This is a genomic window from Cohnella sp. CFH 77786 (assembly GCF_019400745.1).
Classification (GTDB): domain Bacteria; phylum Bacillota; class Bacilli; order Paenibacillales; family Paenibacillaceae; genus Cohnella.
This window is the reverse complement of sequence record NZ_WJIB01000008.1, coordinates 57,672-173,014: the sequence shown is the minus strand read 5'-3', so window position 1 is coordinate 173,014 and position 115,343 is coordinate 57,672. Positions and strand designations below refer to the sequence as shown.

Annotated in this window: 103 protein-coding genes and 2 riboswitches (2 of these 105 cut by a window edge); of the genes, 80 read left to right on the top strand and 23 right to left on the bottom strand. The window is 59.9% G+C overall.

Annotation, left to right across the window (positions count from 1 at the left end):
* The 4 genes in view from GE107_RS13280 to mnmL are tightly spaced (at most 12 nt apart) and all read right to left on the bottom strand, a layout consistent with a single transcriptional unit that may run on beyond the window.
* On the bottom strand, nt 1–586 hold the 5' portion of the coding sequence (locus GE107_RS13280; protein ID WP_219640453.1) for a type I phosphomannose isomerase catalytic subunit. 386 nt of this gene lie to the left of the window's left edge; the window shows 586 of its 972 coding nt (coding positions 1–586); its start codon is at nt 584–586; the stop codon falls past the left edge of the window.
* Between the two features lies 1 nt (nt 587).
* Nucleotides 588–989: a VOC family protein gene (locus GE107_RS13275; RefSeq protein ID WP_219640452.1), complete on the bottom strand. Its 402-nt coding sequence runs from the start codon at nt 987–989 to the stop codon at nt 588–590.
* A 12-nt stretch (nt 990–1,001) separates the two neighbouring features.
* Complete coding sequence (gene mnmM, locus GE107_RS13270; RefSeq protein WP_219640451.1) at nt 1,002–1,580, bottom strand: tRNA 5-(aminomethyl)-2-thiouridylate-methyltransferase MnmM; 579 nt, start codon at nt 1,578–1,580, stop codon at nt 1,002–1,004.
* Nucleotides 1,581–1,584: 4 nt separating this feature from the next.
* A complete protein-coding gene (gene mnmL / locus GE107_RS13265) occupies nt 1,585–2,541 on the bottom strand; it encodes a tRNA modification radical SAM protein MnmL/YtqA (protein ID WP_219640598.1) in 957 nt (318 codons plus the stop codon).
* A gap of 272 nt (nt 2,542–2,813) precedes the next feature.
* Here mnmL and GE107_RS13260 point away from each other — a divergent pair, with 272 nt between their 5' ends.
* The 3 genes from GE107_RS13260 to trmB all read left to right on the top strand — a co-directional run bounded on the left by GE107_RS13260 (nt 2,814) and on the right by trmB (nt 4,627).
* On the top strand, nt 2,814–2,999 hold the full coding sequence (locus GE107_RS13260; RefSeq protein WP_219640450.1) for a hypothetical protein: 186 nt from the start codon (nt 2,814–2,816) through the stop codon (nt 2,997–2,999).
* Nucleotides 3,000–3,116: 117 nt separating this feature from the next.
* Complete coding sequence (locus tag GE107_RS13255; protein ID WP_219640449.1) at nt 3,117–3,776, top strand: phosphatase PAP2 family protein; 660 nt, start codon at nt 3,117–3,119, stop codon at nt 3,774–3,776.
* A gap of 68 nt (nt 3,777–3,844) precedes the next feature.
* On the top strand, nt 3,845–4,627 hold the full coding sequence (gene trmB, locus GE107_RS13250; RefSeq protein WP_219640448.1) for a tRNA (guanosine(46)-N7)-methyltransferase TrmB: 783 nt from the start codon (nt 3,845–3,847) through the stop codon (nt 4,625–4,627).
* 287 nt (nt 4,628–4,914) lie between these two features.
* Here trmB and GE107_RS13245 read toward each other — a convergent pair whose 3' ends face one another.
* Nucleotides 4,915–5,466, bottom strand: coding sequence for a TetR/AcrR family transcriptional regulator (locus tag GE107_RS13245; protein WP_370636419.1), 552 nt, complete (start codon nt 5,464–5,466; stop codon nt 4,915–4,917).
* A 56-nt stretch (nt 5,467–5,522) separates the two neighbouring features.
* Between GE107_RS13245 and GE107_RS13240 the strand changes: the two genes are divergently transcribed.
* Nucleotides 5,523–6,242, top strand: coding sequence for an ABC transporter permease subunit (locus GE107_RS13240; RefSeq protein ID WP_219640447.1), 720 nt, complete (start codon nt 5,523–5,525; stop codon nt 6,240–6,242).
* Nucleotides 6,243–6,358: 116 nt separating this feature from the next.
* Here GE107_RS13240 and GE107_RS13235 read toward each other — a convergent pair whose 3' ends face one another.
* Nucleotides 6,359–6,883 carry a phosphatase PAP2 family protein gene (locus GE107_RS13235; protein WP_219640446.1) on the bottom strand — a complete coding sequence of 175 codons (525 nt, stop codon included), beginning with the start codon at nt 6,881–6,883 and terminating at the stop codon, nt 6,359–6,361.
* 187 nt (nt 6,884–7,070) lie between these two features.
* Here GE107_RS13235 and GE107_RS13230 point away from each other — a divergent pair, with 187 nt between their 5' ends.
* From GE107_RS13230 to GE107_RS13205, 6 genes are all read left to right on the top strand, one after another.
* Nucleotides 7,071–8,231: a glycosyltransferase family 4 protein gene (locus GE107_RS13230; RefSeq protein WP_219640445.1), complete on the top strand. Its 1,161-nt coding sequence runs from the start codon at nt 7,071–7,073 to the stop codon at nt 8,229–8,231.
* Nucleotides 8,232–8,756: 525 nt separating this feature from the next.
* Nucleotides 8,757–9,995: a glycosyltransferase family 2 protein gene (locus GE107_RS13225; RefSeq protein ID WP_219640444.1), complete on the top strand. Its 1,239-nt coding sequence runs from the start codon at nt 8,757–8,759 to the stop codon at nt 9,993–9,995.
* 321 nt (nt 9,996–10,316) lie between these two features.
* A complete protein-coding gene (gene infC, locus GE107_RS13220; RefSeq protein WP_219640596.1) occupies nt 10,317–10,811 on the top strand; it encodes a translation initiation factor IF-3 in 495 nt (164 codons plus the stop codon).
* Nucleotides 10,812–10,828: 17 nt separating this feature from the next.
* The gene (gene rpmI / locus GE107_RS13215) at nt 10,829–11,029 is read left to right on the top strand and encodes a 50S ribosomal protein L35 (RefSeq protein ID WP_219640443.1); all 201 of its coding nucleotides are present in this window, start codon (nt 10,829–10,831) and stop codon (nt 11,027–11,029) included.
* Nucleotides 11,030–11,068: 39 nt separating this feature from the next.
* A complete protein-coding gene (gene rplT / locus GE107_RS13210) occupies nt 11,069–11,428 on the top strand; it encodes a 50S ribosomal protein L20 (RefSeq protein WP_219640442.1) in 360 nt (119 codons plus the stop codon).
* Nucleotides 11,429–11,604: 176 nt separating this feature from the next.
* A complete protein-coding gene (locus tag GE107_RS13205; protein WP_219640441.1) occupies nt 11,605–11,868 on the top strand; it encodes a hypothetical protein in 264 nt (87 codons plus the stop codon).
* A gap of 236 nt (nt 11,869–12,104) precedes the next feature.
* Here GE107_RS13205 and GE107_RS13200 read toward each other — a convergent pair whose 3' ends face one another.
* Nucleotides 12,105–12,560 carry a GNAT family N-acetyltransferase gene (locus GE107_RS13200; RefSeq protein WP_219640440.1) on the bottom strand — a complete coding sequence of 152 codons (456 nt, stop codon included), beginning with the start codon at nt 12,558–12,560 and terminating at the stop codon, nt 12,105–12,107.
* A gap of 644 nt (nt 12,561–13,204) precedes the next feature.
* On the opposite strand from GE107_RS13200, the gene ilvB reads away from it, so the two are divergent.
* The 14 genes from ilvB to GE107_RS13130 all read left to right on the top strand — a co-directional run bounded on the left by ilvB (nt 13,205) and on the right by GE107_RS13130 (nt 30,540).
* A complete protein-coding gene (gene ilvB, locus GE107_RS13195; RefSeq protein ID WP_219640439.1) occupies nt 13,205–14,950 on the top strand; it encodes a biosynthetic-type acetolactate synthase large subunit in 1,746 nt (581 codons plus the stop codon).
* Nucleotides 14,947–15,429, top strand: a complete 483-nt coding sequence (gene ilvN / locus GE107_RS13190; RefSeq protein WP_219640438.1) for an acetolactate synthase small subunit — start codon at nt 14,947–14,949, stop codon at nt 15,427–15,429. Before ilvB ends, ilvN begins: the two co-directional genes overlap by 4 nt.
* 179 nt (nt 15,430–15,608) lie before the next feature.
* Complete coding sequence (gene ilvC, locus GE107_RS13185) at nt 15,609–16,640, top strand: ketol-acid reductoisomerase (protein WP_370636418.1); 1,032 nt, start codon at nt 15,609–15,611, stop codon at nt 16,638–16,640.
* Nucleotides 16,641–17,278: 638 nt separating this feature from the next.
* Nucleotides 17,279–18,829 carry a 2-isopropylmalate synthase gene (locus tag GE107_RS13180; protein ID WP_219640436.1) on the top strand — a complete coding sequence of 517 codons (1,551 nt, stop codon included), beginning with the start codon at nt 17,279–17,281 and terminating at the stop codon, nt 18,827–18,829.
* Nucleotides 18,830–18,850: 21 nt separating this feature from the next.
* Nucleotides 18,851–20,047 carry an aminotransferase-like domain-containing protein gene (locus GE107_RS13175; protein ID WP_219640435.1) on the top strand — a complete coding sequence of 399 codons (1,197 nt, stop codon included), beginning with the start codon at nt 18,851–18,853 and terminating at the stop codon, nt 20,045–20,047.
* Between the two features lie 244 nt (nt 20,048–20,291).
* Nucleotides 20,292–21,074, top strand: a complete 783-nt coding sequence (locus tag GE107_RS13170; protein WP_219640434.1) for a phosphatidylinositol-specific phospholipase C/glycerophosphodiester phosphodiesterase family protein — start codon at nt 20,292–20,294, stop codon at nt 21,072–21,074.
* Nucleotides 21,075–21,185: 111 nt separating this feature from the next.
* Nucleotides 21,186–22,265, top strand: a complete 1,080-nt coding sequence (gene leuB / locus GE107_RS13165; RefSeq protein ID WP_219640433.1) for a 3-isopropylmalate dehydrogenase — start codon at nt 21,186–21,188, stop codon at nt 22,263–22,265.
* 229 nt (nt 22,266–22,494) lie between these two features.
* The gene (locus tag GE107_RS13160; RefSeq protein ID WP_219640432.1) at nt 22,495–23,043 is read left to right on the top strand and encodes a peroxiredoxin; all 549 of its coding nucleotides are present in this window, start codon (nt 22,495–22,497) and stop codon (nt 23,041–23,043) included.
* 210 nt (nt 23,044–23,253) lie between these two features.
* Nucleotides 23,254–23,679 (top strand): hypothetical protein, encoded by a 426-nt coding sequence (locus GE107_RS13155; RefSeq protein ID WP_219640431.1) that lies wholly within the window; start codon nt 23,254–23,256, stop codon nt 23,677–23,679.
* Nucleotides 23,680–23,846: 167 nt separating this feature from the next.
* Nucleotides 23,847–24,644: an RNA polymerase sigma-I factor gene (sigI, locus tag GE107_RS13150; RefSeq protein WP_219640430.1), complete on the top strand. Its 798-nt coding sequence runs from the start codon at nt 23,847–23,849 to the stop codon at nt 24,642–24,644.
* Nucleotides 24,645–24,681: 37 nt separating this feature from the next.
* Nucleotides 24,682–26,058, top strand: coding sequence for an anti-sigma-I factor RsgI family protein (locus GE107_RS13145; RefSeq protein ID WP_219640429.1), 1,377 nt, complete (start codon nt 24,682–24,684; stop codon nt 26,056–26,058).
* Nucleotides 26,059–26,245: 187 nt separating this feature from the next.
* Nucleotides 26,246–27,631 (top strand): ATP-binding protein, encoded by a 1,386-nt coding sequence (locus GE107_RS13140; RefSeq protein WP_219640428.1) that lies wholly within the window; start codon nt 26,246–26,248, stop codon nt 27,629–27,631.
* A 38-nt stretch (nt 27,632–27,669) separates the two neighbouring features.
* Nucleotides 27,670–29,205 carry a leucyl aminopeptidase gene (locus tag GE107_RS13135; protein ID WP_219640427.1) on the top strand — a complete coding sequence of 512 codons (1,536 nt, stop codon included), beginning with the start codon at nt 27,670–27,672 and terminating at the stop codon, nt 29,203–29,205.
* A 30-nt stretch (nt 29,206–29,235) separates the two neighbouring features.
* Nucleotides 29,236–30,540 carry an MFS transporter gene (locus tag GE107_RS13130; RefSeq protein WP_219640426.1) on the top strand — a complete coding sequence of 435 codons (1,305 nt, stop codon included), beginning with the start codon at nt 29,236–29,238 and terminating at the stop codon, nt 30,538–30,540.
* 14 nt (nt 30,541–30,554) lie between these two features.
* Here GE107_RS13130 and GE107_RS13125 read toward each other — a convergent pair whose 3' ends face one another.
* A complete protein-coding gene (locus GE107_RS13125; RefSeq protein WP_370636406.1) occupies nt 30,555–31,658 on the bottom strand; it encodes a UDP-N-acetylmuramoyl-tripeptide--D-alanyl-D-alanine ligase in 1,104 nt (367 codons plus the stop codon).
* Between the two features lie 165 nt (nt 31,659–31,823).
* On the opposite strand from GE107_RS13125, the gene GE107_RS13120 reads away from it, so the two are divergent.
* The 6 genes from GE107_RS13120 to GE107_RS13095 all read left to right on the top strand — a co-directional run bounded on the left by GE107_RS13120 (nt 31,824) and on the right by GE107_RS13095 (nt 35,451).
* Complete coding sequence (locus GE107_RS13120; protein WP_219640425.1) at nt 31,824–32,120, top strand: hypothetical protein; 297 nt, start codon at nt 31,824–31,826, stop codon at nt 32,118–32,120.
* A 139-nt stretch (nt 32,121–32,259) separates the two neighbouring features.
* Nucleotides 32,260–32,604, top strand: a complete 345-nt coding sequence (locus GE107_RS13115) for a YojF family protein (RefSeq protein WP_219640424.1) — start codon at nt 32,260–32,262, stop codon at nt 32,602–32,604.
* A gap of 18 nt (nt 32,605–32,622) precedes the next feature.
* Nucleotides 32,623–33,279, top strand: coding sequence for a bacillithiol biosynthesis deacetylase BshB2 (gene bshB2, locus GE107_RS13110; RefSeq protein ID WP_219640423.1), 657 nt, complete (start codon nt 32,623–32,625; stop codon nt 33,277–33,279).
* 158 nt (nt 33,280–33,437) lie between these two features.
* The gene (locus GE107_RS13105; RefSeq protein WP_255570447.1) at nt 33,438–33,755 is read left to right on the top strand and encodes a HesB/YadR/YfhF family protein; all 318 of its coding nucleotides are present in this window, start codon (nt 33,438–33,440) and stop codon (nt 33,753–33,755) included.
* 105 nt (nt 33,756–33,860) lie between these two features.
* Nucleotides 33,861–34,829 carry an aldolase catalytic domain-containing protein gene (locus tag GE107_RS13100; protein ID WP_255570446.1) on the top strand — a complete coding sequence of 323 codons (969 nt, stop codon included), beginning with the start codon at nt 33,861–33,863 and terminating at the stop codon, nt 34,827–34,829.
* 25 nt (nt 34,830–34,854) lie between these two features.
* A complete protein-coding gene (locus tag GE107_RS13095) occupies nt 34,855–35,451 on the top strand; it encodes a hypothetical protein (RefSeq protein WP_219640422.1) in 597 nt (198 codons plus the stop codon).
* 85 nt (nt 35,452–35,536) lie between these two features.
* Here GE107_RS13095 and GE107_RS13090 read toward each other — a convergent pair whose 3' ends face one another.
* Nucleotides 35,537–38,440 (bottom strand): MMPL family transporter, encoded by a 2,904-nt coding sequence (locus GE107_RS13090; RefSeq protein WP_219640421.1) that lies wholly within the window; start codon nt 38,438–38,440, stop codon nt 35,537–35,539.
* 298 nt (nt 38,441–38,738) lie between these two features.
* On the opposite strand from GE107_RS13090, the gene GE107_RS13085 reads away from it, so the two are divergent.
* Nucleotides 38,739–39,317 (top strand): TetR/AcrR family transcriptional regulator, encoded by a 579-nt coding sequence (locus GE107_RS13085; protein ID WP_219640420.1) that lies wholly within the window; start codon nt 38,739–38,741, stop codon nt 39,315–39,317.
* Nucleotides 39,318–39,323: 6 nt separating this feature from the next.
* Here the strand turns inward: GE107_RS13085 and GE107_RS13080 are convergent, their stop codons facing one another.
* Complete coding sequence (locus GE107_RS13080; RefSeq protein WP_219640419.1) at nt 39,324–39,632, bottom strand: hypothetical protein; 309 nt, start codon at nt 39,630–39,632, stop codon at nt 39,324–39,326.
* Nucleotides 39,633–39,731: 99 nt separating this feature from the next.
* On the opposite strand from GE107_RS13080, the gene pxpB reads away from it, so the two are divergent.
* From pxpB to GE107_RS13055, 5 genes are all read left to right on the top strand, one after another.
* Nucleotides 39,732–41,549: a 5-oxoprolinase subunit PxpB gene (gene pxpB, locus GE107_RS13075; protein ID WP_219640418.1), complete on the top strand. Its 1,818-nt coding sequence runs from the start codon at nt 39,732–39,734 to the stop codon at nt 41,547–41,549.
* Nucleotides 41,550–42,332, top strand: a complete 783-nt coding sequence (locus GE107_RS13070) for a LamB/YcsF family protein (RefSeq protein ID WP_219640417.1) — start codon at nt 41,550–41,552, stop codon at nt 42,330–42,332.
* Nucleotides 42,333–42,454: 122 nt separating this feature from the next.
* A complete protein-coding gene (locus GE107_RS13065) occupies nt 42,455–44,545 on the top strand; it encodes a putative bifunctional diguanylate cyclase/phosphodiesterase (protein WP_219640416.1) in 2,091 nt (696 codons plus the stop codon).
* Nucleotides 44,542–44,949, top strand: a complete 408-nt coding sequence (locus GE107_RS13060) for a gamma-glutamylcyclotransferase family protein (RefSeq protein WP_255570445.1) — start codon at nt 44,542–44,544, stop codon at nt 44,947–44,949. The genes GE107_RS13065 and GE107_RS13060 overlap by 4 nt, the downstream gene beginning before the upstream one ends.
* Before the next feature lie 516 nt (nt 44,950–45,465).
* A complete protein-coding gene (locus GE107_RS13055) occupies nt 45,466–45,936 on the top strand; it encodes a DinB family protein (RefSeq protein ID WP_219640415.1) in 471 nt (156 codons plus the stop codon).
* Nucleotides 45,937–46,132: 196 nt separating this feature from the next.
* Here the strand turns inward: GE107_RS13055 and nrdF are convergent, their stop codons facing one another.
* The 4 genes from nrdF to GE107_RS13035 are packed head-to-tail and all read right to left on the bottom strand — an operon-like array spanning nt 46,133 to nt 49,729.
* Nucleotides 46,133–47,107 carry a class 1b ribonucleoside-diphosphate reductase subunit beta gene (gene nrdF, locus GE107_RS13050; protein ID WP_219640414.1) on the bottom strand — a complete coding sequence of 325 codons (975 nt, stop codon included), beginning with the start codon at nt 47,105–47,107 and terminating at the stop codon, nt 46,133–46,135.
* Nucleotides 47,108–47,125: 18 nt separating this feature from the next.
* On the bottom strand, nt 47,126–49,225 hold the full coding sequence (gene nrdE / locus GE107_RS13045; protein ID WP_219640413.1) for a class 1b ribonucleoside-diphosphate reductase subunit alpha: 2,100 nt from the start codon (nt 49,223–49,225) through the stop codon (nt 47,126–47,128).
* Nucleotides 49,188–49,577, bottom strand: a complete 390-nt coding sequence (gene nrdI / locus GE107_RS13040) for a class Ib ribonucleoside-diphosphate reductase assembly flavoprotein NrdI (protein ID WP_370636405.1) — start codon at nt 49,575–49,577, stop codon at nt 49,188–49,190. Before nrdI ends, nrdE begins: the two co-directional genes overlap by 38 nt.
* The gene (locus GE107_RS13035) at nt 49,574–49,729 is read right to left on the bottom strand and encodes a hypothetical protein (protein ID WP_219640412.1); all 156 of its coding nucleotides are present in this window, start codon (nt 49,727–49,729) and stop codon (nt 49,574–49,576) included. Before GE107_RS13035 ends, nrdI begins: the two co-directional genes overlap by 4 nt.
* A gap of 157 nt (nt 49,730–49,886) precedes the next feature.
* Between GE107_RS13035 and GE107_RS13030 the strand changes: the two genes are divergently transcribed.
* From GE107_RS13030 to GE107_RS12950, 17 genes are all read left to right on the top strand, one after another.
* Nucleotides 49,887–51,548 carry a copper resistance CopC/CopD family protein gene (locus GE107_RS13030; RefSeq protein WP_219640411.1) on the top strand — a complete coding sequence of 554 codons (1,662 nt, stop codon included), beginning with the start codon at nt 49,887–49,889 and terminating at the stop codon, nt 51,546–51,548.
* A 22-nt stretch (nt 51,549–51,570) separates the two neighbouring features.
* On the top strand, nt 51,571–52,437 hold the full coding sequence (locus GE107_RS13025; RefSeq protein WP_219640410.1) for a sensor histidine kinase: 867 nt from the start codon (nt 51,571–51,573) through the stop codon (nt 52,435–52,437).
* A 304-nt stretch (nt 52,438–52,741) separates the two neighbouring features.
* On the top strand, nt 52,742–53,458 hold the full coding sequence (locus GE107_RS13020; protein ID WP_219640409.1) for a response regulator: 717 nt from the start codon (nt 52,742–52,744) through the stop codon (nt 53,456–53,458).
* A gap of 1,097 nt (nt 53,459–54,555) precedes the next feature.
* Entirely contained in the window at nt 54,556–55,176 is a 621-nt protein-coding gene (locus tag GE107_RS13015; protein WP_370636404.1) for a YcnI family protein, read from the top strand.
* A gap of 269 nt (nt 55,177–55,445) precedes the next feature.
* A riboswitch (TPP riboswitch) is annotated at nt 55,446–55,550 on the top strand.
* Nucleotides 55,551–55,858: 308 nt separating this feature from the next.
* The gene (thiC, locus tag GE107_RS13010; protein ID WP_219640407.1) at nt 55,859–57,622 is read left to right on the top strand and encodes a phosphomethylpyrimidine synthase ThiC; all 1,764 of its coding nucleotides are present in this window, start codon (nt 55,859–55,861) and stop codon (nt 57,620–57,622) included.
* Nucleotides 57,615–58,868 (top strand): ThiF family adenylyltransferase, encoded by a 1,254-nt coding sequence (locus tag GE107_RS26580; RefSeq protein ID WP_255570444.1) that lies wholly within the window; start codon nt 57,615–57,617, stop codon nt 58,866–58,868. The genes thiC and GE107_RS26580 overlap by 8 nt, the downstream gene beginning before the upstream one ends.
* Nucleotides 58,865–59,722, top strand: coding sequence for a thiamine phosphate synthase (gene thiE, locus GE107_RS13000; RefSeq protein WP_219640590.1), 858 nt, complete (start codon nt 58,865–58,867; stop codon nt 59,720–59,722). Before GE107_RS26580 ends, thiE begins: the two co-directional genes overlap by 4 nt.
* 3 nt (nt 59,723–59,725) lie before the next feature.
* Nucleotides 59,726–60,559, top strand: a complete 834-nt coding sequence (locus GE107_RS12995; protein WP_219640406.1) for a thiazole synthase — start codon at nt 59,726–59,728, stop codon at nt 60,557–60,559.
* Nucleotides 60,559–61,701 (top strand): glycine oxidase ThiO, encoded by a 1,143-nt coding sequence (thiO, locus tag GE107_RS12990; protein ID WP_219640405.1) that lies wholly within the window; start codon nt 60,559–60,561, stop codon nt 61,699–61,701. The genes GE107_RS12995 and thiO overlap by 1 nt, the downstream gene beginning before the upstream one ends.
* The gene (gene thiD / locus GE107_RS12985; RefSeq protein ID WP_219640404.1) at nt 61,698–62,597 is read left to right on the top strand and encodes a bifunctional hydroxymethylpyrimidine kinase/phosphomethylpyrimidine kinase; all 900 of its coding nucleotides are present in this window, start codon (nt 61,698–61,700) and stop codon (nt 62,595–62,597) included. The genes thiO and thiD overlap by 4 nt, the downstream gene beginning before the upstream one ends.
* Nucleotides 62,598–63,000: 403 nt before the next feature.
* Nucleotides 63,001–64,035 carry a phenylalanine--tRNA ligase subunit alpha gene (gene pheS, locus GE107_RS12980; protein WP_219640403.1) on the top strand — a complete coding sequence of 345 codons (1,035 nt, stop codon included), beginning with the start codon at nt 63,001–63,003 and terminating at the stop codon, nt 64,033–64,035.
* A gap of 54 nt (nt 64,036–64,089) precedes the next feature.
* The gene (gene pheT / locus GE107_RS12975; RefSeq protein WP_219640402.1) at nt 64,090–66,537 is read left to right on the top strand and encodes a phenylalanine--tRNA ligase subunit beta; all 2,448 of its coding nucleotides are present in this window, start codon (nt 64,090–64,092) and stop codon (nt 66,535–66,537) included.
* Between the two features lie 196 nt (nt 66,538–66,733).
* Nucleotides 66,734–68,425: a cell division protein ZapA gene (zapA, locus tag GE107_RS12970; RefSeq protein ID WP_219640401.1), complete on the top strand. Its 1,692-nt coding sequence runs from the start codon at nt 66,734–66,736 to the stop codon at nt 68,423–68,425.
* A gap of 925 nt (nt 68,426–69,350) precedes the next feature.
* Nucleotides 69,351–69,560: a hypothetical protein gene (locus tag GE107_RS12965; RefSeq protein WP_219640400.1), complete on the top strand. Its 210-nt coding sequence runs from the start codon at nt 69,351–69,353 to the stop codon at nt 69,558–69,560.
* Nucleotides 69,557–70,237 carry a response regulator transcription factor gene (locus GE107_RS12960; RefSeq protein ID WP_219640399.1) on the top strand — a complete coding sequence of 227 codons (681 nt, stop codon included), beginning with the start codon at nt 69,557–69,559 and terminating at the stop codon, nt 70,235–70,237. The genes GE107_RS12965 and GE107_RS12960 overlap by 4 nt, the downstream gene beginning before the upstream one ends.
* Complete coding sequence (locus tag GE107_RS12955; protein ID WP_370636403.1) at nt 70,230–71,603, top strand: sensor histidine kinase; 1,374 nt, start codon at nt 70,230–70,232, stop codon at nt 71,601–71,603. The genes GE107_RS12960 and GE107_RS12955 overlap by 8 nt, the downstream gene beginning before the upstream one ends.
* A 69-nt stretch (nt 71,604–71,672) precedes the next feature.
* Entirely contained in the window at nt 71,673–74,756 is a 3,084-nt protein-coding gene (locus GE107_RS12950) for an efflux RND transporter permease subunit (protein ID WP_219640398.1), read from the top strand.
* 175 nt (nt 74,757–74,931) lie between these two features.
* On the opposite strand, the gene GE107_RS12945 is transcribed toward GE107_RS12950, so the two are convergent.
* Together GE107_RS12945 and GE107_RS12940 are read right to left on the bottom strand one after the other, a co-directional pair.
* Complete coding sequence (locus tag GE107_RS12945; protein WP_219640397.1) at nt 74,932–75,306, bottom strand: cupredoxin domain-containing protein; 375 nt, start codon at nt 75,304–75,306, stop codon at nt 74,932–74,934.
* 176 nt (nt 75,307–75,482) lie between these two features.
* Nucleotides 75,483–75,848 carry a phage holin family protein gene (locus GE107_RS12940; protein WP_219640396.1) on the bottom strand — a complete coding sequence of 122 codons (366 nt, stop codon included), beginning with the start codon at nt 75,846–75,848 and terminating at the stop codon, nt 75,483–75,485.
* Nucleotides 75,849–75,974: 126 nt separating this feature from the next.
* On the opposite strand from GE107_RS12940, the gene GE107_RS12935 reads away from it, so the two are divergent.
* The 15 genes from GE107_RS12935 (at nt 75,975) to GE107_RS12865 (ending at nt 90,515) form a co-directional block, all read left to right on the top strand.
* Complete coding sequence (locus GE107_RS12935) at nt 75,975–78,341, top strand: endonuclease MutS2 (RefSeq protein WP_219640395.1); 2,367 nt, start codon at nt 75,975–75,977, stop codon at nt 78,339–78,341.
* Nucleotides 78,342–78,353: 12 nt separating this feature from the next.
* Entirely contained in the window at nt 78,354–78,773 is a 420-nt protein-coding gene (locus GE107_RS12930; RefSeq protein ID WP_219640394.1) for a DUF350 domain-containing protein, read from the top strand.
* Between the two features lie 153 nt (nt 78,774–78,926).
* Complete coding sequence (locus tag GE107_RS12925) at nt 78,927–79,472, top strand: hypothetical protein (protein ID WP_219640393.1); 546 nt, start codon at nt 78,927–78,929, stop codon at nt 79,470–79,472.
* Nucleotides 79,469–80,386, top strand: coding sequence for a cysteine synthase A (gene cysK / locus GE107_RS12920; protein WP_219640392.1), 918 nt, complete (start codon nt 79,469–79,471; stop codon nt 80,384–80,386). The genes GE107_RS12925 and cysK overlap by 4 nt, the downstream gene beginning before the upstream one ends.
* Before the next feature lie 779 nt (nt 80,387–81,165).
* On the top strand, nt 81,166–81,657 hold the full coding sequence (locus GE107_RS12915) for an Lrp/AsnC family transcriptional regulator (RefSeq protein ID WP_219640391.1): 492 nt from the start codon (nt 81,166–81,168) through the stop codon (nt 81,655–81,657).
* 33 nt (nt 81,658–81,690) lie between these two features.
* Nucleotides 81,691–82,917 (top strand): aminotransferase class I/II-fold pyridoxal phosphate-dependent enzyme, encoded by a 1,227-nt coding sequence (locus tag GE107_RS12910; RefSeq protein ID WP_219640390.1) that lies wholly within the window; start codon nt 81,691–81,693, stop codon nt 82,915–82,917.
* 128 nt (nt 82,918–83,045) lie between these two features.
* Nucleotides 83,046–83,321 carry an aspartyl-phosphate phosphatase Spo0E family protein gene (locus GE107_RS12905; protein WP_219640389.1) on the top strand — a complete coding sequence of 92 codons (276 nt, stop codon included), beginning with the start codon at nt 83,046–83,048 and terminating at the stop codon, nt 83,319–83,321.
* A 955-nt stretch (nt 83,322–84,276) separates the two neighbouring features.
* Nucleotides 84,277–84,864, top strand: coding sequence for a bifunctional adenosylcobinamide kinase/adenosylcobinamide-phosphate guanylyltransferase (locus tag GE107_RS12900; RefSeq protein WP_219640388.1), 588 nt, complete (start codon nt 84,277–84,279; stop codon nt 84,862–84,864).
* A complete protein-coding gene (locus GE107_RS12895) occupies nt 84,861–85,448 on the top strand; it encodes a cob(I)yrinic acid a,c-diamide adenosyltransferase (protein WP_219640387.1) in 588 nt (195 codons plus the stop codon). The genes GE107_RS12900 and GE107_RS12895 overlap by 4 nt, the downstream gene beginning before the upstream one ends.
* Complete coding sequence (locus GE107_RS12890; protein ID WP_219640386.1) at nt 85,445–86,401, top strand: RluA family pseudouridine synthase; 957 nt, start codon at nt 85,445–85,447, stop codon at nt 86,399–86,401. Before GE107_RS12895 ends, GE107_RS12890 begins: the two co-directional genes overlap by 4 nt.
* A complete protein-coding gene (locus GE107_RS12885) occupies nt 86,398–86,760 on the top strand; it encodes an arsenate reductase family protein (RefSeq protein WP_219640385.1) in 363 nt (120 codons plus the stop codon). The genes GE107_RS12890 and GE107_RS12885 overlap by 4 nt, the downstream gene beginning before the upstream one ends.
* Before the next feature lie 38 nt (nt 86,761–86,798).
* Nucleotides 86,799–87,875, top strand: a complete 1,077-nt coding sequence (locus GE107_RS12880; protein ID WP_219640384.1) for a site-2 protease family protein — start codon at nt 86,799–86,801, stop codon at nt 87,873–87,875.
* 15 nt (nt 87,876–87,890) lie between these two features.
* Nucleotides 87,891–89,096, top strand: coding sequence for an aminotransferase class I/II-fold pyridoxal phosphate-dependent enzyme (locus tag GE107_RS12875; protein WP_219640383.1), 1,206 nt, complete (start codon nt 87,891–87,893; stop codon nt 89,094–89,096).
* Between the two features lie 37 nt (nt 89,097–89,133).
* Complete coding sequence (locus GE107_RS12870; protein ID WP_255570443.1) at nt 89,134–89,586, top strand: Uma2 family endonuclease; 453 nt, start codon at nt 89,134–89,136, stop codon at nt 89,584–89,586.
* Nucleotides 89,587–89,609: 23 nt separating this feature from the next.
* Complete coding sequence (locus tag GE107_RS12865) at nt 89,610–90,515, top strand: 5'-3' exonuclease (protein WP_219640382.1); 906 nt, start codon at nt 89,610–89,612, stop codon at nt 90,513–90,515.
* Between the two features lie 17 nt (nt 90,516–90,532).
* On the opposite strand, the gene GE107_RS12860 is transcribed toward GE107_RS12865, so the two are convergent.
* Together GE107_RS12860 and cls are read right to left on the bottom strand one after the other, a co-directional pair.
* Nucleotides 90,533–92,134, bottom strand: a complete 1,602-nt coding sequence (locus GE107_RS12860; protein ID WP_219640381.1) for an alkaline phosphatase family protein — start codon at nt 92,132–92,134, stop codon at nt 90,533–90,535.
* A gap of 71 nt (nt 92,135–92,205) precedes the next feature.
* On the bottom strand, nt 92,206–93,624 hold the full coding sequence (gene cls, locus GE107_RS12855) for a cardiolipin synthase (RefSeq protein ID WP_219640380.1): 1,419 nt from the start codon (nt 93,622–93,624) through the stop codon (nt 92,206–92,208).
* Between the two features lie 164 nt (nt 93,625–93,788).
* Here cls and GE107_RS12850 point away from each other — a divergent pair, with 164 nt between their 5' ends.
* The 3 genes from GE107_RS12850 to GE107_RS26570 are packed head-to-tail and all read left to right on the top strand — an operon-like array spanning nt 93,789 to nt 99,047.
* A complete protein-coding gene (locus tag GE107_RS12850) occupies nt 93,789–97,262 on the top strand; it encodes a BadF/BadG/BcrA/BcrD ATPase family protein (protein ID WP_219640379.1) in 3,474 nt (1,157 codons plus the stop codon).
* 32 nt (nt 97,263–97,294) lie between these two features.
* Complete coding sequence (locus GE107_RS12845) at nt 97,295–98,908, top strand: 2-hydroxyglutaryl-CoA dehydratase (RefSeq protein WP_219640378.1); 1,614 nt, start codon at nt 97,295–97,297, stop codon at nt 98,906–98,908.
* A gap of 13 nt (nt 98,909–98,921) precedes the next feature.
* Entirely contained in the window at nt 98,922–99,047 is a 126-nt protein-coding gene (locus GE107_RS26570) for a hypothetical protein (RefSeq protein WP_255570442.1), read from the top strand.
* A 98-nt stretch (nt 99,048–99,145) separates the two neighbouring features.
* Here the strand turns inward: GE107_RS26570 and GE107_RS12840 are convergent, their stop codons facing one another.
* The 3 genes from GE107_RS12840 to GE107_RS12830 form a co-directional block, all read right to left on the bottom strand.
* On the bottom strand, nt 99,146–99,727 hold the full coding sequence (locus tag GE107_RS12840; protein ID WP_219640377.1) for a class I SAM-dependent methyltransferase: 582 nt from the start codon (nt 99,725–99,727) through the stop codon (nt 99,146–99,148).
* 193 nt (nt 99,728–99,920) lie between these two features.
* Nucleotides 99,921–100,196: a hypothetical protein gene (locus GE107_RS12835; protein WP_219640376.1), complete on the bottom strand. Its 276-nt coding sequence runs from the start codon at nt 100,194–100,196 to the stop codon at nt 99,921–99,923.
* A 68-nt stretch (nt 100,197–100,264) separates the two neighbouring features.
* Nucleotides 100,265–100,561, bottom strand: a complete 297-nt coding sequence (locus GE107_RS12830) for a DUF3055 domain-containing protein (RefSeq protein WP_219640375.1) — start codon at nt 100,559–100,561, stop codon at nt 100,265–100,267.
* Between the two features lie 158 nt (nt 100,562–100,719).
* Here GE107_RS12830 and GE107_RS12825 point away from each other — a divergent pair, with 158 nt between their 5' ends.
* Entirely contained in the window at nt 100,720–101,790 is a 1,071-nt protein-coding gene (locus GE107_RS12825) for an HRDC domain-containing protein (RefSeq protein ID WP_219640374.1), read from the top strand.
* A gap of 940 nt (nt 101,791–102,730) precedes the next feature.
* Here GE107_RS12825 and corA read toward each other — a convergent pair.
* Nucleotides 102,731–103,666 (bottom strand): magnesium/cobalt transporter CorA, encoded by a 936-nt coding sequence (gene corA, locus GE107_RS12820; protein ID WP_219640373.1) that lies wholly within the window; start codon nt 103,664–103,666, stop codon nt 102,731–102,733.
* Between the two features lie 446 nt (nt 103,667–104,112).
* Nucleotides 104,113–104,229: riboswitch (SAM riboswitch) on the top strand.
* Nucleotides 104,230–104,314: 85 nt separating this feature from the next.
* Between corA and metA the strand changes: the two genes are divergently transcribed.
* The 5 genes from metA to mqnC all read left to right on the top strand — a co-directional run bounded on the left by metA (nt 104,315) and on the right by mqnC (nt 110,442).
* Nucleotides 104,315–105,250, top strand: coding sequence for a homoserine O-acetyltransferase MetA (gene metA, locus GE107_RS12815; protein WP_219640372.1), 936 nt, complete (start codon nt 104,315–104,317; stop codon nt 105,248–105,250).
* A 92-nt stretch (nt 105,251–105,342) separates the two neighbouring features.
* Complete coding sequence (locus tag GE107_RS12810) at nt 105,343–106,500, top strand: PLP-dependent transferase (RefSeq protein ID WP_219640371.1); 1,158 nt, start codon at nt 105,343–105,345, stop codon at nt 106,498–106,500.
* Nucleotides 106,501–106,504: 4 nt separating this feature from the next.
* Nucleotides 106,505–107,692, top strand: a complete 1,188-nt coding sequence (locus GE107_RS12805) for a MalY/PatB family protein (RefSeq protein ID WP_219640370.1) — start codon at nt 106,505–106,507, stop codon at nt 107,690–107,692.
* Between the two features lie 96 nt (nt 107,693–107,788).
* Nucleotides 107,789–109,165: an EAL domain-containing protein gene (locus tag GE107_RS12800; RefSeq protein ID WP_219640369.1), complete on the top strand. Its 1,377-nt coding sequence runs from the start codon at nt 107,789–107,791 to the stop codon at nt 109,163–109,165.
* 140 nt (nt 109,166–109,305) lie between these two features.
* Complete coding sequence (mqnC, locus tag GE107_RS12795) at nt 109,306–110,442, top strand: cyclic dehypoxanthinyl futalosine synthase (protein ID WP_219640368.1); 1,137 nt, start codon at nt 109,306–109,308, stop codon at nt 110,440–110,442.
* Between the two features lie 110 nt (nt 110,443–110,552).
* Here the strand turns inward: mqnC and GE107_RS12790 are convergent, their stop codons facing one another.
* On the bottom strand, nt 110,553–111,707 hold the full coding sequence (locus GE107_RS12790; protein WP_219640367.1) for a GGDEF domain-containing protein: 1,155 nt from the start codon (nt 111,705–111,707) through the stop codon (nt 110,553–110,555).
* A 120-nt stretch (nt 111,708–111,827) separates the two neighbouring features.
* Here GE107_RS12790 and GE107_RS12785 point away from each other — a divergent pair, with 120 nt between their 5' ends.
* The 3 genes from GE107_RS12785 to GE107_RS12775 all read left to right on the top strand — a co-directional run.
* Nucleotides 111,828–112,688 carry a putative sporulation protein YtxC gene (locus GE107_RS12785; RefSeq protein WP_219640366.1) on the top strand — a complete coding sequence of 287 codons (861 nt, stop codon included), beginning with the start codon at nt 111,828–111,830 and terminating at the stop codon, nt 112,686–112,688.
* A gap of 439 nt (nt 112,689–113,127) precedes the next feature.
* Complete coding sequence (thrS, locus tag GE107_RS12780; protein ID WP_219640365.1) at nt 113,128–115,065, top strand: threonine--tRNA ligase; 1,938 nt, start codon at nt 113,128–113,130, stop codon at nt 115,063–115,065.
* Nucleotides 115,066–115,155: 90 nt separating this feature from the next.
* Nucleotides 115,156–115,343: the beginning of an RNA polymerase sigma factor gene (locus GE107_RS12775; protein ID WP_219640364.1), read on the top strand. 358 nt of this gene lie beyond the right edge of the window; the window shows 188 of its 546 coding nt (coding positions 1–188); it begins with the start codon at nt 115,156–115,158; its stop codon lies beyond the right edge, outside the window.

Below are 115,343 nucleotides of genomic sequence, written 5' to 3'. Positions count from 1 at the left end.
TATCGGAGTTCTGCTGGATTTCCGCCACGACGACGCCCGCGCACAAGGCGTGCACCGTGCCGGCCGGTATGTAGAACGTGTCGCCTGCCTGTACGGATACCGTTTGGAGCGTATCCATGATGCGCCCTTCTTCGATCGCCCGGGCCATCGATTCCCGGGTTACGCCCGGCTGCAGGCCGTAGATGATTTTGGCGTCCGGCTTGGCGCTGAGCACGTACCACATTTCCGTTTTGCCCAGCTCGCCTTTCGGCAGTCCTTTGTAGTGATCGTTCGGATGAACCTGGATGGACAAGTCGTCGTTGCAGTCGAGCAGCTTGATGAGCAGGGGGAACCTTCCGTTGCCCGAGCGGCTGCCCGCCGTTCCGAACCACGATTCGCCGTAAGTCTCCCGGATTCCGTCGAGTCCTTGGCCCGCCAATGGCCCGTTGGTCACATGGGATACCCCGTTCGGATGGTCCGCGATCATCCAGCCCTCGCCGATCGAACCGGGCGGGACGTCGAAGCCGAACCGCTCGAGCGCCCGTCCTCCCCAGACCCTTTCCTTGAATTCAGGCCTAAAATGAAGCGGATACGGTTTTACGTCCATGTTACCGAGAGCCTCCTCTGGTGGATTGGAATAGTTCGACGGCCTCTCCGTCAGGACCTTCGAAGAAGAAATACCGGCTTCCGTTCGGGAGCGTCGTAATCTCCTCGTCGAGCCCCGCAATGTCCAGCGACCGGATGCGGGCGTATTCCAACTCGATGTCGTCCACGGTAAAGGCGATATGGTGGACGCGTCCTTCCCGGGTCACCGGCCCGTCGTATCCTTCGATCAACTCGACTTCGGTCTCCGGATATTCCGGACACGACAGAAACGCGAGGCGGATCACCCCGTTCGTGTGGGTCATCGTTTCCGAATGCCGCAAACCGAGAACCTTCTCGTAGAACGGGATCGACTTTTCCAATGAGCTGACGATAACGCCGACGTGTTCGATTTTTCGCACAGTCACTTTCTCTGCCTCCTATCTATTTTCCAAAGCGACCAAATAGGGCGCGTTCGGTTTCTGGGGATACCGGTACAAAACCGTTTGGGCGAGGGAGGAGTGGATGCCGGCGGCCCATCGTTCCACCGCCGCGGCCTCCGCGTCACCGCCAGGATGCCCGGGGTACAGCACCGCCGTCAGCACGCCGCCCGGAGCAAGCAGGGAGAGCGCCGCTTCCAACGCCGCGAGCGTCGTGTCCGGCTTGGTGATCACAGAGGCGTCCGCGCCCGGCAAATAGCCCAGGTTGAACATCGCGGCGCGAAGCCGGCCGCGAGCGGACGAAGGAAGCAGCTCCGCCATCCGTTCATGCCCGGCATGATACAGCTGGACCCGCGCGAGAGGTTCGGCCCCTGAAGCTTCGGCCAGCCGCCGGCGCGTCCGTTCCAGCGCCTCCTCCTGGATATCGAAGGCATAGACGGTACCCTTCGATCCAACCGTCCGCGCGAGAAACAGCGTGTCCACGCCGCCGCCCGCGGTCGCATCGACGACGGCATCGCCCGGCCGGGCCCGTTCCGCGACCCACCTCTGGGCCATCGTCAAGACGGAGAGAAACCCCATGCCTTCAGAGACCTCCCCGCGACTTGCCCTGCCAGCTTCCCCGGCGAGAGAGCTCCGCGTCGATGGCGTTGAGCACTTCCCACTTTCGAAGGCTCCACATCGGGCCGATCAACAGATCGCGCGGCGCGTCCCCGGTCAGCCGGTGAACGACCATTTCCGGCGGCAGCATCTCGAGCGTGTCGACGACGAGGCCGACGTATTCGTCCCGCTCGAGGAAACGCAGGAGGCCTTCCCGCCACTGGCGAACCATAGGGGTCTTGCGCATCAGGTGAAGCAGATGGATTTTAATGCCTTGCACGTCCATGGCCGCCGTCTGCCTGCCCGTTTCCAGCATCATTTCGCGCGTTTCGCCCGGCAGGCCGTAAATAATGTGCGCGCATACCCGGATGCCCCGCGCCCGGAGCCGTGCGACCGCGTCGCGGAAACATTCCGTGTCGTGAGCCCGGTTGATGAGCTCCGAGGTCGACTCGTGCACCGTTTGCAGGCCCATTTCCAGCCACAAATAGGTGCGCTCGTTCAACTCGGCCAAGTAATCGACGACGTCGTCCGGCAGGCAGTCGGGACGCGTCGCGATCGAGAGGCCGACGACGCCGGGCTGCCGAAGGATTTCTTCATAATATTCCTTTAAGGTCTCGAGCGGCGCGTATGTGTTCGTGTAAGCCTGGAAATAGCCGATGTATTTGGCGTCCGGCCATTTGAGATGCTGCCGGTCCCTCACCTCGTTGAATTGCGTCACGAGATCGTCCCGCCGGCTGCCCGCGAAATCGCCTGAACCCCGGGCGCTGCAGAAGGTGCAGCCGCCCGCCGCGATGGTGCCGTCCCGGTTCGGGCACGTGAACCCGGCGTCGAGCATCACCTTGAACACTTTCGTTCCGAAAACGTTCCGCATTTCGAAGTTCCATGTATGAAATCGCTTATCCCCCCACAGCATAGGTGCGGGAGCAAGCGAATCGGTGCTGATTGGCATCATGCATCCGTCCTTTTCTGTCCGTAAGGACGATGAGTCCTTTTCATTGTAACGAAACCGAAGTGAAATTGCGAGAAAACGGAAACGAATTTTCATGCGCTTTCAGGCGTCCGCCCGCTTGCTTAACCTTACATGGTATGTTATATTAAAAGTGCGTCAGATCAATAAATAAAACTGACATGAATGCCGGAAACTGTCGTTTGTCATCGTCCGTCGGTAGGCTGCAATTCCCCAGGGCATGCCAAAATATCGGAGAGGTGAAGTTCATGAATCCTGTCGTACACATCCCCCAAGGGGACGACACGGTGAAGGTCGAGTTGACGTTGAAGGAAATCATGGCGCTGACGGGAGTCAAATTCCACAATAACCATACAATCGAAGTCTCCGCGAAGAAAAAGCTGCAGCACGTGCTCGAAGACCAATACATGGAAGAACAACGGCCTATGAATTGACGTTCGAAGCTCCGGCCGGGCCCCTCAAGGGACCCGGTTTTTAGTTTTTTCTGGTCCCTTTTCGTGGTACACTTCCAATTGTTGCTTGGCATTCGTCACGGGAGGGGATTAAGACCCATGAAATTATTGTCGCGCCTGTTCAGCGCATTCGGCCTCGCGGTGCTGGCGGCCGCAGGATTCGCGGCGACGGCTTGGCTGATCGGAATGGAGCGCATCTCCTGGTTCGATTCCGCCATCATCCCGGTTGTACAGGGATGGGAAAGGCCCGGTCTGACTTCCTTGATGGAAGGGCTCACCTGGTTCGGCAGGACGGTACCGACGACGGTATTTTCTTTCCTCATCATGGCATTCTTGTTTTTCGTGCTGCGGCATCGTTGGGAGCTGCTGTTGTTCGTCGTCGTCATGATCGGTTCCACCCTGCTGAACAAAATCATGAAAGAGTTATTCGGGCGGGAACGGCCGGACATCCATCGCCTTGCCGAGGAGGCCGGATATTCGTTTCCGAGCGGACATGCGATGGCTTCGTTCGCGCTATATGGCATCCTGACGTATCTGTTGTGGCGCCACATCACCAGCGGTGCCGGCCGGACGGTCCTGGTCGCGGTTTGCGCCTTGATGTTCCTCGGCATCGGGACTAGCCGGATCTACCTGGGCGTCCACTACCCGAGCGACGTTCTCGGCGGTTATTTGGCGAGCGGGGCGTGGCTTGGATTGTCGATCGGGGCGTACGAACGATGGTCGCGCAAGCGGAGGGCGGCAGGCCGCCGGGCGTCGTGACGTCTTTACATCGGCGGGGCCATTCGGCAGAATAATAGGTTGTAAACCGGACATCGGGAGGACCGTTCATGAGGTTAAGAGGCAGAAAGAATATACGGGAAAGCCTGGAGAGCCAGCCCGACCTGGTCGTGCTTGAACCGCAGCAATGGAAAGGCCGCTGGAAGGAGTTTTTCGGGAACGACCGTCCGATCCACGTCGAGCTCGGCATGGGCAAAGGCCAATTCATCAGCCGGATGAGCGGCAACAATCCCGACATCAATTACATCGGCATGGATGTCTACGACGAGCTGCTCCGGCGGGGGAGCGAGAAGGCAAGGGCCGTGTGGCGGGAGAAAGGGCAGGACAAAGTGCCGAATCTCGCGTTGGTCCGGGGCAACGTGGAATATTTGGAGCATATGTTCGAGCCGGGCGAACTGACCCGCATCTACTTGAATTTCAGCGACCCGTGGCCGAAAAGCAAACACGCCCGCAGAAGGCTGACCCACCCCCGGTTCCTGATGAAATACCAAGAGGTGCTGGACGAGGAAGGGGAAATCCATTTCAAAACGGACTCCTTGACCCTTTTTGAGTTTTCCTTGAACAGTTTCTCGGATACCGGCCTGCAGATGAAGAACATATCCTTGGACCTTCATCGCAACGGAGCGAGGGAGGACTTGGTCATGACCGAGTACGAAACGAAATTCCACGCGCAAGGCATGCCGATTTACCGGCTGGAAGCGGCCATCGGGGCGAAGGCGGCGGAACGCAACCGGCAGCGCATCGCGAAGGAGCTCGAGGAGCAGGCCAGGCGCGGCGGCGCCAAGGAGCCGGCTCCGGGGGCGGTCCTCGAAGATAACGCCTCGGAGGAGTAACATTTCCGGTTTGCTTATCGTCCATATTGAAACGTGACAGATCCACCGGCCTTCCGAGGCGCGGTGGATTTTTGTATTCGAGTAATTTCTCGGAATGCGGCAGAGCGGAGACATGAAGTACAAGTGATAGAAGGGTCCGTCCGTAATCACGATATAAGAACTGATCGACCCGTTTGCGGGTGGGGTAAGCCGGTGACGTTTTTCCAAGTTACTAGGTGTATATTGGCATTTAGCTGCAACATTGGGAGCAGTTGCCCGAGCTGTCTGATCAACTGCTTCAGGCAACCTCAAGGCTTCCCGCAAATCCCATAGAAGAACATGTGCACCAATCCGCGGAAAAACGCGTCCGTATCCCCGCTCTGTTCCGCCATCCCCAATATCGTTTCATATTGATTCATGTAGAGCTGCATCAGAACCAGTACGCTTTCATCGGACACGTCTTCCGAGATCTCGCCGCTTTCTCTGCCTTCCCGGATCAAGCGCAGGGTGAGCGGGAGCGATTTCTCCTTGTACCGTTGTTCGAGATAACGGGCAAGCTCGGGATCTTCGGTCAGCATTTCCTTGATCAGGCGAGGCGGAAACTCCGCCATCGCTGCCCTCTTCTGGATCAGGAGGTACTCGATCTTCTCCTTCAGCGTATGGCCCTCGTTTATAAATGCCTCGAATTGACGGCTGGCTTTGTCCACGTAGTGTTTGAACACGTCGCGGAGAAGTTCTTCCTTGCTCCCGAAATAGTTATAGATCGTCACCTGCGAAACGCGGGCCGCCTTCGCGATGTCGGCGATCCGGATCCGCTTGGGGTCCGATTCCCGCAGCAGATCCAAGGTGGCTTTCCGGATCTTCTCTTTGATCCTGAAAGCCCTTTGGGTTCGGATCCGCGTTCTACATTCTTCTCATGTTCTGGCTGTACCCTAATATCGCCAACCATTCGAAAGCCATCGACGATCTGGTCGCGGCCATGCCGGAAGGTTTCGGAAAGGCGTTCGGCCTGAACGGTTTCGGCAGCGCGGAGGCATTCATTTCGGGCGAATATTACGGCCTGATTCCCGTTCTGCTCCTCTCCATCCTATGCGTGCAGTTGTCGACCCGGCTGATGGCCAAATTGGTGGATCAGGGCTCGATGGCGTATCTGCTCTCCGCCCCGACGACGAGAGGGAAAGTCGCGTTTACGCAAGCGGCGGTACTGACGACCGGGCTGCTCCTGATCGTCGCAGTCACGACCTTGGCGGGATTCGCTGGCAACGCTTGGTTTCTCGGAGCAGAATACGATTTCGATACGGCCAAGTTCCTGCAAATGAACGCCGCGGCGTTTCTTCTCTTCTTCGCCCTCGGCGGCATCTCGTTCCTGGTGTCGGCACTGTCCAATGACGAGAAGAAAGCGAACGGTATTTCGGGCACGTGTACGTTTGGTTTCTTCAGCCTGGATCTCGCAGGCAAATTCAGCGACAATGTCGGCTGGCTCCGGGATCTCTCGCTGTTCTCTCTGTACCGGCCAGGCGACATTATTAACGGCAGCGCGGATTCGGAATTTTCCTTCATCGTGCTGGCCGCGGTCGGATTCGCGTCGTTCGGCGCGGCCGTCGCGCTGTTCCGGAAACGCGACCTGCCGCTGTAACCGTTCAGGCCGCCAGCTTCGCGAACTTCACGCCAGTGCATTCCCGAATGAATCGAAGGATGAAAAAACTCCAAGCCGGCGTCCGGCTTGGAGTTTTCGTAGTCGTGGAAGCATTCTTAAATCCACAGCGTCATCATGAGCGCGGTAGAACTGCCGAGCAAGGCGCCCGCGACCGTGTCGCTCGGGAAGTGAAGGCCGAAATACACGCGCGATAGCGCAACGCCGGCGGCTACCGGAAGCAGAACCGGGATCAGCCTCGGCTCGGCGAGCATCCAGGGCGTCAGCATGGCGAACGCCGCGGTCGTGTGTCCCGAAGGGAAAGACGGATCTTTCAACGGCTTGCGCCCCGTGTTCGCTTGCGGGAACACTTGGTACGGCCGCAAACGGGGCGCGCTGCGCTTGGCGATCGCGACGGGAATATGGCTCAGCGCCACGGCGGCGAGCGCCTGCCAGCCGGCCGTGCTCCACGGCTCCGCGCCGAACCAGCCGACGGCCAGGGAGAAGCAGAGCGTGAAGGTCGCTCCGCCCAGAAGCGATAGAACATAGAAAAGCCAACTCAGCAGCTTATGATTCCAGCGGATATTGACGTGCAGGAACAGCGGACGCTCCACTTCCAGCAGCATGCGGTAAATCCGGCTCATACGCATCCTCCTCTTCCCGCTGGCCCGTGCGTCGGGACGCGGTATCTGCTCCCACTATACCCGCGAATTGTCACCCCGAAATTAACGCTCACCCGCAAATCCGTTAATTCGCCCCGTTAACGCAGCCTTGACACCCTCTTGATTTCCGTTTGGCATCATGGAAAGAAAAAAGCGGGGAGGCATCGTCATGGCGGAATTGCGACTGGCTTTATTCACGGATACGTATGCGCCCGAAATCAACGGAGTCGCCAAAACGCTGGAACGGTGGACGAATTATTTGCGGAAGGAAGGAATCGAGTTTCTCGTCTTCGCCCCTTCGCATCCGCGGGGGGAAAGCCCCTTCCTTGAAACGGCGGAGCGGCTCGCGAGCCGGCCGTTCTTCCTGTATCCGGAAACCCGCTTCGCCCTGCCCCGTCTCGCGGAGGCGCAGAGCAAGCTCCTCCGCTTCCGGCCGACCGCCATCCACGTGGCGACGCCGTTCGGAATCGGCCTGACGGGACGCCAGTTGGCGCTTCGGCACGGCATTCCGCTCTTCGCATCCCATCATACGCATTTCGTGCGGTACTTGTCGTTTTACAACCTGCAGTGGTTGGGTACACTTCTATGGAGATATTTGCATTGGTTCCATCGCCCATCCAGGCGCGTGTTCGTGCCTTCCCGCTCCGTGCTGGAAGAATGCGAAGAGCACGGTTGGAAGGGGCTGGCCGTCTGGAGCCGCGGAGTGGATACGTCCGTCTTCCGTCCCGCGGACGACCGGGAAGCCTTGCGGCAAGCGCTGGGCCTGGACGTTTCCCGTTTCACCGTGCTGTACGCGGGCAGAATGGCGCCCGAAAAACAGGCGGAGGTCGCGGTGGAGGCGATCAAACTGCTGGAGAGGGATCATGGCTTAGGCGCGGAGCTGGTGATGGCCGGGGACGGACCGTCCGCCGCCGCGCTCCGGACGCTGGCCGCCCGGAGGAAGGTGCCGGTCCGCTTCCCGGGCGCGCTGCCTCAGCCGGAGCTTCGGCGGTGGATGGCGGCCTGCGACGCGTTGATCTTTCCTTCGCCGACGGAAACTTTCGGCAACGTCGTGCTCGAAGCGATGGCGTGCGGCTTACCTGTCGTCGGAGCGAATGCGGGAGCCGTGCCGGATACGGTGCGGCACGGAGAAGACGGGCTGCTGTGCGAGCCCGGCGACGCCGGGGCTTTCGCCGCCGCGTTGGCCCGTCTGGGCGGGGACCCGGCCCTGCGGGAGAAGCTGGCGGAGGCGGGACTTCGGCAAGCGTCCGCCCGTTCCTGGGACCGCGTGTTCGCCGGGTTGCTCGAGGAAATTCGTGCGGCTTGCTCCGTTTTTCCTGCAACTTTCTGAGCGCTTCATTCGTAATACATGCTGTCCGGGAGTTCCCTTCGGCAAGGCCCGATATTTGATTTTTTGTCGAATCGGCAAGGAAAACGCTTTAATCCGGCCTTTCCGCGAGGAATCCGGTTTTTCCCGGGGGCTCAGGCCGCCAAAATTCCCTTCACCCCGCGTAAGCCGCGGATAACGGGCCAGGACCGCTTTGACAAATCGGCGCAAAACGAACAGAATCAAGGATGTGCCTTTTGCCGAAAAGGGAAGATCTTGAAGCCCGGCCAGTGGGGACCGGGAAACGGACAAAGGCCGGCAGCGAACAGAGAGATCAGAGAGACAAGAACAGAGAGACAAGAACAGAGAGAAAAACGAACGAGAGAAAAACGAACGAGAGAAAAACGAACGAGAGAAAAACGAACGAGAGAAAAACGAACGAGAGAAAAACGAACGAGAGAAAAACGAACGAGAGAAAAACGAACAGAGAGTAAAAAAACCGAACAGAGAGAAAACGGAAAAATTGGGGTCTAGGGGGTACAACCGCATATGTTGAATCAGTTCCTTTTGGTCGTTCAGGTGTTCTTTTTCCTGATCGGCTCTTACCAGGTCGTCTTGTCGTTGTTCGGATGGTACAGGAAGAAAGAACGGATCGAGCGGGAGCCGACCAAATCGTTCGCGCTGCTCGTCGCGGCGCACAACGAGGAAGCGGTCGTGGGGGCGCTCATCGAAAATCTCCTCAAGATGAAGTACCCGCGGGAGCTGTTCGATATTTTCGTCATTTGCGACAATTGTTCGGACCGGACGGCGGAAATCGTCCGCAGCTATCCCGGCGTCTATGCCTGCGAACGGTTCAACGCGAGCCAGCGCGGCAAAGGCTTCGCCATCGAGTGGATGCTCAAAGAGCTGTGGAAGCATCCGAAATCTTACGACGCGATCGTCATGTTCGACGCCGACAATTTGGTCGCGACGGATTTTCTTACTTACATGAACGAGGATCTGTGCAACGGCTACCGCGTCATCCAAGGCTATCTGGATACCAAGAACCCGCACGACAGCTGGGTCAGCGCCGCCAATGGCATGAACTACTGGTTCTGCAACCGCCTGTGGCAGCTTCCCCGGTACAATCTGGGGCTTTCGAACTTCCTCGGCGGAACCGGCATGTGCTTCGAAACGAAGCTGCTGAAGGAAATGGGCTGGGGGGCCACGAGCCTGGTCGAGGACCTGGAGTTCACGATCCGTTGCATCCAGCGGGGCATTAAGCCCAAATTCAACTTCGACGCGCGGGTTTACGACGAGAAGCCGATCACCTTCCGGGCTTCCGCCCGCCAGCGGCTCCGCTGGATGCAAGGTCACTTCGACGTTACCCGCCGCTATATGCTTCCGATCCTGTGGCAAGGGATCAAGGAGCGCAGCTTGGTCAAGATCGACGCCGCGCTTTACATTTTCAACGCTTATAATTTCCTGATCGGGTTCCTCATCACCGCGACGCTTTGGTTCGATCTGCTTTTGCCGGGCGAGCGGCATTTCGATTCCATTTACTCGCTGGCCCCGAATTGGATCGCCGTGCCCATGGCGCTTTATATTTACGCGCAGGTACCGCTCGCCATGCTTCTCGAGAAGGTTCACTGGAAACTATACCTGCGTTTGATCACGTTCCCTATTTTCTTCTTCTCTTGGTGGCCGATCACGTTCCACGCGTTTTTCACGCAGAACAACAAAACCTGGAGCCACACGCAGCACACGCGCGTCCTTCGGCTCGAAGAAGTGCAAGGCAAGCAAATGTAAACCGAACGCCCCGGTTTGTCCCCGGGGTCTTCTGTTGACATCGAAGCGGCCGCGTGGTATATTACTCGAGTGACTGATTTCAATTCGATATTCAGTACGCTTAAGCAGAAGCACCCGCTTCTCACCTGCTCGGCTCACGCTGACGGGTTCGCGTAACCGACGGAAGGCGGCGGATGCCGGGATTCAAGTCCCCAGCTGGCGCCGGACCGACGAGTGAGCAGGATGCGGGTCTATGCGGCCCGCTTTTTTTGTTTTTCCGGCCGACCATAGGGGCACTCCAATCCAATCCGGAGGTGGAATACGATTAGCAAGGAACATCAAATCAACGAGGAAATCCGGGCGAAGGAAGTCAGGCTCGTAGGCCCGGGCGGCGAGCAGCTTGGCATCAAGCCGTTTCGGGAAGCCATGCAGATCGCGATCGATGCGAACATGGACCTGGTTAACGTCGCTCCGCAGGCGAAACCGCCGGTGTGCCGCATCATGGACTACGGCAAGTTCCGCTACGAGCAGCAGAAGAAAGAGAAGGAAGCCCGGAAGAACCAGAAGATCGTTGACCTGAAGGAAGTCTGGTTCCGTTCGAACATCGAGGAACACGACTACCAGACGAAGTTCCGCAACGTGGTGAAGTTCCTGAACGACGGCGACAAGGTCAAATGTTCCGTGCGGTTCCGCGGACGCGAAATCGCCCATGCCAACATCGGCCAGAAAATTCTGGAGCGCGTGGCGAAGGAAGTCGCCGACATTTGCGTCGTCGAGCGCGTTCCGAAGCTTGAAGGCCGCAGCATGATCATGATTCTGGCTCCGAAGAGCCACTGACAGGAGGAAACGAATCCATGCCTAAGATGAAAACGCACAGCAGCTTGAAGGATCGCTTCAAAATTACCGGAACCGGCAAAGTAAAGCGCCATAAAGCTTACAAGAACCATTTGCTGTCCCACAAATCCGGCCGCCAGAAGCGCGTGCTGTCGAGCCAGCCGCTCATGGCCCAAGGCGACGTACGCCGTCTGCAGCAACAACTCGCGAACCTCAAATAATCTTATTTACCGTTAACACTTCTCGGGAGGTAATGAATCATGGCAAGAGTTAAAGGCGGTTTCGTCACGCGCCGCCGTCGCAATAGAATGTTGAAGCTGGCTAAAGGTTACTGGGGCGCGAAACACCGCCTGTTCAAGAAAGCCAAAGAGCAAGTGATGAAATCGCTGTGGTACGCATACCGCGACCGTCGCCAGACGAAGCGGAACTTCCGCAGACTGTGGATCGTGCGCATCAACGCGGCAGCCCGCCAGAACGGCCTGTCTTACAGCAAGCTGATGAACGGCCTCAAGCTGGCCGGCATCAACGTCAACCGCAAAATGCTGGCCGACCTGGCCGTGAACGACATCCAGGCGTTCAACTCGCTGGCTGACGCCGCCAAAGCGAAAATCAACGCGTAACGAATGCAAACCCCGGGCAACCGGGGTTTATTCTTTTTTTGGACAGGCTCGCGCCGAAGAAGGCACAATTGGGATTCGGCGGATGGCCCTCTTTTGCGAAGCGCCGGACAATCATACAATCCACTCTGCCTTTCCGGCCATATCTTATAGGACAACCGGTAAAGGAGGGGTAAAGCATGTCCCACGTCTCTCGCTCCCAAGTGAAGGAGCTTGTCGGGAAAGAAATCTATGCGGTACGGCGTGACGGGTCGGTCGTGAAGGGCAAATTGGTCAGGGTCAGCGGCAACGAGCTGTATCTTGCACCGACGGACGGAAAAGCGCATACCAATGCAATCCTTCCGCTTGCTTTGTTTGATTTGTTGGCGATCGGCACGTTGCCGTTTGCCGGTTTCGGCTTCGGCGGCTTCGGCGGCTTCGGCTTTCCTGGTTTTTGGTGGTAAACCGCACTTCAATATGTACGAGGCCGGCGAATGCCGGCTTTTTCTTTGGTGATTACACGCCAGAAAGTATTATCCGTCATCCTTTTCTGAATCACCTCCGATAAAACGTCTATCCTTCCGTACGGGACGGCGTAGCCGTTTTACTCGCGTGGCTGCTGTTCGAGAGGGGAGGCCGGTGCAATCGAAATCCGGGCTTTCTGAGGCGTGGGGATAAGAAGGCGCTGCCCGGGTCCGACTCAGGACCACCTTGCCGCCAGCGGCTTCACCAGCTCGTAGCAATAGGCCCCCGAAATATGGCGGACGGCGGAGTAACCGAGCTTCGCATAGAAGCGCAGTCCCCGCTCGTTCGTGTCGTCCACGAACAGTCTCGCCTCCGTGCAGCCTCGAGAGGCGCCGTATTGCTCCGCAGCGGCCATAAGCATGCTTCCCCAGCGCCGGTTTTGCGCGGAGGCGCTGACGGCGAGCAAGTCGACGAACAGCGTGCGCTGCCGGATTTCCATGTGCAGGAAAGCGAACGGCTCGCTTCTCGGCGTCCTGGACGCCACGAGCGTAACGCCCCGCCGCAAGCGAGCGTCGATCTCCTTGCGCAGCCGGCTGCCATGCATGCCGGGCCGGGGGGATAGCGGCACCAGCTCCGTCCGCACCAAGTCCACGATCGCTTCCTCGTCCCCCGGTTGTCGTAAGCGAATCAATCGGCATCGCCTCCATGCGGTCATTCAGGCCGGACGTGTCCTTTTACCATCGTATGAGGGACCGGGGGTGTCGGGTCCCCCAATTTCTCGATCACACGGGATTGGCGATATCCGCCATCCCTTAATGAGCGATCCGGACGAAAACGACATTCTATTTCCTGCAGCGTTACCGGTGGAAACGCACGTCGAAACCATGCGCCAGGACGCGAAGTCGTTTTTACTTGCCGCAGCATATTGACGGATGCGTCCGCGAAGCATATAATGAAACCTAATCGATTGAACAAGTTAACAGCCGTGATGAGGATAAAGCGAAGGGCTCTTTTGCTCAGAGAGCGTCGGGATTGCTGAGACCGATGCCAAAATCCCTTGCCGCAACGTCTCCTCGGAGCTGTTCGCCTGAACCGCCGCAGCCGCGGGCAGTAGGGCGAATCGGAGTGGCGCACGTTATCCGCGCCGAAGGTGCGTATGGACCGCGAGATGCGGACCCGTACCTTCAGAGGCCGCCATCGCGAGGTGAGCGGCAAACTCGGGTGGTACCGCGGAAGCAGCAGCCTTTCGTCCCAGAACGTCAGACTTGGCGTTCGGGACGGAAGGCTTTTTATTTACACGATTCACATAACGGATCATCGAAAGGAGGATGACGGATGAGCGCGCAAAGTGCCACGCTGAAATCCAAAGAGGAATTGATCGAGAAATGGAGCAAACCCGAAGTCATTTCCGGCTCCGAGATGCTGCTCCGCAGTCTGTTGTTGGAGGGTGTGGATTGCGTCTTCGGGTATCCGGGGGGCGCGGTTCTCTACATCTACGACGCCATGTACGGCTTTACGGATTTCAACCACTTGCTGACCCGTCATGAGCAAGGAGCCATTCACGCGGCGGACGGATATGCCCGTTCGACCGGCAAAGTCGGGGTGTGCATCGCCACCTCCGGCCCGGGCGCGACGAACGTCGTGACCGGCATCGCGACGGCTTATATGGACTCGGTACCGCTCGTCGTCATCACCGGCAACGTCGCCACCCATCTGATCGGCACGGATGCGTTCCAGGAAGCCGATATCGTCGGCATTACGATGCCGATCACGAAACACAGCTATCTGGTCCGTGACGCGGCCGACCTGCCGCGCATCATCCACGAGGCCTTCCATATCGCGAACACGGGCCGGAAGGGCCCGGTCCTCATCGATATTCCGAAGGACGTATCGGCGCAGAAAGCGCTGTTCCAGCCGGTGAAGGAAGTGAATCTGCGCGGATACCATCCGACCGTGCAGCCGAACCGGGGCCAGGTCGACAAAATGATCCGGGCCATCGAGCAGGCGGAGCGCCCGCTGCTGCTGGTCGGCGGGGGCGCCATCTATTCGGGCGCGCACGAGGAACTGTTCGAATTCGTCACGAAGACGGAAATTCCGATCACGACGACGCTGCTGGGCCTGGGGGCGTTCCCGAGCGGGCATGACCTTCACATCGGCATGCCGGGCATGCACGGAACGTACACCGCGAACAACGCGATCCAGAACGCGGACTTGCTGATCAATATCGGAGCCCGGTTCGACGACCGCGTGACGGGCAAGCTGTCCGGCTTCGCGCCGAAAGCGAAGGTCGTCCACATCGACATCGACCCGGCCGAAATCGGCAAAAACGTGACCACCGAAATCCCGATCGTCGGCGACGTCAAAGCGGTGCTCGGCATCGCCAACACGCTGGCCAAACGCGCGGACAAAGCGGACGATTGGCGCTCGCTGCTCCGCGATTGGAAAGCTTCCAAGCCGTTCAAGTACATCGACTCCGAGGCGGAACTGAAGCCCCAATGGGTCGTGCAGATGATCCATGAGACGACGAACGGAGACGCCATCGTCACGACGGACGTCGGACAACATCAGATGTGGGCGGCGCAGTACTACCCGTTCAAACGGCCCCGCTCTTGGGTCACCTCGGGGGGACTCGGCACGATGGGCTTCGGTTTCCCTTCCGCGATCGGCGCCCAAATGGGCAATCCGGGACGGACGGTCGTGTCCATCAACGGAGACGGCGGCATGCAGATGTGCGCGCAGGAGCTGGCGATTTGCGCCATCAACAACATTCCGGTCAAGGTCGCGATCCTGAACAACCAAGTGCTCGGCATGGTCCGGCAATGGCAGGAGCTGATCCACGAGAACCGTTTCAGCCATATCGACCTGGCCGGCAGCCCGGACTTCGTCAAGCTGGCGGAAGCCTACGGCGTCAGAGGGTTCCGTGCCTCGAACAAGGAAGAAGCGCGCCAGGCATGGGAGGAGGCGCTTCGCCATCCGGGTCCGGCCGTGGTGGAGTTCGTCGTCCGCCGGGATGAGAACGTGTATCCGATGGTCACCCAGGGAAGCACGATCGACCAAATGATCATGGGGGATTCCGAATGAGCAAACATACGATCTCCATTCTCGTCAACGACCAGCCCGGGGTGATGCAGCGCGTGTCCGGCCTGTTCGGCCGGCGGGGGTTCAACATCGAGAGCATCACGGTGGGTTCCTCGGAAGAGCCCGGGCTGTCCCGGATGGTCATCGTCACGACCGGCGACGACCGGACGCTCGAGCAAATCCAGAAGCAGCTGTACAAACTGATCGACGTCATTAAGGTCGTGGACGTCAGTTCCAATCCGATGGTGGCGCGGGAGCTCGGCCTGATCAAAGTCAGCGCCGAGCCGGCCGCCCGCCCCGAAATTCTCGGAATCGTGGAAACGTTCCGCGCGGCCGTCGTCGATATCGGTCCGTCTACGCTGATCGTACAAGTGGTCGGCGACACGGAGAAAATCGACGCGATGGTCGAGCTGCTCAAGCCTTACGGGATCCGCGAGCTGTCGCGGACGGGCGTTACCGCCATGGCCCGGGGCAGCCGTTAATTTTTCGTCGTTTGGCGCTTTGGCGCATTAACCTTTTCCCGCACCAGCAACTGTCGGAGCGGGGGTCCGGAGAGCGGACGAGCTCACCCGGAATTACGCGGCTTCCACCGGTATTCCCGCCGCGAAATCCCGGCCCCCGATGCTTGTCCGCTCTTGGAACGCCCGCTTCGAGGGTCGCCATATATGAGCATGACCATTTTAAGGAGGTACACACTTTCATGGCAGTCAATCTGTTTCACGAGAAAGACGCCGATCTCGGCGTACTGAAAGGCAAAACGATCGCCGTCATCGGGTATGGCAGCCAAGGCCACGCCCAAGCCCAGAATCTTCGCGACAGCGGAATCTCCGTCGTCATCGGCCTGCGCCCCGGCAAATCCGCCGACAAAGCGCGCAATGACGGCTTCGAAGTGCTGTCCGTCGCGGACGCGACCCGCAAAGCCGACGTCGTGCAAATCCTGATGCCGGACGAGACGCAAGCCGCCGTATACAGAAACGAAATCGAGCCGAACCTCAAAAAAGGCGCGGCCCTTATGTTCTCCCACGGTTTCAACGTCCACTTCGGCCAAATCGTCGCTCCAGCGGACGCGGACGTTCTGCTCGTCGCTCCGAAGTCGCCGGGTCACATGGTTCGCCGCACGTTCGTAGAAGGCTTCGGCGTTCCCGGACTGATCGCCATCCACCAGAACGGCACGGGCAAAGCGTTCGAAATCGGCATGGCTTATGCCAAAGGCATCGGCTGCACCCGCGCGGGCGTCATCGAGACGACGTTCAAGGAAGAAACCGAAACCGACCTGTTCGGCGAGCAAGCCGTGCTTTGCGGCGGCGCGAGCGCCCTGGTCAAAGCCGGATTCGAGACGCTGGTCGAAGCCGGATACGCGCCTGAGATGGCTTACTTCGAGTGCTTGCACGAACTGAAGCTGATCGTTGACCTGATGTACGAAGGCGGTCTCGCCTCCATGCGCGACTCCATCTCCAACACCGCGGAATACGGCGACTACGTCACCGGCCCTCGCATCGTGACCGAGGAAACGAAGAAAGCGATGAAAGCCGTCCTGAGCGACATCCAGCAAGGCAAGTTCGCTCGCGATTTCATCCTGGAGAACCAATCCGGACGCGCCTTCCTGACGGCGACCCGCCGCAACGAAGCCGAGCATCCGATCGAGAAAGTCGGAGCGCAGCTTCGCGGCATGATGCACTGGATCAAGAAATAAGCATAGTCAAATAGACCTCGGACCCCGGCATCCCGCCGGGGTTTCCTGTACCAACAAGGTGCGGGATCCCGGTCCGCGTCGGGTGACGGAGTTTAAGCGTGCCAGACAGGCTTATCTCGGTTGATCCGAGGCTGGTGACGGGATTTAAGCGTGCCAGACAGGCTTATCGCGGTTAGTCCGCGTCGGGTGACGGAGTCTAAGCGTGCCAGACAGGCTTATCGCGGTTGGTCCGCGTCAGGTGACGGGATTTAAGCCTGCCAGACAGGCTTATCGCGGTTGGTCCGCGTCGGGTGACGGAGTTTAAGCGTGCCAGACAGGCTTATCGCGGTTGGTCCGCGTCAGGTGACGGGATTTAAGCGTGCCAGACAGGCATATCGCGGTTGGTCCGCGTCTGGTGACGGAGTTTAAGCGTGCCTGACAGGCTTATCTCGGTTGATCCGAGGCTGGTGTCGGGATCCAAGCCTGCCTGACAGGCTTAACCCGGTTGGTCAGCGTCGACGGCTGACGAAGCTTAAACATGCCGGACAAGCTTAACGTTGTCGAGATCCCGGAATTCCAAGCATTTTGTGCTATAATCCTAATGAAGGCCATCACGAGCGGTCTAACGCGTTTTTCTGGAGGTGCGGGAATACCCTGCCATGCGTAAAATCTATATTTTCGACACGACGCTGCGCGACGGGGAGCAGTCCCCGGGCGTCAATCTGAATACCCAGGAGAAAGTGGAAATCGCGCTGCAGCTGGAGAAGCTCGGCGTCGACCGGATCGAAGCCGGATTTCCCGCCGCGTCCCCGGGCGATCTTGCCGCGGTAAACGCGGTGGCCCGCGCCGTCAAGAACGCGACGGTCGTCGGCTTGTCCCGTTCCCGCGAGCCGGATATCGACGCGGTCCGGGAGGCGCTGAAAGGCGCGCAGGATCCTTGCATCCACCTGTTCCTGGCCACGTCGCCGATCCACCGCAAGCATAAGCTGCGGATGGAGAAGGAGCAGGTACTGGAGGCGGCGGAGAAAGCGATCCGCTATGCCAAGCAATTTTTCGACAAAATCGAATTTTCGCCGGAAGACGCGGGCCGCACCGAGCTGGACTTTCTCTGCCAGGTCACGGAAATGGCCATCCGCGCGGGCGCGACCGTCGTCAATATCCCGGATACGGTCGGCTACATGACGCCTTCCGAGTTCGGCAACATATTCAAAACGTTGAAGGAGAAAGTGCCGGGTATCGAGCGCATCCAGCTGTCGGCGCATTGCCATGACGACCTCGGCATGGCCACGGCTAACGCGCTTGCGGCGGTCGAGAACGGCGCCGACCAAGTAGAAGGCACGATCAACGGCATCGGCGAGCGAGCCGGCAACACCGCGCTGGAGGAAGTCGCCCTGGCGCTGGAAACCCGCGCCGCTTTCTACGGAGCCAAGACTTCGCTGAACCTCAAGGAAATCGCCAAGACGAGCCGCCTGGTCAGCAAGCTGACGGGCATGGTCGTGCCGGGCAACAAAGCGATCGTCGGCGCCAACGCGTTCGCTCACGAATCCGGTATCCATCAGGACGGGATGCTTAAGGAGAAAACGACGTACGAGATCATCTCCCCGGAGACGATCGGACTCAAAGAAAGCAAGCTCGTCATGGGCAAGCACTCCGGCCGTCACGCCTTCCGCGAGAAGCTGATCGATCTCGGCTACGAAGACCTGACCGAGGAGCAAGTGAACGCCGCTTTCGGCAAGTTCAAGGATTTGGCCGACCGCAAGAAGACGGTCAGCGACGAAGATATCCGCGCGCTGCTCGAAGAGAAGCTGGCCCTGACGCCGGAAGTGTTCGCGCTGGAGCAGCTCGTGGTCTCGTTCGACAGCCACGCCGTACCGACCGCGAAAGTTCGCATCCGCACGGCCCAAGGCATCGTGGAACGCCAATCGGAAGGCAACGGCTCCGTCGACGCGATTTACCAGGCGATCGACTCGCTCACGGGGGAAGCCGTGGAGCTGGACGACTACGCGATTAAATCCGTCACCGACGGGACGGACGCGCTGGGCGAGGTGCACGTGCTCCTGAAGCAGGGCGACCTGTCGGCGCACGGACGCGGCGTCAGCACCGACATTCTGGAAGCGAGCGCCCGCGCTTACGTGGACGCCCTCAACCGCCTTCTCGACAAGCGCCAAGCGCCGGCCCGCAGCCGACGCGACAACGTCACGCTGATCTAACAGAGGAAATGGGGAATCCCGATGAATTATCGTTATTCCGACCGGCTAGGGAGGTTCTCCTCTTCGGCGGTCCGTGAGATCTTGAAGCTCACCCAGCGGCAATCTGTCATTTCGTTCGCGGGCGGCTTGCCCGCCGAGGAGCATTTTCCGGTGGCGGCCGTCGGCGAGGCGTTCCGGAGGGTACTCGAGGAAGGCAACAAAGCGCTGCAGTACGGGCTGACGGAAGGCTATCTTCCGCTCCGGGAGAGCATCTGCCGCCGGATGGCCGCCAAAGGGATCACCGTGACGCCGGACGACATGCTTCTGACGACGGGATCGCAGCAAGCGATCGACCTGCTCGTCCGCATCTACATCGATCCGGGCGACGTCATCCTGGTCGAAAGGCCCACCTATCTGTCCGCCATTCAAGTATTCAATTTCTATGGAGCCAAGCTGGTATCCGTAAACGGGGATGAGGACGGAATGGACCTGGCGGATCTGGCCGCCAAACTGAAGCAGCACCGTCCCAAAATGGCGTATGTCATCCCCACGTTCTCCAACCCGACCGGGAAAGCCTGGAGCCTCGAACGCCGCCAAGGCGTGCTGGACCTGTGCCGTCAGCATGACGTACTAATCCTCGAAGACGATCCGTACGGAGAGCTGAAATTCGGCGACGAATCCGTGACGTACCCGTCCCTTTTCTCGCTGGACCGGCACCCCGCGAGCTCAAGCGTCGTGTACACGAGCACCTTCTCGAAAACGGTGGCGCCTGCCCTTCGGACCGGATGGGTCATGGGCGATCCGGACCTGATCCGCAATATGGCCCGCGCGAAGCAGGCGGCCGATTTGCATTCCAGCTCGCTCGACCAGCAAACGCTTTACCAGCTGATGGAACATTTCGACCTGGACGGCCATATCTCTTTCGTGCGCAAGGAATACGAAGTCCGCATGCGCCAGATGCTGGGGCTGCTCCAGGAGCAGAAATGGCCTGGCGTCGCCTGGCAAGAACCCAAAGGCGGCATGTTCTTCTGGCTGGAGCTGCCGGAGAGGATCGATGCGGCCGAGCTGCTCAAAACCGCCGTATCTCTCGGCGTCGCGTTCGTGCCGGGAGGCACGTTCTTCGCGGAAAACCCGAAAGCGAACACGATGCGCCTGAATTTCACGCACAACGATACGGAAAACACAATCAAGGGCATGTCCCGGTTGTCGCAGGCGATGGATAGCGTGTTGGTCCGCTGACTTCTAAATCTGCGGAATACGGAAGAGAAAGCGGGCTTTTTCGGCGTGTACACCGATTTTATCGGGTACGCCGATCTCGCCGAAGGACTCAAGGGACGTTGGACGGCGGTGCCTCCTCTGCCGCCTCCCGAGTTCATCCCCTTAATCGACTTCAGGAAACGCCTTCTCTAGCGGGAGGGCGTTTTTTACTTTTCGGACCTCTCGGGCAAAGTATAGGAACACCCAATGCGCGGAGGTGGAAGCCATGTCCGTTGTCCTGCTCATGTGGTGCTTGCTGGTTCAGCATGCGGCGCCCCTGCCGGTTCCCGCCGAATGGACGGAGCATCGAATGGTGGCGCATGCGATGGGCGGGATCGGAGGCACGAGACTCACGAACTCGCGGGAGGCTTTCGTCATCAATTACGGCAGAGGGTTCCGGGTGTTCGAGGTGGATCTCCGGCTGACTTCCGACGGGTATCCCGTCGCGCTGCACGATTGGGGGGCGCTTCGGAACCCGGTATCGCTGCGCGAGTTCATGTCCATGCCCGTCAGAAAAAAATACCACCCCCTTGAGTGGAGCGATATCGTGCAGCTGGCCGAGCTTTATCCGGACGTCTATTTCGTGACCGATACGAAGGAACGGTCCCGGAGGGGGATCGAGCGTTCGTTCCGCAGGATCGCGGCGTCGCTAGAGGCGTCCCCTCGTCCGGACGTGCGAGGGCGGATTGTGCCGCAGATTTACCGCAGAAGCATGTACGGACAGTTGGAGCGGATCTTCCCGTTTCCGTCCTACATTTACACGCTGTACGATTCGCCGGATTCGGACGGGGAAGTCGTTCTCTTCTTGAAGCGAGCGCCGAAAATCAGAGCGGTGACGATGCCGGAATACCGGGTCACGCGCCGTTTCGTGTCGGAGCTGAAGAAGTTGGGAGTCAAAATCTACGTGCATTCGGTGAACGATCCCCGGATTTACGAAACCTATCGCCGTCTGGGGGTGGACGGGATTTACACGGACACGCTCGCCCCGGGGTCTTCCGTCCGTCAATAGCCCCTGCCTATTAATTTCATAGCTTTTATCTATTTTGCCGCTGAGCGGGAAATGTGCTAAAACTGACATAGTGGTCCAATCGGACAAACCTTAGAGGAGTGTATCCATTTCATGGCAGAGACGAAAAAAATCGCCGTCATCGCGGGCGACGGGATCGGCCCGGAAGTCGTGGCGGAAGCGGAAAAAGTATTGAAGCGCACGGAGGAGCTGTTCGGATACAAATTCGAATTGTCGCACGGCTTGTTCGGAGGCATCGCCATCGACGAGCGGGGGACGCCGCTGCCGCAGGACACGCTGGAAATGTGCAAAAACGCGGACGCCGTGCTTCTCGGCGCCGTGGGCGGTCCCAAATGGGACAACAACCCGAAGGAACTCCGTCCGGAAACGGGACTGCTCGGTATTCGCAAAGCGCTTGGCCTGTTCTCCAATATCCGTCCGGCCGTCGTCTTCGACTGCCTGAAGGACGCTTCCACGCTGAAGCCGGAAGTGCTTGAGGGAACCGACCTCATCGTCGTGCGCGAGCTGACGGGCGGCATCTATTTCGGGGAGAAGTTCCGCCGGGAGACGGAGCACGGCCAGGAAGCGGTGGACACTTGCGTCTACAACGTCGCGGAAGTGGAGCGGATCGTCCGGCAGGCGTTCGAAGTCGCGCGCACCCGCCGCAAGAAGCTGGCGTCCGTGGACAAGGCCAATGTATTGGAAACCTCGCGCTTGTGGCGGGAGACGGTGAACCGCATCGCGCCGGAGTATCCGGACGTGGAAGTGGAGCACGTGCTCGTCGACAATTGCGCGATGCAGCTGCTTCGGCGGCCTTCCAGCTTTGACGTCATCGTGACCGAGAACATGTTCGGGGATATTCTGAGCGACGAAGCCGCGATGCTCACGGGATCGATCGGCATGCTATCCTCCGCTTCCCTCGGAGAAGGAAGCTTCGGGCTGTACGAACCCGTGCACGGCTCGGCACCGGATATCGCGGGCCAAGGCATCGCCAACCCGATCGCGACCATCCTGTCGGTGGCGCTCATGTTCCGCCTGACTTTCGGCTACGCGGAAGCGGCGGACGCGATCGAACGCGCGGTCAAGAACGTCCTTGACGCAGGACATCGCACCGGCGATATCGCCGTCGACAGAAGCAAAGCAATCGGCACGAAGGCCATGGGCGATCTGATCGTCGCTTCGATGGCGCGGTAAGCTGATATATAAGAATGATTCTAAAAAAAGAATCGCTACTATCTTGACGTTGTCCATCCGGAATGGTACCATTTCTTTCGTCAAGAATAAACGGCTTTCGCCCTCCCATAGGAAGCGGATACGTTTATATCGAAGGTGATTCAGGAAAGTACGACAAACCGTGCATTTGCTGAATCGCGAACAAAGATACCGGCACAAGTACCGGGATGACAATGGAGGTAATGGAGAGATGGCAGAACGTTTGGTAGGGCGTCCGGCACCGAACTTCAGCATGGAGACGGCGCTCGGCGACGGCACGGGATTCGGCACGGCCCAGCTGTCCGATTATAAAGGCAAATGGCTGGTATTCTTCTTCTACCCGCTGGACTTCACGTTCGTATGTCCGACGGAGATCACCGCTCTTTCCGATGCGGCGGAAGAATTCAAGAAGCTGAACACCGAAGTTCTCGGCGTCAGCGTGGACAGCAAGCACAGCCACCGCGCTTGGATCAATACGCCGAAGAACGACAACGGTCTCGGCAAGCTGAACTTCCCGCTTGCCGCGGACATCACGAAGCAAGTCGCTCGCGACTACGGCGTGCTGATCGAAGAAGAAGGCATCGCGCTCCGCGGCCTGTTCATCATCGATCCGGACGGCGAATTGAAATACCAAGTCGTCAACCATAACGACGTGGGCCGCAGCGTGGAGGAAACGCTCCGCGTCCTGCAGGCGCTCCAATCCGGCGGGCTGTGCCCGATGAACTGGAAACCGGGCGACAAGCACCTCGTCGCGAAATAAGCACCCTGGATCTCCAGACGAGCTCCCCGGAACCCGCTTCCGGGGAGCTGTTGTTTCCGGATCGGCGCTTGGTTCCAAAGCGCTAACTTTTTTCCATCTCCGGACGTTGGCAGGAATCGGCGGTACGGGTAGAGAATATAGTGAAACAACATTCGATTAACGTTCGCGAAGGGATGATCTCCCGATGCTTGGGGCAAGGAGGGAAAGCCGATGAGCTTTTGCTGCGGAGCCAGCATGATCGGAACGAAGGGAACCTTGAAGCATTACCGGACCAGGATCCATAACGTGCCTATCCTGTTCTGCCCCGTCTGCCACAGGGTGGAAGTGCACTATATGGTGGAAAACGAGTATGACATTCTGGCCGAGTATGCGCATGGCGACGGGGCTTCCGAAGTCGATTTCCACGACTACGTGGACGAGTCGGACAAAGCCCTCCACGAGAATTGCGTGAACAACGAGAACGAAGAGCCGATGCAGATCGTGCAGAACCAGATCGACATGGCTCTCGATTTGCTCTCGTTCGCCAAGCAGCTGGGAGACACCGAATGGGAACAGCAATTGAAACGCCGGCTGGGCGTGCTCAGCCAGCGCAAGCATAAGCTGAAGCTGAAGCGGACGTCGGGCGGAACGATCTGAACCGTATCCGGCAACCGCGTTCGTTGACCTTCGCAAGCGTCCATTGGATTCGCTGCCCCCGAAGCGGAACAAATCCGCTTCGAGGGCGTTTATTTATTTTGGGACCCCCCGTTATCCCCCCTCAAATTAAATAACGGTCACGAATCTTATGATTGCGGGGTGAGCAAGTGCTGCTCGTACTTTGGAAAAGATGGTTCACGCACGCGCAGGCTTCCTCTTCCCAAGACGACGGAGAGACGACGGAGCTTCGGGTGGCGGCCATCCAAGAAGGCGATGAAAACTTAAGGGAAGCGCTCATCATCCAATACAGGCCATTTATCGCCAAGACGGCCAGCCGTTTCTGCCGGCGGTTCATCGATCCGGATCGGGACGACGAGTTCAGCGTTGCCCTGGCGGCTTTCGACGAGGCGATCAATCGATTTTCGCCGGAAGCGGGGGGACGGTTTATCGGCTTCGCGGAAACCGTCATCACCCGCCGGCTGATCGATCACGTCAGGCAGGAGCAGCGCCATTCCGCGAGCGTGCCGTACAGCTCGCTTGCGGATCCGGACGATGACGGCGAGGGCGTGCTGAGCCGGATCGAAAGCGCCGCAGCGCTGGAAATTTACGAACGGGACTTGGCGGCCGAACGGAGGAAGGCGGAAATCGCGATGCTCTCGGAGCAGCTCGCTCAGTTTGGCATACGCTTCGCGGACCTTGCGGAAGGCTCGCCGAGGCACCGGGATTCCCGGCTGACGCTGCTCGGGATCGGCAAGCGGCTGGCGGGCAACCCGGCGCTTTACCAGGCCCTGCTGGACAAACGCCAGCTTCCCGTCAAAGAATTGTGCATTTCGGAGTCCGTTTCCCGCAAGACGGTGGAACGGCATCGCAAATATTTGATCGCGGTATCGTTGATCGCCGGAGGGCCTTATCCATGTCTGCAAGATTACATCAACCCGGAACCCGGCGGAAAGGAGAGAGTTTGACTCCGTCAAATTCCCTATTAGAGGAGGAGGATCGGCCATGAAACGCGGAACGGTGATGGAGATCGCGGGCGGCACGGCCGTCCTGCTCACGCCGGACGGACAGTTCGTTCGGGTGAAGGCAAGCCCCGGCATTGCCGTCGGCGAAGAGATAAGTTGGACGGCGGCGGACTTGGTCTCCGGCCGCGCGAACGCCGCAACGCGAAGACGGCGTTGGATTTCGACCGGAGCTTTCGCCGCGGTTCTCATGCTCCTGGTCGTGGCAACCTTGTCGTTCCGGACGCCGCCGGTCGTGGCTTACGTCTCCATGGACGTCAATCCGAGCGTCGAACTGGGGCTTGACGCCAAGGAACGTGTCCGGGAGCTCCGGGCGGTCAATCCGGACGCGGTGAACCTGGTCGAGGGCGTTTCCTATCGGGGCCAGCCGGTGGAGGCGGTAATGCGGAATCTGGCGCAGAAGCTGACCGAGGCGCGCGTCTTGCGTCCGGACGGAGGAGAAATCGTCATTGCCAGCGTGCGGATCCGGACGGTGGACGAGCAATGGGAGACCGAGGTTACCGGGAAAATCAAACGCGTGTTGGAGGAAGCGGGTGCGGCCGCGGCTTCGTCTGCCGGGACGGCTTCGAACCTCACGATCGAGACGGTGTTTCTGCCGGTGGAAGTGAGGGAGGAAGCGGAGCGGAACGGAATTTCTTCCGGCAAGATGGCGTTCTGGCTTGCCGCCGAGAACGGCGGACACGAAGTGGATGTGGAAGAGCTTCAGGATGAGTCGGTTCATCGCGTCGCTTCGTCGTGGGGCGGGCTCGAACGGGTGCTGCAAGAGAGCCATGTCGACAAGAACGACAAGGATACGTGGAAGGCTTTGCTCGACCAAGCCAAGAGCAAGAAGAAAGACGGGAACGCAAACGGCGGTAAAAGCGCAGGCGGCAAAGATAACGGAGGCGCTGGCGCCGGCGGAAACGGGAAGGCGAACGGAAACGGGAAAGGAAAAGAAAATGCCAACGGCAACGGAAATGCCAATGGCAACGGAAATGCCAATGGGATCGGAAAAACCCAAGGCGAAGACGCCAAAGGGAACCAGGGGTTATCCGGGGATGATAACGGCGGCAAGAACAAAGACCGTCCCGCGAACGGGAACAAGAAATCCGGCGACGATGCGGACGAACAAGTCGACAGCGGCCGCGGGCCGGGGGGAGCGAACGGCCGGGGCGCAGATCATGGCAAAGGCCCGGATCGAAACCGAGATCCGGGCGGCGAAGCTCCGGGCAAGAACCAATCCAACAATCAGGACAAGGGGCCAGGCAAGGGCAACAAAAGCAACAATAACGAGGATAAGCATGAGGATGGGAAAAAGGAGCAGGAACGGGGCGAGCGTGACCCGAACCGAGGGAAGAGCGGCGGGGAAAACGATAAATAGCGCGGAACCAAGAGCTTGACGAACCCGGCGACGCCCGTGATGAACGGTGCGGATGGCGGGTTTTTCGCCATTTGACGACAATGCTTCGACAACTTCTCCCGTTGACACTTTGCCGAATCATTAATATGATGAACTTAATTTTCGGCATCATGAACGCGCCTCTTTGCGATAAGGAGGAACTGGCTTCATGGAAGCTTGGAAAACCCGATATTTTCCCGTACTTGCCGAATTCGTCCGATCGGGCGGAGCGGATCTGCGCAAGGATCTGGAAGACCTGCGTAAAGAACTGTACGGGACCAACAAGGATGAACTTCTCAAACACCACGAGGAAAGCGTCCGTTTTCTTTTTTCTTTTGCCGATCCGGATGACCGAATGACCCTTGTGCATCGGTCTCTTTTGTTTTTAACCGAACTCCTGATCTCGCTCCGCGTGCCCGAACAAGCCGCAGCCGACGAAACGCCGCATCGCGATCCGGTCATTTCCGCCGCGCTGCACGCCGCTCCGATCGTGGAGGACTCGGCGCCGGGCAAATTTGAAACCGTTCTCCAGCACATGGACAGCGGGGTCGCCTTGTTCGACGAAGCGGGCAATCTGCGGTTTCTGAACGTCCAGATGTCGCGTTTTTTCCGGGCGCCCCGGCGATCGCTCATCGGCTGCACGCTGCGCCAGCTTCTGTTTCATCCGAAAGTGGACCGCTCCATTCGGAAATTCATTCTCCAAATGCTGCGCGAGATGAATCAATACCGCCGGTTTCACGGAGAATTCAAGGACCCTTCCGGCCGCATTCTGCTCGTAGGGATTTCCCAGACGGAGGAATTGGACGGCGATTTCCTGGTCAGCGTGAAGGACGTCTCGGAATACAAGCAGATCGAGCAGGCGGCGTTCCAGAACGACAAATTGGCCATGCTGGGCAAAATTGCCGCCGCGATCGCCCACGAAATCCGGAACCCTCTTACTTCGATCCGGGGATTCATCCAGCTCCTGACCCCGTTCCTCAAGGAGATCGGAAAACAGGAATACGCGAGGATCATCCTGTCGGAAATCGACCGCGCGAACGACATCATTTACGAGTTTCTCAATTCGTCCAAGCCGTCCGCGCCCATGAAACAGACCGTTCTGGTCGGCTTGCTGCTCAAGGAGATGATTCTCCTCTCGGAGAGCGAAGCCCACATGAAGGGATGCGAGCTCCATTGCGAAATATTCGATCCGTATTTGACGGTCGCGATCGACGTCAAGCAGATCAAACAGGTTCTTCTGAATATCATGAAGAACGCGATGGACGCGATTCACGAGGTCGGGGACGGGCGCAAAGGCCGAATCGACGTCTCGGTCCGCAGGGAAGGCAAATTCGCGCTGATCACGATCCGGGACAACGGCAAAGGCATGGACCGCGTGACGCTCAGCCGGCTGTTCGATCCTTTCTTCACGACGAAGGAAGAAGGGACCGGTCTCGGCCTGTCGGTCAGCTACCGGATCATCAACAACCATGGCGGAACGATCCATGTGGACAGCGTGCCGGGCGAAGGCACCGAATTCATGATTTATTTGCCTTATACCGACGGAAGAGAGTAGAATCGGGGTAAACAATCGGTATTGGGTGGGATCGCAAGATGTTATGGTCAGGATGGCAGCTTCGGTGGTCGGTCAATCCGCCGGCTAAAGAGCTCGGGGATTCTCTCGGGCAGACGGCCGAGGCCGTCGTGACGATGGTTGATCCGGACTCGCTGCAAGGGGACGCCGGTCTGCTGCATCCGATATTGGACGAATCGCTCCGCGAGTTGTTCCGTCGCGGGGCTTTCGGCGCGACGGCGGGGGAAACGCACGTCATGCCGACCCATGGACTCGTGCCGGAGCGGTACGCGTTGTTCGCGGGCTGTTCTCCGTGCGCGCCGACGTTGAAGGAGATCCGTATCGCGGCGGGAGGAATCGGCAAATCGTCGGCGGATCTTCGCATTGCTTCGTTGAAGTGGAGGGTGCCGGCTTCGATCGTAAACGGACATGGCGTTGACGCGGCGGCTTCCGCATGCGCGGAAGGGCTGCTGCTCGGCGCCTATCGAAAAAATACGCTCGCGTCTGAAGGTCGATCGTTGCCGCAGTGGGACTTGCGCTTCGTCCTCGAGCGGCGGGAAGATGGCGGCGCATGGGATCGGGGGTTCGAGCGTGGCGTTATGACTGCCGACGCGGTGTGTTACGCCCGGGAGCTCACCAACGTGCCGAGCAATCTGCTGACGCCGGAGCGGTTCGCGGAGGAAGCCGTATCGTTGGCGGCGCGGCACGGTCCGCTGGAATGCCGGGTTTACGACGAGAAGGAAGCGGCGGCCGAGGGGATGGGCGGTCTGCTGGCCGTTGGCATGGGGAGCGCCAATCCGCCGCGGATGATCATGCTCCGCTATTCGGGGCGGCCTGATTCGCAGGAATGGACAGGACTGATCGGCAAAGGGGTCACGTTCGACACCGGGGGAATCAATCTGAAACCCGGACAGGGCATGGAGGAGTTCATCTCCGACATGGGCGGCGCGGCCGCGGTGTTCGGCGTGATGAGGGGACTTGCCGAGCTGCGGGTGCCCGTCAACGTCGTGGCCGTCGTGCCGGCCGCGGAGAACATGCCGTCCGGCAGCGCCTTCAAGCCGGGCGACGTGATTACGACTTACAGCGGCAAGACGGTGGAGGTGCTCAATACCGACGCCGAAGGCCGGATCGTGCTGGCGGACGGGTTGACGGCCGCGATCCGGGCCGGAGCGGGCAAGCTGATCGACGTCGCGACGCTCACCGGCGCGGTCATGCATGCGCTGGGGGACGTCACCACCGGGGCGATTGCGAATGACCAGCCTCTGCTGGAGGCGGTGTTGCGCGCTTCGGAGCGCGCGGGCGAATACGTATGGCAGCTGCCTGCCCATCCGGAATACCGCAAGATGCTCCGAAGCGGCGTGGCCGATTTGAAAAACCATGGCGGCTCCTGGGGCGGCGCGATCGCCGGCGGGCTGTTCATCGGCGCTTTCGCCGAAGACCGGCCCTGGGTTCACCTCGATATCGGCGGTACGGCCTGGATGTGGGAGGACCGGGATCTTGAGCCCAAAGGCGGCACCGGCGTCATGGTTCGGACGCTCCTGGAGCATTTTCGGGCGGAGGCGAACATCACGGAATAACGATCACGAAAATGCTTGGGGGATTGCCTCATGAAAGAATGGCTCGCCGACATTCGCCGGGTCATGGAGCCGAGACGGAACGAATCGTCGAACCGCAAATCGCTGCGGATCATGCTGCTTGAGGGCATTCCGGCTAACATTCTCGGCAATTTGCTTGGAGGACCGCTGCAGACGGCGTTCCTGCTGTATCTCGGTTTCACGTCGGCCCAAATCGGCATCGTGCTGGCCATTCCGCCGTTTACGCTGCTCATTCAGATTTTCGTCGCCTTCGCGATGCGGCGCATGCGGAATCGACGGCTCTTCCTTCTGCTGTTCGCGGTCTTGCACCGCGTCCTATGGGCGGCGACGGGTCTGATTCCGCTGCTGTCTCCGCAGGCGGCGTGGGTTCCGCTCTATATATTGCTGTTTCTGCTGTCGTTTGCGTCGGCCCAAATCGGCGGGATCATCTGGACTTCCCTTATGGCTGATGCCGTTCCGCCCGCCGTTCGCGGCAAATATTTCGGGATCCGCAACACGATCCACTTTGCGGTCGTCTGTCTCACGCTGCTGGCCGGCGGGCAGATCTTGGAGTGGTGGCCGGGCAGCGCAGGATTCGCGGCGCTGTACGTCATCAGTGCCGCGTGTATCGTCTGGAACGGCTGGGAGCTGGCGCGGTATCCGAATCCGCCCTTCGAGCCTTCGGGAAACGGTTCCTCCGCTTCCTTGCTGCTTCGGCCGTTCGCGGATAAAGCTTTCCTGTCGGCCACGGCGTTCATTGCCCTGTTCCTGCTGGCGCAAAACATCGCGGTGCCGCTGTATTCCTATGCGATGCTGAACGTTCTGAAGCTGGATTACGCCACGGTTACGCTCATCACGATGCTTCAGAACGTCGTCATGATGGTCGGATATTATTATTGGGGCGTGCTGAACGGCCGATATCCCGCCCGGAAGCTGCTCCTGTGGACGTTCCCGCTGATCGCGGGCTCGTGCTTCTTATGGCTGGGCATGGCCGTCCTGCCTGCGCTGCCGGTGTTGATCGCCGTCCATGTACTGCTGGGCGTCGGACTTGGCGGATACAACCTTCTCGTATTCAATTTTCTGATCGGGGATACCCCCAAATCGGAGCGGCCCATGTACGTGGCGATTTTTTCGGCGCTTACCGGCTTCGCCGGTTTTCTCGGTCCTCTGGCGGGCGGTTGGATGTACAAGGCGGCTGCCGCAGGTCCGGAGTGGCTTCAGCGATTCGGGCTTACCGCGATGACGGGAGCCGTGCTGATGGCATTCGCCCTTGGGGTCGGCCCGCTTGTCTTCGGCGCCGGCCGCAATCGCAAACCGCCGTTCGGGCTGGGGGCTTGAACCCCCGTGCGCCCTTACTTCAGTTTCGAGACCAGAAATTTGACCGTATCCCTCATCTTCATTTTGTGCGAGCCTTTGACGAGGACGGAGGTCCCCGGCACGATCCGCGATTTCAATACGGCATGGAGGCGGTTCCGGGTCTTGAAATGGAACACGCGGGCAGCCGGGAACCCCGCGGCGATGGCTCCCTTGCCGTATTCCTTCGCCTCGTCCCCGAACGTATACAAAAATTTCACCGGTTTCCCCGCCAAATATTTGCCGACGTCCTGATGCGCCTTTTTGGAGTACACCCCCATTTCCAGCATGCTCCCCAGCACCGCGATTTTGCGTCCTTTACCGAGTCCCATGAGCACGTCGATCGCGGCTTTGACGGCATCGGGATTGGCGCTGAAGCTGTCGTCGAGCACGATGGCGCCTTTTTTCTTGAGGGAGAGCACGTTTAATCTGCTCTTGGGCCGGTAATAGGTCCGCAGCCCGGCGGCGATTTCTTCGGCCGTGAATCCCAAGCGGTCGGCTACCGCCACGGCGAGCAAGGCGTTATTCACGTTGTGCCTGCCGGGCACGGGAATGAAGAACCGCTGCTTCTTGCCCCACAAGTTGACGTGGAAAACGACCCCGTCCGGGCGCTCGCTGATCTCGAAGGCTTTGTAGTTCGGATTGGCTTTCGTGCCGACCCGGTAAATCCGTCCCTTGAAATTTTTCGTGTCCAGCAGTTTCATATTGGGGTTATCCGCATTGATGAACAAGGCTCCATTCGGATGCATGCCGCGAATCAACTCGGATTTCGCTTGGGCAACCCCTTGGACCGTCCCTCCGACATTGCCGATATGGGCGGTGCCGATGCTCGTGATGACGCCGAGATCCGGCTGGATGGTCTGGCAGCTCTTGGCGATGTGGCCGGCTTGCGCCATGCCGTACTCCAACACGGCCGCGCGGTGGGAAGGAAGGATTTGCTTCCGCTGCTTGGCAATGCTGGAAGGCAGGTTGCGATTGCCCATGGTTTTGTAAGTATTCCAGCGCTTTTGCAGGATCGACGCGATCATTTCTTTCGTCGTCGTTTTTCCGGCGCTCCCGGTGACCGCAATGATGAAGCCTGGGGTAACGCGCGCATTCGGCACGACAAAACCTCCTCCCGGACAGATGAGAACAATGTATCGTATGCGGAGGGAATCGAATGGTATAGACAAGTGTCGATATGTCGGATGACCCAAACCAACGGGAGTCCCTCGCCATACTCTGTACCGGTAGGACGATGCAGACAGGAGGGATTTGCGATCAGCCAGTTGATTACCAAATTGAATCCGGATGATTCCGTTCAGGGCGTGTATCTCGTCATCGACGAAGGATCGCGGAAGAAAATCATCTCGCTGAACAAGCTGAGGAACGACGCGAACAAGCTACGCCGCGACCGCCCCCGCATGCTGTTCGTGGAGAGACGCCGCGACGGCCGTATCGTGACGCTCGCCACGCAGCTGCAGTCAAGGGAACCGCTCACGAAGAAGCAGGTGAAGCAGATCGAGCAGGTGATCCTGAAATCGGCTGAAGGCACGGGGAGCGAGAGACTCGTGGCGATCTTGTAAGGCCGGCCCTCGGGGCGGTGCCGCCTAAATCGGGTTGATGAACCTCGTCAAACAACCGGACGGCGGAACTGCTCTTTTTTTTGCGCAGTTTTTGTTATGATGGAGGAAGGACGTCAGCTCAACGATGGAGGAATCGCGAATGAATCTAATCAACCCGGTAGAGGTGCAGCTCATGCTCAATCAACTGTCGGATCAAGAGGTTTATCTCCATCTGGAGATGACGACGGGCGCGTACGCCGCCCATTACGACAGTTCCAAGCATCCGGCCGCCACCTTCATCACCAATGCCAGGATCCGCTACACGAACGGTTCGATCGAGGGGAACGGACCGTACCGGGTCGGTTTGAAGACCGGGAACGGCTGGGTGTACTCGGAAGGGCTGACCCATTGGGACGAGACGGACCGGGAGCGGTTGATCCTTGCGGGACACGATTCGCAGGGAAAACTCGTCGTCGCATTGCAGCTGAGCCAGACACCGTTCTGAGGAAGGGGAGAGACAGCCATGACGAACCGCATTCTCGTAATTTTGCCGCATCCGGACGACGAAGCGTTCGGAGTGTCCGGCACGCTCGCCAAATACATAAACGAAGGGGCTTTCGTCACCTACGGCTGCCTGACGCTGGGGGAGATGGGGCGCAACATGGGCGTACCTCCGTTCGCCAACCGGGTAACGCTGCCCGCCATCCGTGCGCTTGAACTGGAGGAATCTTGCCGCGCCATCGGCATCCAAGACGTTCGCATGCTCGGCTTCCACGACAAAACGATCGAGTTCGAGGACAAGGAGTTCTTGGACGGCACCATCCGTGCGCTCATTGAAGAAACGCAGCCCGAACTGATCTTCACTTTCTATCCCGGACATGCCGTGCATCCGGATCATGACGCCTGCGGCGCTGCCGTCATCCGAACCGTGGTCCGGATGCCGTCTTCGCTTCGGCCGACCGTCCGGTGCGTCGCGTTCTCCAAAAACCGGGAAGAGGCGCTCGGGAAACCCGACGTCACGGTGGACGTACGCGCATTCCTGAAGCAGAAGATGGCTTCGATCCAGGCGCACCGCTCGCAGTTTCAGATCGCCGAGACGATTGCCGGAGGCAAGCTGTCCAAACGGGAGCTCGAGGAGCGTTTCGGCACCGAGAGCTTCTATACGTATCGGTTCGATTAGGCCGGATTCCGAATTAACGCGATCATGTCGCATGTCGCCGGAGGAGATCGAGCGTATCTGGAAGAAGCGGGCGCCGTTACGTAATTCTAACCGTGACGGAGAGACGTTGACGGAAAGAGCGGAGTAATGCTTGCGGGGGGACGTACGGATCACTTAGAATGGACGCGAATATATTTCGGAATGGGGTGACGGGCATGGAGCTGACGGTGACGCCGGCCGCGCTGGCATGTTTCCGCGATGAGTGGGCGTTTGGCGATGGGGAGCAGGTCCGGGTATTCGTCCGGTACGTAAGCGGAGCCGAGGAGCCATTCGCGCTCGGCATCACCAGGGATACTCCTCAGGAAGCCGGCTTGGTTACGGCGGCCGGTCCCCTCACTTTTTTCATGGAAAGCAAGGATCTATGGTTTCTGGACGGAGGCAGCCTGCAAATCGATTGCGAGGGCGAGAACATCGTGTTCCGCGTCGGACCCCGTTGAAGAGACACGGGCGAATGTTGGGTGGCAAATCCAGCCGGATTGTTGTAAACTAGGGAAATATCAATCCGGCGTATGTTTCGCGGAACGAAGGAGCCAAATGCGACTATGACCCCGTACAAACACGGCATGCACTGCCAGATCGTCGACTGCACGATCCGCGACGGCGGACTCGTGAACAACTGGGATTTCAGCACCGAGTTCGTTCAGGATCTCTACGAGTCTCTAAACGATGCTGGCGTCGAATATATGGAAATCGGCTATAAAAACTCCCCTAAGCTGCTCAAAAGCGACGGAAGCGAAGGGCCCTGGCGTTTTCTGAACGACGATTTCCTGCGCAAGGTCATCCCGGAGAAGAAGAGGACGAAGCTGTCCGCCCTGGTCGACATCGGCCGCGTGGATGAAGCCGACGTGCTTCCGCGCAGCGAATCGATGCTCGATCTCATCCGCGTCGCCTGCTACGCCCGCGATACGGAGAAAGCCGTGGAATTGGTAAAGCTGTTCCATGAACGCGGCTACGAAACGACGATCAACATCATGGCGCTGTCGAACGTCATGGATAACGAGCTGAACGAAGCCTTGGCGCTGATCAACGACAGCCCGGTGGATTACGTGTACGTCGTGGATTCCTACGGCAGCTTGGACCCCGACGATTTCCGCTACCTGATCGAGAAATTCCGCCGCACCCTGAAAGCCGGCAAGAAGCTCGGCGTTCATACGCACAACAACCTGCAGCTGGCGTTCGCCAATACGCTTACGGCCGCCCAAATGGGCGTCGAGCTGCTCGACGCGTCCGTGTACGGCATGGGACGCGCCGCGGGCAACACGCCGACCGAGCTTCTGCTCGCCAAGCTGAACAAGCCGGAATACAATGTCCGTCCCGTGCTCGGCATGATCGAGAAACATATGCTCAAGCTCCGCGAGAAGGAAGAGTGGGGTTATCTGATCCCCGACATGGTCACGGGCATGCTCGACGAGCACCCCCGTTCCGCGATGGGATGGCGCGCTTCCGAGAAGCGCGACCGGTTCACCGAGTTTTACGACAAAATGACGACACCCGAAACGTTCCATAAATAAACGCGTTCGTTTGGAGGAAACCTGCTTGCCGCTTGCCGCTCCGTACAAGGAGATCGTCGCGAAGCTCCAAGCCCGCAGAAGTTGGCCGCCCCTGAAGCCGGATCGTGTCTGGCATCCGGGTCTTGACGCCGAGATCGCCGCCCTTTCCCTGGAGGAGATCGCCGGGGACGGTACGGACGGCCTGCGCTCGGCACAGGCTTGGAAGGCGGCGCTGTATCTGTGGAACGACAGCCTCGAACCGGCCCATGAGCTGGTTCAAGAGCTGGATACGCCTACCGGGTCCGCTTTGCACGGCATTCTTCACCGCCGGGAAGGCGATTACGGCAACGCCAAGTACTGGTTCCGCAGGACGGGAGACCATCCCGCTTGGCACGGATTGCAAGCCCGTGCTTCCGAATGGCTGAGCGAGGCGGAGAAGGGCGGAGGGCTGCCGTCTGGACCCGCGGGGCACGCGATCCGGACGCTGTCGGCCCAAGGCGTCTGGAACCCGTACTTGTTCACGGACGCCGTGGCGATGGTGGAAGGCAAAATCGGTTGCGACGATGCCCGGGACGTTCTGGAACATCTTCAGCATCTGGAGCTGGCCGCGTTTCTTAGGTTTCTTGAGGCAAGGCTGTCATGATCGCCCGCAATATGAAAGCCGCCGTTCCGCGTAATATGCGGAATCGGCGGCTTTTGGCGTTCAAAGAGGGAGAGCGGATAAAGTGTCAGAGGGTTTCCGTTGCCGTGGCGGAGGCGCTCGGATTCTCCTCGTTGTCCCGGCGGCGGAACGGCCACCAGTTCGCCTCCCCGAGCAGGAAGGAGAAAGACGGAACGACGAGCGCCATGAAGATGACGGCATAAAGCAGCAGGCCGACCAACGTGCCGACGCCGATTTGGACGAGCGTGACGACCCCGGAGAAACCGAGCGCGCCGAAGGTTCCGCCCATGATGACGGCCGCGGAGACGATGACCCCGCCTGTCGTGGTCATCGCTTTGGACATGGCCGCGACGACGCCGCCGGTACGGTGCTCTTCCTTGAAGCGTGCCATCAGGAAGATGCTGTAATCGACGCCGAGCGCGACGAGGATCAGGAATATGAAGAACGAAACGGTCCAGGACAAGCCGGGGTATCCCAGCAGTTTCACGAATAGGAATTCCACGATGCCCATCGTGACCAAATAGTTGAATCCGAGCGACAGAAGGACGTACAGCGGCGCCAGAACGGAACGAAGCAGCAGCATGAGGACGACCGCGATGCCCGCCAGCACGAGCAGCCCGGTGCGGACGAAATCGTTGAACGAAATGTCGCGAAGCTCGTTGTAGCGCGCCGACGTGCCGGAGGCATAGACTTGCGGGTCCGCGATGACGGAGGCGCCCAAGCTCGTGCGAAGCGCGGACGTAATTTCGTCCACGTTGTCCATCGCTTCTCCGGAATACGGATTGTCCTTCAGGATGACGTCGAACCGGGTCACCTTCCCGTCTTCGGAAACGTAGTAATCGAGCGCTTGCTTGAAGCTGTCCGAGTTCAAAGCTTCGGCGGGAAGCACCCATCCGCCGATCTGGGTTTTGCCGTCCGCTGCGATGCCTTCCTGGGCGGTCTGGACCTTGCCCAGTCCGTCGCCCACTTGGCGCAGACCGTCCGCCCCTTGCTTCAGCCCGTCGCTCAGTTTGCCCAAACCTGCCTGAAGGGAAGAGACGCCTTGGGCGGCTTGCAATTGTCCGTTCGCCAGTTGACCGAGACCGTCCCCGAGCTGGCGAAGGGCCGGAATCATGCCGGCCAGTCCTTGGCTGAGCGGAGCCGCGCCGGAAGCCAGCGATTTCAGTCCGTTCGCCAATGCCTGCTGCTTGGCTGCGATGGCCAGCATGTTCGGGTCGTTCGCCAGTTCCGGATGGGCCTTCAGCAGCTTGTCGATGTCGCTCTTCATGGAGGAAGCCGCGCCGCTGGATTCCTTCAGACCATCCGCAATGCGGGATGCTCCGGCTGCGCTCCGCTCCAGGCCGCCGCGAAGCTGTCCCGCGCCCTTGCGGGCTTCTTCGGTTTTGGCCGCCATGTCGCGCAGCCCTCCGGTAAGCTTATCCATATCGGACCGTCCGCTGCCGAGCTGCTTGCCGGCATCCTCCAGCCCGGCTCCGACTTGGACTACGCCGTCCTTCAACTGGCCGATGGCGTCGCTCGTTTTGCCAAGCTGGTCGGGAACGGTGAGCTCCGTCAATTGCCGGCCGAGCGGGCGAACCGCGCTGCGCACCTCCTGAACGCCGGGAACCTTCATGACGTCCACGCTGGCTTGCTCCAGTGCGGCGAGCGCCGACGGCGTGCGCATGGAAGCGGATGACGAGATCGCGATCGAGACGGGGAACACTTCTCCGGCGCCGAACGACTTCTCGATCTGGCGGAAACCGACGACGGACCCGAGATTCGGATCGATCTCGGCGATGTCGTCGAACGAGCGTTGCCCTTTGAACAGCAGCGTAAGCGGGGCGAGCGCGATCGCGACGACCAGGAGGACCGCGCCGGAGCGCTTGGCGCTCAGCCTGGCCGCCGCGCCCCACAAGCGGGATTCGCCGTGCCCGTGCCCGCTGCCGACTTTCATGGGCCAGTACGCGCCCCGGCCCAGCAGAAGCAGCAGCGCCGGTGCCAGCGTCATGCCGGCGATCAGCGTCACGACGACGCCGATGGCGACGCCCGCCGCCGATTGGTACAGCCCGAACCGGGCGAACCCGATCAGGAAGAAGGCCGCGAAGACGGTGCTGGCGGAGAAGGCGATCGTCTTGCCGACGCCCTTCATCGTGCGCTGCATGGCCCGGACGCGGTCGCCGTCCTTCGCGAGCTCTTCCCGGAAGCGTTGGATCAGGAGGATGCAGTAATCCGTGCCCGCCCCGAAGAGGACGGCGATCAGGAACGATTCCGTGAAATTGGATACGGGGAGACCGAGGTCCGTCGCGGCGGCGATGAGGCCGCGGGAGATGACGAGGCTGATCCCGATCGTGAACAGGGGAATCAGCGGCGCGATCGGCGAACGGAATACGATCAGCAGAATGACGAGCACGAGGCCGACCGTCAGCAGCTCCGTTTTTTTCAATCCGTCTTGCGACGACTGCTGGAATTCTTGGGAAATCGGAGCCCCGCCGGTGAGTTCGGCCCTTGCGCCTTCAGGCGCCTCCTTCAGCATCGTTTTCAGCTTGCTCAGCGTGGTCAGCGTTGCGTCTTCGAAGTCCACGTAAGGCAGATTAACGATCGCGAGCATTGTCGTCCCGTCCTTGCTCAGGAAACGCTCCTTGAGCTCGGGCTGCGTTTCCGAAGACAGGATGCCCGTTATGCCGAGCTGCGTTTTCTCCCGTTCCAGCTTGCCCAGCAGCTCGTTCATCCAGCTCTTGTCGGAGTCCCGCAGGCCTCCGTCCCGGCTAAGCACGATGACCGCATTGGAAGCGGATTTCGAATCGGGATTGATCCGGTCGAGCATTTTGACCGCCTGCAGCGATTCCGCATCCGAAGGCAGAAACTTCTGCTCGGTCTTCTTGACGATTTCCTGGAGATCCGGAAGCGCCGCGACCGAGACGGCCGCCAGCCCGATCCACAGCGCGAGGAACGCCCAGCGCAGCCGGGACGTCCACCTGATCCATTTGTCCATTCGACGGGTTCTCCTCCTTATCCGCCGGCGGCGGTTCTTCTCCCGAGAGGGGCGGGTGCCGCCGGTTCTCTATGTGTTCAGTTATAACCGATCGAAAATCGAAAATCAATAGAAAATTAGACTGGCGGTCATAAATATATTTTTCGGTTAAAATCCCGTAATGACAACGTTAAACAATCATGAACACGGAAGGATTTGCCGGAATGCGGATATTTTCACGTATAAAATTGAACTATCGGTCATGTTGTCTTGCGGGATGAATGCGGTGTGCTACAATAGGGGAGGAGGGGGGCTGCCCATGAAACGGGAAGAAAAAAAAGCGCAGACGCGGCAGAGGATCGCCGAATCGGCTGTCGAGCTATTCGAGCTCCAGGGGTACGAAGCGACGACCGTTCAGCAAATCGCCGACCGTGCGGAAGTGGCCAAAGGGACCTTCTTTAATTACTACAATTCGAAAGAAGATCTCATGTTGGATTTGCAGAGCAAGATGATCATGAAAGAAATCGAATCGATCGCCGGCAAACCGGGACCGGTCATTCCCCGGCTCCAAGTGATGCTGCATGAATTCGCCCGGAATTATCCGATGAACCGGCCGGTAACCCGTGCCGTGCTTCAAAGCGTATATGGAAGCGAGAAATTAAGGGATTTCCATTGCGAATGCTGCGAGGAATTTATCGCGGCCCTTACGCCGACCCTGGAGATCGCCCAACAAAAAGGCGAGATCCGATCCGACATCCCGGCGAAGACGATCTCGCAGCTCGCGGTTCAAACGTATTTCGGCGTGTTGATGAGCTGGGCGATCGAGCAGGGGGAGCCGGAGCTGGCCGACCAGATGGCGCTGACGTTCGAGGTGTTCATCCGGGGAATGGCCCCGTAAGCGGCGTTACGACCCGTAGCCGGTCAATTCCCCGGTGCCGCGGATCGCGGCGGAACGGGCTGCCGGGTTCGGGTGGAAATATCCTTGCCCCGACAATTGCCTGCCCCCGATGGTCGTCGCGAAGACGTTCACCCCAATCTCATCGGTCTCGGCGAATCGCCGCAGCAAAGCGGCGTCCGAGATTCCGTCCACGTCGATGTACCAAAGCCGCGTGCCGTATTCGGAGACGACCGTCAATTTGGCCCGGGCAAACGAAATCGGGCGGTTTGACGATCCTTCCGTGACGGTCAGAGCCGCCAGTTCGTAATGTTCCACGATGGACCCCTCTTCCGTTTTCCGAAAATCGAAGATAGTATCATTGTATAGGTTAAACAAAGCGCCGCGCAATGCCGGAAGGAGCGAGGAGGGACGGCGATGGGGAAGCTGGCGGTATATCTGCTCGGGGACGCGGCTTTGCTGTTTGCATGGGCGGGCAATCATCGGATCCGCCCGGCGGATCTCGCGTCTTGGGCCGAGGAAGCTCGGGAACGGGAATGGACGGGGGTCAGGGATTGGGTCCCGGCTTACCGGACGCTCGCGGTCCATCTCGATCTGCCCGCGCTCGCGGTTGCCGCGCGGAAGGCCGGATACAGCTTGCCGGAGCAAATCGAGCGCCTCGCGGAACGTCTCTACCGGGCGCTCTCGGAAGTCGGAGGCGGCGCCCCGCGCGAACCCGCGCGCGTCGTTCGGCTGCCGGTCATCTATGGAGGAGCGGACGGACCGGATTTGGCCGCTTGCGCCGCACGCAGCGGCATGACGGCCGAGCGTTTCGTGGAGGCTCACGCTTCGGCCCCGTACGAGGTGGCGATGATCGGATTCGCACCCGGTTTTCCTTATTTGTCCGGGTTGCCGGAGTCGCTCGCCCAACCGAGGAAGGAATCGCCGCGTTTGAAGGTTCCGGCCGGGTCGGTGGGCATCGCGGGCGGCCAGACGGGCGTGTACCCGGTGGAATCGCCGGGCGGCTGGCAGCTGATCGGCAGGACGCCCGTGCGGCTGTTCCGGCCGGAGGCGGCAAGACCGTTTCTGCTCGCACCGGGGGACCGCGTCGTTTTCGTGCCGACGGAAGCCTCGGAAGGCTTGGACGAAGAGTGCGGCGGGATGGACGGTGGCGCGGCCATAGGAAGCGGGGCTGGTGCTCCCGGCGGGACGAATGGGTTTGACGAAGCGGAGGTCGTTTTCGAAGTGATGAAACCCGGCCTGCTTACGACGGTTCAAGACCTGGGGAGAACCGGGTGGCTTGCCTACGGCGTATCCGTCGGCGGCGCGATGGATTCCGTTTCCATGCGGACCGCGAACTTGCTCGTCGGCAACCCGGAGGATGCGGCGGTGTTGGAGATGACGCTCCTCGGGGCTTCGTTTCGGATGAAACGGGACGTTCTGATCGCGGCATGCGGCGCCCATATGGAAGCGCGGATCGACGGGGATCCCCTGCCGATGGATCGGCCGGTCTGGCTGCGGGCCGGAGCGGAGCTGGTCTTCGGCAGGGCCGCGCGGGGCTGCCGCGTCTGCTTGGCGGTCGCCGGCGGGTTTGCCGTCCCGCCCGTGCTGGGCAGCAGAAGCACGGATGCGCGCGCCGGGCTGGGCGGAATCGGCGGACGCGCATTGGCCGCGGGAGACGTTGTCCCGAGGGGAACGTTATCCCCGACCGGCGAGCGCCTCGCGGCCGCGCTCCGAACGGCTGCGGACCGCGAAGGCCGAACTTGGGCTTCGGTTCGGTGGTGCGCGGGGCTGAAGGCCGTCCGGCCTCCAGCCGCCGGAGGCCGGATCGCGATCCGCGTCCTCCCGGGGGCGGAATGGGACGATTTCGGAGAAGAAGGCCGGCGGCGGCTGCTGGAGTCGGGGTTTCGGGTGGAGGCTTCCTCCGACCGCATGGGGCTTCGCCTATCCGGACAGCCGATCGTCCGGGAGCGCAGCGAAGAGCTGTCTTCCCGCGGCGTGGCGCCGGGCACCGTGCAAGTGCCGCCGGGCGGGCAGCCGATCATCCTGGCGGCCGGTTGCCAACCGACCGGCGGCTACCCCGTCATCGCTCACGTCATCGGAGCCGACCTGCCGCTGCTGGCGCAATGCCGGCCCGGCGATGAGGTCGCGTTTCGGCTAGCGGACTTGGAAGAAGCGTGGAGCGCTTGGGAGACCGTGGAGCGCAAGCTTCGCCTGCTGAAGGCAGGCGTTCGGAATAGAGGAGCGGAGTCATAGATGGCAAACCGGGAAATCGAGATCGATTTGAACGCGGATGTGGGCGAAGGATTCGGGCCGTACGCATTCGGGGAGGACGAAGCGCTTCTTCGCACGGTGTCCTCGGCGAACATCGCGTGCGGCTTCCATGCCGGAGATCCGCATATCATGCGCCGTACGGTGGAGATGTGCCTGGAACGGGGAGTGGCCATCGGCGCCCATCCCGGACTGCCGGACCGCCTTGGATTCGGCCGCAGGGAAATGAGGGCGACGGCGGAAGATGCAGCGGACTGGATCCTGTATCAAGTCGGCGCTCTGCAAGCTTTCGCGGTCGCCGCGGGAGGCGCCGTGCGGCACGTGAAGCCTCACGGGGCCTTGTACCACATGTCCTCGGGAGACGCCGAGCTGGCGGAGGCCGTCGTCCGGGCGATCCGCTCTTTAGGCGGGGAGTTGCTGTTGTTCGGGCCGCCGAACAGCCGGCTTCAGGAAGCGGCCGAGCGGCACGGCTTGGGATTCGCGGCGGAAGGGTTCGCGGACAGGGCCTATGCGCCGGACGGGTGCTTGGCTCCCCGCGGGGCTCCGGGGGCGTTGATCGAAGACCCGGAGCAGGCGCTCTCGCAGGCGCTGGCGCTGGTGCGGGGCGGAAGCGTGCCCACGATCGGCGGCAGCAGAGCGGAACTGACCGTACATACGATATGCATCCACGGAGATACCCCCGAGGCCGCCGTTCGCGCGGCGAGACTCGCCGAAGGCTTGCGGGCGGCCGGAATCGCCATCCGTCCCCCGAACCGAACCGGCATGTGATCCGCTTGTTTCGGCTCGTATTTTCCTCCGTGGAGGAAAAACGGGATTCGCGTAGAAATGCATAAGTATGCATATACATACATTTTCGCTGGTGTCCCGCTCGTTGGGTTGGAGGCCCTTACATGTCGATTAACCGCGCCGAAATGAGAACGGTATGGACGGTACTCGCCGCAGCCGCGGCTTTCGCCTTCCTGCAGACCGTGTACGGGCAGCTTGGCAAGATCATCGCTCCGCTCGGATACGTCAATGCTTATTTGCTGCTCGACGCGCTATCTTTCGCCGTCTGCTTCGCCATCCTGACGCTGGGCTGGATGATTTTCGTGCCGACGCTTTGCCGGCTGCGCCTCACGACGGCGGCTCTGTTCTCCGCGATCGGCGTCATCGAGCTGCTGCACGGCATGAGTCTGCCGGGGATGCCTTTCCATGACCCGAAAATCGGCCTCGCGCCGAACACGGTGCTCGGCTGGATTTCGCAAAGCTTGGCTGCCTTGGGCGTGCTGGCGCTGTTTGCCATGCGCAATGTTGGCGTGCCGCCGCGCTCCCGCGTTGCCGCGGTCGTTTCCGTCGCCGCTCTTCTCGCGGGGCTTACTTGGGGCGTGTTCCATGTCGATCATTGGAATTACGGGATTCTGGAAGCCGTTCGTCCTTATCAGGAAGCGGGGGTCCTGATCCTGTACGCTTCGTCCTCGGTCATGATTCTCTACCGCAACCGCAGGGAGAAGCCGCAGGCGATGCTGACGGTCGTCCAAGGCTTGATCTGGCTGTTTTTCTCGCGGCTCGAGGGCGCATACGGTTTGGGACCGCAGAACGGGCTGTTTGCGGAAGGGTTCGAGCTGGCCGGCTATTACTGTTTGTTGAAAGGCATTTACTACGTCTCGATCGAAGAGCCCCTGAAACATCATAAAAAAATCGAGGCCCGCATCAACTACTTGGCCTACCACGACGAGCTGACGGGTTTGCCGAACCGGAGGATGTTCGCGGAGAAGCTCCAAGCCGTAATGTCCCGCGTCTCGCGGGACCGGGGAGTTTTCGCGCTGCTCTGGCTCGATCTGGATCGGTTCAAAACGATTAACGATTCCCTGGGACACGCGTTCGGGGATCAGCTTCTGTTGGCCGTTTCCGAGCGGCTGGCCCGATTCCCGGGCAAACCGGAGAACGTTTTCCGGATGGGCGGGGACGAATTTACCGTGCTGTTGCCCGATACGGCAGGGGAGCAAGCGGAAACCGCGGCGCAGAGGCTGGTCGAGGTGTTCCACGAACCCTTCCGGGTCGGTCCATCAGCCTTCCATTTGAGCGTCAGCGTGGGAATCGCCCTCTATCCGGACGACGGCCACAATTTGGACTTGCTGCAGAAGAACGCGGATACGGCGATGTACAGCGCCAAGGAAACCCGGGGCGGCTGGAAGCGGTACGCGCCCAGCATGAACCGCAAAGCGAAGGAGCGTCTCCTGCTGGAGAACGACTTGCGGATCGCCCTCGAGCTCGGCCAGTTCCGGTTGGCCTATCAGCCGCAGGTGGAGCTGGAGACCGGCAAACTCGTCGGTACCGAGGCGCTGCTCCGGTGGAACCACCCGCAAAAAGGCGAAATTCCTCCGTCCGAGTTCATCCCGCTCTGCGAAGAGAACGGCTTCATTCTGCCGCTGGGAGAATGGGCGCTCCGGAACGCTTGCCGCCAGATGAAGCAGTGGCAGGACCGGGGGTTTCCCCCGATCGTCATGTCCGTCAATCTGTCGATCCGCCAATTCCGCCAGCACGACCTGAGCGAACGGATCCGCAGCGTGCTCGAAGAGACCGGGCTCGCGGCGAAGTGGCTGGAGCTGGAAATCACCGAAAGCATCATGGCCGACGTGAACTACGCCACCGAGATGCTGGAGAAGCTCAAAGACATCGGCGTCCGCATCAGCATCGACGATTTCGGCACCGGCTACAGCTCGCTCCATTATTTGAAGAGATTCCCGATCGACAAGCTGAAGATCGACCGGTCCTTCGTCAGCGACGTGCTGACCGACCGCAATGACGCCGCCATCGTCTCCGGCATTTCCGCCATGGCGCGCAACCTGAACCTGAAGGTGACGGCCGAAGGGGTCGAGAGCGAGGGGCAGGTCGCCTTCCTGAGAGAGCACAAATGCCAGGAGGCGCAAGGCTACTATTTCTCGAAACCGGTAGGGCCGGAAGCGCTCGAAAAATTGTTCGCGGCAGAAGAGGCCGTATGAGCGCGGAAATGCGTATACATTCGGGTACCGTGCGTGTTTTCGTATACGGCTCTTTGCTGCCCGGCATGAGCAACCACGGCGTGATCGAGCCCTACGTGCGCGCGTCCGAACCGGGCCGCGTCCGGGGGCGGTTGATCGATTGCGGACCGTATCCGGCGCTCTTGCTGGACGGGAACCGCCTGGTCCGGGGGATGTGGATGGAGGTCGCGAGAGAGGGACTTCCTGCGCTTGATGCCCTGGAGGAATTCCTCGGGATCGAAGAGGAAAACGACTACGAGCGGGTATGGATCCGGGACGCGGACCATCCGGCGGTCTCCGGCTGGGTGTACGTATGGACGGAACCGCGCGGGCTGCCGGAGGCGCAAGGCGACTGGTGGCCCGACGTCTGGGCGGACAAGCGATAAGGCGGAGGGGGCGGCTGCGATGTCGCCGCGCCCCGGCGATGATAAGCCGGTCTCGCCGGCTTAAACTCTGTCACCCGCCGCCCCGGCTGCGATAAGCTCGCCAGACAGGCTTAACTTCACCCATCCTCCGCCCCCCGGCTGCGATAAGCTCGCCAGACAAGCTTAACTTCACCCATCCACCGCCCCCCGGCTGCGATAAGCTCGCCAGACAGGCTTAACTTCACCCATCCACTGCACTCCGGCTGCGATAAGCTCGCCAGACAAGCTTAACTTCACCCATCCTCCGCTCCCGGCTGCGATAAGCCCGCCAGACAGAAAAAAACAGACTGCAGGGACAATCCCCGGAGTCTGTTTCATCATGGCTTCTATCTCCTCGCCGGAATCTGGCCGGATTCCTATGAAGCCGCGCCGGCCGGGCCGACGTGATCGTCGGGAGCCGCCTGCGGCGCTTACATTCCGCTTCCTCTATGATAGAATCGGTAAATCTCGAAGTCTTCCGATACAGGAGTGAAACCGATGAGCAAAGCCGAATTGTTGATCTTCAATCTCGAAGAAGTCCGTCGACGCAGCATCAAAGTGTGGAAGGGCATTCCCGCCTCCATGTTGGGGTGGAAGCCTGACGACAAGGCGATCGGCATCAACGAAATGATCCGCCACGTGCTGGACGCCGAACGATACTACCATTTGGCGATCGAGAACCGGGGCAGCCTGCCTTCCTACGAGTCTCCCTATGAGAACCGCGAGTTCATTTCCGTGGAGGACGAGCTGGCAGTTGCCCAACCGTATCGCCGAGCGTTTCTCGACGCGATCCGCTCCTACACGGACGAAGAGTTGGCGGCAATCCGGATCGACCGCAGCGATGCCGGGTACGTCCGCACCCTGCAGGACATGCTGCTGCGCGTCGCCTATCACGAAGCCGTACATACCGGACAATTGCTCGATTATTTGAGGACGGCCGGCATCGACCGTCCCCGGGTGTGGGACTGACCCGCCGATTTTTATATTTCCGGGGGGTCCCCCTTACGAGATTCCCAAAAGTGACGTATGTCTCCGAAGCGTAGTCCGAATCTTTTTGGGGGACCCTCTGACTTTATCCCCAAAAAGTGAAGAGATCCTTCGATGCTTCACCGATTCCTTTTTGGGTTCTTTTCAAAGGAGTTTTTCTTCACTTTTGGGGCCAAATTTACGCCGGGAAAACGAAATCCTCGTCGCGGATCGGCTCCACGAGCGCCATTTTGTAGCCGTTGCCCTTCATCGAGAAGAAGTCGTGGGACTTCGTGTTCGTGTTCAGGCCGTTCAGCACGACGGGATTGATGTCCTCCCGCGGAAAATGGTTGTCGAAACCGAGATTCTGCAAGGCCTTGTTCGCGTTGTAACGGATGAACTTCTTCACGTCGTGGGCGAGTCCGATTTGGTCGTACACGTCTTCCGTATAGTTCAGCTCGATGTCGTACAGCTCGAGCATCAGATGAAGGACCCACTCCTGAAGCTCCGCCCGCTTGGCTTCATCCTGGCGGTTGTAAATTTCCTGGGCGAGAAGGCCCACGTATACGCCGTGGATCGCTTCGTCGCGAATGATCAGGTTGATGATTTCGCCGCTTTGCATCAGGCGGCCCTGGCCATAGCAGAGCAGCGGGTAATAGAATCCGCTGTAGAACAGGAAGCTCTCCAGGAGCACGGACGCGACCATGCCCTTGTACAGGGAAATCGGATCGTCGTCACGGATCTCGTTGTAGACGTTCGTGATCATTTTCGCTTTCTTCTGCAGGTACCGGTTGTTCTTCACCCACTCGTGCAGGTCGCGGATTTCCTCGATCGAAGCGAGGCTCATGAAAATGTTCGAATAGCTCTTGGCGTGGACGAAGTTTTCCATCATCGCCATGAAGTTCAGGACCGCTTTGCGCTGGTGCCCTTTGACGCGCATCATGATCTGGGGCATTCCGGTATTGCCTTGCTCCGTGTCGAGCAGGGTCAGGCCGGCCAGCGCTTTTTTGTACACGTTTTTCTCCTGATCGCTCAGCGCTTTCCAAGTCAGCAGGTCGCCGTTCAGGCTGATCTCGTCGGGCAGCCAGAACTGCCTGCGGTTCTGGTCGTAGAACAGCTGCGTGAAATCGTCCTCTTTGCGGGACCAGTCTGCGGCGTCGAATACGGCGTTCATGTTCGGTTCTCCTCCTGCTTAGACGACACAGGACAGGCAAGTGTCCTGCGAGGTATCCTTGGTGCGGGCGTAGTAGAGCGTTTTGATGCCTTTGTGGTGCGCATACAGGTCGATCTTCGTCAAGTCGCGGGTGGACATCGTGTCCTTCAGGAACAGCGTGAAGCTGATGCCTTGGTCGACGTGCTGCTGGATCGTCGAAATCATGTCGACGACGGCGTACATGCCCATGTCGTAGGCGTCGGTGAAGTAGAACCAGTTTTCGGCCGCCATGTAGGGCATCGGATAGTACGTTTTGGAATTGCCGTACGTCCGCTCCTCGATTTTTTCCATGATCGGCATGACGGAAGCCGTCGCGGACTGTACGTACGAAATCGAGCCGTTCGGAGCGATCGCGAGACGGTAGCTGTGGTAAAGTCCGTGCTCCCGAACCTGCTCCATCAGGATCCGCCAATCTTCCCGCGTCGGAATCCGGATGCCTTCGAACAACGCGGCCACTTGAGCATGAACGGGGGCATAGTCGGTTTCGAGATATTTGCGGAAATATTCGCCCGTCGCGTACGTCGATTTCTCGAAGCCGTGGAACGTGCTGCCCGTCTCCCGCGCGATCTCCATGGATCGTTGAATGGAGTAGTAGTTGACCATCATGAAGAAAACGTTCGCGAAATCCCGGCCCGCCTCGCTCTGGTACTGGATTTTGTTGCGGGCAAGATAGCCGTGCAGGTTCATCGCTCCAAGACCGATCGAGCGCATGAGCTCGTTCGCGCGTTTCACCGCGGGCGCGTTCTTGATGTTCGTGCTCCGGCTGACGACGGTCAGCGCGTCGACGGCGAGTTTGACCGACTCTTCGATGGACTTGTTGTCCATGACGTTCGCGATGTTCAGGGAGCCCAGATTGCAGGAGATGTCGAGACCGATTTCATCCTCGACGCCATAGTCCGTGTAAGTGGACACCTGGGACACCTGCAGGATTTCGGAACACAGGTTGCTGAACTTGACCGGGGAAAGCTCGTTTAACGCATGCACCTTGTTCACGTTGTCCTGGAACATGATGTACGGGTAGCCCGATTCGTACCGAAGGATCGCCAGCTTCTCGAGCAGCTTGCGGGGATTGATCCGCTCCTTGCGCACGTTCGGATTGTCCGCGAGCTCGTCGTACATTTCGGAAATGTTCATGTCGTCGAGGTGCACGCCGTATTCCTTGAACACCGTGTACGGGTAGAACACGTACATGTCCTTGTCCTCGCGCGCCAGCTGGATCACTTTGTCCGGAAGGACGACGCCGATCGACAGCGTTTTGACCCGAACGTCCTCGTCCGCATTGATCTTCTTCGTCTCCAGGAAATCGTTGATGTCCGCGTGGAACGCGTTGAGATACACGGCGCCGCTGCCCTGGCGCTGACCCATCTGGTCCGCGTAGCGGAACGCGTTGTCGAGCAGCTTCATGACGCCGACGACGCCTTTGGTCGCGTTCTCGATCTGCTTGATCGCTTCGCCTTTCGCACGGATTTTGGAGAGGTTGAGCGCGACGCCTCCGCCGATTTTGGACAGCTGCATCGACAGGTCGATCGCCTTGGAAATGTCGTTGAGCGAGTCGTTCACTTCGAGCAGGAAACAGCTGACGAGCTCTCCTCTCCGCTTGCGTCCCGCGTTCAGCATCGTCGGCGTGGCGGGCTGGAACTCCTGGTTGATGAACAGGCGGACTAGCCTCATCGCCTTCTCGAAATCGCCGTCCGCCAAATACAGGGCCATGACGGACAACCGGTCTTCGTACCGCTCGAGGATTTTCTTGTTGTCGTTCGTTTTGAGGGCGTAGTCGTTATAAAATTTAAAAGCGCTCATAAACGAGGGAAAACGGAATTTCTTCGCGTAGGCGGCGTCGTACACGGCCTTGATCTGGTCGAACGTGTACTTGTCCAGAAATTCGCGCTCGTAGTAGTCGTTTTCGATCAAATAATCGAGTTTCTCTTTGAGATCGTGGAAAAAAACGGTATTCTGGTTCACGTACTCGATGAAATAGCTTTTGACGGCTTCCCGGTCTTTCTCGAATTGGTAGACGCCGTTTTTCTGGATCATGATCTCGTTATTGAGCTCGATCCATTTGGGAATGCGATGGGCCATAGCGGTCCGCCTCCTTCAGGAATTGTTCCACGTCTTCCTCGGTGCCCGCCAGTTCGAAGGTGTGGAGCACGGGGACGCTGAATCGGGTTGAAATGACGTGCGCGGCTCGCGCGTAGTTGCTGCCCCAGTTCCGGTTGCCGCTGGACGCGACGGCGATCAGGTAACGGCTGTTCTCCTGCAGGAAACGAAGCGTCGACAGCGGGGCTTGGCCGTTGCCGATCGTATATGTAACGAGAACGAAAGGTTCGTGCACCCGGAGAGATTCGTCGAGCTTGACGTTCCGGCATCCGAGTTTGCGCACGAATCTTTGAACGTTGCCGGTCAAAGAATCGTAGACGACCAAGGGGGTCACGCGGTGTTCTCCTTCCTGCGGTTCGGGAATCCCGGACGTCCCGGCGATTTCGCCGCGCCGATCCGGTTGAAGCGGCGATTCCGTTCGGGTACGATGATATTGCTTGGCCGGCGGAGGGCTGCCGATGATTTATCGCCATAAGGAAACGTCAAGTCCGTCAAACCTCCGTCCAAAGATAACACAAGATATTGGTCTCGCTAAGTGAATTTATAACAATATATAGTTTTCGTCAATATTGCGGTCCAACTTTGGTGCCGGAGTCCCGGAGTGCGAGCAATCGCGAGCCAGAGGGAGAGGGAGGAAGCATTCTTGTCAAAATACGGGATTGTTCGAGGTTATTCAACGCCGGCTTCGGCACGTTTCGCGAGGTGGATCGCGGCGTGCGCTGCGATGCTGTGGCTGGGGCTCGCGGGATTGCTTCCGACCGCCGGCGCCCACGCGCAGCTGGTCCGGACGCTGCCGGCGGCCGGAGACCGAATGGACGCAAGCCCGCCGTCCGTCGAAGTCACTTTTAACGAAAGGCTGGACACGGGCGGCTACAAGCTGACCGTACTGGACGAATCTTCCCGGCCGGTGACGAAAGCGGAGCCGGAACGCTTCGACGAAGGCAAGGGATTGCGGCTCGCGCTTCCGAAGCTCGGGGAGGGCCATTACACCGTTACCTACAGCGTGATCTCCGCGGACGGGCATCCCGTGTCGGGAGCGTTCGTATTCACGGTCGGAGAGCCGGCCTCGCTGCCGGATGCCGGCGAGCTCGATCCTCATGCCCAGGTCGGCCACCATCACGGCGGGGCGAGCGCGACGGACCGCGAATTTCTTGTTTATGCCACGCGGATCGCCTATTACGCGGGGTTGCTGGGTACGGCGGGACTTGTCTTGTGGAGCCTCATGCGCAACGCTTCTCCCGTCGTACGGGAGGCAAGGGAACGGCTGCTCGGGTTCGCCGGGAAGTATACGCTGATCGCTACGCTGGCTTATGTCGCGATGAGCCTGATGGATTTGGCCCAGGACGAGCCGCTTTCCGAGTGGCTGCGAATTCTGAAGGATACGACGGTCGGAAGGCTGTACGCCGCCGAGCTGCTGCTCGCGTTCGCGGCGCCGCTGCTGGCCGGGATCGGGGCTGCGGGCCGGGTATTCTGGGCGGCCGTGTTCCTTGGGATCGAGGCTTGGTCGGGTCACGCGGCCGCTTTCAGCCCGAAGGCGTATACGATCGGGCTGGACTACGTTCATCTGTGCGCGGCGTCCCTATGGGGGGGCGGACTCGTGCTGCTTATGGCCGTCTGGCAGAAAGAAAGGCCGGAGGCGGGGCGGTTCGCGCTCGCGTTTTCCCGATGGGCGTTACTCTCGTTTCTTGCGCTGTGGGTCACGGGGGTGCTGGCGACGCTGTCGTATCTGCCCTCGCTGGAATATTTGCGGTACACCTTATGGGGGAAGTGGTTGATCGCCAAAATCGGGCTGTCCGTGCTGGTCGCCGTCACGGCGCTGCTCATCCGGCTTCGGCTGAAGCGGGGGGATCTGCCGCACGGGACGATGCTGAAGACGGACGTCGGGCTGCTCGCGGCCATCGTGTTTGTCGTCGGCATTTTGACCTACCAAACCCCGCTGCCGAATAACGAACCGCTCCATTTTCACCAAATGGGCACCGACATGCATGTGACGCTCCGCATCACGCCGAATGCGCCTGGCGACAATCAATTCATATTGAAAATATGGCTCCCGGAGAAAGACGGCGCGCCGAAGCAAGTGCAGCTGAAGCTTCTGCCGGTCGACCGCCCGGATGTCGGGGCGATCGCGGTGCCGGTCGAGCCCTACAAGGACGAGGAGATCGACGCCTATCCGGATTTTGCGAAATATGCGTACCGGGTGCAAGGGCCGTTTCTTCCTTTCGCTTCCGAGTGGAAGGCGCAGATTTTCGTAACGGACGCGAAGGGCAACGAATTGGAACGGGAGACGACGTTCCGGATTTATTAATTGGCGGATATGGGGGATGGACATGAAACGGCTTGCCCAGGACCGAAGGCTCAAATGGCTGATCCTGCTCATTCCGACGCTGACGATCGGGCTGTGGGAGTACGTCCGGCATACGTTTCTGCTTTCCTTCATGTCCATGGAACTGGGCAATCTCCTCGCGCCGTTCATCGTGCTTGGAGTGACGCTCACGGTCGTGAGGGGGCTGTTCGCCAGGTTGGAGCAGTTTCAGGCCGCTCTGCAGCGGGAACGGACGCTCAGCGGCGCGCTCGAGGAGCGGGAGAAGCTGGCCCGCGAGCTGCATGACGGCATCGCGCAGTCGCTGTTTCTGCTCGCGGTGAAGCTGGACAAGCTCGACCGGACGGCTCCTTTGGGCGAGAGCCGGGTGCTCGAGTTGTCCGGTGAACTGAAGGAGACGGTCCGAATCATGCACGAGGATGTGCGGCAAGCCATCGCGAACTTGCGGATGCCGCCTACTTCCGCGGAGGAAGCGTGGGTCGTGCCCCTGCGGGAGCTGCTCCAGGACACGGCGAACGTGACGGAGGCGCGGGCCGAGTTTCACTGGTCGATTCGGGACGAGGAATTGACCGGCAAGGAGAAGAACGAACTGCACGCCTGCCTGCGGGAAGCGTTGATCAACGTCCGCAAGCACGCCCGGGCGACCCGCGTGTTCGTGAGGGGAGAGACCATGGGGGAGGGCGGGTTCCGCTGCACGGTGGAAGACGACGGCGTCGGCTTCGCGGGGGACCCGCTGTCCGTGCATGGCCGCTTCGGATTGCGCATGGTGCGGGACCGGGCCAAGCGAATGGGCTGGACATTCGCGGCCGAACGCAAGGCGGGATGGACCGTCGTGGAGATCGCGAAGCCGGGAGAAAGAGAAAAGCCGGGATGACGGTAGCTCGGAAAGGGAGGAAAACAAAGACGGGATGACGGAGGCTTGGGAAAAGCGGGGAACAGGGCGTGCGATACACGAATGACGAAGGTCCGCGGGAGTAGGAGATTGGAGAAAAGCCGGGATGACGGAGGCTTGAGAAAAGCGGGGAACAGGGCGTGCGATACACGAATGACGAAGGTCCGGGGGAGTAGGAGATTGGAGAAAAGCCGGGATCACGGTGGCTTGGGAAAAGCGGGGAACAGGGCGTGCGATACACGAATGACGAAGGTCCGCGGGAGTAGGGAGAACGGGGGGATATGACATGAAGGAGGCACGGGATGACCGAGGGACCGGCGTGACGGGGCCGATCCGGGTGTTGCTGGCAGACGATCACCGCCATGCGAGGGAAGGAATGCGGGAGATCGTGTCGGCCGACCCCGCGTTCGAGATCGCGGGCGAAGCCGCCAGCGGGGAAGAGGCCGTGCATTTGGCAGGCCGGCTGCTTCCCGATCTGATCCTGATGGACATCCACATGCCGGGCATGGGTGGTTTCGAGGCCGTGAAGGCGATTAAAACCGCCCGCCCGCAGACGAAAATCGTCATGGTCACCGTGTCGGACGATGCCGCCCACTTGTTCGAAGCGCTCAAGAAGGGCGCGCAAGGCTATTTGCTCAAAAACTTGAATCCGTCGGCGTGGCGCGATTATTTGCGGGCGGTCGCTTGCGACGAGGCTCCGCTCAACCCGGATCTCGCCTTGTCGATTTTGCGGGAATTCGGCGCGCGGAAGGCTTCCATGGCCCCGCCGTCCGGTGAGGCGCCTAATGTGCGGACGGCGGAAGAGCTGACTCCTCGCGAGCGCGAAATCCTGCTGGAGGTTGCCAGCGGTCGGAAAAACCGAGAAATCGCCGATGCCCTCGGCCTATCGGAGCACACGGTCAAAAACCATCTCAAAAACATTTTGCAGAAGCTCCATCTCGACAACCGGGTGCAGTTGACGAGATACGCGTACGAACGAGGGTTAGTGGACCCGGAGGGGTAAGCTTCGCGAGAGAGGCGTGGGAGGAGCGGGCTAGAAGGTGCCGAAGGCGGTGAATTCGGTGAAGGCGGCGGAAGGAACCGGCGGAGAGGCACTAATCTGACCCATACGGCGGCGCGTGTGCGAAATAGCGGAGGAGAGGCGCTAATCTGACGGATACGGCGGCGCGTGTGCGGAATAGCGGCGGAGAGGCACGAATCTGACGGATACGGCGGCTCGTGTGCGGAATAGCGGCGGAGAGGCACGAATCTGACGGATACGGCGGCTCGTGTGCAAAATAGTGGCGGAGAGGCACTAATTTGACGGTTCCGGCGGCTCGTGTGCGAAATAGCGGCGGAGAGGCACTAATTTGACGGAGACGGCGGCTCGTGTGCGAAATAGCGGCGGAGAGGCACGAATCTGACGGATACGGCGGCTTGTGTGCGAAATAGCGGCGGAGAGGCACGAATCTGACGGATACGGCGGCTCGTGTGCGGAATAGCGGCGGAGAGGCACGAATCTGACGGATACGGCGGCTTGTGTGCGAAATAGCGGCGGAGAGGCACGAATCTGACGGATCCGGCGGCTCGTGTGCGAAATAGCGGAGGAGAGGCGCTAATCTGACGGATACGGCGGCGCGTGTGCGGAATAGCGGCGGAGAGGCACGAATCTGACGGATACGGCGGCTCGTGTGCGAAATAGCGGAGGAGAGGCGCTAATCTGACGGATACGGCGGCTCGTGTGCGAAATAGCGGCGGAGAGGCACTAATTTGACGGTACCGGCGGCTCGTGTGCGAAATAGCGGCGGAGAGGCACTAATTTGACGGATACGGCGGCTCGTGTGCGAAATAGCGGCGGAGAGGCACTAATCTGACGGATACGGCGGCTTGTGTGCGAAATAGCGGCGGAGAGGCACTAATCTGACGGATACGGCGGCGCGCGCGTGTGCGAAATAGCGGCGGAGAGGCACGTGAACTGTAGTCGTGAAACGGAGTACCGCTACGTACTTTCGTTCACAAACTTTTCGGTCGAACTGACTCTTTCGAGTCATGTGCTCGGGCGGGAGTGCCGCTATACTGGGGACTGTAAGATTTTGAGAGATGAAAGGTTTGAGATGCCCAGTGAAAAAAAGTGTCATCACCGTATTCGTACTCCTGTTTTCCCTCGCGTTCGGCGGAATCGCCAGCGCGCACGTGACGGTCCAGCCGAAGGAAGTGCCCGCGAACTCCTATCAGGTGTTTACGCTGCGCGTGCCGACGGAGAAAGAAGTCGCGACGACCCAAGTGAAGGTGGAGGTGCCGGACGGCGTCAATGTGTCGCGGTTCGAGCCGAAGCCGGATTGGACGTATGAGCTCGAGAAGAACGCAGACGGCAAAATCACGGCCGTGACGTGGAAGACGACAGGTCCCGGGTTCGGCCCCACGGAGTTCGGCCAATTCAATTTCCAGGGCAAAGTGGCGGAAGACGCCAAGGAACTGGTGTGGAAAGCCCATCAAACGTACGCGGACGGCAGCGTCGTGGACTGGACCGGCCCGGCGGACGCCGACACGCCCGCTTCCGTGACGAAGGTCACGGCCGCCGCTGGCGGGAACGACGGCCACGGAGCCGCTTCGGGAAGCGCGGCTTCCGCGGATGGCGCGAACAACGGGGACAACGACACGTTGACCTTGTCCCTCGCGATCGCGGGACTCGCGGCCGGCGTTCTGTCATTGGTCGTTTCGCTCGTGCGGAAGCGGGCCTAGCGGTTAACAAGCGCGCGAAAAAAAGAGGGGATGCCCCCTCTTTTTCTCCGTTTCCCTTGATGCCCATGAGGACGAGTTTGCGTCATCGGCCTCTTCCATCCGCATCCGTTCCGCTCGTATCCCGTATATTTGCAGGGGGATCCAATGAATTCTTGCTCCTTCAACTTCCGTTATTTCAAAGGATTCAAACGCTTTACGGAAATGAATGAATGCGGCTTCGCACTTCCGTTGTTGACAAGACATACCCGACAGGTGTAGAGTCACACTAGGAATTCCACTAGGGGCGCCCGCAAGGGCTGAGATAAGGCAGTCGCCTTGGTCCCTCTGAACCTGATCTGGGTTATGCCAGCGTAGGGAAGTGGGTTTGCGCGCGTCATCCGTTTGCGGTCGGAACACGTATGCCCCAGGCATCGTCCGTTCTCCGCCCGCAGGGACTTCGACACCTCAAGCCGCTCCGTACGGGGCGGCTTTTCTCGTCGTCGGCCGTTGTGCCGTCGCGGGGAAATCCCGCTCCAAGGAGCGGCGCCGGAAAACGTTATACGATAAGCGGCCGAAGAAAAAAAGGCCATTATCGCAGCGGCTTCCGGCGATCCAGGTATCCCCACGCTCGCACTTTACCATTTTCCAATCGAGGCCTCCTAGGGGACATTCCGAAAATTCGAATGTCACGGGAGGTTTTTTTATGTCCATCTTGACCGAGCCGCTGCCGGGAAGCCGCAAAACGTACGTGCAAGGATCCAGGGAAGACATCCGCGTTCCGATGCGGGAAATCGCGCTGGCCGACAGCCGGGGAAGGGACGGGACACCGCAGCCCAACGAGCCGGTTCGGGTTTACGATACCAGCGGGCCTTACACCGAGGAGGGGTACCGGGCAGACGTCCGCCAAGGGCTGGCTGCCTTGCGGAGCGCATGGATCGCCGAGCGCGGCGATACCGAAGCCTATGACGGGCGCGGGATCAAGCCGGAGGACAATGGGTTCGCCACGGAGGAGCGGGCGAAGGAGAAGGGCGCGGAGCGTTTTCCGGGCCTCACGCGCCGTCCGCTCCGCGCGAAACCGGGCCGGAACGTCACCCAGCTGCACTACGCGCGCAGAGGCATCATCACGCCCGAGATGGAGTTCATCGCGATCCGCGAAGGCATGGATCCGGAGTTCATTCGCTCCGAAGTCGCGCGGGGGAGAGCCATCATCCCGGCGAATATCAACCATCCGGAGAGCGAGCCGATGATCATCGGCAGCCGTTTCCACGTGAAAATCAACGCGAACATCGGCAACTCCGCCGTGGCTTCGTCCATCGAGGAGGAAGTCGAGAAAATGACGTGGGCGACCCGCTGGGGCGCGGATACGATCATGGACTTGTCCACGGGCAAAAACATCCATACCACCCGCGAATGGATCATCCGCAACTCCCCCGTGCCCGTCGGCACCGTTCCCATTTACCAGGCGCTCGAAAAAGTGGACGGGAAAGCGGAGGACCTTACCTGGGAGGTGTTCCGCGATACGCTCATCGAGCAGGCCGAGCAGGGCGTGGACTATTTCACCATCCACGCGGGCGTTCTGCTGCGGTATATCCCGCTGACGGCCAAGCGGGTCACCGGCATCGTGTCGCGCGGAGGCTCCATCATGGCGGCCTGGTGTCTCGCGCATCACCGGGAAAATTTCCTCTACGAGCATTTCGAAGAGATCTGCGAAATCATGAAAGCTTACGACGTCGCCTTCTCCCTCGGGGACGGCCTTCGGCCGGGCTCGATCGCGGACGCCAACGACGAAGCGCAATTCGCCGAGCTCCGCACGCTCGGGGAGCTGACGCAAATCGCCTGGAAGCATGACGTGCAGGTGATGATCGAAGGACCGGGCCACGTGCCGATGCACCTGATCAAGGAAAACGTCGACCTCCAGATGGAAATCTGCCAGGAGGCGCCGTTCTACACGCTCGGGCCGCTGACGACGGACATCGCGCCCGGCTACGACCATATCACTTCCGCGATCGGGGCGGCGATGATCGGCTGGTTCGGCACTTCGATGCTGTGCTACGTGACGCCGAAGGAGCATTTGGGGCTTCCGAACAAGGAAGACGTCAAGGACGGCGTCATCGCTTACAAAATCGCGGCCCATGCCGCGGATCTCGCCAAAGGGCATCCGCGCGCCCGCACCCGCGACGATGCCTTGTCGAAGGCGCGGTTCGAGTTCCGCTGGAGAGACCAGTTCCATCTGTCCCTCGATCCCGAGCGGGCGATGTCTTACCACGATGAAACGCTGCCCGCCGAGGCGGCCAAGACGGCGCATTTCTGCTCGATGTGCGGGCCGAAATTCTGCAGCATGCGGATCACCCAGGATATCCGCGATTATGCGGCGGAGCACGGGCTGGAGAATGAGGAAGCGATCGAAGCCGGCATGAAGGAGAAGGCCGAGTCGTTCAAACAATCCGGGGGCCGGATCTATGCTTGACGACGTGTCCCGGGAGGAACGCTACTCCCGGCAAATCCGATTCGCGCCCATCGGCGCGGAAGGGCAGCGTCGTCTGGGGGTTGGCGCCGTGCTGATCGCGGGCACTGGCGCCCTCGGGGCGTCGCTCGCCCAGCACATGGTCCGGGCCGGAGTCGGCACCGTCCGGCTCGTCGACCGCGATTACGTGGAGCCGAGCAACCTGCAGCGGCAGGCGCTGTTCGACGAGGAGGACGCGCGAGCCGCCTTGCCCAAGGCGGTTGCGGCCGCCGGCAAGCTGACGCGAATCAACGGCGGGATCCGGATCGAAGCTCATGTGGCGGACATCGGAATCCACAACGTGGATGGATTGCTTGAGGGGATCGATCTCGTCCTCGACGGCACCGACAACGCAGAGACGCGGCTGACGCTCAGCGACGCGTGTTATGACCGCGGCATTCCGCTTGTCTACGGCGGCGTGGCGGGCTCCGAAGGGATGACCGCGGCGCTTGTTCCGGGGGCGACGGCCTGCCTTCGCTGCCTGATTGGCGGGGATAACGCCGAAACGGACGGCGACCGGACCTGCGACGCAGTCGGCGTTATTTCGCCCGCGGTGGAAATGATCGCGGCGCTTCAAGCCGCCGAAGCCCTCAAATGGCTGTCGGGCAGACGCAGCCTCATGCGCCGAAGCTGGATCGGCATGGACGTTTGGAGCTTCTCCGTCCGGGAGTCCCGGCTGCCCGAGCCTCGGGCAGGCTGTCCGGTCTGCGGCGCGGCCGGGGCAGCTGCGGAACGCGGATCCCCGGCGGGAAAACAGCCCGGTTCGGCCGCGATAGTCGGAGCGGGCGCGAGTGCGGGCGAAGGTGCGGGATGGCGTGCAGTCGCGGACGGGAGCCTGAGGATGGGCATGGAAAGCGGCCCGGGAGATGGCGAGCGAAGCGGCGCGGGAATGGATGCAGGGGAAACGAAGCACGGCATGGAACGGGAAGCGGGAGCGTCCGCCGTGCTCCTGTGCGGAAGGGATACCGTGCAGGTGACGCTCGCCGTACCCGTGCCGCTGGCTGAAGCCCGGTCTCGGCTGGCGGGATCGGACGGCGAGTTGCTCGCCGACAATGCCTATTTGCTGAAATGGTCCGTGCCCGGAGGCGAACGCATCGTTCTCTTCAGTGACGGACGGGCGCTGGTCCAAGGGACGGCGGACGAAGAACGGGCGATCCGTCTATGCCAGGAATACTTGCAAGAGAGGAGGGAACCGGCGTGGGCAGAATGAAGGACTTCAGGCTGTACGTCATCACGGGCGAAAATTATCATCCGGGGCGGACGCTTCGCGAGGTGATGGAAGCCGCCCTGAGGGGAGGCGCCGATTTCCTGCAGCTGCGGGATAAGAACGCGTCCAAGCGGGAGCTGCTCGAGAAGGCGAAAATGCTCCGGGAGCTGACCCGGTCTTACGGGGTTCCGTTCGTGGTGAACGACCATCCCGACGTAGCGCTGGCCGTGGACGCCGACGGCGTCCATCTCGGTCAGGACGACCTGCCCCTCGCGGCAGCCAGAAGCTTGCTCGGCCCGGATCGGATCATCGGGATTTCCACCCATTCGATCGAGCAAGCGCGGGAAGCGCAGAGGCAGGGAGCGGACTATATCGGCGTCGGTCCCGTTTTTCCGACGGGGACGAAGCCGGGCCGCGCGGCGGTAACGACCGCTTACGTGGCGCAGGCGGCCGCCGAAATCCGGAGCATTCCTTTCGTGGCGATCGGGGGGATTACGCCGGACAACGCGGGGGAGGTGCTCGCGGCGGGTGCGACCCGGCTGTGCGCCGTGTCCGCCGTCGTCGGAAGTCCCGATCCCGAGGCGGTTTGCAGGCGGCTTCTGGCGAGGATCGAAGAATGCTCCGAAGCGAAGGCGGCCGGCGCCGGACCGGATGCGCTGAGGACGGTTACCGTCAACGGCCAGGCGAAACCCACTTCTGCCGGAAGCCTGTGGGAATTGGCGGCACAGCTCGGACTGGCGGAGAAACGGGTGGTGGCCGAAATGAACGGCGCGATCGTGCCGAAAGCGGAATGGCGGACGACGGCGCTGCCGGCCGGGGCGACCGTCGAGTTCGTCCATTTCGTGGGAGGAGGATGAAGGATGCCGCAGGTCATTGAAAACGGGGATCCTTTGGTGATTGGAGGCCGAGCGCTTTCGTCCAGGCTGTTCCTGGGAACGGGCAGGTTCCCGAGTCCCGCCGTGCTGCGGGAAGCGCTGGACGTTTCGGGCGCGGAAGTGATCACGTTCGCGGTCCGGCGGGTCAATCTGGACGCGGTGGAGGACGACTCCATGCTGCAGCACGTGGAAGACGGCGGATACGTCTATCTGCCCAACACTTCGGGGGCGGGCAACGCGGACGAGGCGGTGCGGATCGCCCGGCTGGCCAGGGAGGCGGGCCTTGGCCATTGGATCAAGGTCGAGATCGCCGCGGATCCTCGGACGCTGCTCCCGGACGCGATGGAAACGCTGCGGGCGACGGAAAGGCTCGTCAAAGAAGGATTCGTGGTGCTCCCTTATACGTCCGACGACCCGGTGGCATGCCGCAGGCTGGAGGAAGCGGGAGCCGCGGCGGTCATGCCCGGGGGGGCGCCGATCGGGACGGGGCTCGGCATCCTCAACCCGTACGCGATCGGCTTGATCGCGGAGCAAGCCGGCGTTCCCGTCATCGTCGACGCCGGAATCGGGTCGGCCGCCGACGCGGCCCAAGCGATGGAGCTGGGGGCTGCCGCCGTCCTCGTCAATACGCCGGTCGCCAAAGCCCGGGATCCCGTCTCGATGGCGCGGGCGATGAAGCTGGCGGTCGAAGCGGGAAGGCTGTCATGGCTGGCCGGCCGGATTCCGAAGAAAAAATACGCTTCGGCCAGCAGCCCCGCGGAAGGCATCCCGCACGGCTTCGGCGCCGTGCCGGCCGAAGCGGAAAGGGCCGGTGCCTAATGGCCGGTTCGGACGTTCTCGTCGTCGGCGGCGGCATCATCGGGCTGGCTGCCGCATGGGAGGCGGCGAAACGGGGCTTCCGCGTCACGGTGGTGGAGAAGGAAGGCTTCGGCGGCCAGGCTTCGGGAGCGGCCGCCGGCATGCTCGCCCCGTACTCGGAAAATCCGGAAGGTCCGGATCCGTTTTTCCGGTTATGCCTGGACAGCCTGTCGATGTACCCCGAATTCGTACGGGAAATCGAGGAGACGTCCGGCATGGACGCCGAATTGCGCCGTACGGGAAGCTTGGGGGTGGCGCTGCACGAGGCGGACTTGCTTCCGCTTCTGAGCCGCTCGGCATGGCAGCTCGCGTATGGAGCGTCGTGCGAGCTGGTGGATGCGGACGCGCTGCGGCGTCTGGAGCCGCGGCTTGCGGCCGGTGCGGCCGGCGGCCTCTGGTGCCCGGCTGAAAGCCACGTGCAGGCGCCGAAGCTCGTGCGGGCGCTCGAGGAAGCCTGCCGCCGGTCCGGCGTCGCGCTGCTCGGGAACGCGGGGGACGTGACCGATTTCGAAATCGTCCGGGAAGCGGGCGTATCCCTCGCGACGGAACGGCTGGGCAAGCTGTCGGCCGGCCGCGCCGTGCTCTGCACGGGAGCTTGGAGCGCTTCCTGGGCGCGCTGGCTGCCGCTATCCATCCCGGTTCATCCGGTGCGGGGACAAATCTGCGCCTACGAAGGAGCCGCGTCCGAGGTTCGTCACATGGTGTTTTCCAGCCAGGCGTATTGGGTCGGCAAAAACGACGGAAGCCTCGTATGCGGGGCGTCGGAGGACGTGGCCGGATTCGAGCGGTCGGTGACGGCGCAAGGGATCGGAAGGCTGACGCGATGGTCCGGAAGGATGTTTCCGTTCTTGGCGGGAGTCGGCCCGCTTCGGAGCTGGGCGGGACTCCGGCCCGCCACCCGGGACGGCTGGCCCCTGATCGGCCCGGTTCCGGAAGTTCCCGAAGTGATCGTAGCGGCCGGACATTACCGGAACGGCATCCTGCTGAGTCCGGCCACCGCGGCGCTGGTGGGGGATATGTTGGATGGAAAAGGCGCCGGCGCCGCTTACGGGAACGCCTTCGCCCCGGACCGCTTTACCCGCAGGAAGGGAGCCGCGGGATGAGGGGCGGGGCGGCGCCGCTCGCGCTCACCGTCGCGGGCTCGGATTCCGGCGGGGGAGCCGGCGTGCAGGCGGATCTCAAGACGTTTCAGGAGCTCGGCGTTTTCGGCATGAGCGCGATCACGGCTTTGACCGCGCAGAACAGCTTGGGCGTGCAGCGGATCGAGCCGGCGTCGCCCGACATGGTCGAAGCGCAAATGGAAAGTGTGCTGTCGGATATCGGCGCGGACGCCGTCAAAACCGGCATGCTCCCGACTGCGGAGATCGTCGAACGGGTGGCTGGGATATGCCGCCGTTACGGGGTCGAGCGGCTCGTGGTCGATCCGGTAAAGCGTGCGAAAGGCGGATCGGCGTTAACCGGAGGGGACGCGTGGGAAGCCATGATCCGGCTGCTGCTCCCGCTCGCGGAAGTCGTGACGCCGAACATTCCGGAGGCTTGCGCCATGCTGGGCAATCGCGTCCCGGAGTCAGAGGTGCGTACCGAACAGGAGATGGAGACGCTTGCCCGCGAGCTTCTCCGATTCGGCTCCCGGTTCGTGCTGCTCAAAGGGGGACACCGGCCGGGAAGCGAATCGGCGGACGTCTTGGTCGGCAGGGAAGACGAACCGCGCTGGTTCCGCGCGCCGCGGATTCCGACTCCGCATACGCACGGTACCGGCTGCACGACCGCGTCAAGCGTCGCCGCGGGACTGGCGCGAGGACTGGCGGCTCCGGAGGCATGCCGCCTGGCGAAAGCCTTCGTCACCGCGGCGATCGGCTCCGCCCTGCCGCTTGGCGGAGGCATCGGCTCGCTCCGGCACTCCGCTTGGCGGGAACAGGGCGAGGGTCCGCTTGCCTCCGCCGCCGACTTCGCCTATAATGGCTGTAAATCGAGCAAATGCATCGATGGAGACAAGTAAGCAGCGCCTTCCTGCAGGGAGGGAACGCCGGAGACTGCGAGCGTTCCTAGGAATCCAGGCTGCCCAAATTCACTCCGGAGCAGTCCCTTGAAACGGCGGACGCGTCTAGCGTTCGGCAAGCAAGTAGAGGGAACCGGCAGCGGCCCGTTACGCCGCGTCAAGCGGGAATGCTGTGACCGAGCCGAATCGTTGTCGGCGCCGGACGGCCGGATAAGCCGAAGCGTTCCAACAAGGGTGGTACCACGGTCCTTTCGTCCCTTATGGGAGAAAGGATCTTTTTTGTTTTGAATGGATAACGGGGGCTCACCCCATCCGCAACAGAGAATTTCTTCGCTTTTTGGGGAAAAACGAGCGGGGGCCCCGAACAACTGGCATTGAAGTTTATTCAAAGGAGAGAAAAACAATGAAAGACCGATTGGAGGCGCTTCGCGCGGAAGCGCTGGACCGGCTGCAGACCGTGGAGGACGCGGCTTCGCTGAACGACCTGAGGGTGCATTACCTCGGCAAGAAAGGCCAGCTGACGGAGATTCTGCGGGGCATGGGCGCATTGTCCGCGGAGGAGCGTCCGATCATCGGCCAAGTCGCCAACGACGTGCGGGCGGCGATCGAAGAAGTGCTCGCGCGGAAACAGGAAGCGTTTGACCGGGCCGAGACGGCCCGCCGCTTGCAGGCGGAAACCCTCGACGTCACTTTGCCGGGCAAAGCGCCCGCGGTCGGCAGCCTGCACCCGCTCACCAAGGTGGCGCAGGAGATCGAAGACATTTTCCTCGGCATGGGGTACACGATCGCGGAGGGGCCTGAAGTCGAAACGGACTATTTCAACTTCGAGGCGCTGAACCTGCCCAAAAACCATCCGGCGCGCGACATGCAGGATTCGTTCTACATCACGGACGACATTCTGCTCCGCACGCACACGTCTCCGGTCCAGATCCGCACGATGCAGGCCATGAAAGGCCAGACGCCGGTGAAGGTCATTTGCCCGGGCAAGGTGTACCGGCGGGACGACGACGACGCGACCCATTCGTTCATGTTCCATCAGGTCGAGGGGCTGGTTGTCGGTCCGAATATCCGGATGAGCGACCTGAAGGGGACGCTGCTGCAGTTCGTGCGCGAGATGTACGGTTCCCAAATGCAAATCCGGCTGCGCCCGAGCTTTTTCCCGTTTACGGAACCGAGCGCCGAAGTCGACGTGACCTGCGTGAAATGCGGGGGCCGCGGCTGCAGGATGTGCAAGCATACCGGCTGGATCGAAATTCTCGGCTGCGGCATGATCCATCCCGCGGTGCTCGAGCACGGCGGCTACGACCCGTCGGAAGTAACCGGCTTCGCGTTCGGGATGGGCATCGAACGGATCGCGCTGCTCAAATACGAAATCGACGACATCCGCCATTTTTACGCGAACGACCTGAGGTTCCTCAGCCAATTCGCCAAAATGTGACGACGGCGCGCCAGACTTCATTTCGCATATCGCATATAAAGAGGGGAGTATCCCATGAACGTTTCTTACCGGTGGTTATCCGAATATATCGATTTGAGCGGCATCGCGCCGCAAGAGTTGGCCGAGATGCTGACCCGCGGGGGCATCGAAATCGACAACGTGCCGTCCCGGAACCAAGGCGTGAGCAAGGTGGTCGTCGGCTATGTGAAGACGCGCGAAAAACACCCGGATGCCGACAAGCTGAGCGTATGCACGGTGGATGCCGGCCAAGCGGAGGAGCTGCAGATCGTCTGCGGAGCGCCGAACGTGGCGGCGGGCCAGAAGGTGCCGGTCGCGCTCGTCGGAGCCAAGCTTCCCAGCGGTCTCGATATCAAGAGGGCGAAGCTGAGGGGCGTCGAATCCCAGGGCATGATCTGTTCCGCGAGAGAGCTCGGGATTAACGAGAAGCTGCTGCCGAAGGAGCAGCAAGAAGGGATCCTCGTGCTGCCCGAAGATACGCAGGTCGGTGCGGAAATCCTCGACGTGCTGACGCTCGACGACGCGGTCCTGGAGCTCGATTTGACGCCGAACCGTTCGGATTGCCTGAGCATGCTCGGCGTTGCTTACGAGACGTCGGCCTTGACCGGCCGTCCGGTCAAGCTGCCGGACCCGGAACGGGAGCTGTTCAAGTCCGCGGACAAAACGTCGGATCACGTCTCGGTGGCGGTACACGCCCCCGAACTGTGCTCCCACTATTCCGCCCGTTACATCAAAGGCGTGAAGATCGGACCGTCGCCGCTCTGGATGCAGAACCGGCTGATCGCCGCGGGCATCCGGCCGATCAGCAATATCGTCGACGTTACGAACTACGTGATGCTGGAATACGGCCAGCCCCTGCATGCGTTCGACGCGGCCAAGGTGGCCGGGGGCCGGATCGAAGTCAGGCTCGCCCGTGAAGGCGAAACGCTGGAGACGCTGGACGGACAAGTCCGCAAGCTGGCCCCCGACATGCTGGTCATCGCGGATGCCGACAAGGCGATCGCGCTCGCCGGCGTTATGGGCGGAGCCAATTCCGAGGTGTCGGCGGCCACGACCGATATCATCCTGGAGTCGGCCAAATTCTCCGGGAGCTCCGTACGCAAGACCTCGCGCCTGCTCGGCCTTCGGTCGGAAGCATCCGCGCGGTTCGAGAAGGAGGTCGATCCCGGCCGCGTCGTGCCGGCGCTGGATCGGGCGGCGGCGCTCATGGCGAGCCTGGCCGGCGGCCATGTCGCCGAGGGGGTGGCGGAAGCGCTCGCCCGCAAGCCGGAGCCGGCCGTGATCGAAATTACGCTGGGTCGCATCAACGGCATGCTGGGCACTTCGCTTTCGGCGCTGGAAGTGCAAACGCTGTTCGCCCGCCTGGAGTTCGGCGCGGAATCGCCGGAAGACGGCAAATGGCGCGTGACGGTGCCGACCCGACGCGGGGACATTACGCGCAGTGTCGATCTGGTGGAAGAAGTGGCCCGCCTGTACGGCTACGACGATATCCCGACGACGCCGATCGAAGGGCCGACGACGACGGGCGCCCTGACCCGGGAGCAGGCCATCCGCCGGGAGCTTCGGAGCGTGATGACCCATGCCGGCCTGCACGAGGCGATCTCCTATTCGGTCACGTCTCCCGAACGGGCGGGGTTGTTCGCGGAGCTGTCGCAGGAAGCGAAACCGATCGCGCTGGCCATGCCGATGAGCGAGGAGCGAAGCGTGCTGCGCACCGTTCTGCTCCCCAGCCTGCTGGACGCGGCGGCGTATAATCTGACCCGCAAAAACAACGACGTGGCGCTGTTCGAAATCGGCAGCGTCTACCATACGGATGAGGCAACGCTCACCCGCCTTCCCCGCGAGAAGCCGAGACTGGCCTTGCTGCTGACGGGCAGCCTGACGCCTGCCGGCTGGAACCGCAAGGCCGAGCCGGCCGACTTCTACGACGCGAAAGGACTGCTCGAGGCGGTTTTCCTCCGTCTCGGACTGGCGGATGCCGTGACCTACGAGCCGGCACGTCCGGAAGGGTTCCATCCCGGCCGTACGGCGGCGGTTTTGCTCCAGACCGAGAGAGGGCCGATCACGATCGGATACGTCGGACAGCTCCATCCGGATTTGCAGCGGAGCTTCGACCTGCCGGACGCCTTTGTTGCGGAAATCGAGCTGGAAGCCGTTTACGGTAAGGCCGACCCGCGCATCGAATACCGGACGCTGCCGCGTTATCCTTCCGTGGAGCGGGACCTGGCGGTCGTGGTGGATCGGGACGCCCGAGGCGCTTCCCTCACGGAAGCGATCCGGAAAGCCGCCGGGGAGCTCCTGGAGTCGGTCTCGATTTTCGACGTGTATACGGGGGAACGGCTTGGCCCGGACAAGAAGAGCGTGGCCGTAGCGATGGTCTACAGGCACGGGGACCGCACGCTGACGGATGAAGAAGTGTCGGAAGCCCATGCCCGGGTACTGGCGGAATTGGAACATTCTTTCGGTGCGGAACTTCGCAAATAGGCAGGAAACGGGATAGGGCGCAGCGAAATACTTCAGGACGCCGAGAGGCGGCCGAAGATGCCGCTGCGCTTTTTCGATAATCGGGGATTCGTTGTGAACGATGACAGGCAAGCAGAGGGAGTTTGACTTCGTCAAACTCCCTAATAGCAGTGAGAGTTTGACTTCGTCAAACTCCCTATTATAGGAGGAACACGCCATGAACGAGGACAATCTGACGCGTGTGTCGGTTGACATATACGGTACGCAATATTCGCTCAAAGGTCGTTCCAATCCTGACTACATGAGGAAAGTGGCGGCCTTCGTCAACGACCAGATCAACCGGATCTCGGTCAGCGATCCGAGGCTGGACCTGCCCCGGCTGGCTGTTCTGGCTGCGATTAACATGGCCGACGAGCTGATGCGGTTGCGATCCGACTATGAGAGGCTGCTGACGGTGCAGGCGGAACGCGACAGTTTGGCCGCAGAGCTGGAACGGAGCGCCGCGGAGACGGTTGCCCTGCGGGAAGCGGCGGAGGCGGAACGCGCGAAGGCAGCCGAGCGGATGGAGGAAATGCGCTCGGAGCACGCGGAGGAGACGGTTGCCCTGCGGGAAGCGATGGAGGCGGAACGCGCGAAGGCAGCCGAGCGGATGGAGGAAATGCGCTCGGAGCACGCGGAAGAGACGGCTGCCCTGCGGGTAGCGGCGGAGGCGGAACGCGCGAAGGCAGCCGAGCGGATGGAGGAAATGCGCTCGGAGCACGCGGAAGAGACGGCTGCCCTGCGGGTAGCGGCGGAGGCGGAACGCGCGAAAGCAGCCGAGCGGATGGAGGAAATCCGGGCGGAGCAAGCGGCCGAGGCGGCACGGGCCTGGAACGAACGGGAAGAAGAGCGCCTGCGTCACCGGGAAGAGCTCCGGGAGCAGGCGGAAGAGCTGGAAGCCCGCCATGCCCGCATACTGGAGGAAACCCGCCGCGAAGCGGAGAAGCAGCTGGAGGAACGAGACGCGGGTTTTGCCGCCGAACGCGAGGCATGGCTGACCGAGCGCGCGTCTTGTGCGGAGGAACGTGCCGCTTTGGAAGCGGAGCGCTCCGCTTGGGCGGGCGAGAAAGCGGAATGGCTGGCCCGAGAGGTCGATTGGCTGAAGGAGCGCGCCAAGCTGGAAGGGGACGTCCAGCGGTCCGGCCGCGAAGCGGAAGAGCTCCGGCGCGCGGCGGCGGAGGATCAGCGCAAGCGGCAAGCGGCCGACGCCCAGGCGGCGGAGCGGCTGCGGTCGCAGACGGCCGCGCGGGAGCGCGCGGAGCGGGAGCTGGGCGACGCGAACCGCCAGCTGCGCGAGGCGGGCGAGCGGGAGCAGGCGGCACGCACGGCAGCTGCGCGGCTGCAGGAGCAGCTGGCCGCCGCGCAGCGGGAAGGGCGCGAGGCAGCGGAGCGGGCCGCCGCGCTGGAAGCGCGCCTCGCCGAGGCGGCGGAGGCGGAAGAGCGCATCGGCGCCGCCAAGGAACTGGCGGAGAGCGAGCTGGAGGCGGCGCGCGCGGGCACTTCGCGGCTGCAGGAGCAGCTGGCTGCCGCGCAGCGGGAAGGGCGCGAGGCAGCGGAGCTGGCCGCCGCTCTGGAAGCGCGCCTCGCCGAGGTGGCGGAGGCGGAAGAGCGCATGGGCGCCGCCAAGGAACTGGCGGAGCGCGAGCTGGAGGCGGCGCGCGCGCAGGCCGCCGCCCTCGACGCGCGCGAGGCGGAGCTGGCCGCCTCGCAAGCGGAGCACGAGCGGGTGGCGCGGGAGCTCGCCGAACGCGCCGACCGCCTGGAGGCGGAGCTCGGGACGCTCCGCCGGGAGCATGAGGAGCTGCAGCGGGAGTACGTGAAGCTGCAGAACGAGTACAACGAATGGATCGATCTTCTCGAACAGCAGTAAGATCGACTCGAAGCCGGTGTTTGCCCTCTGCTCTGCAGTGCTGACAAACGCGCGAAGAAGCCGCACTCCGATCTCCGGGTACGGCTTTGCTTTAATCATTCAGAATTTATAAGTTTCACGTCTTTTCATTTCTGAATGATCTTCGATAAAAAACGACATCTCTGTCCCTTGAGGACGACGAAGTCGTTTTTACTTGACAATATAGAAAGTATAAGTTTCCAGAGAGCGGTTTTGGGGAAGCGAGAGGGGGCGTTTATGGGACTTGCGCTCCCCGTCGATGCTCTGTTTATCTTGCAAAGCGGGCTTTATGACTTACAGGTTAAGTCGCACGCATGAGCGTCATACGTGAATCTGATGTCGGCAGGTCTCCGATCGTGGTGCCTCAGATGGGGCGGGTGCCGTGCAGTCAAGGCGATGAAAGGGAAAACTTCCCTCTATTTTTGCGTATTGGCCACTAGCGCGTGATTAGAAGGAAAACCTCCATCTAATTCCGGCTTTATACCCAAAATTGAAGTTTTTCACCGATATTAGCGGGAGGTTTTCCCACAAAACATCCCAAATTAGCAAAATCAAAGGAATTATTGGGAGGTTTTCCCTCTAAAGTTGAGCGGCGGGGCGAATCCGGCATACGGTTTCGAGAAACGGCCATATCCGGACGGTATCCCAACCAAGGTATGCTATCGCAAAGGCCTTTCTAGGATTTCGTTGCTTGGCGGAACGTATGCCGGTACCCTTTACACGGATATCGGTCAGGACGCCGTCAGGCTTTTTCTTGTGTACGTGCAACGACTTCAAAGCGGTTTTTCTCATTCCGGAGAGGCCGAAGGACGGCATCTTCCCGGACAGGGATGATACGTTATGGCCTTGGTTGCGGGAACGACTATAATGTAATGGAAGATTACATGCAAACAGGGGGTAACAAGGGATGATCGGAGCCGTCGAAGCGGGAGGATCGGAAATCGTCTGTGGAATCGGGTACGAGGAAGGGATCTTCGCGGGTAGATTCAGGCTTCCGACGGAGCAACCGGAGCGGAGGCTCGGGCGGGTTGTCGATGATCCTTGGGGCCTCGGCAACAACGCCTGCTTGCGCGGTTCGCTCGCACTTGATTTCCGGGTTTGGGAGAGAAGCCAATGACTACCGTATTGGTCGTGGACGATGAGACGCATATCCGTCAATTGATCCGGCTGTACTTGGAAGACGAAGGGATGACGGTCATCGAGAAAACGAACGGGAGGGAAGCTTGGCATTACATGGCCGATCATCCCGTCGATTTGGTCGTCCTGGACGTCATGATGCCGGAAATGGACGGATGGGAATTAGGCCGCAACATCCGGAATTCCGGCGACACGCCGATGCTGATGATCACCGCCAAGGGCGAACCTGCGGAGCGGATCAAAGGCTTCCAAATCGGAACCGACGATTACCTGGTCAAGCCGTTCGAGCCGATGGAGATGGTGATGAGGGTCAAGGCTCTGCTGAAACGGTACCGAATCTTCACATCGCAGATCATCAGGCTCGGCCGCGTCGTTTTGGATAAGAACAGCTACCAAGTCCATTTCGAAGATGTCGGACAGTCGGCGACCATCCCTCTGAAGGAGTTCGAGCTTATCTACACGTTGGCCAGTAATCCGGGCCAGCTGTTCACCCGGGATATGCTCATCCAGCAAATCTGGGGCTACGAGTACGACGGAGACGAACGGACGGTCGATACCCATATCAAAAAGCTGAGGGAACGGTTCGCCGGCTACGCGGACTTCAGGATCGTCACTCTCCGCGGTCTCGGCTACCGTCTCGAGGTGCCCCGTGATTAAGTCGCTGTACGTACGCGTCGTCCTTACTTTTCTGGGAGCCGTCATGGGCAGCTTGATTCTGGCCTTCTTCGTGTCCGGCCGGCTTTACCAAGATCAGCTCGATACGCTTGTCCAAGATAACATGATCTCGAGCGGCAAAGCGATCATTCAATCCTATGAGCAATCGGATCCCGGCAATCTCGATGCGCTGGTGCGGGGGATGAAAGTCCTCTCCCTGTATACGATCCAAATCTACAACGGAGAAGGAAAGCCGCTTCATGAAAGCGAGCAATCCGGGCACCTGCGAATCCAATTAAACGAAGACCAAATTCGGCATGTTTTACAAGGGGGAGTGTACCGCCGCGGTTCCAGCCATGGGGCCAACATCGTGGTGGGACTTCCTTTTGAGGTGAACGGTCGTCCATATGCCTTATTTATCGCGCCTTCATTAGGAGAAATATTGGAAGTATTCGCAACTGCCATTCGAACCCAATTGCTGATTGTCCTTCTCTTCGGCAGCTTGCTGATCTTGCTCGCGGCGAGATATATCGTGAGACCGCTTCAGCTGCTGACCCGCGCGGCCCGACGAATGGCCAAAGGCAACTTCAGGATCGATTTGAAGACCAAACGAAAGGACGAGATCGGACAATTAACCGCCAGCTTCAATGAAATGGCCAAGGAGCTGGGCATGCTGGAACAGATCAGGCAGCGGTTCGTGTCCGACGTGTCCCATGAGATTCAGTCCCCCTTGACGTCCATTAAGGGCTTCACGCAGGCGCTCAAGCACAAAAAAATGGACGAGGAAAGCCGGATGCATCTGCTCACGATTATCGAAGAGGAAAGCGACCGATTGTCGCGACTCAGCGAAGACCTTCTTCAATTATCTTCGCTCGAATACGCGCACCTTGAGCTTCATCCCCGCCGTTATCGATTGGACGAGCAGCTTAGGAAGGTCGTCATCGCCTACGAGCCGCAATGGGCGGCCAAACATCTGCACGTCGATCTGGACATGACGGCTATCTTCATCACCGCCGACGAAGATCGGCTTATGCAGCTATGGAACAATTTGCTCAGCAACGCCATTAAATTCACGGACCGGGGCGGTTCGATCCGGATCGGCGCGATCGATCGGGGCGACCGTGTCGAGGTGGCGGTCGCGGACAGCGGCCAAGGTATTCCCGAAGACGAACGGAACCGAATTTTCGAACCTTTTTACAAAGTGGACAAGTCCAGGGAACGTAAGGTCGGAGGCAGCGGTCTCGGTCTTTCGATCGTGAAACGGATCGTCGACCTTCACCACGGCGAGATCCGGGTGTCGAGCCGTCTGGGGGAAGGAACGACGTTCACGGTGACGCTTCCCGCCAACCTCCAAGGTCCGAATTTGTAATCTCGAATTCACAGAGAGGACAAATAAGGGTTATAAACTACGCTCAGACATAGGAGAGGAGAGTTCCATGTGAACAGTCTGAGCAAAATAAGTTTGAAGAACGGCGTTGCCGTCGTTATTCTGTGTATTCTCGTATTCGGTTACGGATTATACTCGGCGACCCGAATCAAGCAGCAAACGTTCCCCGACGTGGATTTTCCGGCCGTGTTCATCCAAGCGGTGAATCCGGGCGCGTCGACCGAGGAGATCGAAACCGAAATCACGAAGCCCATCGAGGATAGCTTGAAGGGCTTCAAAAATTACGATTCCTTGACGAGTACCTCGATGGAGAATGCAGCCAGCATCTCGATCCAATTTCCGTTCGGATCCGATATGGAGAAGCTGGTCGGCGACATCGGGAGCGCGATCGACAAGCTCGATCTTCCGGACAAGGCGGACGTCACCGTCCAGCGTCTGTCCGTGGGAGCGGCGCCGATCTACCAAGCGGCCGTGTTCGCCGATAACGGCAATTCGCAAGCATTGGAGAACAAGCTGGAAACCGAAATCGTCCCGAAATTGAAAAGGCTCGACGGCGTCAGTTCCGTAACGCTGAAAGGAACGTCGTCCGATCGGTTGAACATCGTCGTGGATAAAGAAAAGGCGGGTCGTCTCGGGATATCGTTAAGCTCGATCAAGACCGCCATTCAATCGCTGGAGTACGCGCTTCCGCTCGGCAGCTTGACCCAGGACGAGACAACGATTCCGATCCGTCTTACCGGCGGCGTCCGTTCGCTCGAGCGGCTCGAGAATTTGCAGCTGAATGCTGCCGCCGCTCAGCCGCAAGGCGCGGGAGCTCCGAATTCGCAGGCGGCGGCCGCCACAACGAAGCTTTCGGATATCGCCGAAATCGCGACGGTTTCGTCGCAGAACGAGATTACCCGGTATAACGGGGAACCGAGCTACGTCTTGGAAGTCGTCAAAAGCCAAGAAGCGAACACGGCGGATGTCGCAAACGAAATCAAGGATCTGCTCGGCACCTATCAGGATCGGAACGAGCTGGATGTCCATGTTATCATGGACCAAGGCGCGGAAATCGAAGAATCCGTGTCGTCGCTTGTCCGGGAAGGCTTGTTCGGCGCTTTGTTCTGCGTCATCATTATCTTCCTGTTCTTGCGTAACGTACGGGCGACCGTCATTTCCATCTTATCGTTGCCCATTTCCATTTTCGCGACCATCGCCTTGATGAACCAAATGGGATACACGCTAAATATCATGACGCTGGGCGGGATCGCCGTCTCGATCGGCCGCATCGTGGACGACAGCATCGTCGTCATCGAGAACATCTACAGATGGCGGCAGGAGAAGGGCAGCGAGCTGAAGGGCAAGGAGCTCGCCTACCGGGCGACCAAAGAGGTGATCGGAGCGGTCGCATCCTCGACCGTCGCCACGGTCGTCGTATTCGCTCCGCTTGCCTTCGTCAGCGGCATTATCGGGGAGTTTTTCCGTCCATTCTCGATCGCGGTCGTCATTTCGATCCTGACGTCGCTTCTCGTCGCCGTCATGCTGATTCCGGTCTTGGGAGCGAAGTTCTTCAAACGCGTCAAACCGCATCAAGAAGGCGGGGGCAAGCTCGCGAACGGCTTCGAGAAATGGATTCGGGGCGCGCTGAAACGCAAAAAAACCGTTCTGGGCTTGGCTGTGCTGCTGCTCGTCGGTTCCCTAAGCACGATTCCGCTGCTCGGGGTCGCCTTTCTCCCCGCGGATTCCGTTCCTACCGCTACCATCAACGTAACGCTGCCTGCCAAGAGCGGCATGGAACAGACGAGCGCGGTCAGCGAACAGGTGGAAAACTACGTGAAAAAGTTGGAGGGCGTCCGGAACTATCAGGTTGCCATCGGCGGAGCCGACAATCCGTTCCAGCCGTCCGGCAAGAACAAAGCGACGGTCACGGCGCAATTCGCCGATGGAACGGATATGGATCGCATCGTCGACCAAGCGAACGCGGAGCTTCCCGCGATCGTAACGGCGGCGGTTCCCGAAACGGCGGTAACCGTCAAGGAAGGTCAGCAGCAGGGATTGCCGACCGGCGACAATATCGAGGTGAGCCTGTATTCGGACAATGTCGAGAACTTGTCGAAAGCCGCCAAGCAAGTCGAAGATCTGATGAAGCAGAACGCGGACCTGAAGGACGTCGCCAACAATATGAACGACGTCGCTCCGAAATGGGTGCTCTCGCTGAATCAGAAGGGAATCGACGCGAACGTGAATGCCTTCGCCGTCATGCAGGCGGTGGGCGAGCAGTTGAAGCCGGTGGATGCGGGCACCTATACGTTGAACGGTCAGGAACGGGATATTACGTTGTCTTACCGGCAGCAAATCACGTCCCGAGACGAGCTGGAAAACATCATGATTCCGACGGCCGCAGGGACGATGAAGCTCGGGGATATCGCCGACGTCAAGACGGAGAGCGCCTTGATCACGGTCAACCACGACGATGGGAAAACGTACGCCAAAATCAGCGGAACGGTTAAAAATGCCGACGATACGGCGGCCGTTACGAATAAGGTCAAAGAAGACATCGCAAGCTTGTCCCTGCCGAGCGGAGTGGAAGTGAGCTACGGCGGCGGGCTCGAGATGATCACGGAAGGCTTCTCCAGCTTGGGGATCGCGATGGTCGTGGCCGTAGGCCTTGTATTCCTGGTGATGAGCATGACGTTCGGGGGCTTGCTCACCCCTCTGATCATCCTGTCCTCCCTGGTGTTTATCCCGGTAGGGTCGCTTGGCGCCTTGCTGATTACGGGTCAAGCGTTGTCGATGAGCGCGATGATCGGAATGCTGATGCTCGTCGGAATCGTCGTCACGAACGCGGTCGTTCTGCTGGACCGCGTCGAGAAGAACCGCAGATCCGGCATGCAGGTTACCGAAGCGATCGTGGAAGCGTCGAAGACGCGTCTGCGGCCGATTCTGATGACCGCGTGCGCCACGATGCTGGCACTTCTTCCGCTGGCGTTGTCCGGCTCTTCGACAAGCTTGATTTCCGGCGGTCTGGCCATTACGGTGATCGGCGGACTGTTCAGCTCGACGCTGCTGACGTTGATCGTGGTTCCGGTCATCTACGAACTGGCGTGGAGAAAACGCAAAGCGGCCGATCCATCGTTCGAATTGGCGGCATAAAGAGGGGAACAGGGGAACCAAGAAGATCCCGATCGCGGTCTTCTTGGTTTTTTTCTTCACCGGAATCCGTGAATACTGAAGTACGCGTCCGTTCCTCCGAAGCCGCTGATGATGCCGAGGATGACGTCGAACGGCTGATCATCGACAACCAGCCATTTTTCGATTCCTTCTGTGGTTATTGCACGACGAGCTTCGAAACCATGTCCTTATGGCCCCGTCCGCACATGATGCTGCATTTGAATTCATAAGTGCCGGCTTTCAGCGTGACGACGGTGGATTCGTTGCCCGGCCCGAGGTTGATGTCGGTCCCGTCGACCTTGATTCCGTGGCCGCCTTCGAGCTCCAGCGTGATTTTGACGGGCGTGTCCTTCGGAACGACGTATTCCGGCTTATCGAATTCCCAGTTCGAAGCCTTGATGACGACCTCTTGCGAGGCGGTTTGCGATTGTTCCGGGCTTGCCGAAGAGCCGGCGTCGTTTTTGCCGCCGCAGGCGGCCAGTCCGAAAGCAAGGGCTCCGAGGACAAGCAAGAATGCGAGTTTTTGGCGCATGATGCGGTTCCCCCTCCAAAAAATAGAAAATAACCGTATTCATTTTATCACAAGCATCGCTCTCCTCCATGTCTTATTCATGACGGGTTCGTGAACATCCGCCGGATTGCCGCATGACAACGCAAAACACCCCGGCGGGCGGCCGGGGTGGGCGCGGGAGATTTCGTTCGCAGGGGTCAGCTCCGCGCGTGGTTTTCTTTGCCCGCGCGGAACGGATTCGCGACCGGGATGAACAGGTCGACGATTCCGATGACCAGCGCCGCCAAAATGGCCCCGATGATCGTCGCGCGGACGCCGCCGACCACGAACTGGGCGAGCCAGATGACGAGCGCGCTGGCCAGAAAGCCGACGATGCCCCGTCCGAACGGGGTGATTTTTTTCCCGAATATCCCTTCGAGGATCCACCCGAAGAGCGCGATGACCAGGGCCAGGAGCAGCGCGCTCCAAAATCCGCCCACGGTGAAATTCGGGACGAGCCACCCTACGACCATCAGTACGATCGCCGAAACGATGAACCGTACCACATGACCAATGAAATTCATGTCAGTTTCCTCCTTGTAACGGGATATCTTTAGTTTATCCCTCGATCGGTTCCCTATGAGCGGAAGGTTTCGCTTCGGCGAACGGTTCGGCTATAATAAGGATCGAGAGGAGTTGGCGATCCCGCCGTGAACGATAAGGCGCTCCATACATTGGAATATGACAAAATCATCCGCAGGCTCGCGGCGTCGTGCGCGACCTCGCTCGGGAAAGAGAGGGCGGAGCGGCTCAGGCCGACCCGGGACTTGCGGGAAACGAAGCGGCTGCTGCAGGAAACGGACGAAGCCTCGCGCGCGGCGGCCATCAAAGGTTCCGCTCCGTTCGGCGGCATCACCGACGTGAGGCCGTCCCTGACGAGAGCGAAGCTGGGCGGCATGCTCCAGCCTTCCGAGCTGATGGATATCGCCCAGCTTATCGCCGGCATCCGCAAGCTCAAACGCTATGTCGGCTCCGTGGCGGAAGAAGCGGACATCCCCCTTTTGGAGGATATGTGCGAGCCCCTGACGGATTTCAAACCGCTAGAGGAAGAGATCCGCAAGTGCATCGACGAGCAAGGGGACGTGCTGGATTCGGCGAGTCCGGAGCTCGCCGCCGTACGGCGCGAGATCCGCGTCGGGGAAGGCCGTGCCCGCGAGAAGCTGGAAACGATGATCCGGTCGTCCTCCGTGCAGAAAATGCTGCAGGAAGCGCTCATCACCATCCGCGGCGACCGCTACGTCATTCCGGTCAAACAGGAATACCGCGCGCATTTCGGTGGCATCGTCCATGACCAGTCCGGAAGCGGCGCGACGCTGTTCATCGAGCCTGAAGCGGTCGTGCAGCTGAACAATAAACTCCGGGAACTCAAACTCCGGGAGATGAAGGAGATCGAGCGCATCCTTCGGCGGCTCAGCGAACAGACCGGCTTGAAGGCGGACCTGCTGACCGGCGATACCGAGACGCTGGGTTTGCTCGATTTTATTTTTGCCAAGGCGGCGCTCGCGCAATCGGAATTCGCGACGTTGCCGTCCATGAATGACGAAGGCCGCATCGACCTGCGCAGGGCCCGGCATCCGCTCATCGATCCGAAGAACGTCGTGCCGATCGACGTCGAGCTTGGCGGAAGCTACTCGGCGATTATCGTCACGGGGCCGAATACGGGCGGTAAAACCGTGTCCCTGAAAACGCTCGGCCTGCTCAGCTTGATGGCGATGTCCGGATTGTTCATTACGGCGGATGAGGGCAGCACTCTGTGCGTGTTCGACAGCATCTATGCCGACATCGGAGACGAGCAGAGCATCGAGCAGAACCTGAGTACATTTTCCAGCCATATGACGAACCTGATTTCCATGCTGAACCAGGTGACCTCCCGCAGTCTCGTCTTGCTTGACGAATTGGGGGCGGGGACCGACCCCGCGGAAGGGTCGGCGCTTGCCATCGCGATCTTGGAGCACCTGCATCGCATCGGCTGCCGGATCGTCGCCACGACGCATTACAGCGAGCTGAAGGCGTACGCGTACAATCGGGAAGGCATCATGAACGCCAGCATGGAGTTCGACGCGGCGACGCTGAAACCGACGTACCGGCTTCTCGTCGGAGTACCCGGCCGAAGCAACGCGTTCGCGATCGCTGCCCGGCTCGGACTGCCGAAGCGCATCATCGAGCATGCCCGCGGCGAGGTCGGCGAAGACGAGCTGAAGGTGGATACCATGATCGCCTCGCTCGAGCAGGACCGCCGAAGGGCCGAGTCGGAACGCGCCGCCGCGGAGAGGCTTCGCGCCGAAGTGGAGAAGCTGCGGCAGCAAATCGAAGAGGAACGGCGCCGGTTTCAGGAGCAGAAGGTGAAGCTGCTTGACGAGGCGAGAGAGGAAGCCCGGCAATCCGTGGCCAAGGCGAAGCGGGAAGCCGAGGAAATCATCGCCGAACTTAGGCGGGTGGCCCTGGAAGAAGGCGCTTCGATCAAGGAGCACAAGCTGATCGAAGCGAGACGGCGCCTCGAGGACGCCGTGCCGGCCCCTGCGGCGAGACCGCGGGCTTCGGCCGGCGCGAAACCGCCGAAAATCGAACCCGGGGACGAAGTGAAGGTGTTTTCCCTCGGCGGGCAGAAAGGCCATGTCGCGGAGCTCACCGGAAGCGGCGAAGCCGTCGTTCAGCTCGGCATCATGAAGATGAAGGTGGCGCTCTCCGATCTGGAGCCCGTCGGAAAGAAGGCGCCGGCCAAAGCGACCGTCCAGGCCGCCGGGGCTTCGGTGAAGCGAACGCGGGACGACAATCTTCGCACCGAGCTGGATTTGCGGGGGGCGACGCTCGATGAAGCGATCCTCGAGGTGGACCGTTTTCTGGACGAAGCCTTTCTGGCGAACCTGGGGCAGGTGTATCTGATCCACGGCAAAGGCACGGGCGCGCTGCGGACGGGCGTGCAGGATTTCCTGCGCCGGCACAAGCATGTGAAAAGCTTCCGGCTTGGCAACTACGGAGAAGGCGGAGCGGGCGTGACGGTTGCCGAACTCCGCTGACGGAGGGACTCCATGCAGAGCGTGATCGATTCTTTGATGCAATATCCGCTTGCGGCGGTGCTCGCTTCATTTTCGGTGGGCATTCTGGCGCTGATCGTGTTTCTGTCCGGCTTCGAATGGGTCACCAAATATGACGGCTGGGCGGAAATCCGCAAGGGGAACGTGGCGGCGGCGATGGCGACGGGGGGCAAGATTTTCGGCATCTGCAACATTTTCCGCTTCTCCATCGAAGGGGGCGACTCGATCTACGAGAGCATGCTGTGGGCCGCAGTCGGATTTCTTTTGCTGCTGGCCGCCTATTTTCTGTTCGAATTCCTGACGCCGGTCATCCGGATCGACGAGGAAATCGAGAAAGACAACCGGGCCGTCGGCCTTCTGGCGATGATCATATCCGTCTCGCTTTCTTACATTATCGGCGCTGCGGTGACGTAATCGGAGGATTTGCGGAATGAAATATTTGTGGGGAACGTTATTCGCTTTGGCGTTCGTTTTCATTGTCCTGGGCGTCGTTTATTTATGGAATGCGGGTTAAAGGGCTGGGCCGATTTTCGAAAATATGACGAGTTGCAGTAGGGAGGCGCGGAAATGGCCGTTGTCGTGTGTCCGTGGTGCCAGAGCGAAATTCCGCAGGAAGAGGGCGCCGAGCCGGAAAAATGGTGCCCGGTCTGCGAGAATGAGCTGGGCGGATACCGGACGCTGAGGGTCGGACTCGGAGATTCCGGGGACGAAGACGAGGAAGAGGAAGAAGAAGCGGCCGGGTCGACGGCGGACAGAGAAGACCTGTCCTGGGCGGAAGAAGGCGGGCTGATCGATCACAACGAGGCGCTGCTCCGGTTCGAGGAGACGGTGGAAAAGCTGTTGGACGAGCAGGACACGGTCCCGGCATGCCCGCAATGCCAGGAATACATGCTGGAAGCGGGAGAGGCGGCGGCAGCTCCCGGATCGTTTCGGCCGCGAGTCTCGAAGATGCTCGGCCAGGCCTTACTTACGGCGCCGTTTTCTTTCACGGTTTACGTGTGCCCCTCCTGTTTCACGGTGCAGTATTCCCTGTCTGAGCAGGCCCGGGGCGAAATCGCGCGGCGCCTGAGCCAGGTGGAAGTTCGGGGCGGAAAGCGGGCAACGCGCTCATGAGCCGCGTCGTCCTCTCCGTGACGGAACTGATCGGGAACACGCCCGCGGTTCGCTTGCAGCGGCTTGCCGGGCCGAACGACGCGGAAGTGCTGGTGAAGCTGGAGAAGATGAACCCGAGCGGCAGCGTGAAGGACCGGGCGGCCTGGGGGCTGTTGGCGGATGCGGAAGCGCGGGGGCTGATCGCCCCCGGGTCGGTGATCGTGGAACCGACGAGCGGCAATACGGGCATCGGGCTGGCGATGAACGCCGCCGCCCGGGGATACCGGCTTATTCTCGTCATGCCGGACAACATGACGAAGGAAAGGATCGCGCTTCTGAAGGCCTACGGGGCTGAGGTTGTCTTGACGCCCGCCGCCCTGCGCATGCCGGGGGCGATCGCGGAAGCGCGGCGTTTGCTGGCGGAGATTCCCGGCAGCTACATGCCGAATCAGTTCGAGAATCCGGCAAATCCGGACATCCATCGCACGACCACGGCCGTCGAAATCCTCGAGCAGACGGAGGGGCGTCTCGACGCGTTCGTCGCGACCGCAGGCACGGGAGGAACGATTACCGGAGTAGGCGAGACGCTGCGGCAACGGCTTCCCGGCCTGCATGTCGCCGTCGTGGAGCCCGCCGGTTCCCCGGTCCTAAGCGGCGGGGAGCCGGGGCCGCACAAGCTGGTCGGCACCAGCCCGGGATTCGTGCCGGCGATCCTGAACACGTCCGTCTACGACGAAATCGTGCAAGTGAGGGACGATGACGCGCTGGAGACGACGCGGCAGCTGGCGGCGCGGGAAGGTATTCTCGTCGGACCGTCGTCCGGCGCTTCGGTGTGGGCTGCGCTCCGCGTCGCCCGCCGTCTCGGCCCGGGCAAGCGGGTGTTGTGCATCGCGCCGGACACCGGCGAGCGGTATTTGAGCATGGGCATTTTCTGAGCGGACGGGATCCGGGCGGCGTCAGCCGCAGGCGGCCCGTCCGTTTCGTTCGCGGGCGCCGGGGAACATTAAGGAACAAATGACCTTAAGTCGATCGAAAAGGCGGTTCGGAGGCGGAGTTAAGGTACAAATTGCCTTAAGTCGATCGAAAAGGCGGTTCGGAGGCGGAGTTAAGGTACAAATTGCCTTAAGTCGATCGAAAAGGCGGTTCGGAGGCGGAGTTAAGGAACAAATGACCTTAAGTCGATCGAAAAGGCGGTTCGGAGGCGGAGTTAAGGTACAAATTGCCTTAAGTCGATCGAAAAGGCGGTTCGGAGGCGGAGTTAAGGTACAAATTGCCTTAAGTCGATCGAAAAGGCGGTTCGGAGGCGGAGTTAAGGAACAAATGACCTTAAGTCGATCGAAAAGGCGGTTCGGAGGCGGAGTTAAGGTACAAATTGCCTTAAGTCGATCGAAAAGGCGGTTCGGAGGCGGAGTTAAGGTACAAATTGCCTTAAGTCGATCGAAAAGGCGGTTCGGAGGCGGAGTTAAGGAACAAGAGTCCATAAGTTGTCCGAAAAGCCGGTTCGGAGGCGGAGATAGCGGTATGGAGGCGATGCTTCTTCCCCGGCTCCTAGCCGCCCAGCGGCCATTGTGAAAATACGCCAAACTGGCACCTTTTCGCCCCTTTATTTTTCTTCACACGGAGCCTGTTTTTGATGTAATATGGAGAGTAATTTAAACGTATAACGGGTCTTTCGGATTTCGGTGTAACCAGATGACGACAAAGAGGGATAGCGATGAACCAATTGAAGTTAAGCATCCTGGACCTGCTCAAGGAAGACGCGAGATTGCAGGCTTCCACGATCGCCACGATGCTCGGGGCGCAGGAAGCGGAAGTCGCGGCCGCGATCTCGGAGATGGAGCGGGACCACGTAATCGTAAAATACGCGACGGTCGTCAACTGGAGCAAGGTGGACGACGAGAAGGTGACGGCGCTGATCGAGGTCGAGTGCACGCCGGAACGCGGACGGGGCTTCGAAAGCATCGCGGAACGGATTTATCTGTACCCGGAAGTGAAGTCCGTGTACCTGATGTCCGGAGCTTACGACCTGTGCGTCGAAATCGAAGGCAAGAACCTGAAGGAAGTCGCCTCGTTCGTCTCCAATAAGCTGTCGACCATCGATTCCGTCATTTCCACCAAAACGTTCTTCATTTTGAAAAAATACAAGCAGGATGGCATCATTTTCGAGGAGTTCGAGGACGACAACCGTCTGTTGGTATCCCCGTAAAGCCGTCAGCTGAGCGCAAAGGACCGGTGTCCCATGATCCAAGACCATGAAATCACGCAAACGATGATGAAGCCGGCTGGCGTCCGCGGCATGCAGCAGTACTTGAATGCCAGCGCCCGCGCCATTCCTCCGTCGGGGATCCGGCGCTTTTTTGACTTGGTGAGCACGAGCAAAGACAAAGACATCATTTCGCTCGGCGTCGGCGAGCCGGATTTCGTGACTCCTTGGAGGGTGCGCGACGCTGCCGTCTATTCGTTGGAAAAAGGGAAAACGCAGTACACTCCCAACGCGGGTACGCCGGAGCTTCGGGAAGCGATTGCCCGTTATTTGCACGACCAATGCTCGCTGGACTACGATCCGGGGAAGGAAATTCTCGTCACCGTGGGCGGGAGCGAAGGCATCGATCTCGCGCTTCGTGCTTTGATCGAGCCGGGCGACGAAATTCTCATTCCGGAACCGACCTATATTCCTTATTCCCCGCTCAGCTCGCTGGTCGGCGGTGTCGCGGTCGGCATCGAGACGTTCGCCAAGGATAATTTCAAACTGACCGCCGAAAGCTTGCGCGCGGCGATCACGCCCCGTTCCAAAGTGCTCGTGCTCTGCTATCCGAGCAACCCGACGGGCGGCATCATGACCTACGAGGACTTGCTCCCGATCGCCAAAATCGCGGAAGAGCACGACCTGATCGTCATCTCGGACGAAATCTACTCCGAATTGACCTACGGAACCAAGCATGTCAGCATCGCATCGCTTCCGGGCATGAAGGACCGCACCATCCTTGTCAGCGGCTTCTCCAAAGCGTTCGCGATGACCGGCTGGCGGATGGGATACGCATGCGGCCATCCCGACCTGATCGGCGCCATGCTTCGGATTCACCAATATACGATCATGTGCGCGCCGATCATGGGCCAAGTCGCGGCGTTGGAGTCGCTGAGTCCCCACGGGCTCGAAGAGAAGGAACGCATGATCGAATCCTACAATCAGCGCAGAAGGCTGGTCGTCCAAGGGTTCCGGCAGATCGGGCTCGCCTGCCACGAGCCGCAAGGCGCGTTCTACGCGTTTCCGTCCATCCAGTCGACCGGGATGAGCTCGGAAGAATTCGCGCAGCGGCTGGTGCTGGAAGCGAAAGTCGCCGCGGTGCCGGGGCACGTGTTCGGTAAAGGCGGCGAAGGGTTCCTGCGCTGCTGCTACGCTTCATCGGTCAGCCAATTGAACGAAGCGCTCGAACGCATTGGGAATTTCTTGAATAAAATCAAATAAGCAGGTTTTCTAGCGAATGGAGAACAAGATTTCTAGCGAATCTAGTTGTTTATTTGGATGGCGACTGCTATAATTACCATGGTTTTCAAAACGTTTCGATCGCTCGCGCCAGAGAAGGGAGAGAAAACATGGACTCGGCAGATTCCCGCAAGTATCCCCGGATCCCGCAGCCCGATTCCCATGCCGATCTCAATCCCAATCGGACGGAAGATAAGCAGGGGCGGCCCGCGGCCGGTTCCAAGCTGACGGACGATATCGATGACCTTCGCCGCAAGATGGCAGAGACGTTCTTGAAGGAAGCTTCTTTTACCGCGGATCCGGTGATCATGATCAGCCGGCAGCTCGATCTCAAAATCAATGAATACATGAAATTATGGACCTTAAGACGCAAGCAAGTCCGGTGATGGTCGCCGGGCTTTTTTTTACATTACAGGACTTATTAAGTGTCCAGTGAGTGGTGTGGGGGAAGCGAGAGGGGAGCCGATTACGGTACTGGCGCTCCCGTTGATGCTCTGTTCATCTTCCTTATTTCTGCATCCCCGCTATTTGTGCGAAGATGGGCAAGACCGGCATGAAGTGATTTCTGCATCCCCACTCTGCTCCTGAGCAGTAAACCCGGAGGTTCGAGCTTGCCTGAAGTCGCGCGCATGAGCGTCGCACCACGTGTATCTGTTTTCGGCAGGTCTCCCACCGGGGTGCCTCAGATGGGGCAGCTGTCGCGCAGTCAAGGCGATTAAAGGGAAAATTGCCTTCAATTTTTGCGAATAGGCCACAAGCGCGCGATTAGAAGGAAAACCTCCCTCTAATTCCGGCTATATACCCTCAATTGCAGTTTTTCACCGATATTAGAGGGAGGTTTTCCCTCTAAATATCCTAAACCCTCAAAATGATCGAAAATAGAGGGAGGTTTTCCCTCTAAAGTTGACCGGCGCTGCGAATCCGGCATGCGGTTTCGAGAAATTGCCGTGACCGGGCGGTATCCCAACTAAAGTATCCTATCGTTTAATCCTTTCCAAGAAGTCATTACTCGGGGGAACGTATTTCGGTACCCTTTGCACGTTTCCCGGGGCCGCGTCAGGCGTTTCACTCGGTGATTCAGAAAGCATAAAATCCGCCATCCTTTTCCGAATCACCTCCGATAAGACGTCTATCCGCCCGAAAAGGACGGCGCAGCCGTTTTACTTGTCAGCCGTTCTGGAGGGCGTCGAAGCCGCTTTTACTTGTTTGGGCGGAAAATGCGATTATGCTATAGTTGAGATAGTGCGGATGGCTGAAGAGGAGAGAGTTTGACTCCGTCAAACTCTGCGGAAGAGGAGAGAGTTTGACTCCGTCAAACTCCCGATTAGAGGAGGGACGGACGTGCTGCTGCTCTTGATCGGCGGTATCGGTAGCGGAAAATCGGCCTATGCCTCGGAATGGGCGAGAACGCTCGGAAGGGAAGCGATCCGGTTTTCCTGTCCCACTTTTCCGAATGGCGGGAGCGCGAATCCATTGCCCCCGGAACCTGAACCGTCCAGCTTCGCCTGGACGGAATTGGCGGCTGACGGGACGATGGCTGCCGCCATCCATCGAATCAATCGGGAATCGAATATTTTCCGCGCGGACCGGAGGGTGCTCCTCGTGGACAGCCTGTCCGGGTGGCTGCGCGCTTCGATCGGCCGCGCCCGGGGGGCCGGTCTTGAACCGGAAGCGTTGAGCGGGAACGGCGGCGCTCTGCTGGGCGAGCTTCTCGATGCGCTGCTCGCCTATCAAGGCAAGCGAATCGTCGTGACCGAGGAGGCCGCCGCGGGACTGGCCGAGGATCCGTGGGAGCGGCTGTTTGCCATGGAACTCGCGCGGGCGGTCCGGGTGCTGGCCCGGGAGAGCCATGCCGTGTACCGACTGACGGCCGGCCTGGCGTCGGAAGTGAAAGGCCGACAAGTGAAATGGGGGATACGGGAACGATGAACATTTATACCCGAACCGGGGATGAAGGGCAAACGTCGGTCATCGGCGGGGGACGCGTCGCCAAAGACGATATCCGCGTGGAGGCTTACGGGACCGTCGACGAACTGAACGCTGCCGTCGGGCAGGCGGCGGCTTGGCTGGCGGGGAAAGACGCCGGCGTCTGGGGGGACATGGCGGAAAGGCTTACGATTATTCAGCACGAGCTCTTCGACTGCGGTTCCGATCTGTCTTATGCTTCTCCTGACCCTTCGAAAATGAAAGTAACGGATGAAATGACGACCCGCCTCGAGCAATGGATCGACGAATACGAACGGGAAACGCCGCCGATCCAGCGGTTTATCCTGCCCGGAGGGAGCCGGATTGCCGCGCTCCTGCACGTCTGCCGGACCGTCTGCCGGCGCGCCGAAAGGCGGGTCGTGACCTTGTCCGCGGAACGGCCTTGTCCTCCGGAGGTGAGGCGTTATTTGAACCGGCTGTCCGATTTCCTGTTCACCGCCGCGCGCGCGGCGAACGCTCGCCTCGGCGTGCCGGACGTCGAGTACGAACGCGGCGCTTCCGTGTTCAAGCGGAGGCCCGCGGAGTGAGTTCGGAAGCGGAAACCCGGTACTATGAACCGCTCGTGCTGACGGCGGAAGCATCGGATGACGGGAGGCTGCTGCGGGAGGTGCTGCAACGGAGGCTCGGCATCTCCCGGAGGCTGCTCGTGAAGCTCAAGTCCACGGAGGAAGGGATCGCCGTCAACGGCCGCCGGGCGAGAACGAACGAGAAAGTAGCGGCAGGCGACCGGATCGAAATCAGAATCGAACGCGAGCAATCGGAGGATATCCTGCCGGAGCCCATGGAACTGAGCGTCGTCTTCGAGGACGATCACCTGCTGGTCGTCAACAAGCCGGCGGGGCAGATCGTCCATCCGACGACCGGACATTATACGGGGACGCTGGCCAACGGGATCGTCCATTATTGGAGGGAGCGCGGAGAGAGGTGCCGTTTCCACCCGGTTCACCGGCTCGATGAGCATACCTCCGGGCTCGTGGTCGTGGCGAAGCACGCTTATGCCCATCAGCAGCTATCCGAACAGATGGCCGAGGGTACGGTCGAGAAGCGCTACCGCGCCTACGTTTACGGTTCTCCTCCTGCAACCGCAGGCGAAGTGAATGCTCCGATCGGACGCTCCGGAGACGATCCGCACCGCCGGGTCGTCCGGGAGGACGGCGCCCCATCGCTTACGTTCTACGAGACGTCCGAGGTATTCCCATGCGGTGCGACCGCGCTGGACATCCGGCTCGGAACCGGGCGGACGCACCAAATCCGCGTGCACATGCTGCACGTCGGATGCCCGCTCATCGGCGACGATTATTATTCGGCGAATGAATGGCGGTCGTCGGCATTGTCGCGGCTTGTTGAGGGGGTTATCGCCAGACAAGCCCTTCATGCGATCCGGCTGACGTTCCGCCATCCGGTTACGGGAGAACCGCTGCGGCTTGCGGCCGGGCTCCCGGAAGATTTGCGCATCTTGGAAGGGGTTTTGCGTTCATGACAAAAGGAAAACTGACGGTGTATCAATATCCGCCCTGCGGCACGTGCAGAAGCGCGGTCAAATGGCTGCAGGGGCGGGGGTATGAACTGGAACTCCACAATTTGTGGGAGGAAGCGCCGTCCGTAGACCAGCTTAGAAAATGGATTCCGCTCAGCGGTCTTCCGGTCCAGAAATGGTTTAACGTGTCCGGGGACGCTTACCGGGAACTGGGGCTGAAGGACAAAATACCCGGCATGTCGGATGAAGAGAAAATGGCGGTGCTTGCAAGCAACGGAAGGCTCGTCAAACGGCCGGTCGTCACGGACGGCCGCAAGGTGACGGTCGGATTCAAGGAAGAAACATACGAGGCCGAGTGGTAAGGCTGAAGAGATAACGGACGGAGAGCGGGGGGATCGGATTGGCGGAACCGGAACAACACTCCGCGGCCAAGAAGAAGCGGGGAAGCGGATCCTGGGCGGCTGCAACCGGGCTGCTTCTTCTGCTGGGCAAAATCAAACCCTTTTTATTGTTTCTGTTTAAAGCGGGCAAACCGCTCTGGACGATGGCGCTCAGCATCGGCGCCTATGCCCTCATTTTTCCATGGACGTTCGCGGTCGGCTTCGTGTTGCTGCTCCTCGTTCATGAGCTCGGCCACGTGTGGGCGGCCCGCAGGGCGGGGCTTCCGGTCAGCGCGCCGATGTTCATCCCTTTTCTCGGCGCTCTGATCCTTCTCAAGAGAAATCCCAAAGACGCGGCGACCGAGGCATATATCGGGATCGGGGGCCCGATGCTCGGCTCGGCGGGCGCCTTCGTCTGCTACGCGATCGGCTTGTGGAGCGGGCAACCCGTCTGGCATGCGCTCGCCTACTCCGGCTTTTTCCTGAACTTGATCAACCTGCTGCCGATCCATCCCTTGGACGGCGGCCGCATCGTGACGGCCGTCAGCCGCTGGCTCTGGCTCGTCGGGGTCGCGGCGGGTCCCATCATCATTTGGCACTACGGAAACTTTTTGTTTTTCTTCATTTGGCTGCTGTTTCTCTGGGAAATGTACAAGAAATTCATCCGCGACCGCCGGAAGTCACGGAACTATGCCGTGGAAGGGGAGTACCGGACGGAAGCGGATCCGCTGCTGCCCTCCTGGTTCGCGGCCGGCGAAGCCCATACGCGGGAGCTTCCCTTTACCGCCTATTGCCGGCTGGACGGGGAACATGCGGTCGAGTTCCATTGGGAAGCGATGTCGTTCAAAGGCGAGCTTACCCTGCCTCAGCCATGCATGATCGACAGGGTCGTGCTGAGGAAGGTTCGGGGGCCGGATGAGGCCGGGAAGCTGACTTTCGCCGTCCGGGCGGAAGGCAGACTGTTCGAATCCGAGCACTATTACGAGGTCCCTGCAGGCGTGCGCGTGCGCATGGGACTGATGTACGGCGGCCTGATCGGGGTGTTGTCTTACATGATTTGGCAAATCGAGAAAGCCGGGCTCATTCCTCCGGCATGAAGAAGGAGAACCGATATGGATAACACGAGGTGGAGATCACGGCGGCTCGACCGGCTGGGCTCGGCCATTTTCGCGGAAGTGGCGGCCTGGAAGGCGGAAGCTAGGCGGGAAGGGAAGGACGTCATTGCGCTCGACATCGGAAGCCCGGACCAACCGCCCTCGCTCCAGGCGAGGGAGACCCTGGCGGCGGCCGCCTTGCGGCCCGACGCGTACCGCTATCCGGGAACGGAAGGGACGATCCGGTTTCGGGAGACGGTCGCCCGCTGGTTCGGGCGCCGCTTCGGCGTGGCACCGGATCCGGCGGAGGAGGTGCTTTCCCTCATGGGGACGCAGGACGGGCTCGCGCATTTGGCCATGTCGATCGCGGATCCAGGCGACGCGGCCCTTCTGCCGGACCCCGGGTATCCTGTCTACCAAGCCGGACTGGCCGTTGCCGACGTGGAAGCGATTCCGCTTCCGCTCTCGGAAGACAACGGCTATTTGCCGGACTTCGATGCCGTGCCGGAAGCGGTCTGGGACCGGGTCAAGTTCCTGATCCTGAACTATCCGAGCAATCCGCTGTCGGCGGTCGCGGACCTCGCGTTCTTCGAGCGGGCGGTCGACACGGCCCGCCGCCGGAACGTGCTGCTCGTGCACGACAACGCGTACAGCGAAATGGCGTATGACGGCTTCCGGCCGCCCAGCGTGCTGGAAGTGCCGGGCGCCTTCGAAGTGGCCGTCGAGTTCCACTCCCTGTCGAAATCGTTCCACCTGGCCGGCGGGAGATTGGGCTTTGCCGTCGGCAACCGGGAAGCGTTGTCTTCCCTGCGGGCCTTGAAGAACAACATCGACTTCGGGGTGTTTCTCGCCGTCCAGGAAGCGGGGATCGCGGCGCTGGAGATGGACATGGCCGGTCACGAATCGGTGTCCCTCCTGTACGAGAAACGCCGGGACGTCTTCGTCGCCGGCTTGCGGAACGCCGGCTGGAACGTGCCGTCTCCCAAGGCGACGATGTTTCTGTGGGCGCCGGTACCCGCCGGCTGGTCGTCCCGGCAGTTCTCGCGCGAGATGCTGGCGCAAGCGGGCGTGGCGAGCATTCCCGGGAACGCGTTCGGCGTACGGGGAGAAGGGTACGTGCGGCTTGCGCTCGTCGAAACCGAGAGCCGGCTGACGGAAGCGGCGGAGCGGATCGGCACTTTCTTGCGCAGTGCGGAACCTAAGCAGGGTGAGACTATGGTATAATTCACAAGAATGATGTACGAATGGGAGGGATGCCAAATTGACATCCAAGAAATCCGACGATGAGCCGATCATCCGGGAGCAGCCCATGACGTATCACGATTATGCCGCGTTGGACGACGACAACCGGTACGAGCTCGTGGACGGTGTGTTGGAATTGTTGACGGCTCCGGCCGTGCCGCATCAGGTCCTCAGCTTTCAGCTTCAGAGACGGATCGCCGATACGTGCGAGAATGAGTATCTGATCCTTCATTCCCCAATCGACGTCATTTTGTCGCCGACCGATGTGCGACAGCCGGATCTGGTGCTCATTCCCGAATACTGGATTGTCGATCCCGGAAACGGAACGCTGGAGCAATACGAACGTTTCGAAGGAATGTATGAGTTGACCGATATTTACGAGGGCGAGGAACGGGTTCGCTCGAACCGGATTCCGTACGTCTCTTTCACGATGGAGGAGATCATGGCTTCATTAAGAGATCTTCCGATTTGAGAGGAAAGGTTGGAGCTGATCCGATGAATCCGAGCAAAGTGCTGCTGGTCGACGGGATGGCGCTGCTGTTCCGGGCCTTCTATGCCACGTCGTATTCGGGCTACATCCGCAAAACGAAGGCGGGCCTGCCTACGAACGCGGTCTACGGTTTTATCCAATATTTTTTCGACGCGGTAGACACGTTCGAGCCGACCCATGTCGTCTGCTGCTGGGACATGGGCAGCACGACGTTCCGCACGGAACAGTTTGCCGATTACAAAGCGAACCGGGGGGAGCCGCCGCTCGAACTTATCCCCCAGTTCGACCTGGTGAAAGACGTCGTGGACGCCATGGGGATCCGGAACGTCGGTATCGCCGGATACGAAGCGGACGACTGCATGGGCACGCTGGCAAAGCGGTTCGGCGCGCACTCCGACGTGTATATCCTGACCGGGGACCACGATATGCTCCAATTGGTCGATGAGCGCGTGAAGGTCGTCATCATGAAGAAGGGGAAGCTGAACTATGCCGTGTACGATCCGGAATCGCTGCGGGCGGAACGTCAGCTGACCCCTGCGCAAATCATCGACCTCAAAGGCTTCATGGGCGACACGAGCGACAACTATCCGGGGGTCAAAGGGATCGGCGAGAAAACGGCGGTCAAGCTGCTGATCGACTACGGCTCGATAGAAGGAGTGCTGGAGAACCTGGACCAGCTGCCGAAAGGCGTGCGAAACAAGATCGAAGCGGGCTTGGACATGCTGCACCTGTCCCGCGACCTCGCGACGATCCGTCTGGACGCGCCGGTATCATGCGAGCTCGTGCAGTGCGGGTGGGGAATCAAGAAAGAAGAGGCCTCGCGGAAGTTCGAGGAACTGGAGTTCGGCGGCCTCGTGAAGCTGCTGGAGCGCCATCCCGAGGCCCCGCATGCGGACTCTTATGCCGTGTAAACGGTGGAAGTGACCGGCTATTTCCCGCCGATTACGCGAAGGAAGTACCGTTTCAAATCGACAACCCTAAGCGAATCCGGTTTGGCGTCCGTCCCGGCGACGATCAGCGGAATGAGCGATTCCGCTTCGCTGATCCCGCCGTGGCCGCCGCCTCCCGCATGGATCGGCGAGCTCCCGTAAGACAGCTCGTAACCCGGCTTCGCGGTGACGATCATATATTCGCCGTCATGCGAGTTCAGCGCGGCGGCTATTTTCCGCAGCGCGTCCGGGTACCGTCCGTACAGCAGCGTATGTTTTCGGTCGTCGATGGTCATGTCCAGAACCGAAGGATTTTTCGCGAGCGTCCAGGATTGGCGGTATGGATCCGTTATCGGACCGTTCGGCCGGTAGGTGAATTTCCCCGACGATCCTCCGCGCAGGACATGGATCCATCCTTTATCCTGCCAAGCGATCACGTCGAACCGGGGGTCGGCTTGCAGGGACCTCGCGATCGACGCGAGAGAGATCCTGGGCGCAAGCCGGTAGACATAGGCCATTCTGTCATTCGCCGCGACCGCGATTTCGGTGCTGTCCGAGGCGGCCTGCCCGGGCTTCAAGATCACGTAGCCTTTCAGGAACCCTCCCATGTCGACGGCCGCTCCCTCGCGGCGCCGGAGAACGGGTACCATCCCGTTATCCCCGCTGATGACGATCACCGCTTTCCGCAACGCTTCCTCCCGGGAACCGAACGCCTGCAGCAACGCTTCGAGCTGACGGTCGGTACGGACGACGCCCTCCAAATCCGCCGGACCCCGCTGATGAATCTTGAAGTCCAGATCGGGAAAGTAAACGTACAGAAAATCGGGAAGCTTGCGCTTTTGGATCAGATACTCCACGACTTCCAGGGCGTATTCGTTGTCCAATCCGAGCCGGTCGGTCAGCTTGTCGGGCAATGGCTTCTTGTCCGCCAGCGGGTTCGAGAACACGCCGAAGGCGAGGAAATCCGGACCTTTCACCTTGATCGTCGAGGGCAATGACGAGGGGACGCGGACCCACGCCGGCAAAGAGAGCAGGTGGTCGGAATTTCCCCTGTAGATCAGGCCGTTGACCGAACCGGAGGTCAGCCCTTTACGGGCCAAATCCTCGAAAAGGGTCGGCGCGCGCGGGCTGAGGTGGCTGCCGTTCAGTCGAATGAACGCGTCTTGCAGCATGCGGTCCGCGCCGTGCCTGGCGATTTCCAGCGGTCCGGTGCCGTAGTTGATCATCCGCTTCTCGGCGGCGGAATACCAGACCAATCCGGGAATGCGGTGTTCATCCGGATATTGGCCCGTGAGCATCGTGCTGTCGATGGATACGGACATCGTGGGAAACGAGGTGACCACGCTCGGGTAGTACTGACCGTGCTCGATCAGGTACCGGAACGCGGGGAGCTTGTTTTGCTTGATCCCCTCGTCGATCGCGTGGCCCATGAGGGAGTCGATGCAAATCAAGATCACTTTTTTGGACGCCTGCGTGCCGGGATCGGACCGGATCCGGAGCAGGTCCCGTTCTTTCGGCGTCCCTTCCGGTTTGGCGCATCCGAACAGGAGAGCCGCCAATAGGAGCGCTCCGGCAAACCAGGGAGTCGTTCGATATCGCAATGCTGCCGCCTGCCCTTCTCCACCGCCGTTTTTGAGAACGATTTTTTGCACCGAAGACCGAGTGATGCCCGTTAGAATAACGGCGAGAGCAGCCGGGCGAAAATTTCCTTCCGCTTCAAGGCTAGCGGCCGCTTCTCGAACTCCTGCAGCGCAATCTCCTCGCTTGCGCGAAGATCCCGATAAAACTGGTCCATCAGCCGTTCGACCACGGCACCGCCGAAAAACAACGCGCTGATTTCGAACTGGCCGGTAAAGCTCCGCATATCCATATTCGCGCTGCCCGAACACGCCACGTCATCGCTGATGATCACTTTGGCGTGAATAAACCCTTTTCGATAGAGATAAAAGCGGATGCCGACCTCAAGCAACTCCTGAACGAACGACAAGGAAGCCCAGTAAACCAGCTTCGTGTCCGGATTGGCGGGAATGACGATCCGAATGTCGACTCCCCGCATGGCGGCCGTCTTCAAAGCCAGCAAAATGCCGGAATCGGGCACGAAATAAGGGGTTTCCATGTAAAGGCGGTTTTTCGCGGATGCGATGAACGCGAACATGAGCTCCAGGATCGTTTCATCCGGGCCGCTTTTGACGATTTGCACGAATTCGTTCCCCGGATCGGGTTGGACGGGATAATATTCGGGATCCTTCAACAGCTCCCGTTTCACCCACATCCAATCTTCGGCGAAAGTATACTGGATCCATAACACGGCCTCTCCATGGATCCTGAAGTGGGTATCCCTCCAATCCCCCATGGCGGATTTCCCCAAATATTCGTCTCCGACGTTCAAGCCCCCGATAAAACCGACTTTCCCGTCCACGACCAATATTTTTCTGTGATTCCGGTAATTGATTTGCTTGTTCAGCAGCGTTCGAAGCAAGGGAGCAAAACACCCGATCTCGATGCCCGCCTCCCAGAACGGCTTCAAATAGCTCTTCCGCAGCCGGCAGCAGCCGATGCCGTCGTACAGGAGACGGACCTTGACGCCTTCTCTCGCCTTGCGGATCAACATATCCCGGAAATGCCGCCCAAGCGCGTCGTCCCGGAGAATGTAAAACTCGATGTGGATATGATGCTTGGCCGAGGAAATCGCTTCGAACATGGCGTCAAAGGCCGCGTTGCCCTCTTCGTATACCGCTACTTCATTCCCGGAGGTAACGGGCAGGCTCAGCGGGCTTTGCAGGACGGCATGCAAACCGTCGCCCCGGTGCAAAGACCGGCGGAGCGGATCGAAGCTCCCGCCGCGGCGGGATCTGTCCGCAAGCTGTTGCTTCAGCGGACCGAGCGGTCCCAGATCGCGCTTGCGCTGGGGAAGGAAACGGGAAAACTCCTGGGCGACGAATCCGTAAAACAGCAAGCCGACGAACGGAAAGAGGTACAAAATGACCAGCCAGGCGACCGCTTTATGCGGGCGGCAATACTCGCGGGCGAGCACGAAGGCCAGTTGGCCGATCATGGCCGAGAGGGTCAAGATGATCCACAGCAAGGGCATGCCGTCTCTCCTCCGTGGCTGCCATCGATGGCGCATGGTTATGGCTTACTTTCCCCCGCCCGGGGGCAAAACCGACATGGGAACTTTCGGCTGAATCGGATAAAAATCGACTCCCTTGCAAAGTCTAAACCTGGTTATAGGAACGGAAAAGGGAGTTGACACCATTGGGCGACGGCAAGCAGAAGCACGAAGCTCTGATCATCGGGCTGGACGTAGGATCGACCACCGTTAAAGCCACGGTCGTGGACCCGGTAAGCAGGCGCATCCTCTGGTCGGATTATCAGCGCCATCACACGAAACAAGCGGAGAAAGTGCTGGAGCTGCTGGTGGAAATCGGGGGCGCTTTCCCCGATGTCAGGCAAGAAGCGATCCGCGTCTTCGCGACCGGATCCGGGAGCGGTCCCATCGCTCCGCACATCGGGGCGAAATTCGTACAGGAAGTGAATGCCGTCACGATGGCGGTGGAGCATCTCCACCCCGATGTCGGGAGCGTGATCGAACTCGGGGGACAAGACGCGAAGATCATCATTTTCAAAGAGAACAAGGAGACGGGGGACAAGCAGGCGCTGACCTCCATGAACGACAAGTGCGCGTCGGGCACGGGCGCGACCATCGACAAGTGCATGATCAAAGTGGGCATGCCCATGGAAGAAGTTGGGAAGCTGCATTTCGATGACCGGAAGCTTCACCACGTGGCCGCCAAATGCGGCGTATTCGCGGAAACGGATATCGTCAACCTCGTCAAAAGCGGCATCCCGTCTCCCGAAATCATGTGCTCGCTCGCGGATGCGATCGTCATGCAGAACCTTTCCGTCCTTACGCGCGGAAACACGCTCCGGCATCGCGTCCTGCTGCTGGGCGGACCGAATACATACCTTCCCTTCCTGCAGGAATGTTGGCGGCTCAGGATCCCGCAGACTTGGCAGGACAGAGGATACGAATATCCGAAAGACGTACCCGTCGATGAGCTGATTTTCGTGCCCGACAATTCGCAATACTACGCGGCGTTCGGGGCCGTACTGTACGGCATGCACGAACCGGCCGAAGTCGGCTTGTATACCGGTCTCGAAGAGCTGAAGGCCTTCATCGCCCACGGCCGGAAAGCCAAGCTGGGCGAGAAAGCCGGTCCTCCTCTCGTCAGCGGCGGCGGGGAACTCGAAGCATTCCGGCAAGCGTATCGCATCCCGCGCTTCGTGCCGGCGACGTTCGCGCCCGGGCAGAAGATCAGGGCGGCCATCGGCCTCGACGGCGGATCGACTTCCTCCAAAGCCGTTCTGGTGGATGAAGAAGGCACGATCCTGCTCAAGGAGTACCAGCTTTCCAAAGGAAATCCGCTCGAAGACACCCGGGAAATGCTTTCGCGGATCCGGGAGAGGGTGAGCAGCCAGGGAGCAGAGCTTACGGTCATCGGGTTCGGGGCGACGGGTTACGCGGCCGACGTGCTGGAGAAGACGCTCAAGGCGGACGTCAACATCGTGGAAACGGTCGCCCACATGATGAGCGCCGTCCGCCAGTTCGGGGATATCGACGTCATTTGCGATATCGGCGGGCAGGACATCAAGGTGCTGTTTCTCAAAAACCGGGACATCCGGAATTTCAAGCTATCCAATCAATGCTCCGCCGGCAACGGGATGCTGCTGCAGGCGATGGCGGACCAATTCGGCATCCCCGTGCAGGAATACGCGGACTCCGCATTCAACGCGAGCCTGAGTCCCAAATTCTCCTACGGTTGCGCGGTGTTTCTGGACGCCGACCGCGTGAACTTCCAGAAGGAAGGCTATTCCAAAGAGGAATTGCTGGCCGGCCTCGCGATGGTGCTTCCGAAAAACGTGTGGCAGTACGTGGTGCAAATTCCGCGGATGTCCGAATTGGGGCGGAAGTTCGTGCTGCAGGGAGGAACGCAATACAATCTGGCGGCGGTCAAAGCGCAGGTCGACTATATCAAGCAGCGGGTGCCGGACGCGGAGGTTTACGTTCATCCGCACCCGGGGGAAGCGGGCGCGATCGGAGCGGCGATGGAAACGCTGCGGGTCGTCGGGAGGCGGGGGTATTCCACCTTCCTGGGGCTCGATGCCGCCATCAACCTCAGCTATACGTCCCGCAACGACGAGACCACCAAGTGCAATTTCTGTCCGAACCATTGCAGCCGGACGTTCATCGATTCCGTGACGCCGGACGGGCAGACGGCCAGGTACATCTCCGGTTTCAGCTGCGAGAAGGGGACGGTGGAGGACCAGGAGGCGGTCGTCAAGCTGACGCGCGAGCGTCAGGAATTGAAGAAGATATACCCGAACCTGGTGGATTACGAATCGCGGCGCATGTTCCAGCATTTCTACGACCCCGAGCCCCTGCCGGAGGAAGGCGCGCCGTTGCCGGATGCGGGGGGCAGACGCCGGCGGTTCGGTTTGGGCGGCTTCGGCAAGGCGTCGCCTCCTCGCTCTTTCCGCCGTTCGTCCCCCGAGGCCGCGGAGCGGCGCGGCCGAATCCGGATCGGCATTCCGCGGGTGCTGAACATTTGGTCCACGGCCCCTTTCTGGCGGACGTATTTCGAAACGCTCGGCGTCGGCCAGCGGAATATCGTCTTCAGCGACTACACGAGCGAGGAGATGTGGCAGGAAGGGGGGAAATACGGGTCCATCGATCCGTGTTACCCGTCCAAAGCGGCCCAGGCCCACGTACACAACCTGTTGTTCAAGCATCACGAGAAATCGCCGCTGAACTACGTGTTTTTCCCGTGCATCACCCACATCCCGACCCAGCTGAACAATGTGATGGACTCCGCCAGCTGTCCGATCGTCGCCGGGGCTCCGAACGTGATCAAGGCGGCTTTCACCAAAGAAGTGGACTTCTTCCAGAATCGGGGGATCGTTTATCTCGATCCGGCGGTCACGTTTACGGAACCGAATCTGATGAAACGGCAGCTGTTCGAGGCGTTTGAGGAATGGCTGGGGATCACCGAGGACGAGAGCGATTTTGCCGTGGACGAGGGGTGGAAGGCCCTGCATTCGTTCGAAGACGAAATGCAGGAGAAAGGCCGACTCATCCTGGAGCAGGTGGAACGGGAAAACCGGATCGCCATTCTGATGATCGGACGCCCCTACCACTCCGATCCCGGGCTCCATCACGGCGTGCTCGACGAATTCCAGGTGCTCGGGTATCCGATTCTATCGATGCGTTCGATCCCCAAGGACGAGACTTGGCTGCGGCGGTTTTTCCAAGACGACTTGCGGAGCGGAAGGGTGCAATACGCGCTCGAGGTCAGCGACGTATGGCCGGAGAACTTCAGCTCCAACAGCGTTCAGAAGGTATGGGCGGCCAAATTCGCGGCGCGCCATCCCAACGTGGCGGTGCTCGATCTGTCGAGCTTCAAGTGCGGCCACGACGCGCCGACGTACGGGCTCATCGATTCGATCGTCTCGGCCGCGGGCACGCCGTTCTCCGCCTTGCACGATATCGACGCCAATAAGCCCGGCGGCTCGATCAAGATCCGGGTGAAGACTTACGCGCACAGCCTGGGGCTGCATGAAGAGCGGCTGCAGGATCTGGCCCGGAAGAAAGCCGAGCTGCAGCAACGGCTGGAACAGAAGCGGGCAGAGCTTCTGGGCGGCCGGCCGGGCGGACAAGCCGGGGTCGTTTAAGCCCCAATACACCGAGAAGGAGAGAATGAACGATGCCCATCGTCAAAGACAAGGGAAAACCGGAAGAAGCCGCCTTGTCGGTCGAGGATAAACTGCTGCACTACCAGAAGGAACTGGAAAAGGAGCTGGGACTGGATCAAGCGGAGCGAAACCAGTGGTTCGACCCCGTTCCCCGCCAGTTTCTGGCCAAGGATAAAACCTCCACGACGATTCTGTTCGGGGGACTCACGATGGCTCACGACTACCTGGTGGAGGGGGCGCTGCAAGGGCTGGGGTACCGGGTGCAGCATCTGGACTGCCCGGACAACGAATCGCTGCGGTACGGCAAGGAGTTCGGAAACCGGGGACAATGCAATCCCACCTACTTTACTGTGGGCAATCTGATCAAGCACCTGCATTACCTCCGAGACGTCGAAGGGAAATCCAAGGAGGAAATCGTCCGCGGCTACCTGTTCATTACGAGCGGGTCTTGCGGTCCGTGCCGCTTCGGCACCTATGTCACCGAATACCGGAAGGCGCTGCGCGATGCCGGCTTCGACGGGTTCCGCGTGCTGTTGTTCCAGCAGACGGACGGCCTGAAGCAGGCGACCGGCGGAGAGTCGGCGCTGAAGCTGAACGCGTCGTTCTTCCTCAGCTTCCTGAAAGCCGTGCTGCTCGGGGATATCCTCAACGCGCTCGCTTACCGCATCCGCCCTTACGAAGTGACGGCCGGCGCTACGGATGCCGCGCTCGAGCGGTGCAAGCGGTATTTGCACGACGCTTTGAGCGCGCGCAAACGGCTAAGACCGATCTTGGCCCGCTGCCGCAACGAATTGCAAGCCGTTCAGGTGGACCGCACCCTTGTCAAACCGAAGGTGAGCGTGATCGGCGAGTTCTGGGCGATGACGACGGAAGGAGACGGCAATTACGAGCTGCAGAGGTTTCTCGAGAGCGAAGGGGCGGAGGTGGACGTGCAGTCGGTGACGGCCTGGATCCTTTTCCTGATCTGGTCCGGCCGCTACGACACGCGCAAGCGGATGAACCTGCGGGCAGCGGACGGAGGCAAGTACGGCCTGGAAGGCAAAAATCCGGCGAAACGTCTTCTGGCGCTGAGGCTGGCGGACCGCGTCCTCCGCGGCATGTTCCAGCGATACGCCAAGGCCATGGGACTGCACCATTATCACTTGCCGGATATGGAGGAAATCGCCAAAGTCGCCCATGAGCATTACAACAATCAGCTTCGCGGCGGCGAAGGCCACATGGAAGTCGGGAAGTTGATCCTCAACGTGGTGAAGCGGAAGGTGAACATGACCATTTCCGTCAAACCTTTCGGCTGCATGCCTTCTTCCGGCGTATCCGACGGAGTGCAGTCCTTGATTACCGAGAGATACCCCGACGCGATTTTCCTGCCGATCGAAACGACGGGAGACGGAGCGGTCAACGTGTACAGCCGGATCCAGATGATGCTGTTCAAGGCCAAGCAAGCCGCCCAGAAGGAGTTCGACGAAGCGCTCGCCAAACGCGGATTGACGGCTTCCGAACTTCACAGGTTCGCGGGACGCGCCAAAATCGCGAATCCGCTGCACGCGAGCCGGCACGTCGTCGCCTGCACCGCGGCCAATACCATTTACGGCTTAAGACGCCGTTTGCCCATCCCGGGACTATAGGAGGTTGATGCGCATGCCGACCAACGACAACCAAGAAATCCGTTCGCCCGAACCGCTCGAAATCGAGCAGCCCGATTTGCCGGAGTTCGAACAATCGACCGAACATCCGCAAGGGGACGATACCCGCGTTCAAGCGTAAGGCTGGCGTCAAGGACAGAGTCCTCAGCGGATGGAATCACGTCAAGCCGGTCCTTCCCATTCGGGACGGGCCGGCTTGCGAACGCTTCAAGGGAGAGTTCAAATCGGCGACGCAGTGAAGAACAGCTCGTGGTACAGCAGGCATTTTTTGAATTTTGTCAGGACCTCGCAATCATAGTTCCGATGACGGAAAAGCTTGACATAATCTTCCTCCGTGCGGACGAACTCCCCGTTGTCGTAATTTTGCATGAACCAGTTGTTCAGTTTGTTCTTCGGGCACAAGAAGGGTTCGATCGCCACGATGGTGCCCCGAGGCCTTAGCACCCTGCGGAATTCATCCAAATACCCCGCGATCGGTCCGTCCGGGATGTGATGAAGAACCGCCACGATGAAAATATGGTCGACGGCGCCGTCCGGGAGGGGGATCCGCTTGCCGTCGAAAACCTTGAAGGTATGCCGGGGGTACAACGTTTGCGCGAACCGGATTCTGCCCGCATCCGGATCGATGCCCACATACCGGTCCGGATCGCAAATGCCGCAATTCGCCCCCGTACCGCAGCCGAAATCGAGCACGGATTTGTTTTGCAAATCGACGCGGCTCGAAATGGGGTCGTGAATGAACTTCTTCGTAAACCAGCGCGGACGCACGATCCGGTGATACAGTCGCGGAGACAAGTGCATGCGGAACCTCCACCGCCATCTGTTCAAGTAACGAAGATAATATGGCTGATCGACGCTAACCGCATCCGCGGAAATTCGTGGAGGCCTGGACTGGACTCGACTGGAGGCACAAGGTTATCCGAAAAGGCCAAAGAAAAATGCTGACGAGCCGGTAAGGCCCATCAGCAAGTTCGCTCGTAAACGGGATATTCGTTTATACGTCGTTCTCGTCGATGGCTTCGTCATGCAGGTCGTGATCGCCGGGGTAGCCGCGTTCCAAACCGGCATGGAATTGTCGGTTTTCATACAGATAGGAATTCGGGGAACGCTGATCGTCCCGCCAGGGCGTGCTTTTGCCCAAGGTTTCGACCGGCAGCGAAGAGCCGTAAGGCCCTTCCGGGAATTCCTCGGCCGTCAGGTCGTTGCGCTGGGACTCCACCGTGGACAAGTCGATGTCGGGTTGTTTTTTCTCGGACCGGAACCAAGCCATCGGATAACCTCCCTGGGCGGGTGAATTTCCAATAGCATCTCCGGCCGGCTGCCGCTTTACTCCGGAGATCAGTCGGTAAATTGGACGGCGCCGAGCACGAGCACGAGGAATTGCGCCAGCTCCGAGGCTTGTTCCTCGTTGATGCGGAACGTATTTTCCAGCACGCCTTCTTCTTCCAGGTCGTCGGGTCCCAGAATGCCGCTGCGTCCGGTCTGCATGTCCGTCACCAGCTTCTTGCCGTAGAACCGGTTGGTCGTCAGAATGGCCAAATCGAACCGGTGGAGCTTCGGGGTGACGAACGTGACGAAGCGGGTCGTCGTCTGCTCGGTGCTGTCGGACAGAAAGTCGAAGTCTTTCATCTGCATGGGGTCTTAGTTCCTCCTGGTATCCGTTTCGTATGGATTCATTATACGCACGTCGTTCCTCTTGTCAAAGCTGCGCCTTTTTGCTAATCTGGAATCGTTCAGAAACTGTTGTGTTGAGGAAGCACCTCATCCGCCGATCCGCGCGGGAGGTGCTTTTTTTGTCGTCTGCGCGCGAGGCGGTAACGGCTGGACTCATTACGGGACCCGCAAGGCGGGACGAAGGAGGAAGCGTCGTGCAGATCGTATTTTTGAATCGGCTGGAGCGTCTGGAAGGCAAGGAGGAATTCCGGGGACAGGTGTTCATCGGGGAGCATCAGGGAACCTGGACGGCGGGTTGGCGATCGGGAGAAAGCGGGCCTGCGGCCGAGGACGAGGTCTGGTATGAAGGCGTCAGCTGGGAGGAGCTGTTAGCCGCATTCCGCCATGGCGCCGCCGTCAAGATGAAGGAAGGCTTCCGTCCCCTGATCGACGGGATGCTGGAGACCCCTGTCTGGGAGCGGGAGCCGTCGCAGCAATTGCTTGTGCAATGTTATGCAGAGCTGCAGCAGGAGAATCCCGAGCTGACGGCGGCCTTGCGCCAATGGAGGCGGGCGAGGGCTTCCGAGGAGAAGCGTTCCGCTTATCTGGTGGCGACGAACCGGGAGCTTCACATGCTCGCCGTTTATGTCCCGCGGACGCCGGCGGAGCTGGCCCAGATACCCGGCTTCGGCAAGCTGAAGACCGAGCGGTATGGCTCGGACTTGATCGGGCTTCTTCAGGGCGTTCCCCGGGAGCACGCTTTCCCTCTCGATTGGGTCGCCCAGGCCGTGGACGCGGACCAGTTCGCCCAGTGGATGTTCCGCGTCAAGGAAGAGAAATATGGGCGCGCGCTATCGTCCGTTCGGGATAAGCGCTCGCTTCTCTCGGCCATTCGGGAAGGCAAGACGCTCGCGGAAATGGAGAGCGAGCTTCAATGCGAGCGGAGGAAGCTCGTAGAGCGGATCGAGAAGCTGGACGAGGAAGGATACGACGTGCTGCCGGTCGTCGATCTGGAGCTTTCCGCGGTGCCGACCGAGGAATGGACGCAGGCTTCAGAAGCGATGGTGCAGCTGGGCGACCGCTATCTGAAGCCGCTGCTCCGCAAAGTGTACGGCGAAGGGGAAGCCGCGCAGCAGGAAGTCGAGCGGCAATACGAGAAGCTGCGCATGATGAGGATCCGGTTCCGCCGCGAGCGCCAGACGGCGATCTGAGGTTCTTGCGACGCCGATAGCAGAGGCTGCTCCATACGGTCCCCCGATGGAGCAGCTTCTTGCGTGTACAAGAAAAACCCAGACCGCTGTAACCCGGAAAAACCCGGCTGCAGTACCTCAAACCGCCCGCCAGACCTCTGTAACCCGGGAAAACCCGGCTGGAGAACCTCAAACCTCTAGCTAGAGCGCTGTAACCCGGAAAAACCCGGCTGCAGCACCTCAAACCACCCGTAAGACCGCTGTAGCCCGGAAAAACCCGGCTGCAGCACCTCAAACCGCCCGTAAGACCGCTGTAACCCGGAAAAACCCGGCTGGAGCATCTCAAACCGCCCGTAAGACCGCTGTAACCCGGAAAAACCCTGCTGCAGCACCTTAAACCACACCTTCTATGAGGACATTGCTCAGGATCGTTTCGGTTTGTTTGAACAGAAGAGTGGCTTGTCGGAAGCTGGGGGGGCGGATATGCGGAACCATGGGCGGAATAGTGTCTGTGGGACGCTATTTTGCGGTTTTCCGGAACCATGGGAGGAATAGTGTCTGTGGGGCGCTATTTTGGCGGTTTTCCGGAACCATGGGCGGAATAGTGTCTGTGGGACGCTATTTTGGCGGTTTTCCAGAATCATGGGAGGAATAGTGTCTGTGGGACGCTATTTTGGCGGTTTTCCGGAACCATGGGAGGAATAGTGTCTGTGGGACGCTATTTTGGCGGTTTTCCAGAATCATGGGCGGAATAGTGTCTGTGGGATGCTATTTTGGCGGATATGCGGAACCATGGGCGGAATAGTGTCTTTGCGACGCTATTTTGGCGGATATGCGGAACCATGGGCGGAATAGTGTCTGTGAGGCATGATTTTGGCGGTTTTCTCGGATAGGGCGGAACCGCGACAAAAGAAAAGAGCAGCCGGCAGCAGCCGGTTGCCCGTAGGAACAAAAGAATCGATCAAAGCCAATCCTTCTTGCGGAAGAAGTAAAACATGCCGAACCCGAGGGCGGCCATGATGAGCAGCAGCACGACGGAGCCGTAATGGTAGTGCATGCCCGGGATAAAATCGAAGTTCATCCCGTAGACTCCGGTAATGAACGTCAAGGGCATGAAAATCGTCGTCAGCGCGGTGAACACCCGCATGATTTCGTTGGCGCGGTTCGCTAGGCTGGACTGGTACGCTTCGCGCAAGTTGCCCATCAAGTCGCGGTACGTCTCGAAAGTTTCGTAAATTTTGACCGCGTTCTCGTGAATGTCGCCGAAATATTTCTGCAGCTGGTCGTCGATCAGCCTTAGTTCTTTCTTGTTCAAGGTGGCGATGACGTCGCGCTGAGGGCCAAGAACTTTCTTCAGCCACAGGATTTCGCTTCGGAGTCCGATGATCTCGGTCAGATGGTCTTTCTTCGTGTGCATGAGGATGTCCTCTTCGAGCCCTTCGATCCGGTATTCGATGCGGTCGCCGACGACGAAATAATTATCGACCACCAAATCGACGAGATGATAGAGGAACCGGTCGGCCCGGTTCACTTCCTGCTCGAGCAGGATCGGTTTGATGCTGCGCAGTTCGTTGATTTTCGTCCGTGTAACCGTGATGAGATAATGGCGTCCGAGAAAAATGTTCAAGGCCCGCAGGAAAATTTCCTCATCGTCGAACCGGATGCTGTTGATCACGAGAAAGTATTGGTTTTCGTAAATTTCGAGCTTGGGACGCTGCTCTTCCTCGGACAGGCAGTCTTCGACGGCCAGGTCGTGAAGGCCGAACATCGGCTGCAGGACGGACAGGTCGTCAACGTCGGCGTCGATCCAATAGAACCCCTCGGCGGGGGCCGTCAGCGCGACTTGGATATCTTCGATCGGCGTAAAAACGCCTTGTTCAACCAAACGGATTTTCATGGAAACCTCCTCCTGGCGCGAACCCGATGCGGCTTGACCGCAGAGGTCCTTCTTCGCGTATTGATGCAGGACGGTTTCCGTCGCGAAGAACAGGGAGCGGCCCTATCCGGCGAAGCCGGAACAGGGAGAGATCCCCCGATCGGATTTCCGTCCTGCGCGGTCGATCATCTGCCAGTGCGCTGGCCTCGGATGATCTCCTTCCATGTTCGGCTCCCCCCTGTCGTATCGCGGATTTCCGGCGCATTGCGCTCGGTGGACGTGATAAGTATAAGCCCGGATAGACGGGTTTATCAAGGGCGAATTTCGGGGTTCGCAGCTTCGGAATCGGATGGCGCATGAAGGGCTCTCCAGATCCCTATCCGGCGTGACGGACCGGGGAACCTGCACTTGACGCTTCTGGGGTTTTCGGTTACATTATTGTCAAACGACAACCGAATGAGTTGGCCATCTTATCAAGAGCAGGCGGAGGGACTAGCCCGATGAAGCCCGGCAACCGGCGTCGCAACATGGACGCACGGTGCTAATTCTTGCGGAGGCGCGCAAGCGTTTCTGACAGATGAGAAGGGCGCGCTGAATCGACTTTCAACGACCCTGTCTCATCGGGGTCGTTTTCATGTTTTTCTATTCGACTTCAAGGAGGAATGCGGGATGCCGATCAAAGTACCCGACAACTTGCCCGCCAAAGAGGTGCTCGCAGGGGAAAACATCTTCGTCATGGACGAAAGCAAAGCATACCATCAAGATATTCGGCCGCTCCGCATCGCGATCCTCAACCTCATGCCGACGAAGGAAACGACCGAGACGCAGCTGCTCCGGCTGATCGGCAATACGCCGCTGCAGGTCGAGGCCGTCCTGCTCCACCCGAAGACGCACGTTTCGAAAAACACTTCGGCGGAGCACCTGGAAACGTTTTACAAAACCTTCGACGAAATCGAGGACGAGCAATATGACGGGATGATTATCACCGGCGCTCCCGTGGAGCAGATGCCGTTCGAGGAAGTGACCTACTGGAACGAACTTCAGGCCATTATGGACTGGACCGTCGATAACGTCACGTCCACCCTGCACATTTGCTGGGCGGCCCAGGCGGGGCTGTACCACCATTTCGGAATCCCCAAGTATCCGCTTCAAGAGAAAATTTTCGGCGTGTTCCCGCACTTCGTGACGAAGCCGAACACGAAGCTGACGCGCGGTTTCGACGAAATGTTCTACGTGCCCCAGTCGAGACACACGGAGGTTCGGAGGGAGGACGTCGAGCGGGCGGACGGCTTGGACATCCTATCGGAATCGGAAGAAACGGGCGTTTACATCGCGGCGTCTCACGACGGCAAGCAAATTTTCGTCACGGGCCACTCCGAGTACGATCCGCAAACGCTGAAGTGGGAATACGACCGCGACAAGGCCAAAGGACTCCGAATAGACGTGCCCAAAAACTATTTCCCGAACAACGACCCGTCCCGCGCCCCCGTGTCCACCTGGCGGGCGCACGCGAACCTTCTGTTCTCCAACTGGCTCAATTATTATGTGTACCAGGAGACCCCGTTCGAGCTTGGCAAAGCGCAGAAACACGCGCATCGACCTTAGCGCAAGAGGAGAGAGTTTGAGCAGGGAGAGTTTGCTCTTGCAAACTCCCGATTAGACGTCAAACTCCCGATTAGAGGAGGCCTATTCCACCCATGAATATTGAAAGTCGATTGGCTCAAATCGGTTCGCTGGAAGATCCGGCGACGGGAGGCGTCAGCTTCCCGGTTTATCACGCGACGGCGTTCCGGCATCCTCGGCTCGGCCAGAGCACGGGTTTCGACTACGCAAGGACCAAAAGCCCCACCCGGTCGGTTCTCGAAGCGGCGGCCGCCGACCTGGAAAGCGGTGACGCCGGCTTCGCCTGCAGCTCGGGCATGGCGGCCTTGCAGACGATCTTCGCGTTGTTCAAGCAAGGCGATCATTTGCTCGTCTCCCTCGACCTCTATGGCGGCACGTACCGCCTGCTGGAGAAAATCATGAGCCGTTACGGCGTGACGGCGTCCTACGTGGACACGAACGACCTGGATGCGCTCGAGTCGAACAGCCGTCCGGGGACGAAAGCCGTCCTGATCGAGACGCCGACCAATCCGCTCATGATGATCACCGACGTGGCCAAAGTATCCGCTTGGGCCAAGCGTAAAGGCTATCTCGTCATCGTGGACAACACGCTGCTTACACCGTTCTTCTTCCGGCCGATCGAGCATGGCGCGGATATCGTCATCCATAGCGCCACCAAATATTTGGGCGGCCACAACGACGTGCTTGCGGGCCTCATCGTGACCAAAGGCGAAGAGCTGTCCAAGGAGATGGCGTTCCTGCACAACTCCATCGGGGCGGTGCTCGGACCGCAGGATTCGTGGCTGCTCATGCGCGGCATGAAGACGCTGGCTCTGCGGATGGAACGGCATCAGGAAAATTCGGTCCGGATCGCATCCTGGCTGGGGCGGCACGAGGCGGTCGAAGAGGTCTACCATCCCGCGCTGCCCCACCATCCGGGACACGACATCCAGCAGCGGCAAGCTTCCGGAAATACGGGCATTTTTTCCTTTAAAATGAAAGACGCCCGAACGATCGAGCCGATTCTCCGCCATGTGCGGCTAATTGCGTTCGCCGAAAGCCTCGGCGGCGTCGAGTCGCTCATGACGTATCCGGCCGTGCAGACGCATGCGGACATTCCCGAAGAAATCCGCCGAGCCGTGGGCGTGGATGACCGGCTGCTGCGGTTCTCGGTCGGCATCGAGCATATCGACGATCTGATCGCGGACCTCGGCCAGGCGATCGATGCCGCGTTGAAGGAAATCGGAGGATAAGGCGATGACCCATTACGATTTCGACCGCGTATCCATCCGCACCGGCACTTATTCGTACAAATGGGACCAGTCGGAGAAGCTTTTCGGGCATAAGGACGTGCTGCCTCTCTGGGTCGCCGACATGGATTTCGAACCGCCGAAGGAAGTCGTCGAGGAAGTCGTCCGCCGGGCGCAGCTCGGGGTGTACGGGTATACGATCCGTCCGCCGGAATATTTCGAAGCGGTCAGCGGCTGGATGAAGCGCCGTCACGGGTGGGACATCCGCCACGAATGGCTGTCCTCGTCCACGCCGGGAGTCGTGCCCGCCATCAGCGTGATCGTTCAGGCGTTTACGCAACCGGGAGACAAGGTGATCCTGCAATCCCCGGTATACTACCCGTTCTATGAAGTGATCCGGATGAACGGACGGACGATCGTGGACAATCCGCTCACGCTTCGGAACGGCCGCTTCGAAATGGACTTCGAGCTGCTGGAGCGCCAAGCCGCGGACGGAGCCAAGCTGCTGCTCCTCTGTACGCCGCACAACCCCGGCGGCCGGGTGTGGTCGCGCGATGAACTGGTCCGCGCGGGCGAGATCTGCCTTCGGCACGGCGTCCTGATCGTTGCCGACGAAATCCACCACGACCTGGTGTTCCGAGGACATCGCCATGTACCGTTCGCGTCGATCCGGGATGATTTCGCCCAGCATTCGTTCACGCTCGTCGCGCCGAGCAAAACGTTCAATCTCGCGGGGCTCCAGTCCGCCTTGGCCATCGTTCCGAATGACGAGCTCAGACGCCGGTACAACACCGCGGTAAAAACATTGTCTCTGCACATGGAACCGTACTTCGGTATCCCCGCGCTGATCAGCAGCTACACGCACGGAGACGAGTGGCTCGAGCAGCTGATCGATTACCTGGAGGGCAATGTGCAATTCCTGCTCGATTTCGTTAAGGAACGTCTGCCGGAAGTGCAGGTCGTTCGGCCGGAGGCCACTTATTTGGTGTGGATGGACTGCAGCGCGATTTCGCGGGAGCCGGCCGACCTCAAGAAGTTGATGTTCGAGGAAGCGCGCGTTGCGTTCTCGGAAGGCTCGGTCTTCGGCGGCCAAGCGGCCGGCTTCCTGCGCGTGAACGTCGCTTGCCCCAGAGCTACGCTGGCGGAGGCGCTGGGACGGTTCGCGAACGCGGTCCGCGCGAGAAAACCGGTATAACGTTTCGAATTTTCGACAAGGAAAGACATAATTTGCTATCCCTTCGCAAAAGTGTGCTACAATAGTTGAAACAACCTGGACAGGATGATGGACGACGTGACCTCTCCCAAGCTTTTCGAACGGATCGCGAGCGGGCTGAAGCTGTTTCTCCCGGACCGCGCCATCAAATTTTTTCCGCCGGATTTTACGCTGCGGCGACCCGTTCTTTCCCTGATGGAAAAAAGCCTAGACGAGACGGGAAAATGCTGGCTGGCTTTGTTCCGGCTGGAGTTTTCCCGTTTGCAGCATGAAGTTCCGGATGAAGCATGGGAGAGGTTCCGCGAGGCGGCGCGTCGGCACTTAAGGATCAGCGCCGCCCTACAGCTGAGCACGGACGAACTGGTCGTGTTGGATCAATTCGACCGGACGGACTACGTTCTTCTGTTTCAGATATCGCAAGCGGACGATCAATCCGGGAACGGCATCCCTCAAGCGATGAACGAGAAACTCGAACGGATCCGCTCCGCGCTGGAAGTCGGCCTGCAGGGCGCCGTCCCCGAATGGCGGAGGAACGTTAAGATCGTCAAGGCCTGCGCGCCGATTGCCGGGTCAACCCCTGCCGCGGAGCCTGCCGATCGACTCTCGGAAGCCTACCGGCTCGCTCTCGCTCTCGCTACGCACCAGTTGACTCCCCAAACGGAGGTCCTGCGCAAGCAGCTCGAGCAGCTGCTGGAGCGGGAAGCCGTGTCCGTTCTCGCGCAACCGATCATGAACCTGACAAGCGGAGACGTGCACGGTTGGGAAATCCTGACGCGCGGACCGGCCGAAAGCGCGTTTCACATGCCGGACGAGCTGTTCCGGATTGCCTCGCAGACCCGCCTGTTGAGCCGGTTGGAATTCCTGGTCGTCAGCCGGGCGCTCGAGGAGGTGGCCTCCCGGGGAATCCGGGAGCCGGTGTTCCTGAACGTAACGGCGGTGACGCTTGCGCATCCGCTGTTCCTTTCCCACGTGCTCAAGTGTCTGGAGCGTCATCCCGGGCTGACAGCTTCCCAAATCTACTTCGAGATCACCGAACGGCACGAAGTGTCCGACTTGGAGGCGATGGCGGAAATCCTGTCCTCGTTCCGCAAACGCGGTTTCCGCTTCGCCGTAGACGATGCGGGCGCCGGCTATTCGAGCCTGCAGTGGATCGGCGAGCTCGTCCCCGAGCTGATCAAAATCGACCGCTCCGTGATCCGCCACGTTGACCGCGTCGCGATCAAGGAAAGCATGCTGAAGGCGCTCATGTCGATTGCCAAGGAGATGAACTGCGACGTGGTGGCGGAAGGCGTGGAACGCGAGGAGGAAGCGGACGTGCTGTTCCGCTTGGACGTCGGCATGGGACAGGGCTACTATTTCGCGCGGCCGAGCGCGCTTCTCGAAGAGCATGAACGCGGCATGTTCCAGGAAACCAAGGAACGGATTCAGCATCGAAGAGGCCAAGCGGCTTCCTAAAATGGTGACGAAAAGCGCACACTTGGGGTGCGCTTTTCGTTCTGCCAAACGGCTTCATGATGACGGTCCGCACCCAGTATGGTACGATGGGAAGGACTAAGGGAACCCGTTTCGTTTCCCGGGAGAGGGAGGATACGACAATGAGCCATATCGACCGTATTTTAGAAGGCGCTCTCCAAGGCAGAAGGTTGGAGAAAGACGATATCGTCGCTTTGTTCGAGTCGGATGAAATCGAGAAAATGGGCGACACCGCCAACCGGCTGATGATGAAGAAACATCCGGAGCCGATCACGACGTTCGTCGTGGGGCGCAACATTAACTATACGAATATATGCGACGTGTACTGCCGGTTCTGCGCGTTTTACCGTGCGCCGGGGTCCAAGGAAGGGTACGTGCTGCCCGACGAAGTCATCTTTCGTAAAATCCAGGAAACGGTCGATGTCGGGGGAACCGAAATCCTGATGCAAGGCGGGACGAACCCGGATTTGCCGTTCGACTATTATTTGAATTTGCTGCGGGAGATCAAAGTCCGGTTCCCGGACATCACGATGCACTCGTTCTCGCCCGCGGAAATCCGCAAAATGCAGGTCGTAGCCGGCAACATTCCGATTGAGGACGTGGTGAGGCGGCTGCACGAAGCGGGACTGGATTCGCTGCCGGGCGGAGGCGCGGAGATTCTCGACGACCGGACCCGTTCCAAAATCAGCAAGCTGAAGGGCTCCTGGCGGGATTGGATGGACGTGATGACGACCGCGCACAAAATCGGCATGAACACGACGGCGACGATGGTCATCGGCTTCGGGGAATCGATGGAGGAGCGCGCGCTGCACCTCATCCGCGTCCGCGACGCCCAGGACGAATGCCTGAACAACGGGTATCCGTCGCCGGGATTCCTGGCTTTCATTCCGTGGACGTTCCAGCCGGAAAACACGAACATGAAACGCGAGAAGGCTACGCCCGAGGAATATTTGAAGACGCTCGCGATCAGCCGGATTGCGCTCGATAACATCGACAACTTCCAATCGTCGTGGGTGACGATGGGGCCGGAAATCGGCAAGCTGTCGCTGTCTTACGGGTGCAACGATTTCGGCAGCACGATGATCGAAGAGAACGTCGTTTCCGCAGCCGGTACGACGCATAAGGTGAATATCGGCTCCACGCTTGACATTATTCGCCAAGCGGGCAAAATCCCGGCCCAACGAAACACGAAATACCGAATCTTGAAAGTTTACCGCGAAAACGACACGGTGGCTCGCGATTTCGTGATGCAGAACTGACCGTTTCGCGAAACGGAGACACAGACGGCAAAAAGCCCGCGGGAGGAAGTTCCTGCGGGCTTTTTTTTCATCATTCTTGCGTGATTCGGGTTCTGCGGATTGATGGGGAATCAGTCCCTGGCAATGGACGCGGCGACCGACGCGGCGGCCGACGCGGCGGCCGTGCCGCTATCGATCGTCTCGGCCGCGACGGTGCGGTTCTTGCCCGTCCGCTTGGCATGGTACAAGGCGGCATCGGCTCCCTGAAAGAACCGCTCCTTGCCCATGCCGGGCACGTAACGGTTAACGCCGACGCTGACGGTTACGGCTAGCCCCCCTAAGGAATCATGCGGCGTTTCGGCGACGGTTCGCCTGATTTCCTCTACGGTATCGAATGCCGCGGGATAGGCCAGTTCGGTGAACAGGATGACGAACTCCTCCCCTCCGTACCGGGCGACGAAGTCGTTGGGCCCGACTTTCGAACGGGCGATGGAAGCCACTTCTCGTAGAACGTTGTCCCCGGCCCGGTGGCCGTACGTGTCGTTTACCTTTTTGAAATTGTCGATATCCATTACGGCGATCTGCAAGTGGAGTAAGCCTTTTTCCGCCTGTTCCACCAGCTTCTCCACGAACTCGTGGTACGCCATGTGGTTGTAGGTATCCGTCAGCGCGTCCGTTTTGGCCAGTTTGTCCATCATGATATTGCGGACGAGCAGTTCCTGATTGGATTCGTAGGAAGAACGCAAATGCCGGAGCGTCTCCCGTCCGCGCGCCAGCACGCCGAGCGCGATGCCGCTGTAGATCGCGAGCAGGACGGTGATGCACAACAAGTCGATAAAGCTCATGCTCCGGTGAATTTCCGGAATGACGGCATACAGGAAAAACAGCGAGGCGAACGTGGCTGCGATGGCGAAGGCCAGCTTTTTATATTGAAAATAAAAAATACTGATCATGTTCGGAAAACAAAGAAAAAAGAGAAGATAATCCAAGGTCGTGTGGATGGAAGTGACGATAAGGGCAAGCAATGAGGCTGTCGAGATGAGAACGTAATCGTGCCATTTCGGAGAGAGGAGTCTCACGCTGGCTTCCGCGGTCAGAACGGCGGCAAACATCAGGCTGGTCGGCAGGGCGATATACTTCGGGAAAAATTCCGACCGCGGGAGTTCGGATGCGTGCAGCATGTACAGCAGTTCCACCAAAACCGAGAGAAAAATGGTGACCCAATAACCGGAAAGGAGAAGACGGTTCCATCTTTTCTGATTGAATTCCATGGATGGCAATGACATCTTTACCTTCCCCTCGGCAGGATCAGTATTAATAAAATATACCATAGCCGCTCCCCCATCGTATATCCCTTTTTGGGTCACCATATAGTTAGTAACAAGCACTGATGACGGGGGGTGCGCATGATGAAGCGGGTGGAATTCCTGGTGGAGCGCGGGCATGATCCGAGCTCGCTTGAACGGCTTGCCGTGATGCTGAACCGGGCCATCATGGGACCGGAACGCGCCGTTGACGCGATGCAGTGGGAATTGTCGGGAGAGGACGGGTTTATCCGTTTCCAATTTCCGCTCGGCCCCGGCCCGGCTGCCCGGAAAAGTTCTTGCGAGCAAGTGGGGCGCGTGCTGGCCGATTTTACGCTGACCGAACATGAACCGCAGCTGTTGCGCCGTCTTTTTCAAGTCCGTTACGGCATCGAGGACCCCGTGGAAATGGACGCGCTCATCGCGGAAACGGTATCTCTGCTGGACGGGCATGGGGATCCCGATCAGCCGTGGCCGGGGCGGGAACGCGAGAACCGGCTTCGCAAGCTCACCGCCCGCTTCGCCTCTTTTTTGGCCGACCATGACAAGCTGCACGTGGACGGGTTTATCCGTTTCCGCTTGGGCGACTACCGCGCGGAAGTGGTGGAAGCGGCGGAGACGGCCATGGAAGAGCGGCTGATGGAACGGCAGTACCAAGAGTTCATGGATTTGCTGAGGTCGATGGTGGATTGGCAGCAGACCGGGATCGAGGCCGTGCACGTCCTGCATGCCGGAGGACATGCCTTTCGGCTGCTGGACGAAGACATGCGGCCGCTAGAGCGCTCGGATCAACACGCGGCGGAGAACCAGGATGATGAAGAGGAAAGCCTGCTCGTCAGCCGCCTTCTGGCCGTCTCTCCCGGGCAGCTGCATATCCATACGCCGGAACCGGATTCCCAAGTGATCCGTACGCTGATCGGGATTTTCGGGGATCGGGCCGCCTTGTACCCGCATAACCCGTAACCGGAATACGCCGGCAAGCTCCCCTCAAGCGCCGGCTTGACGGAGTCGCGGCGGCATTGCTATAATGCTGACATATCTTTTTCGCACTGCAATCCGAAAATGACGAACAGCGACGATAAAGACACGGTCCCTTCGCACGGACGGCCCAGAGAGAGGAAACCCGGCTGAAATTTCCTCGCGCACCGGCAAGCGGATTACCCCTTTGGAGCTGCGCGGTTGAACCGTCCGGTGATTGCCGGAAGCGGAGTAAGCCGCAACGGATCATTCCCGTTATCGAATGCGCCGAGGGCCGCAATTTCGGACCATCCCAGCGGGATGACCGATTCGGCCGAATCAGGGTGGAACCACGGGCCATACGCAGGCATCGTCCCTTATGAGACGGTGTCTTTTTTATTTTCGGAGGAAGGTGTGAATCCCCAGAGGGAAGGAGAATATTCGCATGGTACAAGTCAAGCTGCCGGACGGAGCGGTCCGGGAATACGATGCCGGCGTAACGGTCCACGAGGTGGCGGGATCGATCAGCCCGGGACTTCGCAAAAACGCCGTGGCGGGTAAAATCAACGGGAAAACGGTGGATCTGAATACGCCGATTTCGGAGAACGTGTCGCTTGAAATCTTGACGCTTGACCAAGCGGACGGGCTCGAAGTGATGCGCCACAGCACCGCCCATTTGATGGCGCAGGCGATCAAACGCCTGTTCGGCGGGGACCGCGTGAAGCTGGGCATCGGTCCCGTGATCGAGGACGGCTTCTACTACGACATCGACCTGGACCAATCGATCACGCCGGAGGATTTGGGTCGGATCGAGCAGGAAATGGAGAAGATCGTCCAGGAAGATTTGCCGATCGTTCGCCGGGTCGTGAGCCGCGACGAGGCGATCGCGATTTATGAGAAAGTCGGGGACCCGCTCAAGCTGGAGCTTATCCGCGACCTGCCCGCCGATTCCGTCATCACGATATACGATCAGGGCGAATTTTTCGATCTTTGCCGCGGTCCCCATTTGCCATCCACCGGTAAAATCAAGGCCTTCAAGCTGCTGAGCGTGGCCGGGGCGTATTGGCGCGGCGACAGCAAGAACAAGATGCTGCAGCGCATCTACGGCACGGCGTTCGCCAAAAAAGCCCAGCTCGACGAGCATCTCCATTTTCTGGAGGAAGCGAAGAAACGGGATCACCGCAAGCTCGGCCGGGAGCTGAAAATGTTCTCCTTCTCCCGGGAGGTCGGCCAAGGCTTGCCGCTCTGGCTGCCCTATGGCGCCAAGCTGCGCCGCACGTTGGAACGCTACATCGTCGATCTGGAAGAGCGGCTGGGTTACCAGCATGTATACACGCCGGTTCTCGCCAATGTGGATTTGTACAAAACATCCGGACACTGGGAACATTACAAAGACGATATGTTCCCGCCGATGGAGCTGGACAACGAGGAGCTCGTTCTTCGTCCGATGAACTGCCCGCACCACATGATGGTGTACAAGAGCGACATGCGCAGCTACCGCGACTTGCCGCTTCGCGTCGCCGAGCTCGGGACGATGCACCGCTACGAGATGTCCGGCGCGCTCACGGGGTTGCACCGCGTGCGGGCGATGACGCTGAACGACGCCCATATTTTCTGCCGCAAGGATCAAATCAAGGAAGAGTTCACGCGCGTCGTGAACTTGATCCGCCAGGTTTACGAAGATTTCGGCATCAAGGAATACCGTTTCCGGCTGTCGTACCGCGATCCGCAGGATAAGGAGAAATACTGGCCGGACGACGAAATGTGGGAATCGACGCAGCGCATGCTCCGCGAGGTCGTGGAGGAGCTGGGACTACCGTTCTTCGAGGCCGAAGGGGAAGCCGCGTTCTACGGACCGAAGCTGGACGTGCAGATCAAGACCGCGCTGGGCAAGGAAGAAACGCTGTCCACTGCGCAGCTCGACGTGTTGCTGCCGGAAAGGTTCGAGCTCGAATACGTCGGCGACGACGGCAAGAAGCATCGTCCCGTCGTCATCCACCGGGGCATCATCAGCACGATGGAGCGCATGACCGCGTTCCTGCTGGAGAACTTCGCCGGCGCATTGCCGCTTTGGCTGTCTCCGGTGCAAGCCAAGGTCATTCCCGTCAGCACGGCTTACGAACCGTATGTCCGCGAGGTGGCGGAGAAGCTGCAAGCGGCCGGGATCCGCACGGAATCCGACCTGCGCAACGAGAAGATGGGGTACAAGATCCGCGAAGCGCAGCTGGAGAAAATTCCTTATATGCTGATCGTGGGCGAGCAAGAAGCCGCGAACGGCACCGTGTCGGTCCGCCGGCGCGGAGAAGGTGACCTTGGCGCGCAAGCGCTGGACGATTTCATCGCCCGGACAACCGGCGAAATCGCGGCGAAACGGGTCGATTGACCGCTGGTTATGGAAAATATTCTCTTTTCATCGGGCCTGTGATAGAATAGGAATACCTATTTTCCCGTCCGATGAGGAGTGACCCGTTCCATGAGTATCCTCCGCAACTCGGAAGTTCCCGCGGCGTTTTCGTCCGAAGAAGCCGTGTTGGCCGAGATGTACCGGCAGATGCTGAAAGTCGCCCGGCGCAAATTGTACGACAAGAGCGAAGCCGGAGATATCGTGCAGGAAGCTTGGGTTCGCATCTTGGAACGCCAATCGTCGCTTCGCGAAGCGGA

Excerpts from the sequence above, each read along its gene's own strand:
- GE107_RS12995 (WP_219640406.1), top strand. The coding sequence starts at position 59,726 with ATGCCGCAGGTCATTGAAAACGGGGATCCTTTGGTGATTGGAGGCCGA.
- thiC (WP_219640407.1), top strand. The coding sequence starts at position 55,859 with ATGTCCATCTTGACCGAGCCGCTGCCGGGAAGCCGCAAAACGTACGTG.
- GE107_RS13060 (WP_255570445.1), top strand. The coding sequence starts at position 44,542 with ATGAGCGCGGAAATGCGTATACATTCGGGTACCGTGCGTGTTTTCGTA.
- thrS (WP_219640365.1), top strand. The coding sequence starts at position 113,128 with ATGGTACAAGTCAAGCTGCCGGACGGAGCGGTCCGGGAATACGATGCC.
- GE107_RS12910 (WP_219640390.1), top strand. The coding sequence starts at position 81,691 with ATGATCCAAGACCATGAAATCACGCAAACGATGATGAAGCCGGCTGGC.
- GE107_RS12835 (WP_219640376.1), bottom strand. The coding sequence starts at position 100,196 with ATGGCTTGGTTCCGGTCCGAGAAAAAACAACCCGACATCGACTTGTCC.
- GE107_RS13105 (WP_255570447.1), top strand. The coding sequence starts at position 33,438 with ATGGACGCGAATATATTTCGGAATGGGGTGACGGGCATGGAGCTGACG.
- GE107_RS13065 (WP_219640416.1), top strand. The coding sequence starts at position 42,455 with ATGTCGATTAACCGCGCCGAAATGAGAACGGTATGGACGGTACTCGCC.
- GE107_RS13020 (WP_219640409.1), top strand. The coding sequence starts at position 52,742 with ATGAAGGAGGCACGGGATGACCGAGGGACCGGCGTGACGGGGCCGATC.
- GE107_RS12875 (WP_219640383.1), top strand. The coding sequence starts at position 87,891 with ATGGATAACACGAGGTGGAGATCACGGCGGCTCGACCGGCTGGGCTCG.
- ilvN (WP_219640438.1), top strand. The coding sequence starts at position 14,947 with ATGAGCAAACATACGATCTCCATTCTCGTCAACGACCAGCCCGGGGTG.
- pheS (WP_219640403.1), top strand. The coding sequence starts at position 63,001 with ATGAAAGACCGATTGGAGGCGCTTCGCGCGGAAGCGCTGGACCGGCTG.
- GE107_RS13155 (WP_219640431.1), top strand. The coding sequence starts at position 23,254 with ATGAGCTTTTGCTGCGGAGCCAGCATGATCGGAACGAAGGGAACCTTG.
- GE107_RS12960 (WP_219640399.1), top strand. The coding sequence starts at position 69,557 with ATGACTACCGTATTGGTCGTGGACGATGAGACGCATATCCGTCAATTG.
- pheT (WP_219640402.1), top strand. The coding sequence starts at position 64,090 with ATGAACGTTTCTTACCGGTGGTTATCCGAATATATCGATTTGAGCGGC.
- GE107_RS13055 (WP_219640415.1), top strand. The coding sequence starts at position 45,466 with ATGAGCAAAGCCGAATTGTTGATCTTCAATCTCGAAGAAGTCCGTCGA.
- leuB (WP_219640433.1), top strand. The coding sequence starts at position 21,186 with ATGGCAGAGACGAAAAAAATCGCCGTCATCGCGGGCGACGGGATCGGC.
- corA (WP_219640373.1), bottom strand. The coding sequence starts at position 103,666 with ATGAAAATCCGTTTGGTTGAACAAGGCGTTTTTACGCCGATCGAAGAT.
- nrdF (WP_219640414.1), bottom strand. The coding sequence starts at position 47,107 with ATGAACGCCGTATTCGACGCCGCAGACTGGTCCCGCAAAGAGGACGAT.
- GE107_RS12965 (WP_219640400.1), top strand. The coding sequence starts at position 69,351 with ATGATCGGAGCCGTCGAAGCGGGAGGATCGGAAATCGTCTGTGGAATC.
- GE107_RS13085 (WP_219640420.1), top strand. The coding sequence starts at position 38,739 with ATGAAACGGGAAGAAAAAAAAGCGCAGACGCGGCAGAGGATCGCCGAA.
- GE107_RS12830 (WP_219640375.1), bottom strand. The coding sequence starts at position 100,561 with ATGCAGATGAAAGACTTCGACTTTCTGTCCGACAGCACCGAGCAGACG.
- thiE (WP_219640590.1), top strand. The coding sequence starts at position 58,865 with ATGAAGGACTTCAGGCTGTACGTCATCACGGGCGAAAATTATCATCCG.
- rpmI (WP_219640443.1), top strand. The coding sequence starts at position 10,829 with ATGCCTAAGATGAAAACGCACAGCAGCTTGAAGGATCGCTTCAAAATT.
- GE107_RS13240 (WP_219640447.1), top strand. The coding sequence starts at position 5,523 with ATGTTCTGGCTGTACCCTAATATCGCCAACCATTCGAAAGCCATCGAC.
- metA (WP_219640372.1), top strand. The coding sequence starts at position 104,315 with ATGCCGATCAAAGTACCCGACAACTTGCCCGCCAAAGAGGTGCTCGCA.
- GE107_RS13260 (WP_219640450.1), top strand. The coding sequence starts at position 2,814 with ATGAATCCTGTCGTACACATCCCCCAAGGGGACGACACGGTGAAGGTC.
- GE107_RS12915 (WP_219640391.1), top strand. The coding sequence starts at position 81,166 with ATGAACCAATTGAAGTTAAGCATCCTGGACCTGCTCAAGGAAGACGCG.
- thiO (WP_219640405.1), top strand. The coding sequence starts at position 60,559 with ATGGCCGGTTCGGACGTTCTCGTCGTCGGCGGCGGCATCATCGGGCTG.
- GE107_RS13175 (WP_219640435.1), top strand. The coding sequence starts at position 18,851 with ATGAATTATCGTTATTCCGACCGGCTAGGGAGGTTCTCCTCTTCGGCG.
- GE107_RS13145 (WP_219640429.1), top strand. The coding sequence starts at position 24,682 with ATGAAACGCGGAACGGTGATGGAGATCGCGGGCGGCACGGCCGTCCTG.
- GE107_RS13140 (WP_219640428.1), top strand. The coding sequence starts at position 26,246 with ATGGAAGCTTGGAAAACCCGATATTTTCCCGTACTTGCCGAATTCGTC.
- GE107_RS26570 (WP_255570442.1), top strand. The coding sequence starts at position 98,922 with ATGCCGACCAACGACAACCAAGAAATCCGTTCGCCCGAACCGCTCGAA.
- GE107_RS13160 (WP_219640432.1), top strand. The coding sequence starts at position 22,495 with ATGGCAGAACGTTTGGTAGGGCGTCCGGCACCGAACTTCAGCATGGAG.
- GE107_RS13070 (WP_219640417.1), top strand. The coding sequence starts at position 41,550 with ATGGCAAACCGGGAAATCGAGATCGATTTGAACGCGGATGTGGGCGAA.
- GE107_RS13135 (WP_219640427.1), top strand. The coding sequence starts at position 27,670 with ATGTTATGGTCAGGATGGCAGCTTCGGTGGTCGGTCAATCCGCCGGCT.
- GE107_RS12790 (WP_219640367.1), bottom strand. The coding sequence starts at position 111,707 with ATGTCATTGCCATCCATGGAATTCAATCAGAAAAGATGGAACCGTCTT.
- GE107_RS12925 (WP_219640393.1), top strand. The coding sequence starts at position 78,927 with ATGGCCGTTGTCGTGTGTCCGTGGTGCCAGAGCGAAATTCCGCAGGAA.
- GE107_RS12810 (WP_219640371.1), top strand. The coding sequence starts at position 105,343 with ATGAATATTGAAAGTCGATTGGCTCAAATCGGTTCGCTGGAAGATCCG.
- GE107_RS13090 (WP_219640421.1), bottom strand. The coding sequence starts at position 38,440 with ATGGACAAATGGATCAGGTGGACGTCCCGGCTGCGCTGGGCGTTCCTC.
- trmB (WP_219640448.1), top strand. The coding sequence starts at position 3,845 with ATGAGGTTAAGAGGCAGAAAGAATATACGGGAAAGCCTGGAGAGCCAG.
- GE107_RS12930 (WP_219640394.1), top strand. The coding sequence starts at position 78,354 with ATGCAGAGCGTGATCGATTCTTTGATGCAATATCCGCTTGCGGCGGTG.
- thiD (WP_219640404.1), top strand. The coding sequence starts at position 61,698 with ATGAGGGGCGGGGCGGCGCCGCTCGCGCTCACCGTCGCGGGCTCGGAT.
- cls (WP_219640380.1), bottom strand. The coding sequence starts at position 93,624 with ATGCCCTTGCTGTGGATCATCTTGACCCTCTCGGCCATGATCGGCCAA.
- mnmM (WP_219640451.1), bottom strand. The coding sequence starts at position 1,580 with ATGGGGTTTCTCTCCGTCTTGACGATGGCCCAGAGGTGGGTCGCGGAA.
- GE107_RS12945 (WP_219640397.1), bottom strand. The coding sequence starts at position 75,306 with ATGCGCCAAAAACTCGCATTCTTGCTTGTCCTCGGAGCCCTTGCTTTC.
- GE107_RS13230 (WP_219640445.1), top strand. The coding sequence starts at position 7,071 with ATGGCGGAATTGCGACTGGCTTTATTCACGGATACGTATGCGCCCGAA.
- GE107_RS13205 (WP_219640441.1), top strand. The coding sequence starts at position 11,605 with ATGTCCCACGTCTCTCGCTCCCAAGTGAAGGAGCTTGTCGGGAAAGAA.
- cysK (WP_219640392.1), top strand. The coding sequence starts at position 79,469 with ATGAGCCGCGTCGTCCTCTCCGTGACGGAACTGATCGGGAACACGCCC.
- GE107_RS12940 (WP_219640396.1), bottom strand. The coding sequence starts at position 75,848 with ATGAATTTCATTGGTCATGTGGTACGGTTCATCGTTTCGGCGATCGTA.
- GE107_RS13100 (WP_255570446.1), top strand. The coding sequence starts at position 33,861 with ATGACCCCGTACAAACACGGCATGCACTGCCAGATCGTCGACTGCACG.
- pxpB (WP_219640418.1), top strand. The coding sequence starts at position 39,732 with ATGGGGAAGCTGGCGGTATATCTGCTCGGGGACGCGGCTTTGCTGTTT.
- bshB2 (WP_219640423.1), top strand. The coding sequence starts at position 32,623 with ATGACGAACCGCATTCTCGTAATTTTGCCGCATCCGGACGACGAAGCG.
- rplT (WP_219640442.1), top strand. The coding sequence starts at position 11,069 with ATGGCAAGAGTTAAAGGCGGTTTCGTCACGCGCCGCCGTCGCAATAGA.
- GE107_RS13235 (WP_219640446.1), bottom strand. The coding sequence starts at position 6,883 with ATGAGCCGGATTTACCGCATGCTGCTGGAAGTGGAGCGTCCGCTGTTC.
- GE107_RS12840 (WP_219640377.1), bottom strand. The coding sequence starts at position 99,727 with ATGCACTTGTCTCCGCGACTGTATCACCGGATCGTGCGTCCGCGCTGG.
- GE107_RS26580 (WP_255570444.1), top strand. The coding sequence starts at position 57,615 with ATGCTTGACGACGTGTCCCGGGAGGAACGCTACTCCCGGCAAATCCGA.
- GE107_RS12885 (WP_219640385.1), top strand. The coding sequence starts at position 86,398 with ATGACAAAAGGAAAACTGACGGTGTATCAATATCCGCCCTGCGGCACG.
- GE107_RS13225 (WP_219640444.1), top strand. The coding sequence starts at position 8,757 with ATGTTGAATCAGTTCCTTTTGGTCGTTCAGGTGTTCTTTTTCCTGATC.
- zapA (WP_219640401.1), top strand. The coding sequence starts at position 66,734 with ATGAACGAGGACAATCTGACGCGTGTGTCGGTTGACATATACGGTACG.
- GE107_RS13025 (WP_219640410.1), top strand. The coding sequence starts at position 51,571 with ATGAAACGGCTTGCCCAGGACCGAAGGCTCAAATGGCTGATCCTGCTC.
- GE107_RS12895 (WP_219640387.1), top strand. The coding sequence starts at position 84,861 with ATGAACATTTATACCCGAACCGGGGATGAAGGGCAAACGTCGGTCATC.
- GE107_RS12905 (WP_219640389.1), top strand. The coding sequence starts at position 83,046 with ATGGACTCGGCAGATTCCCGCAAGTATCCCCGGATCCCGCAGCCCGAT.
- GE107_RS13115 (WP_219640424.1), top strand. The coding sequence starts at position 32,260 with ATGAATCTAATCAACCCGGTAGAGGTGCAGCTCATGCTCAATCAACTG.
- GE107_RS12785 (WP_219640366.1), top strand. The coding sequence starts at position 111,828 with ATGATGAAGCGGGTGGAATTCCTGGTGGAGCGCGGGCATGATCCGAGC.
- GE107_RS12865 (WP_219640382.1), top strand. The coding sequence starts at position 89,610 with ATGAATCCGAGCAAAGTGCTGCTGGTCGACGGGATGGCGCTGCTGTTC.
- GE107_RS12845 (WP_219640378.1), top strand. The coding sequence starts at position 97,295 with ATGCCCATCGTCAAAGACAAGGGAAAACCGGAAGAAGCCGCCTTGTCG.
- GE107_RS13255 (WP_219640449.1), top strand. The coding sequence starts at position 3,117 with ATGAAATTATTGTCGCGCCTGTTCAGCGCATTCGGCCTCGCGGTGCTG.
- mqnC (WP_219640368.1), top strand. The coding sequence starts at position 109,306 with ATGAGCCATATCGACCGTATTTTAGAAGGCGCTCTCCAAGGCAGAAGG.
- GE107_RS13170 (WP_219640434.1), top strand. The coding sequence starts at position 20,292 with ATGTCCGTTGTCCTGCTCATGTGGTGCTTGCTGGTTCAGCATGCGGCG.
- GE107_RS12805 (WP_219640370.1), top strand. The coding sequence starts at position 106,505 with ATGACCCATTACGATTTCGACCGCGTATCCATCCGCACCGGCACTTAT.
- GE107_RS13130 (WP_219640426.1), top strand. The coding sequence starts at position 29,236 with ATGAAAGAATGGCTCGCCGACATTCGCCGGGTCATGGAGCCGAGACGG.
- GE107_RS13180 (WP_219640436.1), top strand. The coding sequence starts at position 17,279 with ATGCGTAAAATCTATATTTTCGACACGACGCTGCGCGACGGGGAGCAG.
- ilvB (WP_219640439.1), top strand. The coding sequence starts at position 13,205 with ATGAGCGCGCAAAGTGCCACGCTGAAATCCAAAGAGGAATTGATCGAG.
- nrdE (WP_219640413.1), bottom strand. The coding sequence starts at position 49,225 with ATGGCCCATCGCATTCCCAAATGGATCGAGCTCAATAACGAGATCATG.